Consider the following 115,343-nt stretch of genomic DNA (forward strand, 5'->3'; position numbering starts at 1 on the left):
TCATCCGCGCGAGATTCAAACGCTTGAAGATCGTCTGCGCTCACGCTTTGAATGGGGTCTCATCACGGACATCCAGGCGCCCGATCTCGAAACGCGCATAGCGATTCTCCGAAAGAAAGCCGCACTTGAGCACCTCGACGTGCCGAACGACGTGATGTTCTCCATCGCCAACCGCATCGACAACAACATCCGCGAGCTGGAAGGCGCATTGACGAGGGTCGTCGCCTACGCCTCACTGACACAGCAACCCGTCACGACGTCCCTTGTCAACGAGGCTCTCGCCAATATCTTCCCGGAGGAAAAGACGCGCGAAGTGACCATGGAACTCATCCAGGAAGTCGTCGCTTCCTACTTCAAGCTGCGTCTCGATGACCTGCACGGCAAGAAGCGGACGAGAAACCTCGCCATGCCGCGCCAGATTGCCATGTACCTGTGCCGCGAGCTGACGGGTAACTCCCTGCCGCAAATTGGCAATTCCTTCGGCGGGCGCGACCACACGACGGTCATACATGCCTGCGAAAAAATCGGCAAAGAACGAAAAGAGGACAGCAAACTTGACCGCACGATCGAGCAGCTAATGCAGCGCATCGAAAGCCTCTGAACCATTCTCTGTCACGTCCGTGCATAACCCTGTGGAAAAGCACCGTGAAATCCTGTGTCCAATATGTGCACAATTTCCATCTTCGTTTTCCCCTGTGGAAATGTGGATATTCCAGTACGCCTTATCAACATCTTTCCCACAAGGCTTCTCCATTGGTATCAAAAGTAGCAGAAGCCTTTTCCACATTTCCACAGCCCCTACTACTATTACGGCTATGCTTTTCTATATTCTTGTACTATAAGTCAATAAGGTGCATCCCACAAAAACGACTCATCAAAAAGGAGAACCCCATGAAATTCACCTGCCATAAGAATGAACTCGCTCAAGCGATTCAACTCGTTTCCAAAGCCATTGCCAACAAACCTCAGACACCGATTCTCTCAGGCATATATATGGAGGCCACAAACAATCAAGTGGAACTTCATGCCACAGACAATGAAATGGGCATCATCAGCATCATCCCTTCCGAAGTGGAACAGGAGGGAAAACTTGTCCTATCGGGACGCTACATGCAGGAGGTCATTCGACGCCTGCCTGGAGAAACCGTCACAATCTCCCAAGAAATCGACGAAAACATCAGCAAGATCCAATCGGCTGCTTCCAACTTCACACTTCTTTCCATGCCGGCCAATGACTTTCCGACGGTAAAGCGTCTGGAAGACGGCATCCGTTTCAAAATTCAGGACAACGTGCTTCGAGATATCATCAAGAAGACGGTCTTCGCCTGCTCGACAGATGAAGCGCGTCCTGTCTTTACCGGCTGCCAGATGGAAATCAACGGAGAAACTCTGAAGATGGCGGCGACGAACACGCATCGTCTCTCTGTAAAAAAAGAAGTGATTGCAAACCTTTCAGGCGATCTTCATATCATCATTCCCGCAAAAATACTCAATGAGCTTTTGCGCGCCTTGAATTCCGACATGCCCATCGAGGTTGACGTCTGCTGCTCGTCGAACCAAGCAAGCTTCCAGTTCGAGAACGTCGTATTGATGTCCCGTCTGATCGAAGGGCAATTCCCGAATTATGACAGCGTCATACCGAAAAACTTCGCTACGACGGTAACGCTCGACACGGAAGACTTCCTTGCCGCTGTCGACCGCGTATCCTTGATCTCGCGCTCCGCCGACTACAATATCATTCGCCTGGAATTTGGCGGAAATCAAGTTCATATCTCGTCGAACAGCCCTGATATAGGAAAGGCCGATGAAATCGTCGCTGCTTCCATCGATGGCCCTGATGTCAATATCGCCTTCAATGCGAAATATGTCACTGACGTTTTGAAGAACATCAATAGCAAAAACTTTCGTTTTCTCTTGAATCAAAGCCTGCAGGCGGCAGCTGTGCGCGAGGAGGACAATCCCACTTTCGTTTATATCGTTACGCCTGTGCGCACGCAGAATTGATGTGCGATGAAAGCAAAGAGCCTCCGTCTGAAATGTTTTCGCAACTATGAAGAGCTTGACCTCAGTCTGTCTCCCAATATCAACGTCTTTCTTGGCGAAAACGCGCAGGGAAAGACGAATATTGCGGAGGCTCTTTACTATGCGGCGATCGGTCGTTCGCATCGAACGAATGCAGATGCCGATCTCATCGCTTGGGATGCTCCTGCAGCGAAAATTGAGCTTCTTTTTGAGCGTCTTGACGTGGAAAATACGCTGGAATTTCAATTTCAACGCGGCAGACGCCGTTCCATCCGCAAGAATGGCGAGCCGATCAAAACAAAGGAGCTTTTCGGCGTATTCAATGCCGTCCTCTTCTCCCCCGAGGATCTCTTTCTGATCAAGGGGGCGCCCGCTGAGAGAAGACGCTTCCTCGACGGGGAAATCTCCCAGGCAAGCCCCGCCTACGGCCATGAACTGATGCAGTATACGCGGATTCTCACGCAAAGGAACAGCCTGTTGAAGAAGATTCGGGAGCGCCGTGCGGGAAAGGAAATGCTTTCCCTCTGGGATGAGCAGCTTGCCAAAAGTGCCGCGCATATCGTCGAGAAGCGTTTTCTCGCCGTCAAAAAGCTCAACATGCTGGCAAACCTCATGCAAAGGCGTATTTCTGCAGGGAAAGAGAATCTTTCCCTTTCATATGAGCTTTGCGGTGCAGAGGAAGAGCCGCCTTGCGTGACAGAGGAGCTTGTTCCATGGTATAATAAGAAGTTGGAGGAGTCCTTGGATCTTGACATTCTGCGCGGCTCGACGAGCGTCGGCCCGCAGAGGGATGATATCCGGCTTGAAGTGAACGGCGTCAACCTTCGCTCTTTCGGTTCGCAGGGGCAGCAGCGCACGGGCGTCCTCGCCCTGAAGCTTTCCGAATTGGAGTTTCTTCGCTCAGAGACGGGAGAATATCCAGTGCTTCTGCTCGATGACGTCATGAGCGAGCTGGATGGCACGCGCAGGGAGAAACTCCTGGACTTCATCGGCAGAGAGCATATACAGACCTTGCTCACGGCGACGGATGCCGCATATCTGCCGGAAAAATTTATGGGAAATATCTTCCATGTGCGAGCAGGAAAGATATTTTTTTGATATTGTATAGAATATATTTCCATATGGTATCAGAAAAAATCCTTACTTTTGGGAAAGGCAGACCATGAAACGCTCCTATCGCCGCAATCCCGGCATGGAAAAAATCAATCAGGTGATACCAAAAAGCATCCATGCGCTGGGCAAGAAGATCGAGCGCACCTATCAGGAGCGCTTCGTCCTCGCGCGTTGGCCGGAAATCGTCGGTGAAGGCATCGCCGCGCACGTCCAGCCGATTGGCATCGAAGGCGAAAAGCTCCTGCTCCATGCCTCTGTGCCCGCCTGGCGCAACGAGATCACGCTCATGCAGATGACGATACTCGCGCGCTTCAATACCTTCGCAGGTTTCGAGATGGTGAAGGAACTCGCCTTTTCCTGGAAAAAAGACGACGTCGCCCTCTTTCAGGCTTCGGGGCGTGTGCAGGCAGAAGAAGCCGACGAGCAGGAAGCATACCGAAAGGCTCTGCGGGAGATTACATTGACCAAGGAGGAGCAGGAAGCGTGCGAAAAAAGCGTTTCTCTCGTCGGCGAGGAACGTCTGCGAAGGAAACTTCGTCATATTTCTCTGAGGCGAAAGAAGCGTGAGAAAGCGCTGCGTGTGCTCGGTGAGAAGCCTTGTCCTCAATGCGGCAAGCTGTTTTCCGGCGAAGGGATGTGCCCTTCCTGCACCTGCAGGGAGCGGCGCGAAAGACGACGCTCGATCCGCCGCCATTTGCTCGATCTTCCGTGGGCGCGCTATGCAGATATCAAAGATCATCTTCGCTGCACGCCCGCCATGGTCGCTTCCGAGCGTACGCGTCTCGTGCAGGAGCTCGCCCGCCGCATCGAATTCGGCGATTGGGAGAGTCTGGAGGCGAAGACGCTCGTCATGCTCTACCGCTCGCTGCGGCCGGAGCAGCTCACGGAAGACATCGTGCGCCGCACGCTTTACGATCTTCGCCGCGAGATGGCAGAAGGAACGGTGTTCCGTCCCTTCCCCAAGCGTTCGGAGGTCATGAAAAAGACGGCAAAAAGGGGAGCGAAGAGCGGGGAGGGATTCCATGTATCTGCACCTAGGCGATGACAGCTTGGTTGCCGTTTCCAGCATATTGGCGATTCTTGACATAGAGATATATCGAGAGGCGTCCGGAAATTCTCTCTGTAAGAAGGATATTGCAAAGGGTGCCGCGATGAGAAAAGAGCCGCGTTCCGTCATCGTTACGGATGAAGGGCTTTATTTCTCGGTGATTTCCGCGCAGTCTTTGAAAAGGCGCATACAATCGCCCGCTTATGGAGTGAACCTGCATGATTTTGCAGTGCAGGCATAGATGTTTTGAGGAATGATGGAGGGACAATATAGAGATGGAAAAAGAGAAGGATGCGCTCCAAAAAGCACTCGACCGCGCCGAGCAGGATGCGGCCGAGGAGAAGCTGCGCGAAGAACAAGCGGCGAAGTTTGCCGAGGAAGTGCGCGACGATGACCTTGATTTGGAAAACGTCGAAATCCACAAGGATATGGACAGCGCTGACGTCACGGCGGTTGACGGCGACTACGGCGCCAATCAGATTCAGATTTTGGAAGGCTTGGAAGCCGTAAGAAAGCGCCCGGGCATGTACATCGGCAGCACGTCGGAGCGCGGCTTGCATCATCTCGTCTACGAGGTGGTCGACAACTCGATCGATGAGGCTCTGGCCGGCTATTGCGACCATATTGACGTGACGATCGAAAAGGACAACAGCATCACCGTTGTCGACAATGGGCGAGGCATCCCCGTTGACATGCACGAGAGCGGCAAGCCTGCGGTCGAGGTCGTCCTGACCGTCCTGCACGCGGGCGGCAAGTTCGGCGGCGAAGGATACAAGGTGTCGGGCGGTCTGCACGGTGTCGGCGTCTCCGTCGTCAATGCGCTCTCCACGTCGATGGACGTCGAAGTCAAGCGCGACGGCAAGATCCACAGCATACGTTTCGAGCAGGGCGTGACAGCCGCTCCTTTGACGGTCATCGGCGAGACGGAAAAGACGGGAACGAAGGTTCACTTCGTCCCCGACCCTGAGATCTTCACGGTGACACAGTACAGCTTTGACACCTTGAAGCATCGTCTGCGGGAGCTGGCTTTTCTGAATCAGGGCATCACGATCCGTCTCATGGACAAGCGCGGCGAGGGGCGCGAGGAGTCGTACTTCTATGAGGGCGGCATTCGCTCCTTCGTTGAGCATCTGAACCGCAAGAAAGAAGTCATTCATCCGACGCCGATCTACTTCAATGGTATCAAGGATGATACCGTTGTGGAAATCGCCATGCAGTACAACGACAGCTACATGGAGAATATCTACAGCTTTGTCAACAATATCAACACCGAGGAAGGCGGCACACATCTCGCGGGCTTCAAGATCGCTCTGACGCGGGCAGCGAACGACTTCGCGCGAAAGCAGGGGATATTGAAGGACAAGGACGGCAATCTCTCGGGTGAGGACGTCAGAGAAGGCTTGACCTGCGTTATCAGTCTCAAGATACATGAGCCGCAGTTCGAGGGGCAGACGAAGACGAAGCTCGGCAATTCCGAGGTGCGCGGCATTGTCGATTCCATCGTGACCGAGGGACTGACCGAGTATTTCGAGGAAAATCCCGCCATCACGAAGAAGGTCATCGAGAAGGCGATCATGGCGTCTCGCGCGAGGGAAGCCGCGCGAAAGGCGCGTGAGCTGACACGGCGCAAGAATGCGCTCGAAGTGTCGAGCCTGCCCGGAAAGCTCGCGGACTGCTCGATCAAAGATCCCGAGCAGGCGGAAATCTACCTCGTCGAGGGCGACAGCGCTGGCGGCTCGGCGAAGCAGGGGCGTGACCGCCGCTTCCAGGCAATCCTGCCCTTGCGCGGCAAGATCCTGAACGTCGAGAAGGCGCGTCTTGACAAGATCTTCGCCAATGCCGAGATCCGCACGATGATCACGGCGTTCGGCACGGGCATCAGCGACGACTTTGACATCGCGAAGCGCCGCTACGGCAAGATCATCATCATGACCGATGCCGACGTCGACGGTTCGCATATCCGCACGCTCCTCCTGACCTTCTTCTACCGCTACATGAAGCCGCTCATTGAGCGCGGCCACGTCTACATAGCGCAGCCGCCGCTCTACCAGATTCGCAAGGGCAAGAAGCACTGGTACACCTACAGCGACGACGAGCTGGCGCAGAAGCTCAACGAAGTCGGCAGGGACAACGCGACCGTGCAGCGCTACAAGGGCCTCGGCGAGATGAATCCCGAGCAGCTTTGGGAAACGACGATGGATCCCGAAGGCAGGACGATGCTCCAAGTGCGCATGGAGGACGCTGAAGAAGCTGACGAGCTTTTCACGATCCTCATGGGCGACAAGGTGGAGCCGCGCCGCCAGTTCATCGAAGAGCACGCCAAGCACGTGAGAAATCTTGATATTTAAGAGTGTATAGAAAAAAATGGAATCCATTCCTTTGAAATCATGATATAATGATGAAGAAGGAATAGATTCCATTTTTTATTATCACAAGGAGAATATCATGAAACTGATCGAGCGTGCATCTTATATGGATTTCCTGCAGCGCAATCGTGAGCGTCCGATCATCAAGGTGGTATCGGGCGTGCGCCGCTGCGGTAAATCCACGTTGTTTTCCCTCTACCAGCATCATTTGCTGCAAGACGGCGTGACAGAAGAGCAGATTCATGTCATCAACTTCGAGAATCTGGAATTTGAAGACCTGCAAGAGTATCATGCTCTGTACCGCTATGTATGCGAAAGGCTCGTGCCGGGAAAGTGGAATTACGTCTTTCTCGATGAGATACAACATGTGCCGCAGTTTGAAAAGGCCGTGGACAGTCTCTTCATCAAGGAAAAAGTGGATATCTATATCACGGGATCGAACGCTTATTTCATGTCGAGCGATCTGGCAACCTTGCTTTCCGGCCGCTATGTGGAACTTCGTATGCTTCCTTTGTCCTTTCGTGAATTCTGCAGCCGCGAGATGCTGCAAGAAAGGTTCAGTCTGCGGGAGCTGTACGAAAAGTATACGAGAGAAAGTTCCTTTCCCTATGCCATGCAGCTTGACGGACGAGAGAAGGACATCAACGAGTATATGCAAGGCATATACAGCACGATTCTTTTGAAAGATATCGTGGCGCGTCTGCGCATTGCTGATGCCAAGATGCTCGAAAGCGTTACGAAGTATCTCTTCCTTCATGTAGGAAGCCTGCTTTCTCCCAAGAAGATAGCGGATTCTATGACGAGTGCGGGAAGAAAGATCGACGCCAAGACGGTGGAGCGATACTTGCAGGGACTGCAGGATGGATTTCTCGTCTATCAAGCTGATCGCTTTAACCTTGTCGGCAAGGAAGTGCTGCGCATCAACTCAAAATACTATGTGGTCGACGCTGCCATGCGCTTTTTCCTCATCGGCAGGAAGGGGCAGGATACGGGGCATGTACTGGAAAACATCGTCTATTTGGAGCTTCTGCGGCGTGGTTATCGCGTCTACGTCGGTGCTCTGCCGAGCGGCGAAGTCGACTTCGTAGCGCAGAATGAAAAAGGTCATGTCTACATCCAAGTGGCAGAATCGACCCAGCAGCCGGAGGTTCTGGAACGTGAGCTGAAATCCTTGCGATCGATCAAGGATAATTACCCGAAATATCTTCTTACCTTGGACGAAGTGAATGCGACGGCAGATTACGACGGAATAAAGAAGAGGAATGTCCTGCGCTGGTTATTGGAAGAGGAATGAAATAGGGCTGTGCCAACATCTCCACGATGTCGGCACAGCCCTATTTGCTGGACGATTTTTCCCTATATCTCGATCTTGTGCATATCGCGCGCCTGCTGCATCTTTCCCGCCAAGTCTTCGAGCGCGGTTCCTGAAGCAGCTTCGACGGCGGCGAGGACGACGCCCTCGACGAGCGGGGCGTCGATGAGCTTCAGGCGGCGGTCTGACATGGATTCGAGGACCATTTCCGCCGTCATGACAGCGCTTCCCATATCCATGAAGAGGGCGACGCCGTCGTCCGTATAGGCCTTGTCGATGGCGGCGGCGATCTTCTCATAGCTTGTGCCGAGACTGCCGTCCTCCGTGCCGCCGGCGGCGACGATCGTTACATCGCGTGCCATCATTTTGGCGACTTCGGCGACGCCTTCCGCAAGTTTTTCGCTATGGGAAACAACGACGATGCTGAACATGATGCCCGCCCCCTTACATGGCGTCTGCCATGGCACGCAGCATGAAGGAGGAGGATACAGCGCCCGGATCTCTGTGGCCGAGACTGCGCTCTCCGAGGTAACTCGCGCGTCCCTTGGTGGCGACGAGATCCTTCGTGCGTTCCGCGCCCTTTTCAGCGGCGACAGCGGCGGCTTCCAAGGCCTCCTTGAGTGTCTTCTTCGCTTCTATGGCTTCACGCATGGCACGTTCGGCAGGGCAAAGGGCGTCGAGCATGGTCTTTTCCCCGATGGTCGATTTGCCGCGCATCTTTATGCCCGCGACGGAAGCGGAAAATGCTGTGAGAAAGTCTTCGGCGGAAAGATCCATCTTTCCCTTGAGCGCGTCGCCCGCCTTCATGAAAGCCGTGCCGTAGAGAGGGCCCGAAGCTCCGCCGACGCTCGATACGACGGCCATGCCGATTCCCTTGAAGATGGCGCCGCTGTCCTTTCCGATGAGCGAAGGAAGTTTTTCCATCACGGTTTTTGCGCCGCGCGCCATATTGATGCCGTGATCTCCATCGCCGATGGCGCTGTCCAGCTCGGTCAGGACATCCTTTTCCGCTTCGATTTTTTCAGAGATCGCTTTCATGATTTCCAGCAGCTTTTTCGTATCCATACATTGCCCCTTCATTCTTTGTTCCATCCCGTTTCAAAGAGTTGTTTCCGGTTTATTTTTTCCAGGCAAGCGTATCGGCTTTGGCGTCGTAAAGACGCTTCATGTCCTCGTCAAGACGCAGGAGCGTCAGGGAGAATCCCGCCATCTCGATGGCTGTCATATAGTTGCCGACCATCGTGTCGTATACCTTGACGCCCTTTTCCTTCAAGTAGTCCTGCACGAAGCTGTTGATGATGTAAAGCTCCATCAAGGGGGTTGCGCCCATGCCGTTGACGAGGACGACGACCTCTTTGCCGGAGTAGTCGAGGTCGGCAAGAATGGTATCAAGTAGTCTCTTCGCCGCTTCGTTGGCCGAGAGCATCTTCTCGCGGCTCGTGCCCGGCTCGCCATGGATGCCGATGCCGATCTCGACTTCGTCTTCTGCGAGCGTGAATCCGTGCTTTCCAGCAGCGGGAACGGTGCATGGGGCGATCGCCATGCCCATCGAGCGGACGTTCTTGATGACGCTTTCGGCGCACGCTTTGACCTCGGCGAGGGAGGCGCCCTCTTCGGCACGCGCCCCTGCGATCTTATGGACAAAGATCGTTCCGGCGACGCCGCGCCTGCCCGTCGTATAGAGGCTGTCCTTGACGGCGACATCGTCGTTGACGATGACGTAGTCGGCGTTGACGCCTTCATCCTTCGCCATGTCAATCGCCATTTCGAAGTTCAGGACATCGCCCGTATAATTCTTGACGATTGCGAGGACTCCCGCATCGGTGGCGACGGCCTTGATTCCTTCATAAATCTGATCGGGCGTCGGCGAGGTGAATACGGATCCTGCCACGGCGCAGTCGAGCATGCCGCTGCCGACGTAGCCGCCATGCGCCGGCTCGTGACCGCTGCCGCCGCCGGAGACGAGTGCGACCTTGCCTTCTTTTTTCGGAGTGCGCACGATGATGTTTCCTTCGTCGAGCTTTCGGAGCTTTTTAGGTGCTGCCTTGGCGAGGCCTTCAATCATCTCGCGCTCGACATCGTCCACCTTGTTGATGAGCTTTTTCATCCATATACCGCCTTTCTCTCTTGTCATCCTATATTGCAAAGCCGATATGGTTCGTATCGATCATCTTTGAAATGCACTGCAATCAAGCGAAGCAAAGCCGTCAAGCAAGCTTCTGACCTTTTCGGCGATGACGCGAACACCGTCCTTTTTGCGGCTCTCGATGTTCAGCGGCATGTTCGGGTCGTGCAGCGACATGCGCAGGAGCGCCCAGCCGTCGGGGAATACGAGCCGCACGCCTTCGTAGGACGGTTCGGCCATCTTGATACCGTTCTCCTTGGCGCGTCGGGCGACGGATTCAAGCACATCTGCCGCATAGCTGCGGGCATCTTCGACTCCTATGATCTTCAAGCGATATTCGCGCGCTTCCAACGGGTGCGCGAGCTTTTCAATGAGCGAGTGAAGCGTGCGCCCATTTCTCTTCGCTTTGGCCGCTGCGATGAGGAGTTTCACGGCGAGGTATGCGCCGTCGTCGAGATAGTAGTTCTCGGAAAGCGCGCCATGCCCCGAGGTCTCGATGGCAAGCGGTGATACCGTTCCTTCTTCGTTGAGGCGCATGCATTCGTTGATGACGTTCTTGTAGCCGCGCTTGAAGCGATGGTGACGGAGGTGAAGCTCGTTTTCCAGAAAGTCGGTCAGCTCGTCGGAAGTGATCGAATCCGTGACGATCGTCGACTTCGGATAGTCGGGCGCTAGGATGGCCGCCATCATGGCGATGAGCGCATTGCGGTTGATTTCCTCGCCCGTGGGCAGGACGGCGCTCATGCGGTCGACATCGGTATCAAAGATCAGGCCGAGATCGGCGTGATTTTCGAGGACGGCTTCCTTGATGGCGGCCATCGCTTCGCGGTTCTCGGGGTTCGGGATATGGTTCGGGAACATGCCGTCCGGCTCTAAGTAGCGGCTGCCCGTAGTGTCTGCTCCCAGCGGGGCGAGCACCTTCGTGGCAAAGAAGCCGCCGCTGCCGTTGCCGGCGTCGACCGCGATGCGCATGCCGGCAAGAGGTTTCTCCTCGGGCGCGGCGGAAAGCCCCTCGCGAATCTTCTTCTGCAGATGAGCGGCATAGACGGAGATGAGGTCAAACTTCTCAGCTTCTTTTTCGTCTCCTTGAACCAAGGGATTCTTCGAGGCGTAGGAAAGAACCTGCTTGATGTCGCTCGCTTCGAGTCCGCCATTTTTTGTGAAGAACTTCATGCCGTTTCGGTTGTAGGGCAGATGGCTCGCCGTGATCATGATGGAGCCGTCGGCCCTTGTTTCATCGAAGAGGATGGACATGAACATCGCGGGCGTGGACGAAAGGCCGCAGTCGAGCGCTCGGACGCCGCGGGAAAGAAGAGCGGCGAGTATGGCACGCTTCAGGCAGGGAGCGGAAATGCGCGAGTCGTGTCCGACGGCGATCGTCATTTCCTGCGCTTTCCTGCCGATCTTCTCTTCAAAGAAATCTACGAAGCCGTTCGCGATGCGGCCTGCGGCCTCTTCCGTCAGATTGACGGGCTCGTCGGCGACGCCGGATACGGCAACGCCGCGCACGTCGCTGCCGTTCTGCAATTTCATCCATTGTTTTTCCGCAATCATGGCAATCCCCCCATGGTGCATTCCATTTTCTTCAGGGTATATTATACCATATTTTTAGAATAATTTGCGTTTTTTATTCTGTCATTTATCATTCGTACCAAAAAATTCTTCTTCAGCCGCTATGCAAAGAGCATGATAAATCGGCAGGTGAAGTTCCTGTATGCGGTATGTTTCCTTGTCGGGAACGGCGAGAAGAATGTCGGTCAGAGCGCGCAGCTTGCCGCCGCCCATGCCCGTCAGAGAGATGACGGAGATGCTGAAAGCGCGCGCGACCTGCGCGGCATAGAGAACATTCTGCGAATTGCCCGACGTGCTGATGGCGAGAAGGACGTCGCCCTCCCTGCCAAGACCGAATACCTGCTGGGCGAAGACGAGATCGGGCGCCTGATCGTTGGCAAACGCCGTGCCGAGGGCAATTTGGTTGACGAGGGAAAGAGCGGGCAGGGCTTCCTGCAGGTTCTCGATGAGGTACGCCGCATCTTCGGGGCAGGCGTCCATGAGCTTCTGCCTCTTTTCCTCGCCCAGGTGGCGCGGCAGCAGGAAGCCCTTCATCAGCTCTCCCGTGATATGCTCGGCGTCGGCTGCGCTGCCGCCGTTGCCGCAGATGAGCAGTTTGCCGCCTTTTCTGTAGCAGTTGACAATCGTTTCGACAGCGGCTTTCAGCGGCTCTTCCATGGGAGCAAGTACAGGATAGCGCTCGATCAGATGGTCGATCGTGGCAAGTGTCGTTTCTTTGGCCATATTTATACCCCTCCTCTATGCGTTTTTCTTCTTGTGGAAATGCTTCCAGCCGATTCGTGCAAGGAAAACGGCGGCGACGAGCAGGGCGATTCTCCAGGCGGCCTTGAAAATGTTGTCGCTCACGCTTTCTGTCGCGTCTGCCGCCTTGTCCTCACTGTCGTCTCGTGCCGCCTCCTGATAGCGCTTCGTCGGCGTAGGGCACGATGCTGCGTGTGCGACGGAGACCGTGGAAATACATGCTGTGTTTGCGCCCGCAACAAAGATAGGAGCCATGCCGCCGGCAAAAGCTCCCATCATGAGTGCAGCAATGATTTTTTTTCGGTAAGGAATAAAATGCATAATTCTCTCTTCTTTTCTAGAGGAGCGCTGAAATATCAATGCGCATCCCTTGCATAAGCAAAAACTGTAAAAGACAAACTTCAAGAGAGCCTCAAGGCTTGAATTTTTCCTGGTCGAGCACCTTTTGCAGGGTACGAACCAGAAAGAGATGCGTCTCATAGTCGAGATCGTTCGCATCATAGAGCATGCGCTTCTTGAGGGCGTCGATCTGCTTTTGCAGTTTTTGCCGCGTCTCATCCGTCAGACTCATGCGTTGTGTCCGTTTTCTTCCAACATCATCTGTTGTTGGGCACGACTATCCCAGCCCTCTTCCTGCAGCTTTTCGGGCGCAGGGGAGAGCCTGTCGAGGATTTCCTGAGTCTCCGGATCCATCTCATCAAAATCCGCTTTATTCATTTTGACCAGCCACCTTTATACTTCATATTCTACTCGTGAAACCCCAAGAGGTCAAGCCCAAAGGGCGCAGGCTGATTGGCTAGGTTTTTGTAAGGACGCAGGGCCAATCGGATATGAAGGAAGCGCTGATAAAATGAGGTCGCCCAGATTTGCACAGATGCGCTGTATCTATCGAGGAGACAAACCGCAGGCGTAGCGGTGCTACGTCGAGGATTTGTCGACGACGAGAGGACAGCGCAGATGTGTGAAGATGGGCGGCTGAATTTATCAGTGATTCCTGAACAGCGGTTGACGGCTTCTGCCTGTCTATGCTACAATCAAAGAACGCAATGGGCGTTTTCTATGCTGCTCTTTTGAGAAGCCTTTTCCAGTTCGGAGCGCGGCGCTTTGGTCTTGCGCAATGGAGTCTCGTGAACCCCGTCAGGTCCGGAAGGAAGCAGCGGTAAGCGAATCGCTTCATGTGCCGCGAGGGCGCCTGGGGGTCGCGCCCCGAAGTGGAAAAGGAGTATTTGCTGCTGTGCGGAGTTTCGGCTTGGTGCGGCAGCTTTTTTCTATGGATTCGTTTGCAATTTTCTATGCGTTCAAGGAGGGACGATATGGCGTACATCGCGCTCTACCGCCAATGGCGGCCGGGGAGCTTCAAGGATCTCGTGGGGCAGACGGCCGTATCGAGGACGCTTTCCCATGCGATTTCCGCAGGACGCATCGCCCATGCCTACCTCTTTTCTGGCCCGCGCGGCACGGGCAAGACGAGCACGGCGAAGATTCTCGCGAAGTCGCTGAATTGTGAGAAGGGGCCGACGCCCGAGCCTTGCGGCGTCTGTAAAAATTGCACGAAGATCGCCGACGGCACGGCGCTCGACGTCTTTGAGATCGACGCGGCGTCGAACCGCGGCATCGACGAGATGCGGGACTTGCGCGAGAAGGTGAAATTCACGCCCGCCGAAGGGCGCTACAAGGTCTACATCATCGACGAAGTGCACATGCTGACGACGGAGGCATTCAATGCGCTTTTGAAGACGCTCGAAGAGCCGCCCGCCCATGTCGTCTTCATCCTCGCGACGACAGAGCCGCACAAGGTGCCGGCAACGATCCAGTCGCGCTGCCAGCGCTTCGACTTTCGGCGCATCACGGTCGAGGAGATCGAAGCGAGGCTCGCCTATGTGGCACGGGAGATGAAGATCCCGTGCGAGAAGGAAGCGCTTCGCCTCATCGCGCGGCAGGCGGACGGCGGCATGAGGGACGCGCTGTCGCTGCTTGACCAGTGCGCGAGCTTGGACGGCGATACATTGACGGCGGCATGTGTCGAGGAGAATCTCGGCCTCATTGGACATGAGCCGATCTATCGCCTGACGAAGTCGATCGGCGAGCGCGCGAAGGGCGAGGTCTTGGAAACGATCGCGGAGCTTCTCGCGCTCGGTAAAGATCCGATGCAGCTTTTGGCGGAATTGACGCTTCATCTGCGAAGCCTCATGATCTACGAGGCGGCGGGCGCTATTGCGGCTCTCAATCTCGTGGACGACACCGGAGCTGCGCTCGAAGAGCAGAAAGCGCTTTTCACGCAGGCGCAGATCATGGCGATGATCGCGCGTCTGCACGAGGCGATGGCGGAGCTTCGCTGGACGCCGCAGCCGCGCATCACGCTTGAGGTCGCGCTGCTTTCGCTCTGCCGTGAGAATGTGGAAGATGGCGCAGAAGGTGCACCAGCACCCACCCACCCCGCAGCGCCCGCCCCCGCCGAAGTGGCGCGCGTCGCCCGCCTTGAGGCGGAGCTTGCCGTCCTCAAGGCGCAGCTTTCGGCGCAGCCTGCGAGAGCAGCCGCGCCTGCAGCATCTCCTCTTCCAACCGCGAGAAGACGGGCGGCAAGTCGCACGAACGAAGCGGCTTCTTCCGGCACGCCGGCACGCAATAGCGCACCGCTTGCCTCTTCCGCTCCTGCCGCACAGGCCACGCCGAATCCCGAGGGAGAGAAGATCTACGCCGAACTTCTCTCCCGCCTGCAGGAGAAGCAGCGCATCTCCGTTCTCGCTTGCCTCAAGGGCGCATCTTTCTTGTCAAGCGGCGCGGGCACGTTTCGCCTGCATTTTTCAAGTCCTTTGCTCGCGCGGCGCACAATGCGCGACGACTACCGAAAGATCATCGAAGAATTGCTCGCCGAGATCGCAGGCACACCGCTTGCAATCTCGTGCGAAGCGCAAGCTGTGCCGCCTGCCGCGCCGCCTCCTGCGCCGAAGAAAAAGCCGCCGTTGGCGGCGCTCGACGAGATCGAGCCGCGAGGGCTTTCACCGAAACCGCTGGAGATCGACGAGAACGAGCTTTCGCCCGAAGAGCGAAGTCGTCTGCAAAATGCCGTTTCGCTCCTCGGCGGACATCTCGTCGACCTGCCCGAAGAGCAGCGCATCGCCGCCCTCGCCGCGAGCGGCAAGGCAGTCGCTAAGTCCGTGGCCGAGACGGCAGAAGGCGAGGACGCGCCGCCGCTCGATGACGCGCCGGTGTTTGATGACATTTCGCTGCCCGATGATGCGCCGGTGCCCGATGACGTGCCGCCGCCGGATGATGGCGATGCGCCGCCGCCGCAGGAAAACAGTTGACCTAAGAGCCGCTTTGCGGCTATAATCGAAGGAAAAGCGCAGGCGAAGCGCCTGCTTTTGAAAGGAGAAACGCAATGTTTGGTGGAATGGGAAACATGGGCAATATGCAGGGTATGATGAAGAAGGTGCAGAAGCTTCAAAATGACATGAAGAAGATGCAGGAGGAGCTGAAGAAGAAGACCGTCGAGGTGTCGGCGGGCGGCGGCGCTGTCAAGATCGTCATGAACGGCGAGAAGGAAGTGCAGTCGCTTCATATCGATCCCGCTGCCGTCGATCCCGAGGATGTCGAGATGCTGCAGGATCTCCTCTCGGCTGCCTTCAACGAGTCGGTCAAGAAGGTCGACGACATGATGGCGGGCGAGATGGGCAAGCTCACGGGCGGCCTCGGCCTTCCTCCGGGCATGTTCTGAGATGCAGTACATCGCACCGCTGGCAAAACTCATTGAACACTTTCGCGCACTGCCGGGCATTGGCTCCAAGACGGCAGTGCGTCTTGCTTATCACGTCCTCGACATGGATGCAGCGAAGGCGCGGGCGCTCGCTGAGGCGATCGTCGAAGCGCGGGAGAAGATCGGCTTTTGCAGCGTCTGCTGCAACCTCTCAGACCAAGATCCATGCGCGATCTGCGCGTCGGAAAAGCGCGACCGCTCGAAGATCTGCGTTGTCGAGCAGCCGCAGGACGTCGCCGCCGTCGAGCGCATGAAAGACTACAAGGGTCTTTACCATGTGCTGCACGGCTCGCTTTCGCCGCTCTCGGGCGTAGGCCCTGAGAACCTTCGCGTGAAGGAGCTTCTGCATCGGCTGGAAGGAGAGGCGGGCGCTGAGGTGCAGGAGATCATCATGGCGACGAATCCCACGGTCGAGGGCGAGGCTACGGCGATGTACCTCGCGCGGCTCTTGAAGCCCGCAGGACTCAAGGTCACGCGCATCGCGCACGGCCTGCCCATCGGCGGCGATCTCGAATACGCTGACGAAGTCACGCTCGCCAAGGCGCTCGAAAACAGAAAGGAAATCTAAATATGCTCGAAATCATCGCATCGCTCGCCGTCGGCATTCTGCTTCTTTCTATTGCGGCGAAGCTCCTAGACTTGCCCTTGCGCCTTTTGAAGAAATTCATCGTCAACAGCGTTATCGGTGCGGTGCTGCTCTCCATCGTCAAGCTTCTGGGCTTTCATGTGACGATCAACATCTTCACGTCGCTCGCTGCAGGAATCTTCGGCGTCCCCGGCGTGCTCATGGTGCTCGCGTGGAGCTATTTGTAAGAAAAAGTACATTGGGCAGACGGCGCTGCTGGGTGTATTCGTGTTTTCTAAACATCTTGAAACAATGAAGAAGGCAAGACATTGAACGAAGAAAAAGCAAGGAATGTGGAAACGCTCTGGACGGCGGAATTCATCGGCATGAGCGCCACGAATTTTTTTCACCTCATGGCACAGTACATCCTCATCGTCGGACTGCCCATCTACATCATGAACGAGATGAAGGGCGGCGAGCTGGAAGCGGGGCTTGCCATGACCTTCTTCCAGATCGGCGCCGTCTCCTCGCGCCCGTTTGCCGGCCGGCTCATCGACAGCCTGCATAAGGGCAGACTGCTCCTTGGCGCGACGCTCGCCTTCTTCGCCATCATGCTCGCCTTCTGCTTCGCGCATACGGAAGAAGCGCTCTACACGCTGCGCCTTCTGCAAGGCATCGAATTTGCGCTCGGCACGACGGCGGCGGCCACCTTGGCGGCGCTCGTCCTTCCCGCGGCGAAGAAGGGAACGGGCATCGGCTACTTCGCGCTCTCGACGAATCTCGCGATGGTTGTCGGGCCTCTTACAGGCCTCCTCATCATACGCTCCTTCGGCATGATGGCACTCTTCGTCTTCCTTGCGGCGAGCGCCCTTTTCACGCTCTGGCTCGCAAACCGCAGGAAGCTTCCCGATGAGATTGTTGTGCCAAAAGAGAAAACTGGTCGGGGATTCTCCCTCGTCGAGCGGCAGGCGCTTCCTGCGGCTCTCATTGGCGGACTCATGTTCTTCGCTTACGGCGGCGTCCTGACCTTCATCCCGCTCTATGCGCGCACGCTCGGCATGGAAGAGGACGTCAGCGCCTTCTTTGTCATATTCGCGCTCATCATCGTCGTGACGCGCCCCTTCATCGGCCGCATCTTCGATCAGCGCGGTGCCGACTATACGGTTTATCCGGGACTTCTCCTCTTCTTCCTCGGTTTCCTGTGCTTTGCCGCAGCCGAGTCATCTGCGGCCTTTCTCGCTTCCGCCGCGATTCTAGGCGCGGGCTTCGGCTCTGCAAGCCCCGCCTTGCAGACGCTCGCCGTCGCGAGCGTCGCGCCCGCGCGTGCGGGACTTGCGACGGCGACCTACTTCTGGGCGCTCGACATCAGCGTCGGCCTTGCTGCCGCGACCTTGGGACTCGTCGCCGCCCATTTCGGCTATGCGGCGCTCTACGGTCTCCTCTGCCCTGCCGTCCTCGTCCTCGCCGTCCTCTTCTATACGATTTGGCGCAGGAGACGATAGGATTTTTTCCTTTTGCGACGAATACAAAGATTTAGGATATTTCGTCAATATAAAGGAGGCGCGTCATGTTTCACAAAAAGAAATTTTTCATTCTTCTTCTCCTCGTCATCTCCGTCATGGCGAGCGGCTGCTTTCGCATCAGCAGCGATACCGCCATCCACAAGGATGGAAGCGTGGATATAAAAAACACGATGGTCGGCGTGCCTCTTCTTGCAGAGCAGATCCAAGAAGCGCGTGAATCGGCAAAGAAGAATCATCCGAACGCTTCGCTCAAGGACGTTCAGGACGGCAATATGTCCGGGATCGAGGAAACGACGCATTACAAGACGATCGACGAGATGGCGAAGGCCGATGGCAATATGTTCAAGACCGTTGAGGGCAAGGCGAAGGGCGTGCAGCAAAGGAAGGGCTGGCTCTACGATACCTATGCGGTCGATGTGCTCTTTGAAGGAAAGAAGGACACGCAGGCAAATATGGATCAGGATGAGCGCGCCATGATGCAGGCGATGCTCTCCTCCGTGCGTGCCGACGTTTCCCTGTCGCTTCCCTATGCGGCGGAGAGTCACAACGCAGACAAGGTCACGGACGGCGGAACGACCTTGGTCTGGGATCTCGCTTCTACCTTGATGAATGGAGGCGACAAGTCCATACAGGCGACGTTTCTCATCTGGAATATGACGCATATCTACATCACGATTGGCATCGCTGTTGTACTCACGCTTGTTTTCTTGGGCTGCTTGATCGGCGGCTTTTTCTGCCGCAAGGGATCGCCGCTTCAATTCAGTGTCTTCGGATTGGGACTCATCGCCCTTCTCGCGCTTCTGGGCATTGGCGGATTTTCTCTCTATTCCGTCACGAATCTGCCTGCGCTGAAGGATCAGGACATCGTATCTGCAACGGCCGCCAAGTCTTCCATCAATCAGCTGCAGGATGCACTCGGCTCTTCCGCGAACGATCAGGCATTGTCCAAGGCGAAGAAGGGCGCCCTGTCGAATTCTTCTTCTGCCAAGACGAAGGCACAGACGCCGGCCGCTCCGAATCCTGCGCCCGCGTCCTCTGGTTCTCAGGATGCTGTTCGGACATTCGAAAACTTTCATCGCAATATCACGAATCGCAATCTGCGCGCCGCTTACAATACATTGGGTTCTGAGATGCAGTCGCAAATGACCTACGAGGGATGGGCGCCGGGCTTCAATACGACGGTCAGCAGCACGCCGCTCAACGTCGAAGTGCAGAGCGCCACGCAGGATCGTGTCGCCGTGACCTATACGCTGCGTGCAGTCGACAACCCCGGCGGCACGCGCTATTTCAACGGCAGAGCCGTTCTCACCAGACACGGTTCGGTCTGGAAGATCGACGAGATCGTCAACAAGCCGAAGTGATGTAATCTACAAAAAAGGAAAAGGCTGTGCAAAAGTCGAAGCCATCGACTTTTGCACAGCCTTTTCCCATGTATGTGATTTTACTATGAAAGTCCAAGAAGTCAAGCCCGAAGGGCGCAAACTGATTGGGTAACTTCATTAAGTGCGCGTAGTTTATATTCTCTTTACATCGGCGAAGCAGAGCTTTGGCACATGGTTGATGAGGTTCCATTCATGCGCCTTTCGATAGAACAATTCCAGACCTTCAAGATGCTCGTCCTTCAAATCCCAACGGATGACCTGCAGGTATTCTTCAAGCTGCTGGAAGGTGAAGTCCTTCTCTTCACGCACGGATTCGATCGTTGCGTACTTGTTGGCGACTCCTTCCGCCATGCCTCGGACGAGACGCTCGTAGACGAGCTGCAGCTTTTCGGGCGATTCCCTCGCGAAGGTGCGGTTCGCTGTCCAAAGAGAATAGACCATGCCGAGTCCCGTGAGCTTGTGCCACTCGGCGCCGAGATCGTAGTAGTGGAGATCCTCGCGGCGGTGGTGGTAGAGCCAGAGCGCGTCGTCGCCGATGAAGAGCGAGCCTGCCGCGTCGTCGGGCACAGGGTTCTGTGGCACGATGTGGCGCACATAGTAGTTGGGGCTTGCGTCGTATCCTTCCTTGAGGATGATCTTCAAGAGGCAGTGGCTCGTCGCCGATTTCGCCGTGAGGATGATGCGGTCATCCTTGATTTCTTCCAGAGGCTTTTTCGTCACGAGGAGGATGCTCGTGACCTCCTTGTCCGTGCGCACGCAGATGTCGGGCAGGATCACAAGGCTTTCGTCGCCCTGTGCATAGATGATGGATGATATGCCGCTCACATCGAGCCTGCCCGCCAGAAGTTCGCGGTTCAGCTCCGCCGGCACGCCCGGCACGAGGTGCAGCCCTCGATTTCCACCGTGCGCGAAGCTCCAGGTGAGAGGCAGGATATTGAGAAAATGGATGTGCCCGACCCTTGGCTCTGCCATAAACGTCTCCTTTCGGAAGAATGAAAAGATTCAGCGCTTCCTTACATATACTCCCACATGTGAAGCAAAGGACCGCGCCCTTTGCCAATATCGAGTCCTGCGCGGATGGCGCCCGTGATGTACGCCTTGGCGTCCTCGACGGCAATCGTCAGGGGTTTTCCCTCTGCAAGGCCGCAGGCGATTGCCGTCGAGAGCGCACAGCCCGTGCCATGCGTATTCTCGTTGTCGATGCGCGTCTGCTTGTACCAACGCGCCTTGCCGTCTGCATAAAGCAGATCGTCGGCGCTCTCTACGAGGTGGCCACCCTTGATGAGCACGGCGATCGGAAACCTCTCGGTCAGGACTTTGGCGGCCTTGAGCATGGAATCTTCGTCGGTGATGGCGACGCCCGTGATGGCTGCAGCCTCGGGCAAATTCGGCGTGACGATGTCGACGAGCGGCAGAAGCTCGTCGACCATCGCGAAGAGCGTGTCGCTCGTGATCAGATCGCAGCCGCTCGTCGAGGCGATGACGGGATCGAGCACGATGTTCTTCGCGTCCTTTTCCCTCAGTTTCTCGGCGATCGTACGCACGATTGCGTCGTTTGCCACCATGCCGACCTTGACGGCGTCGGGGCGGATGTCATCGTAGATAGCGTCAAGCTGCGCCGCGATGAAGTCTGGAGGAATGACGAAGGTATCGCGGATTCCCGTCGTATTCTGCACGGTGAGTGCCGTCGAGATGTTCATCGCGTACATCTTGTGTGCCGTGATGGTCTTGATGTCCGCCTGTATGCCTGCGCCACCGCTCGGATCCGAGCCTGCGATCGTCAGAACCTTTCGGATGTCCTTCATGCTGCATTCCTCCCAAAGAAAGACCGAATGGATGGAGTCTTCCAAAGATACTCATATATTATCTGTCTATAGTATACCATAAAGATTAAGGTTCTTGCCATAAATCGTACAGGGCGATCATGTTCCTGAGGCGTCGCTTCTCCTCGCTCGTCAGCGTATGGCTGATGGATTTTCCCTCCGCCTTCGACCAGTAGATGAAACGCGCTGTGCGGGCATTTGACGCACGGCGAAGGATAAAAGACCCCTCTTCGCCCAAGGCGATCTGGGAGCGTTCCGTCAGAAACTCGACGTCCTTGTCGAGATGGTCGCGTCGTTTCTTTTCCTCGATCTCCCAAGTGCGTCGCTCTCCGTCCGCCTCGATGGCGAAATGGTCGCCGAAGATCCAGCCGCGCATGCTGCTTTCGTGCATCGAATAGTAGTAAAGGATGTTGCAGCGAAACGTCGAGTCCCGACTGTGTCCGAGGAGCGGCTGGACGTAGAGGCCTCCTGCGAGCTTCTTTTCCTCGGGATAGCTGTACCACGTATAGGCTCCCGAGTCTGTGCGTTCCATGCCCTCCTTGAGCTTTTCGATGCGAGCCTCACGCTCTTTTCTTCGCGCCTCTTCGGCAAGACGTTCTGCCTCGCGTGCTTCGCGCTGCGCCGCTTCCTGTTCTCTTTCTTCAGGCGAAAGCGTTTCCTCTTCGAGGAGTGCGAGCGCTGACTGCGTTTCATCGCGGTGCGTGCTGCTGTAATAGAGCATCGCACCCGTAAAGAGGGCGACGAGCACGCAGAACAAGATCGCATAGCGGACAATTCTCACGCTGCTGACTCCTTTTCACAAGGTGATTTTCCTTGACTTGTTGATTCTTTCTATTATACACGGAATCCGCTTCATTTGCACAAAAAAATTGTGCAGTTTATCCCGTGCATACTTGACAATAGGTCTATGGAATTATATGATACTCGTGTAACTTCATATCGCAAATTTGCTGAATCTATATAGCATCTGTGATTTTTGGAATAAAGTGCTCTTTGATTTTTATCGAAAAGAAAGGAATGATACGCCTTGAAGCAATTCTCCTTCTTGCTTTATAAGGAAGAGGATCTTGCTCTGTGTTTGCAGGAGGCAAAGGATGTTGTCGCCTCCATGGCGCACATTTCCGATCTTCTCGTGACGCTTTTCGCCTCGGAACTTTCCGTTCATACGATGGAGGATTTCGAACGAGCGACAAGGAAAATTTTCCCTCAGGCGAAAGTCGTGGGGCTTGCGGCGGAATGCGGCTTTGCCAAAGGCAAGATGTGGAGCGGCGAGGACGATTTGCCCGATGCGGCGAGCGCCGTCGTCACCTTTACTTTTTTCTCCTCTTCACGTGTCATTCCCCTGGCGTTCGATGAGCAGTCCGACATATCGGCTGCGGCGAAGGGACTTGTTCAGACGATCTCGCAGGAAAAAGCGACGAAGGCTGTCGGTCTGTTCTTCGCGGCGCAGGTGCCGGGCATCATGAATCTTCTGGACGCCCTTTCGGATGTGGATGAGGAGATCGTGCTCTTCGGTGGGCTTCTTTCCGATCAGATGGACGAGAGACGCATCACGATCGATCTCGCGGGACACAGGATGTCGCGCGGCTTTCTTGCCGTCGTCTTTGTCGGCGAGGAGCTTCACGCCAAGGCACAGATTTCATTCGGCTGGAAGCCCTTCGGCCCTGAAGTGCAGATTACGCGCATGGCAGATGAGCGCACGATCGTCGAACTCGACGAAAAGCCCGCGAGTGAATTCTTCTCCCACTATCTTGGCATACGCCATTGCTGGGAATCGCTTGCGAGCGTCGAGACCTTCCCCATGTGCCTGAAACGAAACGGCGCGACGCTGGCACGCCGCCTCATGGACATTCATGCCGACGGCTGCGTCTATGTCAGCGCCGACCTTCGAGAGGGAGAGCGTCTGCGCATCGCGTCGGGCGATCCCATCGCCATCATCAGCGAAGCGCAGAGGACGCATGCGGAACTTTGCGAATTCTCGCCCGAAGCCGTCTTCATCGTCAACTGCATGGGGCATTACGTCATGCTGCAGAAGAATAATATTTACGAATATGCTGCTATCTCGCGTGCCGTGCCCACGCATGGATTCTATTCCTACGCGGAGTTTTTCCGCAGCAGGGGCAAGTTCATGAAGACGAACCTCATGATGGTCAGTGTCGGCTTCCGTGAGGGTGAGCCGAAAGAAACGTCGATCTACAAGCCTGTGTCGCCGCAGTTCGGCGAGCAGACTTCGATCATTGCCCACCTCGTACACTTCGTTGACGCCATGACGAAAGAGTGGGAGTCGGCGCACAGCAAGCTCGTCGTCCTCGCCGAGCGCGATGCGCTCACGGGTCTGATGAACCGTCGCGCTATGGAGCGCTCTTTCAAGGACATCCTGCACGATGCGCTCGCCTCGGATATTCCGTTTGCCGTCATGATGCTCGATATGGACGACTTCAAGGGCATCAATGATACCTTTGGTCATGCCATGGGCGACGAGGCGCTCGTGGCGCTCGCCGACATCCTGCGCTCGTCCGTGCGCAGCGTGGACATCGTGTCGCGCTGGGGCGGAGACGAGTTCTTCGTCATCCTGACGCATGCCAACCGTGCAGCAGCCGAGCGCGTGGTCGAGCGAATCCATCGCGGCGCGTCTTCCCTCTCCCTCTTGATGCCCGACAAAAGATCCGTCGGCTTGAGCATTGGCGTGACGCTCTCAAGTGCGCACGATACGCCGGAAAGCGTCTTTCAGCGTGCCGATGCGGCTCTCTACGAATCGAAGCGAACGACGGGCAAGAACAAGGTCACCTTTCGCTGAAATCCATCGCAGTCGACATCATATCGGATACGCGGCTCCCCAGATTGATTGTCTGGGGAGTTTTTGTTGTCCAGTTTTCGTGACAGCGGACGTTTTTCGCTGTATAATATCTTCCATACCACTTCTGGGTGTTGCGAATAAATTTTTCAGCGCTCAAATTCTTTGCAAGGGAAGAAAAATATCATGGATCTCTTTCGCAGGAAAAGCATCGACGAGCTGCAGGCTGCGGCTGCGGCCTCGGGCATGCTCAAGAATCTTGCCGCCGTCGACCTCCTGATGCTCGGCATCGGCGCTGTCATCGGCACGGGCATCTTCGTGCTCACGGGCGTCGCTGCCGCCAAGTACGCAGGGCCTGCCGTGCCGCTTTCGTTTATCCTCTCGGGACTTACATGTGCGCTCGCGGGTCTCGCCTACGCGGAGTTTGCCTCCATCGTGCCCGCTTCGGGAAGCGCTTACACCTACGCCTATGCGTCCTTAGGTGAGTTCATCGCCTTCATCGTCGGCTGGAATCTCATTCTCGAATACACGGTGACGTCGAGCGCCGTCGCTGTTGGCTGGTCGGGCTACGTCGTCGGACTCTTCGCCTCGGCGGGACTCGTACTGCCGCATGAACTCGTCGTCGCGCCAGCAGAAGGCGGCATCTTCAACCTGCCCGCCGTCCTCATCACGCTCTTTTTGTCGTTTCTCCTCGTGCGCGGTACGAAGGAGAGCGTCAAGCTCAACCGCATCCTTGTCTTCGTCAAGCTCGCTGCGATCTTCCTCTTCCTCGTGCTCGCTGCACCGCATGTCGACGCCACGAATTGGGAGCCGTTTTTGCCGTTCGGCTACAGCGGCGTCGTCTCGGGCGCGGCCATCGTCTTCTTCGCCTACATCGGCTTCGATGCCGTCGCGACGACGGCGGAAGAGTGCCGCAACGCCGCAAGGGATCTGCCCGTTGGCATCATCGGATCGCTCTTTATCTGTACGCTGCTCTATGCCGTCGTCGCCGCCGTCCTCACGGGCGTCGTGCCGTATTCGATGCTCGACACGGCGGAGCCTGTCGCCTTCGCACTGCGCCACATCGGCTACAACGTCGGCTCCGCCATCGTCGCCGTCGGCGCGATCTGCGGCATCACGACGGTGCTGCTCGTGCTCCTCTACGGCCAGTCGCGCATCTTCTTCGCGATGAGCCGCGACGGCATGGTGCCGGCGAACGTCTGTAAGATCCATCGTCGCTTTCATACGCCGTACCGCGTGACGATCCTCGGCGCGATCTTCGTCTCCGTCATCGCGGGCGTCTTCCCCATCGGCATGATCGCAGAGATGGCGAACATCGGCACGCTCTCCGCCTTCCTCATCGCCTCCATCGGCGTCATGGTACTCCGAAAGACGGAGCCTGACCTCAAGCGCAATTTCAAATGCCCCGCCGTCTGGCTCATCGCGCCGCTCGCTGTCGTCTCGTGCGGTTACCTCATGGCAAATCTGCCGCTCGCCACATGGCATCGTTTCGGCTTCTGGATTCTCTTCGGTCTTTGCGTCTACTTCGGCTACAGCCGCGCCCACAGCGTCATCGGCCGCCGCGCGGCGGAAGAAGCGGCAAGGTCAGGGAAGCGATGAACCGCCTTGCAAAACGGGAGGACTTGCTCTTATAGGAATAAGGAGAAGATTGCTAAAAATATAATTCCCATTGATTTTCTATAATAAAGGTATTATGATGGAAACATCACTGGAAAATTAGGAGGAGGATTTCTTATGGCAAATGCAAAAAATCGGCCGCCGTTCCGTTACGATATCGTGGGCAGCTTCCTGCGGCCTGAAGCGCTGAAGGAAAAGCGTGAGGCGTTCACTGCCGGAAAAGCTGCGGCGGAGGAGCTGAAAGAAGCTGAAGATACGGCGATCCGCGATCTCGTGGCGAAGGAGAAGGAAGTCGGACTCAAGGCGGTGACGGACGGTGAATTCCGCCGTCGCTACTGGCATCTCGACTTTCTCGCCGCCTTGGGGGGCATCGAAGAAGTCGGAGCAGAGCATTGGTCCGTGGCGTTCAAGGGCGCACAGCCGAAGGCGGCGACGGTGAAGATCGTGGACAAGGTGGACTTCGGCGATCATCCGTTTATCGAGCACTTCCGCTATCTGCAGTCTCTTGCGGGCGACACGCTCGCGAAGATGACGATCCCTTCGCCGAGCATGCTGCATCTCATCTGCTGTGTGCGTGCGACGGACTATGTGCCGATCGAGCGCTATGAGGATGAAGCGCGTCTCTTTGAAGACATTGCGCTCGCCTATCAGAAGGCCGTTCGCGCCTTCTACGAGGCAGGATGCCGCTATCTCCAGCTCGACGACACGTCGTGGGGCGAGTTCTGTGATCCCGAGAAGCGCAAGGCATACGAGGCGCGCGGTTTCGATCTCGACAAGATTGAGCGCGCCTATGTGACGATGATCAATCGCGTGCTGGAAGCGAAGCCTGCGGACATGACGATCACGATGCACATCTGCCGTGGCAACTTCCGCTCGACATGGTTCTCCTCGGGCGGCTATGATCCTGTCGCCGAAATCCTCTTCGGCGGCTGCCATGTCGACGGCTTCTTCCTCGAATACGATTCCGACCGTGCCGGCGGCTTTGAACCCTTGAAGCACATCAAGGATCAGCGCGTCGTGCTCGGCCTCGTGACGTCCAAGACGGCGGATCTTGAGAACAAGGACGACATAAAGAAGCGCATCGAAGAGGCGGCAAAGTTCGTGCCGCTCGATCAGCTCTGCCTCAGCCCGCAGTGCGGCTTCTCTTCGACGGAAGAGGGTAATATCCTGACGGAGGACGATCAGTGGAAGAAACTGCGCCTGATCCGCGAGATTGCTGAGGCGGTCTGGCACTGAGAGGCCTCGGCTCGATGCATTTCGCTTGATGTTGTTCCTATGAAGATAATATGAAGATAAGAAGCGACGTCTCTCGCCTGCAGTTGACTCTCGTCAGCCGGCCGGGCATTGAAAGGGCGTCGCTTTTTTGTTTATCTATAATGAACAGAACATCCGTATGATCAAATTTTGTCGATTATAGTCGACAGAATTTACAAAATCTTATGGATTGTCGTCTATTCTTGAACATCTGATTCAGGCGCATGGCGAGGGATTTCTTCATGTAGGTTTTGGAAATATCGGTCATTCCCTCCGTCGCATCAATCAGCGCGTCAATGCGCGGTGCCGCGAGCTTGATTCTTGGGACGATCTCCAAAATCGACCGATGCAGGTCAGCCGGAGGCGTTTTCAAGATTTCATGGTAGAAGATTCGCTTTCCTTGATGGCGATAGACAGAGCACAAGTTATACTCTTCTATCTTCATCAAATTTTCATCTTTAAGTAGTAAATCCTTTCGCTCGTCCGATGATAACGGAGATAACGATGAGCCACAGTCATATACAGGCGCAGGCTTTATTCTACCTGCTGAATCTTCCAAGAGTCCCCAGTTATCCAGATGGCGATCTGGATTGCCAAGCAAGGCATCAACGACAAACATATTCCAAAAATGTTTTTTTATAGCGAATTTATTTACTGGAAAATCAAAGCGCTCGATAATTTCGTAAACATCTTCAATCGTTGTCGTATATGTTTTGTCGCTTCCTGTATCATGATGCCCAATCTTACTGAACTCTAAAAGACGATTACCATTCTGACAAAAATCTTCGCAAACAACGACGATTTTTTCTTTTCCAGTCACAGGCTCACAATATTTTGCCAAGAATGTATTTTGTGCCGGAATCTGCAAAGCTTGAAATATTTGGCAGCCGATATGCTCCGAAAACTGATTGCCTATATAGCTGACAGAGGTTTTCTTAGAACGTGGCGGTTCGGGAAATTTAACCATATAGATTTTTCCGTCAAAAAGAAGTGTCCTCTTTTTTTCAGAGCCACCATAACGATTAGGACGCCACTTCGCATGTGTCAGATCAACCATCTATCAACCCTCCGAAATATGTCAACATTTCCTCCCGTGTGCCTGATGAAATATCGCCTTCCTTCATGGCGTATTTTGTTTCAGAATAAAGATGGTGCATCGCAACAATCATTCCTATATCATTCTTTTCCTCATGCGCTCGATAAAACTCTTCCATATAGTCGCGAAGAAGTTCTTCGTAATCTTGCGGATTGTACTTATAGATTGCTTCCATGATGAATCCCTCATTTCGCCGAATCGTCCGAGTGATTCGTATGCCATTCTATATAGAATATCAAGCATTCGGAATCAAATCGTCATAATAGAAAAGTATATCATCGCGGTCTTTGGGAGACAGCATTCCTTCCTTCATCGCCTGTTTCGTGTCGTTGTACATGCGCCGCCATGCGTGTTCCATGAGGAATACGTCTCCCGCCTGCATCGCTTCGGCGAAAAGCGTCATGCTTTCTTCCAGATAGTCGACGTAATCCTTCGGATTGTATTTGATTCGCTGCTCCATTTTGCCGCTCCTTTCTTCGCGTACTTCTCTTTTTCTTATTATACCACAGACAACGAGCAACAAAACAGCAGCATCATTTGAACGGCACGACTCGGGAAGTTGTAAAATAAATTGACGTAAAGTTTCCTCTTGAAAAAAATCTTCATATCGTTGATAATGAGGAAGACACTTTTTAGGAAGCGCTGAATCTGTCCGCGCTTCTTTTACGTGAAGGGAGAATCATGATGTCTGGACAAGAACCGATCAAGCATACCTGCAGCTTCTGCAAGCGCAAAGTCACGGTGCACGATCAGTACGATATGCCGATCTTTGACCCGAACACGGGATTTGCCATCTGCAAGGACTGCGTCAAGGACATATACAATTTCATCGAGGAGCACGAGGCGGCGAGCGTCGAGAAGGAGAAGCTCGACTTTGCCGGCCAGCTCGACGAGATCTTGAAGAAGAACAAGCCGCATATCATCAAGGCGTATCTCGACGAGTACATCATCAATCAGGACCGCGCGAAGAAGATCCTCTCCGTCGCCGTCTACAACCATTACAAACGCATGAAATACGGCTACATGAACGAGGATGGCACGGACATCGAGAAGTCGAACGTCATCATGCTCGGCCCTTCGGGCTGCGGCAAGACGGCGCTCCTCTCACACCTGTCGCGCCTCCTCGACATCCCGTTTGCCGTGACGGACGCGTCGAGTCTCACGGAAGCGGGCTTCGTCGGCGCGGATGTCGAGGTCGCCGTTCGCAACCTCTACTATGCGGCGGAAAAGGATATCGAGAAGGCGGAACACGGCATCATCTATCTCGACGAGTTCGACAAGATTGCGCGAAAGTCGGGAGCGAACAACTCGATCACCGCCGATCCCGGGCACGAGGGCGTACAGCAGGCGCTCCTCAAGATGCTCGAAGGCTCCGTCGTCGAGTTCACGGCGCGCGGCCAGAGGAAGCACCCCGAAGCACCGACGATCAAGGTCGATACAAAGAACATTCTCTTCATCGTCGGCGGTGCCTTCGTCGGCATCGAGGACGTCATAGCCAAGCGTCTTAAGAAGGACGCGGCGGGCATCGGCTTCGGTGCGGAAGTAGAGGGCAAGGAGAAGGATGCGGCGAAACGCTTCGACGAGCTCATTCACAAGGTGCGCCCCGAAGATCTCATGCAGTACGGCATCATTCCCGAGATCATCGGACGTCTGCCCGTCATCTGCACGCTTGAAACGCTTTCCGAGGACGACCTCCTGCGCATTCTGACCGAGCCGAAGGACGCGCCCGTCAAGCAGTACGAAAAGCTGCTCGCTATGGACAATGTCGAGCTGATCTTCGAAGAAGACGCTCTCCGCGCCGTCGCCAAGAAGGCAATCGAGCGAAAGACGGGCGCGAGAAGCCTCAAGGGCATCATCGAGGACACGATGCTCGACGTGATGTTTGAGATCCCCAAGTCCGAAGAAAAGCGCCGCGTGACGATCACGAAGGAATGTCTTGAAGAAGGAAAAGAGCCGAAGATTGAAGTGATTGGATAGGGCGATGCGTTTTTTCGCTTGTCTGCACTGAAATCATCGGGGTTGAGAGATTCAGCCACCTCGAATCGCTTGCACACATACAATGAATATGCTACACTGAATGTGGCAGGAATGAAAGAACAACTTTCACAGCATGTACACGAAAATCCCCCCAAGTCGCCTCTTGGGGGGATTCTTCTTATGCTTATGCGATTTCCGTGCGCTTTTTTGCGCCGCGATACGATTCGGCGAGAATCTGAATCGGGTGGTAGACGACCTGCGGCATGTTGTTTTGGACGACGCCGTCCGTGATGTGCATGCGGCAGCTCGGGCAGCTCGTTGCCACGAGGTCTGCGCCCGTCGCTTTGATGTTGTTGCACTTGCGGTCGTTGATCTCACGGCTCATCTCATAGTGCGCCATGCAGAAGGAGCCGCCGGAGCCGCAGCAGCGGTCATGCTCTTTCATCTCAACGAACTCCAAGTCTGGAATGGCCTTCAAGACTTCGCGCGGCTGTTCCGTGATGCCAAGGCCGCGAACCATGTGGCACGGATCGTGCATCGTGACCTTCTTGTTGACCGGCGAGAGGTTGTCGGTGCGGAAGCCTTTCTCGATGAGCAGTTCGCTGATCTCTCGTACCTTCGCCGCCATCTTCTCGGCGCGAGGACGCCATTCGGGATCGTCTTTCAGCCATTCGGGATAGTGCTTCAAGGCTTCGACGCAAGAACCGCAGGCGCCGACGATGTAGTCGACGTCGAGAGCTTCGAAGACGCGGATCGTATTGCGTGCGAGCTGGTTCGCGAGGTCGAAGGCGCCCGATACATGAATCGGCGTGCCGCAGCAGTGCTGCTTGGACGGCAGAACGACCTCGATGTCGTTCGCCTTGAGAACGTCGATGACGGCATCGCCCATGTCCGTGTACATGTAGTTGATCGTGCAGCCCGTGAAGAAGGCGACGCGGAACTTGGGGTTCGCCACCTTGATGACCTCGGGATATTGGCTGCGCAGTGGGCGCGAGGCCAAGGGCGGGGTCGCGCGGTTCGGATCCATGCCCGGCATAGGCAGACGCGACTTCACAGCATTTTTGCCCGGCACTTCCTTGAAGGACATCCAGCCGAACATGCCGCCGAGCTTCAGCGCTGCATCGAAGAGTGGGCGGTTCTGCAGGAGACGGAAGACATTCTTCTTGATCGGGTGCAGGCCGCGCGCCTTGACAGCGGCGTTCCTGCCGCGCAGGATCAGCTCGTCAGCCGCGACGCCGCACGGACAGTTCGCCGCGCAGCTCTTGCAGTTCAGGCACATCGCCATGATGTGGTCAAATTCCGCCGAGATGGGAATCTTGCCCGAAAGATATCCCTGCATCAGAGAGATCTTGCCGCGCGCGACCATCTGCTCTTTTTTCGTCTCGCGGTAGATCGGACAGACGGCTTGGCAGTTGCCGCATTTCATGCAGTTCGCCAACGCGTCCTCGATGTCTGCGAGGAGCGATGTGTCCTGCTTGTTCAGGTCTGCCGCCGTAAACTTTTTCGTTTCTTCAGCCATAGGTCAGCACTCTCCAATCAATTTGCCCGGGTTCAGAATGAGATTCGGGTCGAGTGCGCGCTTGATCTGGCGCATGGCCTCCATGCCTTCCTTGCCGTGCTGCAGCTCCATCCAGGGCAGCTTGCCGAGGCCGATGCCGTGCTCGCCCGAGAGCGTGCCGCCGAGCTCGACCGCACCGCGGAAGATGTCGTCCATCGCCTCGTGGACGCGCTTCGTCTCCTCCTCGTCGCGCAGGTCGCAGACGATCGTCGGGTGCATGTTGCCGTCGCCTGCATGACCGAACGTGCCGATCGTGACGTTGTGATCCTTCGCCGCCTTCTTGACGATGGCGAGGAATGCCGGAATCTTGCTTCTCGGCACGGTCGCATCTTCGACGAACGTCGTCGGACGCAGCTTCGCAAGGCACGGAAGCGCCATGCGGCGAGCCGTCCAGAGCTGTTCCTTGTGCTTCGCGTCGCGGGCAAGCGTGACCTCGCGTGCGTTGTTTTCCTTCAGAACCTTCATGACCTTGTCCGCCTCGTCCTCGACGACCACAGGATGACCGTCGACCTCGATGAGGAGGATCGCGTCAGCGTCCGTCGGCAGGCCGACGTGCATGAAGTCCTCGACCGTGCGGATCGTCGCGTTGTCAAGGATTTCGAGCGTCGCAGGGATGATCTTCGCGGCGATGATGCCCGAGACGGCGCGTCCCGCATCCTCGATCGTATCGAAGATCGCGACCATGCTCTTCGTCTTCTCCGGCGCAGGAACGAGCTTCAAGAGAGCCTTCGTGACGACGCCGAGCGTGCCTTCCGAACCCGTGAAGAGCTTCGTCATGTCGTAGCCCGAGACATCCTTGACGTTCTTGCCGCCCGTATGCAGCACATCGCCGTTCGCGAGGACGACTTCGAGACCCTGCACATAGTTCTTCGTGATGCCGTACTTGAGGCCGCGCAGACCTCCCGAGTTCTCCGCGATCGTGCCGCCGAGGCTCGCCGTCTTGACCGTGCCCGGATCGGGAGGGTAGATGAGGCCGAACTGTGCGATATGGTCGTTGATGTCCTGCACGACGACGCCCGCCTCGACCTCGGCAATGAGGTTTTCGAGATCGACGTCGATGATCTTATTGAAGCGGAGCATCGAGAGGACGATGCCGCCCTTCAAAGGCGCCGTGCCCGCCGAGAGATTCGTGCCGGAACCGCGCGTGTAGACGGGGATCTTGTGCTCGTTCGCGACCTTCAAGACCTTCGAGACTTCCTCCGTCGTGCCGGGGCTGACGACGACGTCCGGCATGTAGATGTGGCCTGGCGTAGCATCATAGGCGTAGGAGTAAAGTTCCTCTTCTTTCGACTGAACATTATCCGCGCCGACGATCTTCGTCATTTCTTCTACCAGCTGCTGCTTTTCCATTTAGTGTGCACCTCTTTCATGATGGTGTTAGTCATAGATAAAAACTATAGGGAGATAAACTTCCTATAATCTAAGTATCGCACATTTTTCGTATTTGTCAATGGAAAATTGCGACTTTTTTCGATAATTCCGATGGTTTTTCTATGAACGATTGGCTTTAAAAGTCATTCCGCATATTTCTGCATTTACAAATAGAGGCGCATGGTATATATTTATTGTTGACTTGACCAAGGAAGCAGTATGAAGGATTCGGAGTTGAAACGTTCCCCCCGCGCGTCATGATGGACAGTAAGTCAAGACGGGCACGCTTGAAGCTATCATGAAACAAGCTGGATTGAAATGAAGAGGAGGTGGTGTCATGCGTCATCATGGCGACAAGATTGCGTACTTTCTCATCGCCTTGGCCGTCTGCCTCATCCTCATGGCGCTGTCGACGTACAAGACAACGCGCATGGCGAACACGATCCTCTATACTTCCGTCGCCATCTCGCTTCTTGCGGAGAACGTCCCGAAGGTCGTGGAGATTCCGCTGCATTACGCATATCCTGTGAAGTGCATCGAGTACTTCATGTTCTTCCTCGCCGTCCTCTGCTTCATCACGGTTCTTCTGCGCCATCTTCATCTGTTTTAGGCAGAAGGGTCGATTCATCCATAAGGATTTGCTGTATAAGGCTTGCTGATGAATCACATGCCGGCTTGCCTACAAAATCAAGCGCCTGCGATTTTGTGGGCGTTATGGAACAATCTGCTGAGGTATGCTATATTTCAATAAGGGAATAGAAAAACCCCCAAGAGTGCAACTTGGGGGTTTTTCGTGTACTGGTTTTGACCATAATAACGTTTGCCATCTATAGTATAGCATATTCGGTTGTCTGTGTGCAAGAGCACTTGTGAAAGTCAGCTTTGCCGTCCTTTCCCGGGACCGTCTGCGGCTACGGCGACGGCGGTTTCGGCGAAAGTCTTCATATCGTTTTCCATGTGGAGCGCGGCATCGACGAGGCGCATGCCGAGCGAGGCCGCGACGCCGCAGCTTGCAGGAAGGGCGAGCGCGGGATAGTCGGACTGAACGTGCAGGAGGTAAGGCTTGAGCGTGGGCGCGAGGGTTTCGGCGAGGTGCGCGACGCTTTCCGTCGCGGGATCGTCGAGGAGGACGAGGCAGCGGCTTTCGGCGGCGTCACAGAGGGCGCCGAGGAGGGCGGCGGCTTCTCTTTGGAGTGCGGGTGAAAGATTCTGCAGCAGGTTGAGGATCGCTGTGCCCTCCTTTGCCGGGCGGAATGCTTCGTCATAGCGTGCAGCCTTCTCTCTTGCCTTCTCATCCGTCTCCGCGGCAAGTGACAGCCCGAGGAGCGAGCCGTCTGCGGCAAGCTTCCGCGCGATCTTCTTCCCGAAGGCGAAGGCTTCGGCAGGCTTGCTGTCTTGGTTGAGCAGCGCGAGCGTCACGGGCACTTCGGCGTGCGCGGCAAAGGCGGATATGAGCCGCTTCTGCCGCGCGGAAGGTTCTTTTGCCGCGAAGATGAGCAGCGCTCGCCGCGCGCCGAGCGGCGGCCGCGCCTCGCCCGTGACGCCTGCGAGGCGCACGGCCAGTTCTTCGAGTCGTCCGAGGCTGTAGATGGGCTTGGCGAGGCTGTCGATGCGCTTTTGGCAGGAGGCCATGGCGAGAGTGTCGAGCGCGGGGAAGGCGGGCAGAGCGAGGTCGTCGAGCGCATCATCCGCGTCATCGGACATGCTTTTCGACAGGAAGCGATACGGCATCGCCTTCATCTCGTCCTGCGCATCTTCTGCTTGCGCCGCATCCGCCGCAGCGTTTCGCTTCCATGCGTGCGCTCCCTTGCCGTCGCTTGTCGCCGCATCCTCTGCGAAGAGGCTTTTTGCAGCTTCGATCGCGGCATCGAGGAAGTCAGCGACGATGGACGATCCCGTCGCTTCGCCGAGGCGAAAGCGCATGTCCATATAAGGCGTGAGGCCGAGCTTCTTGAGAATGGCGGCGTGCGCCGGCTCTGCCGCGAGGTGCGAGGGCAGAAGGTAGCCCGTGACTGCGGGCGCGAGCGCCTCGGCTACGAGCGCCGCCGCGCCCGTGTTGAAGCCGTCGAGGATGACGACGGCTCTTTTTCTCGCCGCACCGAGAATGAGTCCTGCGATGCAGCCAAGCTCGAAGCCGCCGACCTTCTGCAGCACGTCGATGCCGTCGCTCGCGTCGGGGCGGTTGACGGCGAGGATTTGGCGCACGACTTCGATCTTCTTTTTCAGGCGTTCGTCGGAGATGTTCGTGCCGCGCCCTGTCGCCTGCTCGGGCGTAAGATGGCACAGGCAGGCGGCGATTGCCGCACTTGTCGTCGTGTTCGATATGCCCATTTCGCCCGGCAGGAAGCAGCGGCAGCCTTCGGCGGTGAAGTCTTCGGCGAGGCGGATGCCGACGGCGAGCGAGCGGAGCGCTTCCTCGCGCGTCATGGCGGCTCCCTTGGCGGAGTTCTTCGTGCCGTGCGCGATCTTGCGGTCAATGAGCGAAGGGAGCGGCGGCAAAGGCGCCTTGATGCCAAGGTCGGCGACATGAAGATCGCTTCGGGCGAAGTTTGCGAGCGCATTGGCGACTGCACCCTTGGCGAGCAGGTAGTTCGCTGTCATCTGCGCCGTCGTCTCGGGCGGATAGGCGCTGACCTGCATTTCGGCGACGCCGTGATCGGCGCAGCAGATCAGCGTGCATTTCTTCGGCTTTTCGAGATGCTCCCATGTACTCTTCGTCGCGCACATATAGCGGTCGAGGAGGGCTGCGAGTGCGCCGAGACCGACGCCTCGCGGCAGCTTTTCCTGCAGGGCGCACTGCATATTCTCGCCCGCTTTAACGTCGGGCGGCTCGATGGCGCGAATGGTATCGTGCACGAGAGCGGCGTCGTCCGTCCGGCGCAGATCGCCTCCTAGGGGGGCGGCAGTTTGCTTCATATCGCTGCCTCCTTTGGCACCTGTTTCAAGGAGAGGCCGATGCGCCCGCGCTCTTCGTCGACCTTGATGACCATGACGTTTACGATGTCGCCGACGGATACGACGTCGAGCGGATGCTTGACGCGCTTCTTGCTGAGCTCTGAGATGTGGATGAGTCCCGCCGTCTTGATGCCGATGTCGACGAATACGCCGAAGTCCGTGATGTTGCGCACCGTGCCGCGCATGACGGCGCCTGCCTTGATGTCGGAGAGCTTGACGATGGCCTGACGCGTCAGGGGCGCGGGCAAGTCTTCGCGCGGGTCGCGCCCCGGCTTCTTGAGCGCGTCGATGATGTCGCGCATGGTCGGAACGCCTGCCGCAAGTTCCTTGGCAAGCGTTTCGGCATCGGCGAGGCGGAGCTTTGCGCCGAGCGTTTCGAGCGCTTTCTTGTCGCTGAGGCCGTCAAGCGAGAAGCCCAGGCGGTCGAGCAGCTTTTCGGCGAGCGCGTAGGATTCGGGATGGACGGGCGTGTTGTCGAGGGGGCTTTTGCCGCCTGCGATGCGCAAAAAGCCCGCGCACTGCGTGAAGGCGGCAGGGCCAAGGCGCGGCACCTTGAGGAGCTGGCGGCGGCTGGCGAAAACGCCGTTTTCGTCGCGCCAGTCGACGATGTTCTTCGCGATCGCCTTCGTGACGCCCGCGATGTGCGAGAGAAGAGTCGCCGAAGCCGTGTTGAGATTCACGCCGACATGGTTGACGGCGGATTCCACGACGGCGTCGAGCGCGGCGGCAAGCTCCTTTTGATTCACATCGTGCTGGTACTGGCCGACGCCGATGGCCTGCGGGTCGATCTTCACGAGTTCGGCGAGGGGATCCTGCACGCGCCGCGCGATGGAGACGGCGCCGCGAATCGTCACGTCGTATTCGGGAAGCTCCTCTTTCGCGAGCTTCGAGGCCGAGTAGACGGATGCGCCCGCTTCGTTCGTGATCAGGTAGTGAACGGGCAATTTGTTCTCGCGAATGAGATTCGCCGTGAATTCTTCCGTTTCGTAGGAAGCCGTGCCGTTGCCGATGGAGATGAGCGTCACGCCGTGCTTCTTGATGAGCGCGAGCACCTTTTTTGCCGCTTCGGCGCGGCGCTCTTCGCTCATCGTGAGGTAGAGAACACCGTGGTCGACGACTTGCCCCGTGGGACTGACAACGGCCATCTTGCAGCCCGTGCGGTAGCCGGGATCGAGTCCCATGACCGTGTGGCCGGCGAGCGGCGCTTCCAAGAGGAGCTGCTTGAGGTTTGCACCGAAGACATGGATCGCCTGTTTTTCGGCGTTTTCTGTCAGAAGAGCGCGAAGCTCGCGCTCCATGGCGGGGAAGAGCAGACGTTTATAGCCGTCCTCGATCGCTGCCTTCAGCGATTCGCGGAAGATGGAATCGCTCTTTGCCAGCCCGTCGAAGATTTCCGCCGCAAGCTTCTCATGGTCGCATTGGAACGTGACCTTGAGGCAGCCTTTCTTCTCGCCGCGGTTGACGGCGAGGATGCGATGCGAGGGCAGCGTGCGAAGCGGCTCCTTGTAGTTCTGATACATGAGGAAGGTCTGCGCCTCCTCGGCCTCTTCGTCGAGCGCAGTCACGAGTTCTGCCCGCTGCCAAAGCTCCTTGCGCATCTTCTGGCGCAGCGCAGCGCCCTCGGAAACGGTCTCGGCGACGATGTCCATCGCGCCGGAGAGCGCGTCCTCCGCCGTCTCTACGCCCTTTTCCGCATCGATGAACTGCGCGGCATATTCTTCCGCCGTGCCGCTTTTCTCTTCCTGTGCGAGAATCGCGAGCGCCAGCGGCTCAAGCCCCTTTTCCCGCGCGACGCCCGCACGCGTGCGCCGCTTCTGCTTGAAGGGCAGGTAGATGTCTTCCAGCTCCTGCATCTTCAGCGCCCGGTCGAGCGCTTCCTTGATCTCGGGCGTGAGCTTTCCCTGCTCCTCGATGCTCTTTTCGATCTCCTGCTGGCGCTTCGCGAGATTTCTGAGGCGCGAAAGCTCTCTCTCGACGGAGCGCACCTGCTCTTCGTCGAGTTCGCCCGTCGCCTCCTTGCGGTAGCGCGAGATGAAGGGCACGGTGTTTCCCTCGTCGAGGAGCGCGATCGTCGCCTCCGCCTGCTTCGCTCGGATGCCCAAAACGCGCGCAATAGCCGCGCCGATGTTTTCTTCTTTCATGGCAATACCTCTTGTCTTTTAGATTGTAGCATGATATTTTATTGGATTTACTGTTGTTTTAATTTTTCTGTGATTTGTTTAAAAAACTCCGCGTTCCATATATCGAGTGCGGAAGTATTATGGATAAACGGCTTCACGTCCTGTTTCGCCTGTGAAAAATTGATGGCGTCAAAGTGGTCGCGAAGCATTCTTTTTATATCATCCAGTGTACAGGTGTCTTCTTTGCGAATGTAACCGGAATCAATCAACCGTTCGTGCAGATGTGCAAGGTTGACGGCAGCATCGCGGGAAAGGTAGAAAACATAGTCGTAGAGGTCTCTGCCCTTGATCCGGTTTCGCCACGCCCTTGCCAGAACGGCATGAATCTTTCCGGCGAATAGGGAAGGCATATCGTATAATTTGATCTCATAGGGGGAAGGCAAAAGACGATATTTGTGCTCGAATGCAGCGTATTTTGGAGGATCTACATCCACCTCGAATTTGATTTTTACAGCTTCCGTTTTCACAACACTTCCTGCAATCTGTTCATTTCCGTAGAACAAGAGCAGGTGTTCTTTTGTATTCCCTTTCAAAAAGGCGGAACGGATATGACTGTCGTTTGCTTTTACTTTTTCTGAAACAGTCATATTTAAACCGAAGGATCTCACTTCCTTTTCCAGAATAGGGAAATACTTTGACAAATCGAAAGCAGGATTTTTTGTTTCTAAGGAAAAGTCCAAATCCTCGGAGAACCGATCAAGTCCGTAGAAAATACGCAGCGCCGTTCCCCCGTAAAAAGCTGCTTTTTTGAAAAAACCTGCGCGAGAGAGTCCGCAAAGAACAATCTCCTGCAAGATCTCTTTCATAGCATTTTTTCGATCATATAGATTTTCAACACTATATGCTTGCAGCATTTGTTCCAGTGAAGCGTTCATTTCATAGTCTCCTCAATAACGTACAGAGTTTCCTGATATTTGTTGCATGATATTTGTCATACAGCTCGGCGATCGTTTTCAGGTTCATCTTCCGAAGCTCCGATTCATCGATTCGAAGGTCATCAAAAAGCAAGGAGGCAAGTTCTTTTGTATTTTTGGCCGGACGCATAATATACAGTTCATCGCACAATGCCTTTTCGAAGGATGCAATCCGATACCAGTAGTCTCCCTCATGGCGGATCTCAATGTATAGGGGGAATGCTGCAGAGGGGATATCTTGGTAGGTAAAAGTTCCGAAAGGCGTATCATACTTCTTCTTCTTTTTCTTTTCAAAAGTAGCACATGTGATGGTATAGACGGCTTCCGGGATCAATCCGTAATGAGAGAGAGCATATTCGAAGGAAATATAGGACGGACCATAGATGCTCCCGGCCAGAAGATGTGCAGATACATGTTGATTTGTTTCATAAAGACCTTTTCGGATCTGAAAGCATTCTCCTTTTTGAACCATTCGGGACAGTTTCGTTTTTGGGGAAGCATAATCGGATAATTTCGCTAAAAGCATTTCCGTTGTTTTTATCATAATTGCACCTCCCAGTACAATTATATGCAACTAATTGGAGAGAATCAAGTGTTTTGGAAGCATATACGCGCAGAATGCGTGAAAAATCATCCATGTCCTGCTATAATATAATGAAAGAGTTTTGAATCGTTTAGGTATGAGAAAGGGGCCGTCGCATTGGAAAAGATCCGCTTGGCGGCGGCAAGGTGCATCAAGGGGCACCTGCAGCCGCCGTGCCGCGCGTGTGAGGATGTCTGTCCCGTCGGTGCGTTCCGCTGGGGCGTGCCGCATCCCGATCTCTGTATCGACTGCGGCCTCTGCACGGCCGTCTGTCCGGCCGCCGCCGTCGAGACGCGGCTTGATTATGCGGCGAAGCTGACGGCTGTTGTAGCTGACGATGCGCCAGATGTGCGCCTCGCATGCGCGAAAAGCGCGTCAGATTCCGCTCTTCCGTGCCTCGGCTTTCTCACGCGCGGCGTCCTCTGGGCGATCGCCTCGCAGAGGGAAGTGCAGCTCGACATCGGCACTTGCCGTGCGTGCCTGCCTGCCGTCCACGCGCACCTCGCACGCGAGGCTGCCGCCGTCGATGCGGCTCTTGCAGCGGCGGGGCGAGCGCCGCTTCGCTTGCTTGACGCTGAGCCTGCCGCACGCGAGTATAGTCGCCGCGATTTCTTCCGCCGCTTTCGCGATGTGGCGAAAGAGAAGTTCGGTCAGAGAGATGCAGCAGGCGGTGCGGAGGGGAGTGCGGCGGCAGGGGCGCACGACGTTGGGCTTGTCGATCGTATGGCGTGCGGCACTGCAAGCGCGGCGCGTGCGGGCACAGCATCGGCAGAGGCGGATGACGTTTTGCCGCCGGATGCAGCGGGAATGGGGCAAGACTCCATGCTCCCTGCACTCGCCGCGTTCTCCTCTCCCGCATGGGCATTCGCTCATGGCGCACAGCCCGCCGCCGTGCACGCCGATCTCGCGCTCTACAGCGGCTGCAATGCCTGCGGCTTCTGTGCACGCCTGTGTCCGCACGGAGCGCTGCAAGCAGGTGTCGAGGGCGAGGACTTCGTGCTCGCTTTCACGCCGCAGCTCTGCACTGCCTGCGGACTTTGCACCGCACGCTGCCCGAAGAGCGCCCTGCGCCTCGCCGCCTCCCCCGCTGCCAAGCGCTGGCGCATCCCCCTGCCGCGCTGCGAATCCTGCGGCGCTCCGTTTCAGCCGATTGGCGCGAGCAAGGTCTGCCGCGCGTGCATGGAGGGATGAAGGCAAGGGTTTGACATGCGCATGAGAGGTCGCTCCACGGTGGTCAAAAGTCTTCGGTATAAAGGGAAGATTGACTTTTGACACTGCGCCTGAGGTATGGTATTCTAAACGAGATATATGAAATTATCGTGAAGGAGTGTCGGTCTATGAAAAAACGCAACCTGCTCGCTTTGACTGCGGCGCTCGCGCTCAGCAGCAGCGCTGCGTTCGCCGCGTCGTCGGCGCAAGACGCTGCAGCGGAAGCGGCTTCGGCTGCGCCTGTCGCTGTGCAATCTGCTCCTACGCAGTCATATGCGCAACGCACGACTTCATCGAAGGATGAAAAGACAAAAGAGACGGCGGTAACTCCAAGCTACATTGAGGCGCCGGAAGAATTCGAGATTGCTTCCCTTGGGCGTCCGTCGACAGTGCAAAACTATCGGCTTTTCAAAGGGGATACGATGCGCATTTTGCCCATCGGCTTCACGGAAGACATAAAGGTTGAAGAGATTCCAGTTGGTGTCGATGGCTGCGTGCAGCTCCCTTATGTCGGCAGTGTCAAACTGGAAGGCATGACGCTGGATGAGGCGAAGGAAGCGCTTCTGGAAGCCTTCGGTGAGTACATGCGCATCCCTGATATCTCTATCTTCGTCACGAAATATGGAAAGCGCAAGGTCTACGTCATGGGTGATGTGACAAAACCCGGCATTCAGGAGATGGATGCCGATAATATGAATGCCTATGCTGCCCTAGCAAGCGCTGGCAGTTGGACGGATCGCGGGCGCAGCACGCGCATCCAGGTCATCCGCGTGCGCGACAATGTGATGTATTACCGTACGCTGAATATGAAGGACTATGTGAAGAAGCATGACATTACACAAAATGTTTTCCTTGAAGATGGAGACATCGTCTATGTGCCGGCGACAAATGGCATCAAATTCCAAGAAGATATTTTGCCGTATATCAACGTGTGGGCGCTGTATAAATCTTTGACGGACTAACTTCGTGAATTAGGAGAGAAGCTGCAATGGAACAAAATGAGGATACGATTGACCTCTCGAAGCTTTTTCATATCATGGGCGCACGCTGGAAGGTGGTTGTGACGCTCATCCTTGCATGCACGGTCGTGGCATTGGCACTTGCCTTCATCTTGCCGAAAGAGTACGAGTCCACTACACTGGTGCAGACACGCAATGCAGGGAAGGTTGACGTTTCCGGCGCTGCCGCAGCTTTGGCGGCTTTTGGTGTAGGCGGCGGATCTGTGTCTTCGCCGACGATGAACTACATTGAGCTGATGAAAACTCGTACGGTGCTTGAGCCGATTATAGAAGCACTGAATTTCCCGCAGGATGAGAAACCGGATGCAAAAAAGTTCGCAAAAAAGTATCTTGATATCAAGAATACGAAAGGAACGAACTTGATCGAGGTGACTGCCCGTGGCAGGACACCAGAGGAAGCGCAGATGATTTCACAGACGGTCGTTGATAACTTTCTCCTCATGCAGACGGATATGAACCAAGAGACGCAGTCTTTGCTCGTGAAGTTCCTTGACAAGCGCATTGCAGAAAGCAAACGAGAATCTGAAGAGGCGGAAGAAAAACTGGCGACTTTCAGCAAAGAGCATAAGATATACAGTCCCGATGATCAGGTCAAGGCAGCAATTGAACAGATGGCTGCCTTCGACAAGGCAATCAGCGCGATCGAGGTTCAGCAAAAGTCTGCGAGAGCCGAGCTTGATACGGCTGAGGCGAAGCTTGCCGAACAAAAGATGAAGAGCAAGGAGTACCGTGTTTCGGACAATAGCGTCGTGCAGAAGATTCGCGATCAGATTGTTGCAAAGCAGGTGGAAATCGTAGGTCTTGAGCAGCGCTATACGGACAAGCATCCGAGCGTACAGCAGGCGAGAAATGAGCTGCAGCAGCTGCAGGAAAGTCTCAATGCTGAGGTTGTGGCAAGCGTTGATTCGAATGCGGCGACGCTGAATCCGGCGCATTCGGAACTTTTGAAAGAGCAAGCTTTAGCTGCCGTCCATCTGGCGGTTGCTGAAGCGGGAGAAAAGAAACTCAAGGAGCAGCACGATAAAAAAGAAGCCGAAATCGGTCAGCTTCCCGATAATGTGTTGGAGTATGTGCGCCTCGAACGTGATGCAAAGATCAAGAGTGAGGTCTATTTGAACCTCGTTAAGCAGAGCGAGCAGAGCAAGATTCAGGAAGCGATGGACAGTATGGATATCCAGATTGTCGATTCGGCGAACCTGCCTGATGAGGACAAGCCTGTTGCTCCGAGAAAGAAATTGATCGCTGCGATTGGTTTTGTGCTCGGCGTGCTTCTGGCTATGGGATATGGGTTGATCCTTTACAGAAGAGAGATATAGATGTTTTCGAGAGAGATAGTTTCTATAAATTTTTAAGATATATGTTCAGTCGATATGCAAGAGTACGTGAGAGGATTTTAAGTCTATCTTTAGCAATGGTATCCTCAAAAAGCACACTGTGCATGTATCTTTATACATTACTGGAGCTTAGCCGATTAGTCTGTGCGCTTCGGGTTTGATTTCTTGGTCTTTTATAATAGACGGCAAAGTCATTTTGTATTTTGCGCTCGCTTTGAGCATTTTCTTGTGAGATTTGGTTTCTGCCGAAAGGAAGCGTAAATTCGTTATGATGTCGTTCATTTATGTGAAGGAAAAGTTTAAACTTATTTTCCTTGACTTTGTTATTTTAAGTGTCATGCCAGTGTTGGCTGTGCTTTTGCGATTTGATGGTGCTTTGCCGGAGTACGAGGCTGCAGTCTTGCATGTATGGCTTCTTCCTTCTGCTGTTCTTGGAGTAGGCATTTTTTATCTTTTTGGCATGTATCATCGAATTTGGCATTATGCACGTATTCGGGATCTCAATGCGATTGTCGGAGCTGTCACATTGTCTTCGGCTGGAACATTTCTTCTTCTTTTCTTGGTTGGAAAAGATGTGCCAAAAAGTGTTTTTCTGATTTCATGGATGCTCGTTCTGGGCGGTATCGGTTTGAGCCGCTTGGCGTTTAAAATCAATTTGGATATGCTTTCCGGTGCTCAAACAGGACAACGGGCAGTGTTGATTATTGGTGCTGGTGATGCTGGTGCTATGCTTGTGCGAGAAATCGAACAAAATGATGCGGCGAGTGTTCGTATTGTCGGATTCGCAGATGATGACGTGAAGAAGATAGGCAATCGTTTGTCGGGATTTCCCGTTTTGGGATCGATTGATCAAGTCCCTAAAATTGTTGAGACGCAAAATGTAGAGGAGATTATCATTGCAACGCCTTCAGCAGAAGGCGATGAGATTCGTCGAATTACAGATATATGCCATCGCGTATCCTGCAAAGTCAAAACAATGCCCGGTCTTTATGAAATGATGGAAACGGGCAAGCGAAATATCGGTTTACAGCAGCTTCGTGAAATACGCTTGGAAGATCTCTTGCGGCGCGATCCGATCAAACTGGATTTCGATAAAATCACACATTATATCGCAGGAAAGACGGTTCTGATCACAGGAGCGGGCGGCTCGATCGGGTCGGAACTTTCTCGTCAACTCAGTCATGCCGGAGCAAAGGAAATCTTGCTCTTGGGACGTGGGGAAAACAGTATTTATGAAATTTATCAAGAGTTGAAAGTAAAATTTCCAGAGCAATCCTATCGTACCGTTATCGCTAATATCACAGATAAAGCTCGTATGGAAGAGGTGTTTCGCAACTATAAGCCAGAGGTTGTCTTTCATGCAGCGGCGCATAAGCATGTTCCTCTGATGGAGATTCAACCAGTGGAGGCTGTTCAGAATAATGTGTTTGGAACGAAGAATGTAGCGGAGCTTGCAGATGCATATAAAAGTGAGATTTTCGTTCTGATTTCTACGGATAAGGCTGTCAATCCGACAAGCGTAATGGGGGCGACGAAGCGTGCAGCTGAACTCGTTTTGCAGGAAATTAATCAGCATAGCGAAACGAAGTTTGTTGCTGTCCGCTTCGGCAACGTCTTGGGCAGTCGTGGCAGTGTAGTGCCTCTTTTTGAACGCCAGATTGCGTCAGGTGGGCCTGTTACAGTCACAGACCCGGAGATGACACGCTTCTTTATGACTATACCTGAAGCAGTGCAGCTTGTTTTGCAAGCTGGAGGGTTGGCCGAAGGGGGTGAAGTGTTCCTGTTCGATATGGGGAAACCTGTAAAGATCAAAGACATGGCATGCGACTTGATCCGCCTTCATGGACGTATCCCAAATAAGGATATAAAGATCGTTTATACGGGATTACGTCCTGGAGAGAAGTTATACGAAGAACTTCTGACGAATGAAGAGGGAACGACGAGCACAAAGCACAAGAAGATCTATAGGGCGAAGATTATACCTATGCAAAAAGGTGCTCTTCAGAAAAATTTGGGTGTGTTGAAAAGCACGAGAGACCGACTGACGATACTTAAAACATTAAAATGTATGATTCCTACATACAAAAGCAAGCAATTGGAAGACACTAGAGAAGGAGCATGAATAGCATGAAAGAGAGGAAAATCCCCTTTTCACCGCCGGATATTACGGAGGAGGAAATAGCAGAAGTTTCAAATGCCTTGCGTTCTGGCTGGATTACGACAGGACCGCGCACCAAGCAGTTGGAAAAAGAAGTGGCAGCCTTTTGCGAAAGCTCGAATGGAATGGCGGTGTGTTTGAATTCAGCCACGGCAGCCTTGGAACTTTCCTTGCGCGTCCTTGGTATTGGTGTGGGAGATGAGGTTATTACTTCGGCCTATACCTATACGGCGAGTGCTAGTGTCATTGACCATGTAGGCGCTAAGATTGTTTTGATCGATACGCAGCCCGGTTCATACGAGATGGATTATGACCAGTTGGAACAAGCGATTTCTACGCGGACAAAAGCCATTATTCCAGTGGATTTGGGTGGCGTCCCATGCGATTATGACCGTCTGTTTGGCATTGTGGAACGACAGCGTGAAAAGTTTTTCCCGCGTACGGAGATTCAACGCAAGATTGGGCGTGTGGCGATTGTGGCGGATGGTGCGCATGCATTTGGAGCTTCATACAAGGGGAAGAAGATCGGATCGGTTGCGGACTTTACGTCGTTCTCCTTCCATGCAGTCAAGAATTTTACAACGGCAGAAGGCGGTGCAGCACTTTGGAAGTCGATTCCAGGTGTGGATGATGCAGAGATTTATCATGAATATCAGTTGCTCTCCTTGCACGGACAGAACAAAGATGCGCTTGCCAAAACAAAGCTTGGAGCATGGGAATATGATATTAAGGGCACATACTACAAGTGTAATATGACCGATGTTTTGGCGGCAATTGGTCTCGTGCAAATGAAGCGCTATTCAGGGTTGTTGGTGCGGCGGCGTGAAATTATTGCACAGTACGATAAGGGGCTAAAGGATCTTCCTGTGGAGGTGCTGCCACATTTCACCGACGTTGCACAAGGAAGCGGACATCTATATCTCGTGCGGTTGTTGGATTTTGACGAAAAGAAACGCAATCTGTTTATTGAAAAGATGGCAGAAAAAGGTGTTGCGACAAATGTTCATTATAAGCCGCTTCCAATGCATACGGTATACAAGAATCTTGGCTTTGACGTCACTGCATATCCGAATGCGTACGCACAGTATGCAAATGAAGTCACCCTGCCGTTGCATACTTCTTTGACGGATGAGGATGTGGACTATGTCGTTTCAGTCTTTCGGGAAGTTTATCAAGAGATGAGGATATGATATTAAAAGAGTGGGAAGATCTTCCCGAGGATATGCAGCTTGAAGCAATCCGATCATATTATAATGTGTTGCATCATCGCAAGATTAGTTTATGTGTGCAATTCATAATAGATCGAGTATTGGCGTTCTTATTGTTGATTGTTTTATCGCCGGTATTCCTAATACTGGCGATATGGATAAAATTAGATTCGAATGGTGAAGTTTTTTTCCGACAAGAACGTGTCACACGATATGGGAAGGTATTCCGCATCTATAAGTTTCGGACCATGGTGAAGGACGCGGAGGCGATTGGTTCACAGGTGACGACGTTACATGATAGTCGAATTACAAAAGTGGGGAGGATGATACGTGCTTGCCGTTTGGACGAATTGCCACAATTAATAAATGTCCTTATAGGTGATATGGGGTTTGTCGGTACGCGTCCAGAAGTGAAAAAGTATGTGGATTGTTACACGGATGAAATGAAGGCAACGCTCTTGCTGCCTGCTGGAATTACCAGTGCGGCCAGTATCCAATATAAAGATGAAGATAGGTTGTTGCAAGATGCAAAGGACATAGATTGTGCCTATGTGTATGAGATTCTTCCCCAAAAGATGAAATGGAATCTTGATGCGTTAAAAAAAACAGGGGTGTTGTATAATTTTAAGATGATGTTTCTGACGGTTTGGAAAGTAGGGAGTTAGTATCGTGGATTATGATAAAGAACAACTAAAAGCCATACAGGAAAAAGCGCTAGAAATATTACTATACTTTAAAGAGATATGCGATCAACATGGAATACGTTTCTATGTTGGGAGTGGATGCTGCATTGGCGCTGTTCGGCATCATGGATTTATTCCTTGGGATGATGATATTGATGTGTTCCTGCTTCGGGAAGATTACGAGAGGCTTCCTAAGGTATGGAATTCGTTTGCAGACACGAAACGATATGCCTATTGCAGGACGACCGAAACAGAAAATTATCACGATGCAGGTGCATCGATTCGAGATAATAATACGACTTTCATTAATAAACACTGTGTAAATGATGATATCAACCAAGGTTTGCAAATTGATTTAATCCCCTTGGACCGTCGAGCTGACGGTATGCTTTCGCATAGCAAACAAGTCTTTTGGGCGATGGTGTATTCTCTGTTCAATGCACAGCGTCTGCCAGATAATCAAGGCGGCATGACTCGTCTGTTGGCTAAGATTGCGTATGGGATTTTCTCCAATAAGCGTATACGAGATAAAATTTGGCAGTATGCAGAACAGAAGATGCTTTTATCTCCGACAGATTCATGGACATATTATACAGAATTAGTGACAGGATTAAAGGGGCTGACGCTAAAATATCCGAAAGATTTTTGGGATAAGCCATGTTATCTTCCCTTTGAGGGACACCAAATTCCTGTTCCTTCACGTTATGAGGAATACTTGACAATGGTTTTTGGAGACTATATGAAACTTCCTCCTCAAGAAGATCGAGTACCTAAGCACAATACAGCTTATATCGATTTGAATCATTCATATAAAAATTATCGAGGGATTCATTATTTTCCACAGGGAAAGAATGAAAAAGTGGATAATGTGTTTTTACTTTAGGGGTGTATATATGGGAATGTATAGGGGGGGACAAATGAACATCGCCGTAATCTTTGCTGGCGGCACAGGAAAACGCATGAATACGCGATCGAAGCCGAAACAGTTTCTGGAGATGCATGGGAAGCCTGTTCTTATATATACGTTGGAGCATTTCGAACAACACGATGAAATTGATGGCATAGTCCTTGTTTGTATTGAATCGTGGATTGAGTACGCAAAAGATCTCTTGGTAGACTTTCGTATTCGAAAAGTACTGGAAGTGGTGTCGGGAGGAAATACAGGACAAGAATCTATCTTCCGAGGATTAGATGCTGCACTGAAATATGCGAAAGGTGCAGAGGATATTGTCTTGATTCACGATGGTGTCCGGCCTATGATTGATTCAGATACGATTTCATCATGTCTCGAGAGTGTGCAAAAATATGGAAGTGCCATTACGACGACACCTGCCATAGAGACGATATTCGTTCAACAAGGCGAACATGTGGGAAAGATATTTAATCGTTCGGATTGTGCAATGGCACGTGCCCCTCAATGCTTTTACTTGCAAGATATTTACAAAGCGCATATCAAGGCGCAGCAGGAAAAACGGACAGATTTTATAGATTCCGCAATGTTGATGCAGTATTATGGATTCTCGCTAAATACTGTGACGGGGCCTGTAGAAAATATAAAAATTACGACACCAACGGATTTTTATTTGTTTCGTGCCTTTCTTGACGCGCAAGAGAATATGCAAATTGTAGGATTGTGAGGGTAATGGATAACTTCATCGTATCAAGTTAACGCTAGTGTTGACTTGATACGATGCGTATTTTAATTGCACTGAAGCAGTATAGGGAGAGAGGAATTTCTATGTGGATTGAGAATCATGTATTTCATGAGGATATGGAATATGTCGCAAATGCTTCCTTCCTACCGTGGGGAGATTTGAAAGGAAAGAAAATCCTTATTACTGGAGCTACGGGATTATTAGGATTTAATCTGATTTCTGCACTTTCCTATGTGGCACTGTATCGGAATATACCAATGCAAATTCTCGCATTGGTGCGCGATGAAAAGAAGGCGACGGAACGTTTTCGGGACCTTCTATCAGCGGGTGCCCCTCTTATCTTCCTTCGTGGCAATCTTGTGGATCTCCCACGAATTACATCCCCTATCGACTATATTGTTCATGGAGCAAGTCCTACGGCAAGTCGTTATTTTGCAGAACATCCAGTAGAGACCATATGTGAAAATTTTACGGGTGCGAGAATGCTTCTGGAACTTGCGCGTGTAAAGAAGTGCACGTCCTTTCTATTTCTCTCAAGTATGGAGATCTACGGTGCGCTTCGTCATAGAGAAAAAGTGAATGAAGAGAACGAAAGCCTTGTCAATACAATGCAGCCGCGTAGTTCTTATCCTGAGGCGAAGCGTATGATAGAGACTCTTTGCTCAGCCTATGCCTCGGAGTATTGTGTTCCAGCAAAGGCTATTCGCCTTGCGCAGACATTTGGTGCGGGGATACGTGATGATGAGAATCGCGTATTTGCACAGTTCATGCGATCGGCTTTGAGGGGAGAAGATATTATCCTCAAAACAAAGGGGGGAACAGAACACTCATATCTTTATACAGCGGATGCAATGACGGCAATATTGCTGGTTCTTCTTTGTGGTGAGAACAGTGAGGCATATAATGTGGCAAATGAAGAGACTTACTGTTCGATTCGTGAAATGGCAGAGTGTGTAGCTAATCTGCCATACATTCGAGAGAAATACGGTTCGTCTGTTCATGTTGTTATTCATGAAGATGAAACTGGTGCCACTATTTATCCTCCAGAGCTTTATATGAACCTTGATACGAAAAAGATTCAGAATCTCGGTTGGCAACCTCGTTGGGGGCTAAGGGATATGTTTGAGAGAATGATTGAATCTTGTTTATGAGTATTTTAACGGTGAGGGAGACTTATGGTAAGTCCATCGAATGTGTTGGTTGTTATAGATGCGGGTGCATATTATTTATTTAAAGATCTCTGTGAAGTGCCAACGATAAATAAATATATTATATCCACACCCACCAGCCCTTTTTTATCTATTGCATATAAGTTGCATACTAACAAGAAAATTGGGGAATATGTATGGCTTCCTTATCGCGATGTATGGTTTCATTATGAAGATATTGAGAGACTTCTGCCTTCTGATGGATATTTGCTTGTAAATAGCATGGCAATGTCATTGCCTACAGTATCTTTTTGGAAAAAATTAAAATATAGTCATCCGAAAGTGAAGTTTGTTTTAATCTTAGTAGATTCGATGCATGGGCAGTCGAAACATATGCGAGAAGTAAAAAAGAGAATCCAATTTTTCCCGTGGGATATCATTTTATCCTACGATCAAAATGATTGTGTCGAGTATGGATATCGGTATATAGGTTTCTCTTATTACTCTCATTATGATCATATATGCCCTTCTGCTAGTTCATCCGATCTGTATTATATTTCCTCATTAAAGGGGCGTGAAAATATCTTAAGAGAAATAAGTAAAGCGTGTGATATTAACGGAGTAAACAATCTTTTTAAAATATATAGTATCTGGAAAAATATTGATTATGGTGAGACATTGAGAAAGCCATTACCATATACTGCTGTTTTGGCAGATATTTTGTCTACAAATTGTATTTTGGAAATTTTACCAGAGGGTCAGCGAGCACAGACGCTTCGATATTTAGAAGCAATTTGTTATAAGAAAAAACTTTTATCGAATAATCCTGATATAAAAAATCTTCCTTTATATGATGAGCGATATATGCATTTTTTTGATCGAATCGAAGATGTTGACTGGGAATGGGTCAAGCGGAAAGAGTCTGTGAACTATAAGAATACTCTTGACATATCTTCTGCTGATTTATTAAATTACTTATTTTAAGCTGACTATAGTTGTATATATTCTATTGAGGGAATCATGAAAAAAACACTAAATGTTTGTTTGATTATCTTTTTTTTATTGTATGCAATAGGGCAGTTTTCTTCTGATATAAAAATGCTCAGTCGAGTATTTTATCTGCTTTTTATATTTTTATCTGTATTCCTAGTTAGCTTTAGAAAGAAAATATTAGTTCCGATAAAAGTCAATGATATTATCTTTTTTATATATTTGTCTTGGTCGACATTATATGGAATACATAATGGTTTTTATCCATATACCCTTGATGAAATGTTTGCCTTTGCTAGTTTGTGGTTGTCGTGGAAAATCGTCGTATTTTCGTATGAAAATAAATTGCTGTATGTAGCACTCATTCAGAAGTATTTATATTATGTGATGATACTTTGGTTTTCTGTCTATGTATTTACAGGGATTGGTGCTGTTTTAGGTTTTATACCAGACAGTGTCATTATAGCAGCGTTGTCTGAATGGGTAAAAAACAGAGGCCAGTCAATAGAGATGGTTAGCGATATTTTACAAGGAACAACGGGCTTTTTGGGGATGTTACCACGCTTATCGACGGGCTTGAATATAGTTCCGCTGATCATTTTGTTGTTACATAGTTACAAAAACAAGGGTATAAATCCTTTTGTCTGGTTTTTAGGTCTTTTATTTATTTTTATTGATTATGGAAGAGTAGATGTTTTTGTCTTTGTGATGGCTACGATGATTGCTATAATGCCTAGAATTAAAAAAGTATCGAATGTATACTGGGGAAGAATCTTATTGCCGGCTGCGATTGTTGTTGCTATCTTTTCTGTTCTTTTATTTGAAAGTGATGTATCGTATCTCTTTCAAAGCATATTTGTGAATGACCGGACATATGCATCTAATTTGGAACGTATACAACAGTATGATTCCTTGATGGATGGGGTTATAGAAAATCCATTCTGGGGATCTGGTATGGGAGCATATATCGTTAATAATATCAGAAATGAAGTTAATTTCTGGGAATACGAGTTGCAAATTTTAGCTTTTGTGTTTCAACTTGGTATTGTTGGATTTATTCTTATTGTTATAAATTTTATTGGAGACTACATATTGACAGTGTGGAAGTATACGAAAGGATGTCGTATAGGTGTATTTTTGATATATGTCATATGGATAGTTGCTTCGTGTATTCAAGGTGGAATTTTTTTTGACGGAAAAATAATTCTTCCAATTCTATTTTTTATGTCGATAAAATCAGAAGAGGTCAACTGAAAAAATGTTTGTATGAACAGAAGAACAATGTAAAAAATGAGATAGCTAGAAAGGGGCATGAAATCTTGTATCGACCGAAGATTACATTTATTACAGCTACATTTAATTCTGCAAGGACATTGGAGCAAACTATATCCAGCATACTTAATCAAACGTATCAAAATATAGAATATATCATCATAGATGGTGGCTCTACAGATGGGACGCTTGATATTCTCAAAAAATATGGAGATAGAATTCGCTGGATGAGTGAGCGCGATAATGGTATTTGTGATGCGGTAGGAAAAGGGATCGATTTTTCTACGGGGGATTATATTAACATTCTTGGTTCGGATGATTCTCTTTCAGATCCCTGCATTATTGATGCTGTAGTAAAGGAACTTCAAGATAAACCGGATTTTTTATCGTGTAGTAGATATGATGTAGATGAGAAAACGTTATTACAGTATCCCTTTTGCAATACGCAGCGGATACGTAATGGGTTGACTTGCATTCCGACAGAAGGTGCATTTATTGGTCGCCATGTCCTAGAAAAATATCCTTTTGATCGGAACCTTAGGCTCATTAGTGATTACAAACTTTCTATACAGTGTCAGATGGATGAAAATATAAGGATTAAGTATAGTGATCTGTATACCGCGTTTTTTTCGACTTCTGGAGTCAGTTCGAATCAAGCTTTGGTTGAGGCTGAGGCTGTTGTAGTATACAAAAAATTGCATGTGAATCCACGAGACTATTATGGACCTGTTCCTCAAGGTGGAGCTTATGTAAAAAAAATTATACATGATAATTTACCATTGTCATTACTAATGTTAATTCTCTTAGTGAAGCAACAAGGATTAAGATATATATTTAAAGTTCTTCCTCTATCTGCATATCGTGCTTATATTCGTTTTAATCATCCAGATGCAGTAGAGCATATATGTAATAATAAGCTATGCAGGTGGTGTCATCGTGGTATATGATATAAAATAGTGTTGGATAAAAGAGGCTATCGGGGGTAAACAATGCGAGTAGCAAATGTATTACGCAACAGCATGTACTCCATGACATTGTATGTCGTGTTGGCTGTCCTCGGCATCTTGATACGGCAGGCGTTTACGCGCCATTTGCCTATAGAACTCTTAGGTCTTGAAGGATTGTTCACCAATGTGATTGCCCTTTTGTCCATTGCGGAACTGGGAATCAGTACTGTGATCAGCTATGGGCTTTATCGGGAAATTGCGAACAAGAACGAAGCTGAAGTCAATATACTGATGAGCATCTATCGGTATATCTATCTCTTGATAGGCACGTTGGTTGCCTTGATCGGCATCGTTTTGTTTTTCTTGTTGCCGTGGATTGTGCGAGATGAAAGCATCGCATGGGGTTATGTTCAATTTGTTTATGTGATTCAAATTTGTACAGTGCTCAGTACGTATTTCCTCGCATATAGACGCACATTGTTTGCGGCGGATCAGAAGGATTATATCTGTGTTCGCATCGATCTCGTCTGTACATTTGCCGCGAATCTTGTGAAGTTCGCTGCGATTGTTGTTTGGCAGAGTTATACGATGTATGCGCTCTCCGCGCTTGGATTCAACATATTGGCGAATCTGATCATCTCGCATCGGCTTGGCAAGGAATATCCATTCCTGCATACGGTCAAGGTCACGATACAGGATTTGCGACAACGAAAATTTTTCGTGGATGTAAAGAATTTCCTGATTCACAAATTATCCTATATTGTATATAGCGGGACGGATGCGATCATTATTTCCTCGATACTGGGACTGCGTACAGCTGGTCTTGTGGCAAATTATGTCCTTCTCTGTGATGGCGTTTACAAACTCTTGTACAAGATGCTGCAGGGAATCATCCCTTCTGTCGCGAACCTAGTTTATACGGATGATAGGGAAAAAAGTTATCGTGTTTATCGTATGCTGGATTTTGCTTACTTTTTGATCGGAGGGTATATCGCTTGCATCTATGTCACTGTGCTTCAACCATTTGTGGCGCTCTTCTTCGGGGCAGAATTCTTGCTTGAGGATGCCTATGTGAAGGCTTTGGCCGTCAATGTTTTTCTTGGCATGCAGTTTGAGAATGCATACAACTTCCGCAGTACGCATGGTGTGTTTGAAAATGATCGCGGCTATATGGTTCTATCTGCTGCAACAAATCTGATTTTATCAGTGATCTTGGCGCATTACCTCGGTGTTGTCGGTGTGATGATCGGCACGATTGCAGGTCTGTGGTTCATCGTCTATGGCCGCGTGCAGTTTGTCTTTCGTGTGATTTTTCGCCGAAGCATGAAGAAATATTGGTGGTGTCATGCGTGGTGGAGCATGGTCGTTCTTTTGGAAATCATGTTGATTAACGAGATATTGAGTGCGTCATTTTTCTCTTCAACGTATACGGGATTATTCGTCAAATGCCTATGTGCAGCGTTGCTAATGTTAGGGATGCAGGTTCTTGTATTTCATCGGTGCGAGGAGTTCCGCAGCGTATGTTTGTATGCCGTTGAGGCGAAGGACGTTCTTATGAGTAAGATTCGGGGGAGGAAATTTCAATGAAGAAAGCGTTGATTACAGGGATCACAGGGCAGGACGGTTCGTATCTTACGGAACTCTTGCTGGAAAAAGGCTATGAGGTTCATGGAATCATTCGCAGGCAGAGCAGTCAGAATACGGAGAGAATCGACCATATCTTGAATGATTCGGCGTTTTCCAAGCGTGTTTTCCTGCATTATGGAGATTTGACGGACTCCAGCAATGCACATGCGCTGATTCGGGAGATTCAGCCGGATGAAGTCTATAATCTGGCAGCACAGTCGCATGTAGCCGTATCCTTTGAGGTGCCGGAGTATACGGCGGAGGCGACAGGTGTCGGTACGATTCGTATGCTTGAGGCAGTACGCCAGAGCGGGCTGCCGATACGCTTTTATCAGGCATCGACTTCAGAACTTTTTGGTGGCTTGCCAGAGACGGCACCTCAGAGCGAGTCAACTCCATTTTATCCGAAGAGTCCTTATGGGGCGGCGAAACTCTACTCTTTCTGGATTACGAAGAACTATCGTGAATCCTATGGGATGTTTGCCTGCAATGGAATCCTCTTCAATCATGAGTCGCCGCGGCGCGGTGAGACTTTTGTGACGCGCAAAATAACGCTTGCAGTCACTCGAATTGCCAAGGGATTGCAGGAGAAGCTGACGCTAGGCAATCTTGAGGCAAAGCGCGACTGGGGCTTTGCGGGAGATTATGTAGAGGGAATGTGGCGCATACTCCAGCAGGATCAGCCTGAGGACTACGTACTTGCAACGAATGAGACGCATACGGTGCGTGAGTTTGTTGAGAGGGCTTTCGCTGAGACGGGCGTTCCGATTCGCTGGGAAGGCGAAGGGAGTAATGAGAAGGGCTATGACGCCAAGACCGGGAAGCTCCTTGTCGATGTGTCAGAGCAATTCTATCGCCCTGCAGAAGTCGAACTCCTCTGGGGGGATTCGACCAAGGCGGAGCATGAGTTGGGATGGAGGCGCAAGGTCGGATTTGCCGAACTGGTCAAGATGATGGTTGCAGCAGATTTGAAAAAGATACACGCCTGAAAGGACGGGGATGAGATTGCCGAATGTACGAGATGCATTCTTTTCTGAAGTCTATCAGATGACGGAGGAAGGGGAAGATATTGTCATCGTATCTGCGGATTTAGGTGCGCCGAGTTTGGATGAGTTCCGGCGCAGATTTCCGCATCGCTTTGTCAATGTTGGCATTGCAGAGCAGAACCTTCTCGCGGTTGCGTCCGGTCTTGCACTCAGTGGGAAATATGTGATTGCTTTCGGGTTGAATCCGTTTCCTGTGACGCGCGCATACGATCAGTTGCGCAACTTCTTGGGCGATCTCAAGATTCCTGTTACGGTTGCGGCATTGAATGCAGGGACGTGTGCGTCAGAATGTGGCTATACGCATATGCCGCTCGAAGATTTTGCAATGGTTCGCATGATTCCTTCCATCAAGATGGTAAATCCGTCCGATACCGCCATTGCGAAAGCGGCGGCGCGTGACTTGGTGGCAGCTTCGCAGCCAATGTATGTTCGATTTGATAAGTTTCTAATGGAAGAGCATTATCAAGAGCGTGAGGTGGATTTCCAAAAGGGATTTTTTGAGATGCCAGCATCAGAACGATTTGCCGTCATTACGACTGGGAATTTTTCTTCTATGCTGAAAAATAGCATCAACACGATTAAGATTCAGGGCGAATCTCCTAGCCTCTTTGATTGCTATGCGTTCCCTCTGGATACGGATTTGCTGGCAGAACGGTTGAAGCCGTTTTCATGTATAGTGACGCTTGAGGATCAGACGCCTTGCGCGGGGCTGGGCTCCCTGATCATGGAGACTCTTTCTGCATATGGAATCGTCAAACGGATTCGTGCTCTGGGTGTTGAACCGAAGCATTGGGAAGGGCGCATTATGAACCGCAGCGCGATTTATGATGAAATGGGATATGATATAAAATCGCTTGGAAAACGACTGCAAAAGACCTTTGAGGAGATGATGGATAATGACTGAAGCACGCGAATTTGAATCGTTGTATGCATTGTCCTATCAAATGCGGAAACGGTTTTTGGAAATTTTTACGCGATTGGGATTCGGTCATGTGACGAGTGCTTTTTCGGCAACGGAAATCTTAGTAACACTTTACAAAGAAGTTTTGCGTTACCAAGCAGACGATCCAGAATGGGGAGGCAGAGACCGCTTTGTTCTGAGCAAGGGACATGGGGCGGGAATGCTTTTTCCTATCTTCGAGGAGATTGGCTATCTGTCTCCTGAACAGATCGATGATATGATTCGCATTGGAGGCGACTACGAGTATATTCGGAGCCTGTTTCTGCCCGGTTACGATTTTTATGGCGGTTCTCTCGGTCATGGATTGGGAATTGCAGCAGGTTTAGCACTAGGCGCACGTTTGAATCGAGCGGATTGGCACACATATTGTCTCGTTGGCGATGCAGAGTGTTGTGAAGGATCTATTTGGGAAGCGGCTATGTTTGCAGGTCATCAGGAACTGAGCAATCTTGTTGTTGTTGTGGATCGCAATGCGCTTGGCTGTTCAGATTTTACAGAGCACATGTTGCGTATGGAACCCTTTGCTGAGAAATGGCGCGCCTGTAACTGGGATGTGCAGGAGGCGGATGGACATACGTATGAAGAGCTTGTCCCTGTGCTGAAAGCGAGTCGTTCGCCCCGCAGATCCAGACCGCTTTGCGTTATTGCTGATACCATCAAGGGGAAAGGGTTGGAGTATCTTTATGACAAGCCTTTGATGCACGGCTATATGCCCAATAAACCCGAGGATATCGAAAAAGTATTTAAGGAATTGAAGAGGTATTAGGGGGATTTGTACGTGGTGGATTATTCGAGGCTGACATAGGAGTTGTTTATGAAGAAGGATAGTAGGATCTACATAGCTGGACATACAGGTCAAATTGGCTATGGCTTGGCAAAAAAATTACAATCGGATGGTTATGAAAATGTAATTTTAAGAACACATGATTCGCTGGATTTGTTGGATCAAAAGAGCGTATGGGATTTTTTTGAAAAAGAAAAACCGGAGTACGTATTTTATTGTGCGGGTACTCTTGGTACTATTGATTATTTTGTACAGGAAAAAGCTGCGGTTATTTACAATAATCTTATGATGCAAGCTAATGTGATTAACTCTGCTGTCAAGAACAATGTAAAAAAATTACTCTATGTAGGCAGTGGGGCTGTTTACGGCAGCCATACTTCTTCACCGTTTCAAGAGACAGCGGCGATAGACTCTATACAACAGGGCGGAATGGAGGCATACGCTGTTGCCAAGATCGCAGGGCTTGAATTGTGCAAACAATATCATGGCATTGCTGGGAGTAAATGTATCTCTGTTTTACCTACGCATGTGTATGGAACGAAGAATATTTCTCGTATCAAGAACACTCTGGTTGAAGAGTTGTTGCAAAAAATGCACCAGGCGAAGCTGGAAGGCGCAAAAGAACTTGCGTTAGATATATGGGGAACGGGGAAGAAGTGTATTCGGCAGTTTATCTATTTGGACGATTTGGTGGATGCGCTTATCTATATAATGGACAACTATGATGAAGTTTTGCCGGTTAATATTGCGTCAGAGGAGGCTGTTTCTCTGGATGAATTGGCTCATATCATTCGAGAAATTATCGGTTATACAGGTACGCTGCATTATCAGGAAGATAAGACTGAAAAGACGGATGATCGCCTTATGTCGGTAGCATATTTGCGAGAACAGGGTTGGAAACCTCATTATACATTGCGAGAAGGAATCCAATCTTTCTATACATGGTATCTTGATGAACTTCGGGAAAAAGGATAATAGGTGTCGTGAAATAAAATTTTCGGGAGGTAGGCAAGTGGAAATTTCGGATAGGATTTACGTTGCCGGGCATACAGGGATGGTGGGTTCGGCTATTGTGCGCCATCTGCAAAAAAATGGATACTATAATCTGCTGCTGAGAACGCATCGTGAGCTTGATTTGACAGATCAGCAGGAGACAAGGAGTTTCTTTGAGCAGGAGCGCCCTGACTATGTATTTATCGCTGCGGCGAAGGTCGGTGGAATACAGGCAAACAGTACGTTTCCTGCAGATTTTTTGTATGTAAATCTGATGATTAATGCGAATATCATCCATGCGGCGCATGAAGTCGGTGTCAAGAAGCTGTTGGCTTTGGGTAGTTCCTGCATTTATCCGAAATTTGCTGACCAGCCGCTTCGTGAAGAGGCCTTTTTGGATGGCAAGCCTGAGCCTACGAATGAAGGCTATGCTATTGCAAAGATTTCGGCATTGGAGTTGGTGAAGTTCTTCCATCGTCAGTACGGTGACCCGTTTATCAGTTGTATGCCGACGAATATTTATGGGGAAAATGACAACTTCGATTTGCAGGGTTCACATGTCATCCCTGCGATGATTCGCAAGTTTCATGCGGCAAAAATGGAGGGGGCGGATTCCGTTACTCTTTGGGGGACGGGAAGCCCGAAACGCGAGTTCCTCTATGTGGATGATCTTGCAGATGCGTGTGTCTTTCTTATGGATCATTATGATGAAGAAGGGCATATCAATATAGGCAGTGGCGAAGAAGTTTCCATGAAGGAATTGGCAGAAGGGATTGCGTCTGTTGTAGACTTTCATGGAACGTTGATCTATGATACGGAGAAGCCCGATGGTGCTCCGCGCCGTTTGGTCGATTCTACGCGTATTCATGAGCTTGGCTGGCAGCATAAGGTATCCTTGCGTGATGGAATCGAACGTTCATATCGATATTTTTTGGAGAATTACAATCAGTAGTTTTTAAAAGAAGGAGCGCATTGTATGGAGCGGTATCGTGATCCTGTTCATGGTTTTATTGAGGTAAGACCATGGGAGAAGAAGATTATAGATTCTGCTCCGTTTCAGCGACTCCGTCATATCAAGCAGCTCGCTATGACGAATCTTGTGTTTCATGGTGCAGAGCATACGCGCTTCGGTCATTCGCTGGGTGTAATGTTTTTGGTGACGAGAGCATTTCACATGGCGGTTGAAAATGGAGCAGGGGAGTATCGTTTTTCGCGCAAGAAAATAGAATGGTATGAACAGATTCTTCGTCTTATTGCTTTGACGCATGATCTTGGGCATGCACCATTTTCACACGCGTCAGAATCGGTCTTTCCTGATGGGATTGAGCATGAAGATTTCACTGAGAAGATTATCAAAGAAACAGAGATTGCAGAGTACATCCATGCAATTGGAAAAGAATTTAAAACGAAGGATGAAAAGTACGATATAACACCGGATTTGATTTGTGACATTTATCGAGGAAGAGATCCTGGTGAGAAATCAGAGTTTACGTTCCTTAAAAGCTTTATGGATGGTGAGCTGGATTGCGACAAGATGGATTACCTTTTAAGGGATTCTCTTTATTGTGGCGTAAATTATGGAAAGTTTGACCTTGAGAGACTACTATCTTCTTTAACGATTGATGGAAAGGAAGGCTTTCCAAGATTGGCAATAGATTATGGTGGTCTTAAGGTATTTGAAGAGTTTGTGTTGGCAAGGTATTTTATGTTTACGGAAGTGTATTTTCATCGTACACGCCGCTATTTCGATATTATTTTAGGAAAAGCTTTGAAGACTATTTTGCCGAATGGAAAATATCCGGAGAAGGTAGGTTTATATCTGGAGTGGGATGATGAGAGGGTTTTTCAAGAATGCCGTAAACAAATTGATGATGTAAATTGTAAGAGCATTATAGCAAGGTATGTTTACCCGTGCGTTTTAGAGAGTCCCGCACATGCTGAGGGAGAACAATTACGTACATACGATAATTTGAAAAAGCGACTATATAAAGAATTTGGGAAAGAATCTTTTATAGAAGATAGTTCTGCGGATAAGTTGCCACATAAAATTCCTGTTCGGTGTGAATTGGAAGATGAAAGAGCTATTATTTCTTTTAATAAGCGCATGAAAAAGAGAGTATCTGTCTCCGAGGAATCTTATATTATTCGGGCATTAGCGACTAAGATAGGAATTAGACGATTATATGCACATCCTATGGTTTCTGAGGAAGCAAAAAAGATTGTGAGAGATTGGTATGCTGCAGACGGGGAGGTATCATGATGAAGATGCTTGAAAAATATGCGCTTCTTATTGGGGATATATGTATGGATGGTCAAACGGGCAAGAAGAAATTGCAAAAACTTATGTATTTAATTGAGCGAAAAGGTGTTCGGTTAGATTTGCGATATACTATTCACTTCTTTGGGCCGTATAGTTCAAGACTGGATCAAGCTGTTCATATTCTTGAAAATGAAGATCGTTTAATCATAGATACATCGGGAAAGACGCACCGGATCATCATGAAGGGGTCGGTGCAGGGGAACCTTCTGGAAAAGGAAGAGAATTTCGTTAATGAAGTACGGGATGTTTTTTTTGATAAATCTCCAAGAGAGTTAGAAGCATTAACAACAATAGATTATGTTGCAACGTTTTTGTTGCATGGAAAAGCGACGAAAAAAAGTGTGATTGATCAGGTGCGGCGCATAAAGGGCAAAAAGTTTTCGCGTGAGGATTTGGAACAAGATTATGATTTCCTTATAGAGCAAGGATATATTTCTGCGTAGTGATTTTAGGAGGAGCAAGCACATGGAAAAGATCGGTGTAGGATATGCGTATGTCAGCGATGCTGAGAAACGTTATGTGAATGAGGCTTTAGATTCTGGGCGGCTTTCGCAAGGAAAGATGGTTCATAAGTTCGAAAAAGAGTTCGCACGACTTCATGACCAAAAGTATGGTGTTGCCTGCAATAGTGGAACGTCTGCCTTGCATGTTTGTTTGGAGGCAATGAAAGAAGTCTATGGCTGGGAAGACGGCAGCGAAGTTCTCGTTCCGGCGATTACTTTCATTGCGACATCGAATGCTTGCATTCACGCGGGTTTGAAGCCTGTGTTTGTGGATGTGGATCCGATTTCTTATAACATGGATGCTTCTAAGATGGAAGAACGTATCACGGATCGGACGGTCGCAGCGATTCCGGTGCATACATTCGGACAGCCGTGTGAGATGGATGCAATCATGGCTGTGACGGAAAAGTATGGTTTGCGTGTTTTGGAAGACTGTGCAGAAGCACACTTTGCAACGTACAAGGGGAAAAAAATCGGCAGTTTCGGCGATATGGCAGCATTCAGTACGTATGTTGCGCATACGATCACGACGGGAATCGGCGGCGTCATTACGACGAATAATCTTACGTTGACGGAGATTTCCCGTTCGCTCATCGCACATGGACGTGCCTGCACTTGCGAGACTTGCTTGGCGTCTGATCCCAGGCAGGTCTGCAAATTGCGCATGCAGACGGAGATGGATAAACGCTTCATGATGGTTCGCATGGGATACAGCTATCGTATCGGTGAGCTGGAAGGCGCGTTGGGGCTTGGTCAGCTTGAGAATCGCGATCTCATTATGAATACGCGCAAGGAGAACGCGCATTATCTCAGCGAGGGTTTACAGGGAACAGAGAAGTATCTGCAACTTCCTGAATATCCGGATTATGTCGATCACTCGTTTATGATGTATCCGATTGTTATAAAGAAAGACGCTCCTTTCACGCGCGATGAGTTTACGCATTTCTTGGAGAAAAACAATATCGAGACCCGTCCCATGCTCCCGTTGCTGAATCAGCCGGTTTATCGGAAGCTGTTTGGCGATATCGAGAGCGATTACCCCGTTGCCGAGTGGTTGGATCATTATGGGCTTTATGTGGGCTGTCATCATGGGTTGAACAAGGAGCAGCTGGATAAGATTGTGGCGACAATTAAAGAGTTTTTGCAGGATAAGGTATAAACTTTCAGGACACATGTTCAGCCGTCACGCGAAGCGACATGCGTTGCTTCGCGCCCATTTCCTGCAACAGTTTCATCAAGGCGGCACGTCCTCACGCCTTACAGAAGCCTAGCCAATCGGTCTGCGCCTTCGGCTTGACCTCTTGGGGCTTCATGGTAAAATGAAGAATACGGGAAGCCTCTGTGAAGGTTTCCCGTATTTCAGCATATCAAATTTGGGAGAAAAATGATGAATATTCTTGTTATAGGAAATGGCTTTGATATCGAATATGGTATTCCGAGTAGTTATAAGAATTTTTTGGATTTCGTTGATATTTTTAAGAACGTTTATTGTCGTAGAGAGACAATAGAGAAACTTAATAAGGCGGAGCGAAAAGCTTTTTTTACACAAAAATTAGAAGAAATATCAAAAATATATAGAGATATTTTCGGACTATGGAATACTAACGAATCTATCGACCCCTTATTTCGTGAGTTCTATGATATGATAAGTGATAACTATTGGATCAATTATTTTATTGATCCAATAGCTAGACTTGAAGGAAAAAGTAACTGGGTGGACATTGAAGCTGAGATCTTACATGTTATACAAACATTGACTGAAAAACGAGAATTTATTATGCAATCAGGTTTTGATGCAACTGCCATGCGTAACCTGAACAAGAAGGATAAAAAATTCCTGCCCCTTTTTATGGAGAGCGTGATGAATGGATGGAGTGAGACGGGCGGAAAAGTAGAAAGAAAACAACAAATGAGCTATTGGCATCAGATGAAAGTCGTACTACAGGATGATTTTTCTAAGCTGGTTCGAGCATTAGAGTTATATATCAATTACTTCATAGATTTTGATAAAGTGAATAAGAGAAATATTTTTGATGGGATTGAATTTGATTATCTTATAACCTTTAATTACACAAATACATATCGAACTCTATATAACCGCACAATCTCTCAAGATTTTATTCATGGACAAGCTCAAGCAAATCGCAATAAGGAAGACAGTAATGTAGTTTTAGGAATTGAAGAATTCCTCGATGAAGGTCAAAAGGACAGAGATATAGAGTTTATTGGGTATAGAAAATATTATCAACGTATTGTAAAACACTGTGATTTTTCCTATAGAACAGTATTAAATAAACCGCAGAATTCACTTAGCATATGGTTTTTTGGGCATTCGCTTGCCTTATCAGATAAAGATATTCTTATCAATTTACTCCCTAGTTCGAATTTAGCATCTCAATTTTCTAAAACACCTAAAAATAATGTGCAAAAGGCTTACATCTGTTATTATAATCAGCAGACATTGGAGCAACAAGTTGTAAATTTAGTTCAAATTTTAGGACAGGACGCCTTAAATGATTTGGTTTGTGGTGCAAATCCTAAAATTGAATTTGTTTTTCAAGGTGACTTTAAGAGAAAACGAACGATAGCCATGAATGCGGAAAGGTAGAATGGGATATAGTATGCAGATAGTATTACTTTCAGGTGGAGCTGGGAAACGGCTATGGCCTCTGTCCAATGATCTTTATTCTAAACAATTTCTCCGCATCTTGAGACGCGAGGATGGGACGCTGGAGTCGATGATTCAGCGTGTTTGCCGTCAAGTGCAGTGCGCCGCGCCGGATACGCCCATCACCGTTGCGACAGGTCGCGAGCAAGTCTCGTTGATTCGCCGCCAGCTTGGTTCTGGGGTGAACATTTCGGTGGAACCGTGCCGGCGTGATACGTTTCCTGCGATAGCGTTGGTGTCTGCCTATCTGCATGAAGTGCGCGGTATTCCTCTCGATGAGGCTGTAGCGATTTGTCCTGCCGATCCTTATGTCGATGAGGGATATTTTCGTGCCGTTGTGCAGTTGCTCGAAGAAGCCGAGAGGGAAGGTTCTGCGAATCTTGTCTTGATGGGAATCGAGCCGACGTATCCGAGCGAGAAGTATGGTTATATCATGCCTGTTTCGCAAGAGCCGCAGAGTATGGTGCAGTCGTTCAAAGAGAAGCCGGATAAGGAGAAGGCTGCAGAATACATCGAACAAGGCGCTTTGTGGAATAGCGGCATTTTCGCGTTCAAGCTTGGCTATGCGCTCGATAAGGCTCGTGAATTGCTGAACTATACGGATTACGAGGATCTTTTCAATCGCTATGAAGAGCTTTCCAAGATCAGCTTTGATTATGCTGTGGTCGAGAAAGAGAAAAATATTGCAGTTCAGCGCTACAGTGGCACTTGGCTTGATATAGGCACGTGGAACACGCTTGCTGAGGTGATGCCAGAGCATACGATTGGTCGCGTCACGATGGATGAGACTTGCAGGAATGCTCATGTCGTGAATACGTTGCCGATGCCCATCCTTTGCATGGGATTGAAGGATGTCGTGGTGGCAGCGAGCCCGGAAGGCATCCTCGTTTCGGACAAGGAGCGATCCAGCGCAATGAAGCCTTATGCAGAGCGACTTCATACGCCAGTGATGTATACGGAAAAGTCATGGGGCGAGTTTCAGATCATCGATGCAGAGACGGAGAGTTTGACCATCAAGATTACACTGAGTCCAGGACGCTCGCTCACCTATCATTTGCACGAGCGCCGCGATGAAACGTGGACGGTGATTGAAGGCCGTGGCTGGGTGAAACTCGACGGTAATGAGTTCGCTGTTGCTGAGGGGCAAACGGTGCGTATACCTAGGGGGTCTTTTCATACGATACGGGCAGAGACGCTGCTGAAGGTGATGGAGATTCAGACGGGTGAGGATATTGATGCGGAGGATAAGATTGTGTGGGGCGGCGAAATATGGTGAAGTGGATATTACTCACTGGGAGGTTTTGTTATGTCTGATTTGCTTATTAGAAATGAACCGATTCAGGCAGTATTTAGTTGGTATATGAATGAAAAATTTTGGGTTAATAGAAAGTACCAGCGAAAACTGGTATGGACATTAGCAGAGAAAAGCAAGTTTATAAATTCGATCATGCGCTCTTATCCGGTACCATTATTTTTATTGGCTGAAACAAGTCAATGTAATGAACAGGGGTATGAAATTATTGATGGGATGCAGAGGTTAGAGGCTGTTTTTAGTTTTTTGAGAGGAGATTATAGTGTTACTCTAGATGGAGAAAATGGTTTTTTTGACTTGTCTACAATGGCAGAAACGAAGGCCTTATTGGATAGTAATGAGATACAGCAAAATACACCTGTTCTGTCACGAAAAATGTGTGTAGATTTGGCAAATTACCAAATCCCTTTGTCTATAACAAGGTTTCAAGAAGAAGAGGTAGAAGAGATTTTTAGAAGAATAAATGCAACAGGGAGATTACTTTCTCATCAAGATTTGCGTCAAGCAGGAGCGACCGAATATTTTTCTGAGTTGGTCAGGAAAATATCCAGTCAGATAAGACGTGACACTTCACCTTCGGATAGACTTCCTTTATCAAAGATGAGAGAAATCAGTCTTTCATCTTCAAAATTGCCGTATGGAATTAATCTGAAAGATGTTTTTTGGGTCAGACAGCAAATTATTACTGTTAATAATATGCGATTGTCTAGAGATGAAGAATTAATCAGTTACTTGTTAATGTACATATTGTTAGGAGACAAAATAGACCCGACCGCAAAAAATCTAGATGAGATTTATGGAGCTGAAAATAATTCAAAAAACATTATAAATGATATTGCTGTTGTTGTTGAGCGAGAAGGTGAGAAAGAAATTATTGAGCGATTTATTAAGGTTTTTGATGAATTTGAAAGAGTTTTGGAAAAGTCTAATCGATCATTTAGTTGGTTGGTGTTTGGAGATGAATCACATGCAAAAGTGAGAACTTTTCAAGTTGTATTTTTAGCTTTTTATAAATTGTTGACCAATGGAAAAATTCTAGTAAGTATAGATAGACTGATTGAGCAACTATCAGGAATTGGAAAGCGTGAATTCAACAATATATCTTCTAGAAAATGGACGGCAAAATATAGAAATGAAAAAATAAATGCAATAGAGGGGATTATAAAGGATTGCTTTATGGACTCAGAACAGAGTAATCCTGCAGTTGATAATTGGGTAAGTAAACTGGAAAATATTCTTATGCAATCTAAAATAGAACAACAACTTTTTGATTTTAAGGTGGGGGTGTATGATTTTTGTTCTAGAAAATATAATGAGCAATGTATAAGGAAATGTGTAAAAACCTTGACTGCAATGGCTAACATGAAAAAAAACACGACGGGATATATTCTTCTTGGTGTTGCAGATGATAAAAAAGATGCGGATAAGCACAAGAAACTATACGGAACAAAACCAAAGTCGTTTAATAATTTTTTTATAGTTGGAGTTGATGGAGAAGTAGAAAAATATCATAAAAGTATGGATGAATACTATAATAGAATTAAGCAAGTTATAGAGAAAGAACCTGTTGATGATTATATTATCTCATATATTACTAGAAATATGAGATTAGTTAACTATTATGATAGAAGCATTGTGGTTCTATCTTTGCAATCAAAGGATAAACCTTTGCTATATGATCAAAAGTATTATGAGAGGCGTGGAGCCAATAATCACAGACTTGATGTAAACGAAGTATCTCCTCCTTATATGGCGGACTTGTTTTCACGCTTCCAGTAATTACTATCTGTTCAAAAGAATGATATCAAATCCATGAGATATCATCAGAACTTGTGGGTAAATATGATGGACAGGCGACTCTATATTCTCATGGTAGACGGACATCAATATTAGAATACTGAAGTAGAATCATGTCAATCATGTTGTCGATATTTCTAAATCCATATGCCACATGTCAGGATTTAATATACCATTGTTTATATGGGTGCATCCTTTGAGCAGATTCAAAGTGGTGTTCATTCTCTTGATTATCATGATTGTTGCGAAATCAGGCAGACAAAAGCTGCTAGTGAATTGGAGATTTCAAAAAGCACCATGTACACGTGGAAATGTGTGCACCGTATGGGATATTTTGATCTTATACACGGCACACAAACACCCACGAGTGCTATTATGTCTCTGTATGAAGAAATCTCCCAGCTTCGTGCACAATTCAAAGCGCAGGATAAAGAGATTCGGCGACTAAAGAAAGAGAACGACTTCCTGGAAGACACAAGCGCTTTTTTGCTGCTAGCCGTTTGAAGTCAACAAAAACGAACGTATGAAATTCATTGTGCTCAAGACTTCTGATGGCGCAATCAAAGGCAACATCAGCCTCTATTGCAAGATTCTCGATGTCACGAGGCAGGAATTCTATCAGTACTTGTCAAACGAAGATCGTTCGTGGAAATATCAGGCGCTAGTCGATGCCATGATGCAGATTCATGCGGGGGATGAATGTAATGACACCTACGGAAGAATCCTCATGTGGTAAGCACTCAAAATTAAGCAAGAAGTTGGCAACTTTATTTGTAAAACATCGAAGGCAGTACTTCGCAGCATGAAGCGGGTGTCGGCAAAAGGGCGAAGCCTTTACCGCGTATTGCTCGTTCTCTCCGAGAGTTTAAAGATCACTTTGAAGAGCAGGACGGATTTTTTTGGTTAAACAGCGCATAGCTGAGCTTGTTGATACGGGTTTCAAGGAATTCTGCGGATTTTTTGCATGCGAAGTTTGAGAAAGCACTATGACGCTCTTATCTCAACATCTCCCATAACTTGCCTGTTAGGAGGATACCTGTTATACTCTAATATATGAGAAGTATTTAATGGCCTATACTGCATAGAGGTTAGCCGACTTTGATGTGTTTTCCATCAGAAAGACAGCCATCCGTCTAATTTGGAGAAGAGTGTGAATATCATGATATACGCAAAGGGTTAGGAGAACAGCCATGGCGATGATGATCGATGCGAGGCCTTCCTTTCGCGGGGAAGCGAGAGTTTGGGAGAGTTTGGAGCGGCTGCTGCCGGATTCTGTTGTGGTTTACAATAACCGTGAGGTCAACGGGCGCGAGTTTGATTTTTGCTTGTTGATCGAGGGTGTCGGCATTTTGGTCATCGAGGTCAAGGGGTGGCTGGCGGACAAGGTGCTTGTTGAAGGTGTTGATCGAATTCTCGTGGAGGGGCTTGATGCACCGCAGAGGTCACCGAAGAAGCAGGCGCGTGCCTATCGCTTTGCCCTGTTGAATAAAATCAGCGAGAAGTATAACAGCAGTCCCTGTGTGTTTGATATGGTCTGCTATCCGTTCATCAGCAAGGCGGAGTATCTTTCTGTGCGTTTGGATGTTGTTTCGGAAGAGACGCTTACGATTTTTAAGGAGGATTTGGAGAGCCGCGAGGCACTGCTTGAGAAAATCCATGGAGCGTATGATTCGCTGCGTCATGTTCCTCATGCGGAGTTTTCGGCGGAGTTTCTTCTGCGGCTGCGGCGGGATTGGGAACCGAATCTGCCGGAGGCTGTCCGACCGACGGAGGCGGCTGCTCAGCCATATTCGCTTCTTTCGATCCATCCGGGTGCGCTTAGGCGAGCTGAGGCGGAGCGAATCGTATCGGAGTATTTCGCAGGAATCAAGCGCATTGTCTTTTTGGGCGACCGCACGTCGTATGAGCAGCTTGCCGCCGCTTTCGATGCGGGCTTCAAGCGGCGCAATATTGAGCCGAGTGCGAACGGCTTGCAGATCGGCTATGCGCATGGGCTTGTTGCAGGGGCGGATTCTTTTCGCACGTTCAACCTCGAGGTCTATTTCGTCGAGAATCTCATAGAGATTGCGGCGACGGATGTTGTGATTGAGGAGGGGGCGGCGGAGCGGGAGCTTTTAGAGAAGTTGTCGGCTGTTACGCTCTTCAATGCGCAGCAGTATCAGATCGAACATGCACCTGCAAATGCACATATCTTGGTTGAGGCGGGCGCGGGAACAGGAAAGACGTTTTCCATGGTTTCCCGCGTCGCTTTTTTGTGCGGCAAGAAGACGGCTGCTGTGACGAATCTCGCAGAAGAGATTGCGATGGTGACCTTCACCAACGACGCGGCGAACAATATGAAGGCGCGGCTGAAGCAGATGTTCGTCCATTCCTTCGTCTTGACGAAGCAGCCGCGCTTTTTGCGGCTGGTCGAGGAGGTGGATCGTGCTCATATTTCTACGATCCATCGCTTTGCCCTTGATATTTTGCGCGGGGAGGCGCTCTATACGGGACTGGGGACGAATTTCCGCATTGCATCGGATGCGTATTTGCGCGGGAAAATCTACGACGATTGTTTGAACGATTTTCTCGCAAGGATGGAAGAGGAAAATCCGAATTTTCTGCAGGAGATTCCCGTGCCGCTCTATGAGCTGAAGAAGAAGCTCATGAGCATGGCGGATCGCCTGTTGGCGAAAAGCGTTGACTTAAAGCGGCTCAAGCGGTCGCAAATGGGCGTCGTGGACGATCAGCCGATCCCGTATTTCAACGATTTGATCGAAGAGGTCGTAGTCTTGGCGGAGGAAATCTATGGGCGGGAAATGCATGCCACCAATGCGCTGGATTTGACCGAATGTCTGATCCTCCTGCAGCAGGTGTTGGATGAGTGCCCGGAAAAGCTCCGCTCGCTCAAGAGCCGATATTTGTTCATCGATGAGTTTCAGGATACGGACGACGTTCAGATTCAGGTCTTCCGCAAGCTGCAAAATAAGGTGGACGCGGACTGCCACTTGTTCGTCGTGGGGGATTTGAAGCAGAGCATTTATCGCTTCCGCGGGGCGCGTCTCAGTGCCTTCAAGCAGCTGATGAGCGATGTGCGCATGGTCTGGGCATCATATTCGCTCACGCGCAATTATCGAAGCGACCGGCGGCTGTTGGAACGGCTTCATGAAGTCTTTTGCCGCATGGGCGAGCAGCAGTATCTTCCCTACCGCGAGGAGGCTGACCGCCTTTTCGGCAGTGTGGAGACGGGCATTGCCGAAGAGGATTTGTTTGGATCGGTTCCGTGTCCGTCGAGGGCGGCGTTTTTCGATACGGTTATCGATGTTCTGCGTGCGCAGGAGGAGATCGCGGCCTCTCTCATGAAGGAGCGCGAGGAGCGGCGTCAGCAACCGCTTTCCAAGGCCGAGCGCACGATTGCCGTCCTGGTCAGAAGCAATTGGCAGGTAGAGAAGCTGACGGATGCGGCGAAGAAAAGGGGCGTCGAGCTTCACACGAAGTCTGGCGGCGAGCTCTATCAGCTGGAATCGACGCTGGACCTCTACAAGTTGCTGCTCGCTCTGGAAAACAGCGCGAATCCCGTTCATCTGGTCAACTTCATCGAGTCGAATTATACATGGCTGCGGCTCGATTATCAGAAGTATCGCGGCATGGAGTCTGCCGCCTGTCTTGCCGATTTGCGGCGCATTCTGGATGAGTTTTTTACGATTCACATGGAAAAGACGTGGCAAGAGGTTGTCAATGAGGCGCATGCACAGCCGATTCTTTTTGTCCTTCGTCACTTGTACGAAGCGCTGCAGCCATGGAAGAAGTACAGCTCGGAACAGGCCGAGCAAAGGTACTACATGGCGAACTACGAGTATCTGCTCGAACGCATTATTCGATTTTCGCGTGCGGATGCGCTGACGCTCCATCAGATGACGGAGTACTTGAAGGTCTCGATCTTGACCGAGCAGAAGCAGCCGGCGCGCGACATCGACTTTGATGACGAGGGGATTCAGCTCATCTGTACGACGGTGCACAAGGCGAAGGGGCTTGAGTATGGCACGGTCGTGCTGCCCTATACGGATGCGGACATGGGAGGCTTGAGCAAGGGCGGGCTTGATGCACATTATTCCGACGGCAAATTGGCGTATATTGTCTCGTTCGATAACGGGATCGAGGTTCGCAACTCTCACTATGATGAGAACATGGAGACGCGCGAGCAAATTGCCGAGGAATCGCGCATCCTCTATGTCGCCTTGACGCGGGCGATTCGAAGCTGCGTGTGGATCTATCGTCCGAACCGCAATGCCGCTGTCACTTGGGGCTCGTTGCTGGAGGTATGAGATGTCAATTGTCATATATACGTACAGCGATCCGTACAGATTGAAGGAAGAGCCGTATTGGGACGAGATCAAGGCGTGTCCCTACTTTTGTGCGGCGCAGACGCTGGTGAACGGGCTGAAATATCTGTATCGGGAAGATTTTGTCCAAGGGCGAGTGACCACGGTGAGGAATTTTCTTGAGGCGCTTTTCCCCTACTGGCAGAGCACGGCTTGTCGAATCAAGCAGCACGCCGCGATCGACCGTTGGATCGCCGAGTGCGCACTTCCCGCTGCAGGGGCGGAGGAACAGGAGCAGATGCGGGCGGCGCTCCTCGCAAATCGCGGCGAGGTGCTCGAAAGCATCCGCACGATGGTGGAACTTGGCATCGACGCCGCAGAGCTTCGCGAGGAGGCGCTTACGCCGGCGCAGAAAATCGTCGTCGAACTTTTTCGGCTGTCGTCGACAGAACGCGGGCAGAGCTTCGCCTTTTCGAGTGATGTCGACGAGGCGGAAATGGACGAGGCGCTCTTGCACACGATGCAGGAGGCAGCCCACCAAACGCTTGACTGCAGCCGCATCGCGTTGGATCGTATCGTCATTCATGGCGTTCATCAATTTACGCCGATTATGCTGCGCGCGATTGAAGCGGCCGCAAAGCATAAGAAGGTCATTCTGCTTTTCAACTATCAGCAGCAGTATCAAAATATTTATCAGACGTGGATTGATATTTATACGTCGTTCGACTGCCCGATGACGAACTTCGGCGGCGAAGCGTTTCGGCCGATCGGGCAAGATCCGATCAGCCGCGAAGGCAATCTTCTGGCAGACAAGATCGGGCGGCTGGTCGAGGGCGACGCCTCAGCTCCGGTGCAGACCGCGCCCTTTGAAATCCTTGAGTTTGACAATATGACGGAGTTCGCGGGCTACGCCGCCGATGTTTTTGAAAGCGCTGCACGCGTAAATCCTGCGAATCCGCTGGCGATGATGCGCGAGCAGATTTATGCCGCCGACAGCTCTGTCAATGAGATCTTGAAGATCTATTTCCCCGAACAGTTCGGCGAGCGTCAGTTCCTCCACTATCCTCTGGGACGCTTCTTCGTCGCTATAGCGAATATGTGGGATATTGCGTCAAACAAGATGGTGGTTCGTGATGCGCGAGACGTCCGGGAATGTCTTGATGCGGGAATCCTCAAAGAGGAGCATGCGGGACAGCTGTCGACGATCTGGGGCAGGATGTCCGCCTTGTTTGAAGGATGCGCTTCGATCGAAGAGATGCTTTCGCGTTTGCGTCGGCTGCGGAAGAATAAGCGATACATGACGGACGCGGAGAAAAAGGAATACGTGAGCCATCTCACATACTACAATGTCGCCCCTGATGAAATCGACCGGCTTGGAAAAGCGCTGGCGGAGTTGACGGAATTGGCGGCTTATTTCTATGAGGATTTTGAAAGGCAGCCGCATAATTTCAGCAGCTTCTATAAGAAGCTTAAGGCGTATTTGCAGCAGGATGTGCTCGATGCACATGTTTTGGACGAGGAGTTCAACGACATCCTCCGTCGCGTGCTTGTGCGTCTCGATGAGGTCGAGGACATTGAGGAGTCCGCTTCGTTTGCCTGTCTCAAGGCGACGATGTCGATCTACCTCGTGCAGGAAGCGAATCCCGCGCAAAGCGCACAGTGGATCGTGCGCAATTTCGAGCAGATCGACGGCGACATTTTGCGCAGTCTCAACGACAAGACGAACGGCGAGCCGACCATATATCACTTTGCTTGTCTGACGGATGAGGATCTCGCTGCGGCGGGGCGGGCGAAATTTCCGTGGCCGCTGACCGACTCCTTCTTTGAGGCGGCGCAGGATCCTGTCGATTGGAAGCATCAGGTCTATGTGAAGGCGCGCAGCGAGTATAAGAATTACAAACGGTATGCGCTGCTCTACGGGCTGGCGTTCAACCGTGCCGGGTTCAAGCTCAGCTACGTCAGGCGCGCGGGCGACAAGGAGCGTGAGCCGTACTACCTGCTGAAGATTCTCGGAGCGAAGAAACGCACCTTCGAGGACAGCCGCAGACATGCGTGGGTCGAGGACGTATCGGCGATTCAGACGATGGGCGTACCCTTGAAAAAGTACGACAAGTACGACAAGTACGATTACTTCCGTTACAGGATATGCAAATATAAATTTTTGTTGGAGTCGATCATCGAGAGCACGACGGTATATAAGGAGCCGTTCCTGCTGTTGAAATATTTCGAGGTCATACTGGAAAACCAGGCGATGGAGAAACTGGCGGGTCTGGTGCGCAGTGAAACCGCCCTCGTCGAGTGTTTGCATGAAACGTTTGAGGAGCTTAGACCGTACTTCCCCTTTGTTTCCAATATGAACCGCATGGACATTATGCGCAAGGTCAAGGGCCGCATGTCGAACGGCAAGGAGGCGAAGGTTTTTCCGCAGATCACAGCGAAGATGCGGCAATACATGATGATTCGAGAATTGTTCATCCATAAGAAGCTGACCGATGGAAAAAATTCTCAAAATGATATTCTGCGCGGCAAGTTCGACGAGGTGTTCGACGATAAGATCGCCGAGAGCTTGAACGAGGCCGCCCTGCAGAAGAAGTTTTGGAAAAGTCCCCATCTATGGTGCAGATACTGTGCCAATCAGGAGATTTGCACCGCCCATGCGGAGGGATGGGGAAGTGAGGGAATCGCCTATGTTGCAGGAAAAGATGTATGTGAGATGCCCCGTAGATCCGGAAAGTGAAACGGATCCGCGTGTATTCGTGTGCGGTCAGATCACGAAGGTGGATGATTTCAAACATACGGTTACGGTGAAAATTCATGATCCGTTCGGCTGGTCTCTGTTCTTTGAAAACGTGTCCAAGGGATTGATCGAGTTCCCGTTGGATTCGGTGGAGCATTGCGGATTGTTTATCGGCTCGGAAGTCGTATACAAGAGGAAGGTCTGCACGATTCTTTCGGGACAGAAACTCGACGACGGCTTTTATGCGTACTATGTGCAGACGGAAGCGGATAAGGAAGTGCTTCGCGTGTCGGAAAAGGACATCGTCGTTCCGTTTACGCATGGCAAGGTGAATCCGGTGAGCCAGCTCTCGCGCTATGAATTTCAAAATCCCTGTTGGTTCTTTGGTCATGCCGTAGTTTCGCGCAGCATGAATGTTTTGGACAATTCCATCTGCGGCTTCAAGGAGCTGGCGGGGGCGAAGATCTATCTTTTGCCGCATCAGGTCAATACGATCATGCGCTGCCTGCAGGAGCGCCCGTGCAGGTATATGCTCGCCGATGAAGTCGGCATGGGTAAGACGATCGAAGCGCTTTCCGTCTTGAAAATCTATATGAAGGATTCCGCTAAAAAGAACGTTTTGCTCCTCGTTCCGGATCCGTTGAAGGAACAATGGAAGACGGAAATGCTGCTGAAGTTCAATATCGGTGTGGGTCTTGGCAAAGATGACAACCGTGTGGTTTTGCAGTCTTTCTCGGAGCTAAAGGAGACGGATGCCGATGCGGCGTGGGATTTCGTCGTCGTAGATGAAGTGCATCGCTGTCTTTCCGACAAGCGCCTTGCATGGCTGCTTCATGGAATCAGCCGTGCAGCGGAAAATATCTTGCTTCTGAGCGCGACTCCCGTGCAGCAGCGCGAGGAAGAGTATCTCGACTTGCTGCGTCTTCTGCTGCCAAGCAAATACGATGCGTGCGATTTGGAGCACTTTCGTGCTCTCGTGGGCAAGCAGGGGAAGATCATTCAAAAGACGGCCTTGCTTTTGGATGATCTGGGCGACTATGAGGACGAGGTTCGGGTGGCGGAAGATGACGGAGAGGATCCACATGCGCTTGAAGATTGCGAGGAGCTGTTCGAGGAAATTTTCGCGGATTTGGAGGCGATTTGCGATGAATTGGGGGACGATAAGCTTTCTCTTCTGCTGAAAAGGGTGGATTTTTCCGCAGAAGATCTCGGCGTCTATGCGATGAAGGTCGTCATCTCCTATATTTGCGGCAACTACCAGGTCGAGAGCAACGTCATTCGCAGCCGCCGAAAAATCCTCGAGGAGAGCGACGACGGTACGCGCCTCTTGCCCACGCGCGAATTGCAGGAAGTTTCCTATGCGCTCGACAAGGATCGGAACACCTACGAGGCGATTTGTTATGGGCTCATCACCGAATGGATGACGGAGCAGGCGGCAGACCTCGACATCGAGGGCGTACTTCGCCCGCTTTTGAGCGCGTTCTTCAGCTCGTCGTGGGCGTTTCGCGCAGAGCTTGAGCGCCTGGAAACGTGTGGGATTGAACCGGATGGCCGCTTGATGGAACATGCGGCGCAATGGGTAAAGGAGGAGGAGCATATTCTGGCGAATCTGCCGGCGATTCTCGACGATCCGCAGGCGTATGAAGAGGATTGCTGCACGCGCATGGCGTCGGTCATGAATCTTCTCTATGACGAGCTTTACGATCAAAAAATCGTTCTTTTCACCGATGAGCCAGCGACTTTTGCTGCCTATCAAAAGGCGTTGTCCTCTGTGTTTCCAGCAGAAGAGATCAGCTTCTTCGGGAAAGGGATGGCCGCAGAAGAGATCGAGCTGAACGCCTATCGCTTTCAGAATGAAGCCGCGTGCCGCATGATGCTTTGTGATTCCACCGGCGGCGAGGGGCGAAATTTCCAATGTGCAGATTACCTCCTTCATATCGATCTTCCGTGGGATGTCAGCCGCATCGAGCAGCGCATCGGGCGTCTGGATCGTTTGGAGCGTGACTCGGCAAGGTCTGTCGTCACGTCCGTCGTCGTTCATACGGAAGAGTCGTTCGAGGCGGCGCTGTTTGATTTTTGGAGCAAGGGACTGAAGGTTTTCACGCAGTCTTTGAGCGGCATGGAAATCATCATGAAGGACATCAACGAGGAGATTGTCTCTGCGGTTCGGAAGGATTTTGCCTACGGTCTTTTTTCTGCCGTACCGAAGATCATTGCATCGGCGGAGCGTATGCGGGAAGCCGTGCGCAAGGAACAGAATTATGATGCTGCCGGCTTCCTGTTTCGCCCGATGTATAACGAATTGCGGCGCTTGATCGATTATTATGCGCAGAATGAAAATGAGCTTTTCGCCGTGACCATGACGAAGTGGGCGAGTCTGGCAGGCTTTCACGGTTTCGGCGGCGAAGACGGCGTCCTCACCTATCGGGCGGAGTCGTTTTCGCCCAAATCGGCGATGAATTCGCAGCTGATTCCGCCGCGATGGAATGAATACCTGTCCTCGGAGCAGAACCGCTTCCTCCAAAGCGTTCAGACAGCGTATGAAAAGAGTCGGGAAATTCGTTCAGAGAGGCGAGCCATTCGCGGGACGTTCAGTCGAAAGCAGGCGATCGAGAACGACTATCTGCACTTCTTCGCTCCCGGCGATGAAATTTTTGACTGCATCGTAAAGAATGCCGTGCATTCCTGCAAGGGGCGCGCCGCCGCTTTTGCTGTGTATGCCGATCTGCATTGGACGGGATTGGTTTTCACTTGGTCGATGGCGCCCAATGAAGCGCATCTTCTCGCACATGGACTGTCGCCGTATGCGCTGGGGGCTTATCGAAATTACTTGATGTCGGAACAGGTTGTCGTATCCGTCGACTTGGAAAATCCCGATGATCTTGCCGAAGGCGATGTCGTCCGGGAATACATGCGCATCATTCGCGCGGGATGGAACAAGAAGGAGACGATCCACCTCGGCCAGAGAGGGGGCGGCTGTGGCTATCTCAAGGAGGAAATTGCCGACAAGGCGAATATTGCCTGGTTCAAGCGCAAGTATCCTGAGGAGCGATGGCGGAAAATTGTCTGGCATGGATATAAAGCGGCCTATGAGAAAGCGTTGTATCAGTTCAAGCGCAGATCCAACCTGCGAGGGGTGCGCGAAGAAATGGAGCGCGCGTTGTCCGCCAGGGCGGCGGAACGCGCCTTTTACGGTGCGGATGATGCGGCGATGGAGGCCTTGAAAAAGGAGCAGGAGATCTTGTGGGAGGCCATGAGCAAACCGCGGATTATCCTTGAGTCTGCGGCTTTTGTTTGGATGGTGAAGAAAAGCGATGGAGAAGGCGAAGCTTAATGAAGCTGTCGAGCGGTATTTGAACGGGGCAGGCGATCCGCCGATCTTGGATTTTGCCGATGCGGCGGATGCGCACGAACGTTTTCTGCTCCATGCGGCGAAGCGGCTTTTGAAGAGCTTTGCGCCTGAGCGACGGCAGGACGGCATGGAGGATTTTCTGCTGTCTTTGCGAAGCTACCTCCTCACGCTGCAGGGGGACATCCGCGTGGATGACGCTCCGATTCCCGAGGACAATGCCTATGGGCTTGTGCAGGACGCTTCGAACGGCAGGTGGCATGCCGTCGCGCAGTTTCCCGACTATGTCAATCGCATGTTCGCGGAAACCGTGTTCTTGGCACAGCCGGCATCGCACAGGACGTCCTCTGGCGGTTTTTCCCTTCATACGGATCCCTTGATTCGCAGGCTCACGGGCTTTCGCCGCTTCAAATCCGTGGCGCAGAAGCTTGCCGTATATGGGGCGCTCCATCTGCCGGACGGCTATGCGGCGCTCATATCCCTGCCGACGGGCGGCGGCAAGAGCCTCATCACGCAGACGCTGGCGTATCAAAGAGAGGGCTTGACCATCGTCGTTGTGCCGACGGTGTCTTTGGCGATCGACCAAGTGCGCACGGCGAAAAAGATTGTACAGTCTGCCCATGTCGATGAAGAGATCTTTTTTTACAGCAGCGGCGCCGCCATCGCGCCGATCTTACAGGCGATCGAGAAGAAGGCGGCGAAGATGCTCTTCATATCTCCCGAGGCGCTGCTCAAGAACGAGGGCTTCGCCGAGGCGGTCAAGAAGGCGAATGCCGCGCGCTACTTAAGAAACCTTGTGATCGATGAGGCGCATATCGTCGTCGATTGGGGCGCGTCCTTCCGCGTCGATTATCAGTGTCTGGAATCGTGGCGCAGGATGCTTCTGGAGAGCAATCCCGGCATTCGGACGGTTCTTCTGTCGGCGACGTTTGATGAGCCTTGCTGCAGCGTTCTCAAAGATTTTTTCTCCGAAGGCGGCGAGAAATGGCTGGAAATACGTTGCGATGCTTTGCGCCATGAGCCGCGCTATATGCTCGTCAAGGCGAAATCGTATGACGACAAGCAGCGAAAGATGCTCGAACTCGTGCAAAAAATGCCGCACCCCATGATCGTCTATACGGCAAGGCCTGTTGAGGCGGAAGACGTCGCTGACTTCCTCCGCGCACATGGGATCCGCAATGTCGAGACCTTCACGGGGCAGACGACGGGCGCTGTGCGAAAGGAACGGATCGACGCCTGGGCGGACGATCAGTTTTCCGTCATGGCGGCGACATCCGCCTTCGGCGTCGGCGTTGACAAGGGCGATGTGCGGACAGTGCTTCATCTGTACGTTCCGCCCAATGCCAATGCTTATTACCAAGAGCTTGGGCGCGGCGGGCGCGACGGCTTGCCGTGCCTGAGCATCATGCTGTGCACGGATGATGATGTACAGGCGGCCTTCCAGCGCATTTCCAAGCGGGTCATGACGACGGAAAAGATTGTTGGACGCTGGAACAGCATGTATAAAAATCCTCATTCGAGGCGCATGAACAATCTCGTCTATCTCGACACGTCGATTTCTCCGAGCTATGCCGACCGTGATGTTTTCGATGATGCGCCGACTTCCGACGCTGATCGGAATTGGAATATCTATGTGCTCTTATTTCTGCGCCGATGCGGACTGATTAAAGTCCGTGAGGTAATTCCCGATTCGTCGAAGTATGTATTTGTCGTTGAGATCACGGATGACGCGCTCCGTGCGGATGAGGAAGAGCAGATGGAGCGGATTGGCGGCTATCGTGAACAGGAGTGGGCGTATTACGTCAAGGCTTTCGGCTCGATGCGAACGGCGATAAAAAATTGCGGGCGCGACTGTTGGTCGGAGATGTTTTACGAGACATACGACAGAGTTTCGGAGTTCTGTGCCGGTTGTGATGCACATGACGAGGTATGCGACGCTGATTTTTTGGACTACCCGCTCAAAGTTCCCGTGCAGCTGCCGACGAAAACATTTGCTGCAGATCAGCTCGCTTTGTTTGCCGGAGCGAAGAGCATCATCACGATCCCGAGGCCGGAGGAGCGGGCGGCTCTCATGGAAGCTCTTTGCCGCTATCGGCTTGCAGCCTATATTTCCTGCGATGACGCCCTGTCGGAGACCGTCTTGGAGAAAATCAACGCGCCGACGCACTTCATGATTCTTTACAAGAAGGATTTGCAGGAGTTGATCAAGAAGAAAGCATACTACTACCTTTCCGGCATCATTGCCGTCGAGTACGGCGGCTCCGCGAAGGATGTATGGAACTTGCTGCAATACGTCGCCCAATATCTGAGCGAGCGTCAGGAAATCAAACTCGTCCATATTTTGCAAGAGAATACGTATTTTGAAGGACAGGACAAGTCTTTTGCCGATCTTGTGGACGGCGCTGTACTGCCTGTGAGCGCCATCCTTTAGGAGGTCATATGTTTCGAGAAAAGATGAAGACGCCCGCCATCCCCGAGCGCGTGTACACGCTGTGCAAGATCGTCGAGAAAAAACCGCTGACAGTGCAAGAGCTGAAAAATAAGATGGAGCCTGACTACCTGCAGCAGTCGACATCGTATTTTGCAGATTACCGAGAGGCGGCGGAGGAGTTGGGACTGATCAGCGTCACGGATCAGAATGTCGAGCTTGCCGCATCCCCTTCGGCCGTGCGCTCGATGGCGGACATGCGGCGATATGTCAACGGCAGGCTGGAAGAGTTTGCTGACGGGCAGTTCTATCGGGTCACGAAGGCCTACTATGCGCGGGGGGCAAACGTGCTGCACGGGGAGCAGAATGTCGCCAATCTCGCGCCTTCGCTCGAAGAAGAGATCGGACGTCCGCTCGATGCCAAAGCGATGCGTGCATGGCGCTTTTGGATCGTATACCTCGGCTTTGGGTATTTGCATGGGATGTTCCTCGTGCCCAATGCCGATGTTTTTCTGCACGATCTCATGGACGGCACGGATTTTGAAAAGCATCATGCGTATTCCTTTGGTGAATTTATCGAAAAGATTCTGCCGCGCGCCGGAATCGTCATTGATGCTGATCCGTCGAACCGACAGCTCAGCTACGGCGTTTCCAACGGGCTGCGCACGCTGCACGATGCCGGCTTCATTCGCATGGAGCACATTCTCGATCAGCAGGACATCTGGAGCTTGTACCCGCTGAAGGCGCATGACGTTGAGACTACGGTCACGAACGTCACGATTCTCGAATAGGAGGCAGGTTGTGGATTTAACGATTGCGAGAGAGCGGCTTGCCTCTGTCGTGAAGCCGGACTCGATCACATATTCCCAGGGCGATTTCCTGGCGACGCACGTTGCTGTCCAGCGTCTGCGTCTGGTGAATAAGTTCGACGTCGCGCCGTCGGAGGGCAGGGAGTATTCCGAAGAAGAGGTATATAGAAAATTCATCCTCAACAAAGAGAACAAGCATCAATTCATCGCTGTATACGGGCAGAGCGGCACGGGGAAATCGCATCTGATTCGTTGGTTTGAAGCCAAGTATCGGCACAACAAGCCCGCGCAGGAGGTCGTGCTCTTCATTCGCAGGAGCGACAACACGCTGAAGGGCACGATCCGGCAGCTCTTGGATATGCCCGAGGTGCAGGAGATTGCCAACAAGGACGCCTATGACCGTTTGCTGAAAGCGGCGGCCTATGAGGATGAGAACAAGCTCAAGGGGCGGCTGTACCATGAAGTTCTGAACGAGGTGGAACACGACGAGGAAGAGCGCTCGATTCATCTGAAAAATATCGAGAGGAAGCGTCTGATCGCCTTTTTGAACAACGAGGTGGTGCGCGTGCGCCTGGAAGCGGCGGACGGCCCGATCGAGCGCATTTATTCGAAGATCGCCGAAAATTCCCTCGTGGACAGGGATACGATCGCGCAGTTCACCGCGGAGGATTTCTTCATTTCGGCAGAACTCAGTGATCAGATCGAGCGCGCCGGCGTCGATCCCAAGGCGATGAAGATGGTGCGCGCCTTGATGGCGGATGAGGACGGCAGGGAAGAGGCGGAAAAGGTTGCCGCCTATCTGAACCAGTTTGTCAATGACGTCGTTCAGCGCTGTGCAGGCATTGCTGCCGGCGATTTTCGCGATATCTTCCGCGACATACGCAGGGAGTTGTTTCGGCTCGGCAAGAGTCTGACGCTCTTCATTGAGGACGTCACATCTTTTACGGGCGTCGACGATGCGCTGCTCGACGCCCTGATCGTTGAGCATACGGGCATGAATGAGGGGGAGAAGCTCTGCCGCATCTCGTCGATCATCGGCACGACGGGCAACTACCTGCAGCACAACTTCCGCGACAATCATAAGGATCGCATCACGCAGTACGTCTACATTCCGAGCGACGCTTTCGATGAAGCGGGGCTGTTTGAATTCGTCGGACGCTACCTCAACGCGATGTCCGTGCCCGAGTCTCGGATCGCCGACTGGCTGGAAAATGCAGCCGAGCCTGCGGACTATCCCGTGCATACGGTGAAAGAGGGAAAGAATTGGGAGTTTGTGTCGATCGAGTTTGACAAGAAGCTGTGCCTCTATCCGTTTACGAAAAACAGCATTCGTTATCTCTATCAGCACGCCCTGAAGCAGAATCAGCAGACGCCGCGCTACATCATCCGCGATGTGATCGAGCCTGTGGTCAATGATATTTTGAACGGCAGAGAAAAATTCCCGAGCCTGCCATGGAGCCTTGTGCGGACGAATACGACGCTGAGCTACCGCATCGAGTCGCAGATTCGAGACGAGCAGGAGGCGGCGCGAGTCCTGCGCTTTTTAAGCATCTGGGGAGACGGCACGCCCGATCAATTCACGAAAGACGGCGTCGTCTATCAGGCGGGCGTCCGAAGCGACATCCTCGAAGAGCTTGCCATGCCGCCTCTGCGCCTGTCCGAAGTCGAAGCGCCCAAGACTGCAGCGGCCGCCGCTCCTGCCGCTGCCGCCGCTCACGCATCGGTAGCTGGGAAAAGCCTGGCGGCGAGCCTCGCAGAAACGCCCGTTGAGCCGCCCGTCGTTTCTGTAGGAAGGGTGGAAAAGGTCGAAAGGGCTGTCGCGGTCTTGAGCAAATGGGTCGAAGGACAGGCGATTGACGTTTCCTCAACAGGCGGCACGAGCGGCGCTCTGCGCGCTGCCCGCGACGACATCGCCAAATATTTGCTGTCGGCAATTCCGTGGCAGGCGGAGGGGATTTCCCTCGATCAGATGGGGAAGATCCAGGATTCCAGTGCGCCCCTCGTGGATTTTGAGAATCAAACGAGGGAGCGCACGCAGGGGCTTTATACGATGCCTGCCAGCCGCGAGTCCATGCACATTATCGCGGCCTTTTTGCGTTGGCGCGAATATGGCGGGCAGAGCTGGGCTTATCCCGAGTCGGATTTAGACGCGTACTTCATCACTTCGTGGACTTCGCGCATAAAAAGCGCTCTGCTCAAAGCCGTGCGCGAAAATGCGGATGCAGACGCCTCCTATATCGAAGCCGCCATCGCCGCTGAAATCTACCGGCAGATTCTTGGCGGCGAGTTTCGCGAGAAGAGCTTGAAGAATCTGACGGTGCGTCATCTCTTTGAGAAGAAGGAGAAGAAAGCGGCGGCAGACAGCCATGTGCGGGAGTGGAGCGCCCTTTGTGCGCTGCTCTCGCAAAAAGGCGCCGACGAGACAAACAGGAAAACGGTTCGTCAATATTTCAACATCACGCAGGGCGACGGCGGTTCCGTGATCGTTCTGGATGAGCCGAATCTGGCGCGCACGCTGCGCAAAGTTAAGTCGAACAGGCTCTCTGTGCCGGAGACGGCCTTCGAGATGCAAGATCCCGTCAAGCGCAGGCGCGATGTGTTCGACCATTTGAAAAAGATCGTTGAGCGCGTCGGCAAGGTCGCCGATGCCGAGCAGGAGAAGGCGCGGGGCATGATGGAAAAGATTCGCGCCTTTTGGGGGACGGATGAGTTCGATGACGGCGAGGCTATGGAAGAGGAAGATCTTCTGATGCTGGCGGAACGCGTCAAAGCCTTCTACGATGAGGCCAATCGCACACAGTTCTCCGTGGCGTTCTTTTCGACTGATCCGGTGAAGAAAGGAGCAAAGCAGATCGCCAAGGCACTGAGTGATGTCGGCGGTGCGTTGGAAGAGAAAGATCCGTTGGCGGTGCTCCTGGCGTTTTCGGGCGATCCTCTGACGGACTTGAAGCCTTTGCTCGACTTGTTCGAGCGATTGGAAGCCGACTTCAAAAAAATCGACGCCGAGATGGCAAAGCGGCGGGCGGCGTTGGGCGGAGAAGATTCTGAGGAGCATTCAGCCGCTCGCTATGAGAAGGAACTGCAGAAGCTTGAGGAGAGCCGTTCCTGCTTCTCGAAGGAGGTGCAGGCATGATCTTTGATGTGCTCGATCAAAAAATGAAAGATATGAAAGCCCTGCGCCAGAGGGAAGAGCGACGGGCGAACCAAAAGCAGCAGGCGGCTCTCGATCAGAAGTACCGTGCTTTGGTCGAGGAGGCGGAAAGATTTTCTGACTCCTTGGCGTGTGTTCGCGATACGCTGGAATTTCCCATTTCGGAGGAGCTTCGGACAGACTGCCTGACGCTGCTCGATGAGCTTGAGGCTGCCGTGAGCACCGGGTACGCTGTGCAGGAAAGCGTGGAAAAAGCGAAACGCCGCTATGATGCGCTTCACGGACAGATGAAAAAGGCGTGGTCGGCATATTTCCGCAGTTATACGGCGGGTACATGGAACACGCTGCGCGTTATTCGAGGAATCGACGAAGAAAAGACAGATCGCTGTATGGAAGAGATTCAGACAGCGAAAGACTGGTCTGCAGAGACGAAGGTATTTATAGGTTTGAAAGCGGCAATGAAACGTGCCGCTGATTTGATCCAGAGTTTGGAGATGGAAGAGGAGATGGTGGAGTTTCTGACGAAGATGACCTCGGGCAAAGCCACGGCAGCCGATCTCAGCGAGGGAGTCGTGGCCTGGCTTCGCAAGGAAGGGCTGGAAAAGAAGATCCGGCTGTCGTTTCTTGCCCACTGATGCGCGGCGCTCATTTGCACTTCGCTGATTGACTTTTGCATGGAGAGCTCATATACTCAAGAAATATTGATCAGAGGAACAGGAGCACGATACGACGATTATGGGAAATGTGACGAAGGAAAATATCGCCTCCATGATGGCGACGATCCAAGAGCTCTATTTGTCCGATGACATCCCTTGGATGATTGGCTATTCGGGCGGCAAGGACAGCACTGCCGTCGTGCAGCTCGTCTGGCTGGCGCTCGAGGCTCTTCCCTTGGAGAAGAGGAAGAAGTCCGTGCATATCATGAATACCGATACTCTGGTGGAGTCGCCGGTCGTCTCCAAGTGGGTGGAGAGGTCGCTTGCAGTGATGCGTGATGCTGCTACAGCGCGTCAGCTGCCTTTCATTCCGACGCGGCTCTTGCCCGACTACGATCATACGTTTTGGGTGAATCTTCTCGGCAGGGGTTATCCGTTTCCGCGCATGAAGTATCGCTGGTGCACGGATCGGCTGAAGATCCGTCCCGTGAACGACTTTATCAAGAAGAAACTCGCTGAGCACGGCGAGATCATTCTCGTCCTGGGAACGCGCAAGACGGAGAGCGCGCGCCGCCATCGCACGATGACGAACCTTGAAAAGAAGCGGGTTCGCGAGCTTTTGAGTCCCAATCCGACACTGGCCAATGAGTTGGTGTTTTCTCCGCTGGAAGCATGGTCGAATGATGATGTTTGGATGTTTCTGATGCAGTACAAGAATCCTTGGGGCTATTCCAATCAGGATCTTTTGACCATGTATCGCGGGGCGACGGCGGACAACGAATGTCCTCTGATGCTCGATGAGAGTTTGCCGTCGTGCGGCAAGAGCCGTTTCGGCTGCTGGGTCTGCACCATGGTCGAGAGCGACAAGTCGATGGAAGCGATGATCGCCAACGACGAGGAGAAGGAATGGATGCTGCCGCTGCTGGAATTTCGCAATGAATTCGGCGATCTGGCGCACGATCGCGAGCGCCGCAGCTTTCGGCGCATGCGCGGACACCTGCAAGGCAGTCATGGACAGCTCTTTCACGGGCCGTACAAAAGGGAGGTTCGCGAACGTTGGCTGCGCCGCCTGTTGGAGATTCAGAAGAAAATTCGGGAAACGGGACCGGAGGAGTTTCGCGATCTTGAGCTGATCCACCTCGAAGAGCTGCAGGCGATTCGCCGCATCTGGGTTCTGGAAAAGCATGAATTTATCGATTCTGTTCCGACGATTTATGAAGATGTGATGGAAGAGCCGTTCTGTGATCCGACATGGCTGCCCTTGGATAATTTTGCCAAGGACGAGTGGGATGTTTTGGCGGGGGTCTGCACGCGCATGTACGGCGGGGAAGAGCTGGCTTTTGAAATGATGTATACGCTTGTCGATCTCGAGAACCGCGCCTCGGGGATCGGCGCGCGCAAGGGGCTCCTCGAGGCGATGGAGGCCGCGATCGGGCGCTCCTTCTACAAGGACGAAGCCGATGCAGTGCGGTATTATACGGAACGCATGAGACGAAAAAAGGAATTGGGCGCAGAATATAACGAAGCGTTTTTGGATGCCGCCTTGCCCGACCGTTCGCAAGAACCTTTGGATATTGAGGATGAAAGCCGATGATCATCAAGAAGCTCACGCTGCAGAATTTCGGCGTCTATGCCGGGGAAAACACCTTCTCTTTTTCGCATACGCGCCCTATCGTCTTGATCGGCGGCATGAACGGCCACGGCAAGACGACTTTTCTCGAAGCGATCCTCCTCGCGCTTTACGGCGCGAATTCCATCGCTTATAAAGAGAGTGCGCACAGATCGTATGGGAAGTACCTGCGCGCCTATGTGAACAAGAGCAGCGGCGAGAAGCGTGCCTCGGTGGAGCTGACATTCCTCATGGACGAGAGCGAGCAGAGTGAATATCAGATTCGTCGTGCTTGGACCGCAGCCAAAGGGGACGGAGAGACGATCACCGTTTGGGAAAATGGCGCGTACAGCGAATTTTTGACGGCAAATTGGGCGATGTTTGTGGAAAACATTCTCCCGTCGGCGCTGGCACGCTTTTTCTTTTTCGACGGGGAAAAAATCGCCGAATTGGCGCTTGATGAAAACAATGTGCAGATGAAGGACTCCGTGCGCTCCATGCTGGGGATCGGCGTTCTCGACGGTTTGAAGGGCGACCTCTCGCGCATCGTGCGGCGCTTGGCGCGCGGCGGAAAAAAGGAAGACGCATCTGCCAGCTTGGAGGATCTGCGGCAGGAAAAGGAGCGCCTGGCGGCGCAGCTGACCGGGCTGGAGGCAGCGGGCGCACGCCTGGAGATGCAGGCAAAAGAGCGGCAGGCGGCGATCGATGAACTGCACCGCCAATATGAGATCAAGGGCGGCGCGGCGGCGCAGGAGCGGCAGAGCCTCATGCAGCGCCGCGCGGATCTTTTGGCAAAAATCGAGCGCAACAAGGGCGCGCTGGCGGAATGCGCCGCCGGCGAATTGCCGTTCGCCTTGGTGCGCGATCTCATCAGCGAGGTCAAGCTGCAGTCGGAGGATGAGCACGATGATTTGATCATGAGGCAGGCGCTCGGCATGATGGAAGGGATGCTCGAAGGATATGCCGCCAAGCACGAAGGCGCACGGCAGGCGAACGCCGATTTCTTGGCGTACGTCCGCGAAGAGACGGAGCGAACGGCGGCAGAGCCGCTTTATCAAGTGTCGGATCATGCTCTGTTCCAACTCAATGCGCTGCTCGATCATCTGCTTGCCGAGAGTGTGGAAACGGCGCGGCGGCTGCTGGGCGAAAAAGCGTTGCTGCAGAAAAAACTCGACGAGGCGGAGCGCCATCTCGCTGTGGATCTCGATGAAAAAACTCTCGGCGCGTTGTTCAGCCGCATCAAGGAGGAGGAATCCGCGCTCGTGCAGCTGAAGCTCGATCGGACGGCAAAGGAGCAGGAAACGGCTGCTTTGCGCGCGGCGCTTCATGCCGCCGATGCCGAATATCGAAAGCAGGCGGAAGCATATCTGCACGATGCGGAGCTGCGTGACGATCGGCAGCGCATGAGAAAATACGCCAACATGGCTCTGCGCCTGACGGAAGAATTTACCGTCGAGCTGCAGAGGCGAAAAATCGGCGTGCTCGGCGATACCGTCACAGAATGCTACAAGAAGCTGGCGAACAAGAAGAACATGATCGAGCGGATCGTCATGGATGCGGATACCTTGGAACTTGCCTATCTGGACGATCGAGGCGAAAAGGTGGCGAAGGACTCGCTGTCAGCGGGCGAAAAGCAGCTGATGGTAATCGCTGTCCTCTGGGCGTTGGCCATCTGCTCGAAGAAGAAGCTCCCCGTGATCATCGATACGCCGCTCGCGCGTCTTGACTCCATGCATCGGACGTCGCTCGTCACGACATATTTCCCGCAGGCGGGAAGTCAGACGATCATCCTGTCGACAGATGCGGAGATCGATGAAAATTATTACACAATGCTGAAGGATTCGGTCGGCGATGAATTTACGCTGCACTACGATGAGGCGACAAAGAGCACGACGATTTTGAAAGGATATTTCCGCGACGATGATCATTAAACAAGTGCGCCTTTCTCAACAGGCGAAGGACCAGCTCTCCCGCTTGAAAGGCAAGACGGGCATCAAAAATTGGAATATTCTCTGTCGCTGGGCGCTTCTCTATTCGCTTGCAGAAAAAAACGTGCCCGCGGATCTTCCTCTTGCTGCAGACAGCAATCTGGAAATGTCGTGGTACACGTTCGGCGGCGAATATTACGAGATCTATGAGGCTTTGATCAAGGCGTGGTGCATGCGCATGGAGATCGAGGCGGATGATGAAACGGCGGCGAAGTATTTTCTCCTGCACCTTGAGCGTGGCATCGCATATCTCTCGGGCACGGGCTTCATCAAGAGCATGGATGACTTATTGGGATTGGCGGTGAAGAAATCATGAGCATCTATTTGGACTGGAACGCATCCGCACCGATCGCGCCCGAGGTCGTAGAGACGATGATGGAAGTATACCGAAATCAGATCGGCAACGCAGACAGCCGCACGCATGCTTACGGCGAGGCTGTGCGAGCCGTTGTGGAACATGCGAGGAAACAGGTGGCGGCGCTCTTGGGCGTGACTTCTGCCGAGGTGTTCTTCACGAGCGGCGCGACGGAAAGCAGCAATATCGCAATCCAAGGCCTTGCGGCATATGCCGAGCAGAGCGGCAAGCGCCATATCATCACGTCCGCCATCGAGCATAAGGCGGTTCTGGAGACGGTGAAGGCGATGGGGCGGCGGGGCTTCGATGTGGACATCGTCGCACCCGAGCCGTCCGGCCGCGTGGCGAAAGAGAAGATCATGGAAAAGCTGCGAACGGATACCCTACTCGTCAGCCTCATGCATGTCAACAACGAAACGGGAGTTATCCAGCCCGTGGAAGAACTGGGCGCGGAGTTGGAAAAGAGGGAAATTCTCTTTCATGTAGATGCTACGCAAAGCTGCGGTAAGCTCGTCGATGAACTGCGGCGGCTGAAATACCGCATGCTCTCTTTCAGCGCGCACAAAATGCGCGGTCCGCAGGGCGTCGGCGTGCTCGTGCTCAAAAAGCGCGATTATAAGCTGCCTCCCGTAAAGGCGATCCTTTACGGCGGCGAGCAGGAGCGCGGCATTCGTCCGGGCACGATTCCCGCAGCTCTCGCGGCAGGCTGCGGCAAGGCCTGTGAGCTTGCCGCCATGCGATACAAAGAGGATGTCAGAAAACTGCAGCAGATCAAAGCGATGCTGCTGCAGATGATCGATGAAGCGGGGCTTTTGTACTCGGTCAACGGCGCGGCGGAATTCTCTTTGCCGAGTACGCTCAACCTCTCTTTGCACGGCATCTCCGCAGAAGCCTTGATGATCGCCGCAAGAGGTGGCTGCGCCATCTCCAATGGCTCGGCATGCACGTCGAAGAGCTACGCTCCGAGCTACGTCCTCAGAGCCATGGGCGTCCCTGCGGAGCAGATTGAAAGCTCCATCCGCCTCAGTTGGGGCGCAGAGACGGATGCAGCACTGCTAAAAATCGAGTTCGCCAAACTGTTGACAGCGGCGAAGGCACTTGTGCAGTAAGGATAGAGATCGCTTTTGATGCGGAGTAAAGTGTTTGGGAGACGGTATGATGCCCGAAACAAGATCCTGCGCCTGCACGGCGACATGGATCACGTCAGAAGCCAGTCACGGGCATTGATGCGCCGTATCCCGTCATATTGCGCTTCCGGATCTTCATCCATGGTCAGAAGGATCTTCGGATAATGATCGCGAATCAGGCGGAGCGGACGTAGCTCGCGCTCCAGTGTGGACTCGTCGCGAACCGTAAGAGCAACCTGATAATATACCACTCCCGCTCTGCCCTGTGCCACGAAATCTACTTCAAAAGAATTCACCTTGCCGATATAGACGTCATATCCACGGCGCAGGAGTTCCAGATACACGACATTTTCCAAGATATGGCCGGCATCCACGTCGCGCGTGCCCAGGAGAAGATACCGCAAGCCGATGTCTGCTACATAATATTTTTCCAAAGTCCTCAGATATTGCCTGCCCTTTATATCGTATCGTTTCGCCTGATAAATGACATAGCTTTCTATGAATGACGTCAAATATTTTTCGACCGTCTTGGAATCAATCTTCCTGCCGTCTGAAGTCATCGTATCTGCAATCTTTTTCGAGGAAAGCGGACTGCCTATGCTTGAGAACACGAAGCGCAGGACGCTCTTCAGCATCATGACATCCGTGATTCTTTTGCGGTTTACAATATCCTTGACGACGATGGTGTTATATATTCCTTCCAAATAGTCGCGAACTGCATTTGGATCGTCTTTCAGCGCCAGTGCGTAGGGAAACGAGCTGCTTTGCAGATACTCCGTATAGAGAATCCCTCTCTCTGCTGGTTTTCCTGCGCCCACCCAATATTCTTTGAAAGAAAGGGGAAGCATTTCGATCTGGACATACCGCCCGGCAAGCAGGGTAGCGATCTCGCTCGACAGCATGTAGGCGTTCGATCCTGTAATATACAAATCGATATTTTTTTTGATATACAGACTGTCGACGACCTTGGGGAAGTCATGGACATGATGCACTTCGTCCAAGAAGATATACGTCATCTTGCCCGAAGCAAGCCGGCTTTTCAGATATTGATACAGCACCTTGCGATCCGTGAGATCCTCATAGTCCATATCCTCGAAGTTGATGGCGATGATCTGCTCTTCCTGCACGCCTTGCTTGCGCAGCCAATCTTGATACATTTCCAAAAGAGTAGACTTGCCGCATCGCCGGATTCCTGTCACAACCTTGATGACTTGTTTGTCCTTGAAAGCAATCAACCGCTTCATATATTCTTGACGCTCGATCACGATATTTTCGCCTCCGCTCCTGCTCTTTGTATTATTATACCATAAAGTTTCAAAAACAGATAGTTTTAGGATTTAAATACGAAAACTATCTGTTTTTGTATATTGTGCGCCGCCCTTACAGAAGCCTAGCCAATCAGTCTGCGCCTGTGGCTTGACTTCTTGGGGCTTCATAGTAGAATTATACCAAGTGGATGTCACTCATGCGATTTTGTTTTCCAAAGGGATTGACATTTCAAGGATTCCAGTAGATTATTGGTCTGCGAAGTTCGAGTCAGAACCCCATGACCGATGTGGATCGAGTGGTGAAGCTGCTGTGCGGTACTGGAAGGGGAAATTCTTGCTCTGAAGGCGTGTAGGTGGGAAGTCTGAGCAAATAAAATGTGCAGATGGATGCGTTGTTGCGATTTTCCGATAATGACAGTGCGAATGCATGAAGATGAGGAAATGAATTTATCGGTGATGCTTTAGAGAAAGTGCATCGACGTTTTAAGGAGCGGGATATGGCAACAGAACATCCATTCAACCGCCGCACATTCCTCAAGTTTGTGGGCGGTGCGGCGGTCATCGTGGGTGGCGGCTTTCTGGCGCAGCGGTTTGATGTCCTCAGACGGGCGGCGAAGCGGTTCGACAAGATGGCGAATCCTCGAAAGATCGAGGCGGACTTCGTCCGGCAGATCATCACGCGCGATCCTTCCGTCTCGCGTACGATCATGTGGCAATCGGAGGCGGCGGAGAGCGCGGCGGCGGTCGAGTGGCGCGAAAAGGACGCGCAGGCGGTGCAGCGCGCGGCGGCATCGAACGAGGATTTCACGGATGACGGGTGCGCGGCGGTGCTGCATATGGCGAGCATTGAGGGACTGACGCCGGGCAAGTCCTACGAGTACCGGTTGGTGAACGGCGAGGAGGCGAGCGAGTGGTGGCCTTTGACGACGCCGGCGGAGCGCGATGGCTTCAAGGCGCTGATCTTCCCCGATTCGCAGTCGAGCGATTATTCGGTCTGGCGAGACGTCGCGCAAGGAGCATGGCAGCGCAACCCCGATGCAGGCTTTTTTGTCAACATGGGCGATCTCGTCGATAACGGCGAGGATCATACGCAGTGGGATGCGTGGCTTTCGGCGGTCGCGCCCATGATCGAGCAGATTCCTTTTGCGCCCGTCATGGGAAATCATGAGACATACGACAGGAATTGGCAAGTACGTTTGCCAAAAGCATATTTGCAGGAGTTCGCCGTGCCGGACAACGGCAGCGAGGCGTTCTCACGCTATTACTATTCGTTTGACTATGGGATGTGCCATTTCGCTGTGCTCAATACGCAGATGGACGAGACGGCGGATTTCAAGCAGGGGCTTTTGGAGGAGCAGCTCTCGTGGCTGCCCGAGGATATGGAAAAGAGCCGCAAGCAGTGGAAAGTCGCGCTCCTGCACAAGGATGTGCTGCAGTACCGCATTCATCAGCGCCCCGAACGCACGGAGGGATTTTCCGACATAGGCGAAGCGTTCATGCCCGTTTTCGATAAGCTCGGCGTCGATCTCGTCCTTACGGCGCATCTGCACACCTATCGCAATCGCGGTCATATCGAGGCATTCCGCCGCTCGGCGAAAGGACCCGCCTACATTCTGACGGGCGTCGCAGGCGATGTGCGCTACCCGAATCTCTGGATCGACCATGCACTCGATGAGGTAGTCGCACCGCAGCCCGAGACGGATAATTATCTCGTCTTGGAAGCGAAGGATGCGCAGCTCGCCGTCGAGTGCTTCCTGCCCGACGGCACGAGGATCGACCGCGTGAAAGTGGTGAAATAATTGCCGAGAGCATGTTGCCTGAAAAAGCGGCTAGGAAAGCGGTTTATTCGCCGAATAAATCAGCATGTGTTCCTGTGGCGGTTGCTGAAAGAATGAGCATGTCCTCATGAATTTGGTATATCAGCAGCCAATCCGGTTCGATATGACATTCGCGGAAGTCCTTCAGATTTCCGCCAAGTGCATGATCTCGATACTGCTCCGGCATGTTCGAGCCTTTTTGCAGCAATTGCAATGTCTTGATAAGCTTGGAGATGTCTTTGCCTCGCTTTTTCACGCGGCGGACATCTCTTTTCATGCGATTCGTATAGACGATCTCGTACATGCTAATCCTCCAGCATGGATGCTACGGCTTCGTCGGCTGAATCGAAGGGACCGTGCAAGTTTCGGCGTTGGCGGCTGTCCTCGACGGCTTCTTTCAGATCCGCAGGGAGTCCGGTATGCGAGTGTGCGATGGGGAAGGGGATTCCCTCATGTGCGATGGCGGCTTTGAGGAAGATCTGTATGGCCGTGGACGTATCAAGGCCGAGGCTGAAGAACAGCCGATCGGCATTTTCCTTGACGGCATCGTCTACGTTGATTTGAAGAGTCGTCATGATAGTACCATCCTTTCTTTCATGTCGCACCGCAGCCCGAGACGGACAATTATCTCGTCTTGGAAGCGAAGGAGGAAGCGCTCGCCGTTGAGTGCTTCCTGCCCGACGGCACGAGGATCGACCGCGTGGAAGTGGCGAATTGATGCTCTTGGCCGTACAGCTTATGCGGCGCTCGTATAGTCCATAATGAAGATTTTGCTGGCGACTTTTTTCAAACCTTCCAAGATGTCGTCGATTCTTTCCATCACGGAGGCGGCATAAAGTGTTTCGCCGCATTGTTCGCATTTCCAACAAGGGACTCTCTCGATGATGATATAGCAGTTTTCAAGCTGGGTGAAATATGTTGCAGTGGATTCTTTCATCGTGCCGGTCTTGCAAAGCAAGCATTTCATTTCAAATATCCTCCTTTCGTGTTTTGTAATCGTTGCTCCATTTCGCTGGATCGGGGAAGTATGCCGTTATGATTCGGCTGGCGCTTCCTTCGTCGCTTATCACCACATGGATATAGCGGTTTTCTTTCGTAACTCCTAGAATCAAACAGCTTGGATAGGGATAATCACAAGGGTATTGTTCAATGATCTCTCCTGTCGCAACGGCGGTTCGTATGTCTTTTGCCTTGATGTTCCTTAACCTGAAGCATGTGCTGTTATGAATACGGCATCTTCATCGTAAACTACACGCACAAACATCCACTTTGTGGACATTGTGCACCGCCCTTACAGAAGCCTAGCCAATCGGTCTGCGCCTGCGGCTTGACCTCTTGGGGCTTCATCGTAATGCTTGCGAAGGTTCTTTATGTCAATCATACGCGTCTCCTGACGGAAATCCATGTGGATAGAAAAGACTTTTTTATCATTATAGCAAAAAACGTCCTTATGGAAAATCCTCTTGACGAAAGCGGGGGCTTTCCCTATACTTAGAAGAACATGGGGGAGTCCGTTTCGACCTTTGACAATGCGGTGCGGCGGCTCTTTTCCAAAATTACAACATAGACAAAGGATGCGGTTTTCCATGCGGTTTTCCATAGAGGAGAAGAACGAGGGCATGCGGTATGTCGTAGCGGCTTTCGTTTTTTATTTTGTGCTCGTTTCTTTCTACATCAATATCGGCGAGGACATGACGCCGGCCAATTATCTGCCGTGGCTTCTGCCCGTGATCGGTGCGCTCGCGCTCTTCCAGTATGGCGCACGAAAGCGGCTGTTTTCGCTGAACCACGCGCCGCATCTCTTCGCGGGCGTCCTGTGGTGCGTGACCTTTCCGCTCCTTTACTCGTGGTCGTACGCTACGCCGTGGTACGTCTCGCTCATACGGCTCGACTTTCTGTGCGGCACGGGAATCTTCCTCTTGCTCGCATCCTGGCAGTCGCTGGCATTTTCCTACGGAAAGCTCTCGCGCCCCGTCGCCGCGCTCTTTGCCGCGCTCGACTTTGTGTGCCTTGCGATTCCTTTCGTGCAGATCGTCTACTTCTCGATTTACCAGCACTGCCTGACGCCCGCATCGCTCATGGCGCTCTATCTGACGAATCCCGATGAGAGCGTCGATTTCCTTGAGGCGATGCTCGGCATCCCCGCACTGATTGGTATCGTCATCGCTTTTTTCGCCTTCCTGTGGCTTTGCTATCGCGGCAACATGCGCCAAGCGCGTCATCTGGCGGCGCATCCGCTGACGGCGGGCAAGCGGGCGGCTCTTTTCCTGCTCGGCTGCGTCCTCGGCGTCTACATCCCGTTCTTCGTCTTGCCGGAGACGTCGATCGCGCTGAGCTGGAAGGAGGTCTCCGACTACGTCGCCGAGACGCAGGAGTACAGCGCCTACTATGACGAGCGTTTCGCCGGACTCAAGCTCGATACGCCCGAGGACACGCTTGCCGCCAAGGCGCCGGGCACGGTGATCGTCGTCATCGGCGAGTCGGCGTCGCGCACGTTCATGAAGGCGTACACGCCGACATTCCCCTACGATGATACGCCGTGGCTCGCCGCGCGCATGGAAGATCCCGACTTCGTCGTCTTCCGCCACGCATATTCGTGCTGGTCACAGACGGTGCCTGTCTTGCAGCGTGCACTGACGGAGCAGAGCCAGTACAACGACAAGGAATTCTACGACTCGACGTCGCTCATCGATGTGGCGAAGAAGGCGGGCTACGATACGTACTGGTTCAGCAACCAGGGGCGCTACGGGCAGTACGACAGCGCCATCACGCTCGTCGCGAAGACGGCGGATCGCGCGGAGTGGGTCGATGACTCGTACCTCTTCACGGAGAAGTACGACGAGAATCTTCTGCAGTATCTGACCGAGATCGACGGATCGAAGAACAACTTCATCGTGCTGCACATCATGGGCAGCCACATCTACTACAACAACCGCTATCCCGCCTCGTTCGAGCGCTGGGTCAATGCGGCGGGCGGCGCAGGAACGAATGCCGAGTCGTATGCGAACAGCATCCTCTACACGGACGACAATTTGCGGCGCATCTTCGAGTACGCGCGGGACAATCTGAACCTGCAGGCGATGGTCTACTTCTCCGATCACGGAGAGGACTTGGTGATTTCGCACAATCCCGACGTGTTCAACTTCCACATGGTGCGCATCCCGATGTTCGTATACATGTCGCCCGCCTGCCAGGCAGCGGAACCTGCGGTCGCGGCGGCCTTGAGGGGTCACGAAAGCCAGTACTTCACGAACGACATGATCTACGACACGGTTGCCGGCATCTTGCATGCGCAGTCGAACCATTACGATGCGACGCAGGACTTCTCTTCGACCGCCTATCGCTTCACGCGCGACAATCTGACGACGATGCTCGGGCAGCACGCGCTGACGGAGGATGTGGAGGAAGAAAAATGATTTTCTTCTCGATGCTGATCTTGGGGGCGCTCATCGGCTTCGTCGGCGCGGGCGGTGCAGGCGTCGTCATCACGCTCCTGACCGTCGGCTTCGGCGTGCCGATCCATACGGCGCTCGGCGTCGCGCTCGCATCGATGCTCTTTACGATGCTCTCGGGCGCCATCAGCCATTTCCGCGAGGGCGAGGTCGTCGTCAAGACGGGTGCGGTGCTCGGTGCGGGCGGCGTCCTCGGCGCACTCTTGGGCGCGGAGGTGTCGAACGTGATGCCGTCCGAGGAGCTTGGCTTTCTGACGGCGCTGATGCTGCTCCTGTCGGCATTTACGCTCTACATGAAGGTCTATCGAGCCGAGTTTCTCGACCGCATCTTCCATGTGCGCGGCGAGCTTCTTGCGGGCAGGAAGCTCGTCGTCTACGGACTGGCGCTCGGCTTCGTCAACGGCTTCTTGTCGGGCGCGTTCGGCATCGGGGCGGCGGCCTTCATCCAGCTCACGCTGCTCTGCGTCTTCGGCGTGCCGCTCCTGCAGTCGATCGGCACATGCATGATGGTCATTTTGCCGATTTCGGCGGCGGGCGGTCTCGGCTACATGATGAACGGACGGCTCGATCTCGACATCTTCGTGCAGACGCTTCTCGGGCTGATGATTGGGGCTTTCGTCGGAGCAAAATGCACACATCTCGCGCCACGCCCTTTATTGAAAGCCGCTATCGTTGGAATGCCGACGATCGGCGGTTTCATCATGCTCTTCTTCCGTTGAAATACCGCTGTTTTTCCATCGTGCAGGGAAAATAGCGGCTTTTTATTATTTCATCCCCAAATATTCTGGACTGGGGAGAAAAGTCGTGGTATAATAACATCGGAGGGAAAGAAATGGAAGATAGCACAAATTTGCGCGAATGGACGCGCCACGATATAGAAAACTTGGATGAAAATGTCCGCCGTGTGAGCGAGCGCCTGGCGAGCGGCGAGGCGAAGCTGGCAGCGATCGACGAGAAGCTGGCGGAGTTCGATGCACATTTCGCGGCGCTCGACCGCCGCTTCGCCGAGCTGAACGCACGCTTCGAGGCGTTCAATGCGCGTTACGAGGTGGCGAGCGGGCAGATTTCGGAACTCGAAAAAGAGACGCAGGAAGCGTGCCGCATGACGCAGGAGGTACGTCGCAGCACGGCCTACATCAACGCGCGTCTGGAAGCCCTGGAAATGGCGGCGATGGCGGTAGACCTCGCGCCGCGCCGCGAGGTGCTCAAGGTGCTGCAGGTGACGGGCGGCAAGGAAACGATGAATTGATTTCCTTGTAAGTGTTCATACGACAGGAAGAGAGAAGGGGACTGTGCGTAAGTCGGCTTGTGCACAGTCTTTTTATTTGCAAGAAGCATGAAATTATTGACAAAAACACTTTCTTGCGCTAAAATAAACTTAGTGAGATTGCTTTTTAACGACGATTCATTGTTAGAAAAAAGAATCTAAGAAAGCAGTCTTTGAGGAACGAGGCTTTTCCGCGGGCGGCTCTTGCGTTCGCACTCGGATGTGCCTGTGTGCAAGGAGGAGAACATCATGGTGATGCAGGAAGTGACGACGCTGCTGCGCGAGAAGGGGTTCAAGGTGACGCCGCAGAGGCTTGCTGTTTACGACGTGCTCTGTCATACGAAGGCGCACCCGACGGCGGATATGATCTACGGCGAATTGCAGCCGACGTATCCGACGATGAGCTTGGCGACGGTCTACAAGACGCTCGATATTCTGAGCAAGGTCGGTCTGGTGCAGGTCTTGAATGTTGGCGAGGAGAGCTTCCGCTACGATGCGAACACGACGAGCCATCCGCATATCTGCTGCGTGAGCTGTGGTCGTGTGGACGATGTCTACAAGGCGGATACGGGCGATCTCGTCGAGCAGGTGGAGAACGAGACGGGCTACGCCGTTTCGGGCAAGCAGCTGTATTTTTACGGCATGTGTCCCGCCTGCCGCAAGGCAGCGCATTGATCATAGGGCAGCCAAAAAGAAAACCGCAGTCACCCTTTCGGGATGTCTGCGGTTTTTCTGTATGAGGGGGCGTTTCATGCGCCGGCTTTGACGCATGGAACGGCTTCTCTTTTTCTCTTCAAAGCTTTTCAACGATCGCTTTCGTGTATTCGTGCGTCGTCGCCGTGCCGCCGAGGTCGGGGGTCAGGCTCTTCGCTTCCTTGAGCGTTGCGTCGACGGCGCGGCGGATGCGGGCGGCTGTCTCGTTGTCGTCGAGGTGTTCGAGCATCATGCAGGCGGACCACAGGAATGCCGTGGGGTTCGCGATGCCTTTGCCCGCGATGTCGGGCGCACTGCCGTGCACGGCTTCGAACATCGCCAAACGATCGCCGATGTTGCTCGACGGCAGGAGGCCGAGGCCGCCGATGAGTCCGCTCGTGAGATCGGACACGATGTCGCCGTAGAGGTTCGGCATGACCATGATGTCGAAGTTTTCGGGGTGCATGACGAGCATCATGCAGACGGCGTCGACCATCTTGTCGTCGGCTTCGATGGCAGGAAATTCCTTGGCGACTTCGTAGAAGACGGAGCGGAAGAGTCCGTCGGAGAGCTTCATGATGTTTGCCTTGTGGACGCACGTGACCTTCTTTCGCCCATGCGCTTCGGCGTAGCGGAAGGCGGCGCGGCAGATTCGCTCGCTCTTCTCGCGCGTGATGATCTTCGTCGCGTGCATGGTATTTTCGTCGATTTCTTCCTCGACGCCGACGTAGAGGTCTTCCGTGTTCTCGCGGAAGGTGATGAGGTCGACCTTGGGAAAGGGCGTTCTGACGGCTTCGTTTGACTTCGCGGGGCGGATGTTCGCATAGAGGTCGTACTTCGTGCGAAGCGTGACGTTGAGTGAACGGAAGCCCTTGCCGACGGGGGTCGTGATGGGGGATTTCAAAAGGACGTGCGTCTTTTCAAAGGAGGCGAGTCCGGCTGTCGGAATCAGTGCGCCGTTTCGCTCGTACTCGGCTTCGCCGACGTTAAAGATTTCGTATGCGAGGTTTGCGCCCGCCTTTTCCAGGATTTCGAGGACGGCATCCGTGATTTCAGGGCCGATGCCGTCGCCTTTGAATACGGTGATGGTGTTCTTCGTCATTCAGCGTTCCTCCCTCGGCACATAGTCTACCATCGTGCCGACGTACTTGGCGGCGGGGCGCACGATGCGGTTGTCGTAGAGCTTGTGCTCGACGTTGTGCGCGATCCAGCCCGCCGTGCGCGAGAGCACGAAGAGCGGCGTGAAGAGGTCGCGCGGGATGCCGAGGATCTCGTAGGCGAGGCCGCTGTAGAAGTCGATGTTGCTCGACATGCTCACGTCTTTCTTCTCGCTCAGATAGCGTTTGGCGACGCGCTCAAAGCGCACGAAGAAGTCGAATTTTCTTTCGACGCCTTTCTTCGCCGCGAGCCTGCCGATATGATCGCGGATGACTTCGGCACGCGGGTCGGACAGCGTGTAGACGGCATGGCCGATGCCGTAGACGAGTCCCGAGGGGTTGTCGAGCTCCTTGTTCAGCAGACGCTCGATGACGCGCTCGATGGCGGCGTCGTCGGCATCGAGTCCGACAGCTTCGATGACCTTGTCCATCATGTTGGCGACGCGCACGTTGGCGCCGCCGTGGCGCGGGCCTTTCAGCGAGCCGATGGAGCTGGCGATTGTCGAGTAGAGGTCGGTGTCGGTCGAGGAGACGACGACGTTCGTAAAGGTCGAGTTCGTGCCGCCGCCGTGGTCGGCGTGCAAAAGGAGCAGGATGTCCAAGAGACGCGCTTCGTCCGGCGTGAACTTGCCGTCGAGGCGCAGCATGGAAAGGATGTTTTCGGCGGTCGAGAAGCCCTGCTGCGGATAGTGCAGCACGAGGCTCTCGCGGCCGAAGTAGTGCGTCTTGGCGTTGTAGGTGTAGCATGCGATGGACGGCAGCTTCGCCATGAGATTGACGCCCTTGATGAGAGTCCGATAGACGTCGGTCGCGTCCGGGTCGGGGTCGTAGTTGTAGAGCGCGAGGATCGACTGCTGGAGCTGGTTCATGAGGTTCTTGCCCGGATGGTGCAGCAGGTGTGTTTCGAGGAAGCCTTCGGGCAGTTCGTAGCCTTCCTTGAGGCTTTGACAGTAGCGCCGAAGGTCGTCTTCCGACGGCAGGTAGCCGAAGAGCAGCAGGAAGCACGCTTCTTCGTAGAGATAGGAAGAGCGGTCGGCGGAATTGACGAGATCCATGACGTTGATGCCGCGATAGAACAGCTCGCCGTCGGCGTCGACCTTGTGGCCGTCGTCGTCGACCTTGTAGCCGACGACGTCGGCGACGCGCGTCAGGCCGATTAAGACGCCCGTCTTGTCCTCGTTTCTGAGGCCGCGCTTGACGTTGTATTTTTTGAAGAGATCTTTGGCGATTGTCGTGTAGTTCTGCGACTTGCCGTAAAATTGCGCGAGATGGATTGCCTTGTCCATGGCAATGTCCCCTTTCAGATGAACAGCTTGGATTGACCATGCCCACGGAAATGGTCTTTCCGAAAAGCACAAATGCATTATAGCACGCAGTCCAAATATATAAAATGGGTTATTGCTCCTATAATAAAATTTGCATAGAAGTGTTGACGCTTGCGCCGCTTTGTGATAACTTAACGAAAGGAAAGGACGGGTACATTCGTCGTTTCCAATGAAAGGAAAAGCAAAGGCGGCTTTGCCGAGGTCTGCGCATGGCTGCGCATCCTGCGGCGGGGCGGCGGCAAAGGGAGTGTCTTTATGACGGCAAAAGCGTTGACATTGACGGAAAAGATCCTGCACGAGCATCTCGTGACGGGCGAGATGAAAAAGGGAGCGCCGATCGGCATACGCATCGACCAGACGCTGACGCAGGATGCGACGGGCACGATGGCATACCTGCAGCTTGAGGCGATGGGCGTCGATCAGGTCAAGACGGAGCTTTCCGTCAGCTATGTCGACCACAACACCTTGCAGAGCGGCTTCGAGAACGCCGACGATCACAAGTATCTGCAGACGGTCGCGAAGAAGCACGGCGTCTTCTTCTCGCGCCCCGGCAACGGCATCTGTCATCAGGTGCACCTTGAGCGCTTCGGAAGGCCGGGCGCGACGCTCCTCGGCAGCGATTCGCACACGCCGACGGGCGGCGGCATTGGCATGCTCGCGATCGGCGCGGGCGGCCTCGATGTCGCGTGCGCGATGGCGGGTGAGCCGTTCATGCTGAATATGCCGCGCGTCGTCGAGGTGCGTCTGACGGGAGCTCTTCAAAAGGGCGTGAGCGCCAAGGACGTCATCTTGAAGGTGCTTTCCATGCTCACGGTCAAGGGCGGCGTCGGCAAGGTCATTGAGTATACGGGCGACGGCGTCAAGACGCTTTCCGTGCCCGAGCGCGCGACGATCACGAACATGGGCGCAGAGCTTGGTGCGACGACGTCGGTCTTTCCGAGCGACGAGGTGACGCGCGAATTTTTGCGTCGCGAAGGGCGCGAAGATGTGTTCCGCGCACTCGCTGCCGATGCGGGTGCGGTCTACGATGAGCGCTATGCGATCGACCTTGCGGCGCTCGAACCATTGATCGCTCTGCCGCACATGCCCGACGTCGTCAAGACGGTGCGTGAGGTCGCGGGGCAGCCGATCGACCAGGTCGCCATCGGCAGCTGCACGAATTCGTCGTACCGCGACATCATGACGGTGGCGTCCATCTTGGACGGCAAGCGCGTCGCGCCGAACGTCTCGCTCGTCTTGTCGCCCGGCTCGCGCCAGGTGCTCTCCATGGTCGCGGAAGCGGGCGGCCTCGCCAAGATCCTCGCGGCGGGCGCACGCCTCCTTGAGTGCACATGCGGCCCCTGCATCGGCATGGGGCAGTCGCCCGTGACGAATGCGTGGTCGCTGCGCACGTTCAACCGCAATTTCAAGGGCAGGAGCGGCACGCTCAGCGCGAACGTCTGTCTCGTCTCGCCTGAGACGGCAGCGGCAAGTGCCATCCGTGGCGTCATCATCGATCCGCGCGAAGCCGACTTTGAGCTGCCCGCTGAACCGCAAGCCTTCCTCGTCGATGACTCGATGATCTATGCGCCCGAGCGCGAGCATCCCGAGAGCGTCGAGGTCGTGCAGGGGCCGAACATCCGCCCGCTGCCCGAGAACACGCCGCTCGCCGCTGCGATCGAGAAGGAAGTCGTCATCAAGGTCGGCGACAATATCACGACTGACCACATCATGCCGGCGGGCGCGAAGGTTCTGCCGTACCGCTCGAACATCGAGAAGATCTCCGAGTTCGTCTTTCGCGACGTGCAGGAGGGATTCAAGGCGCATTGCCAGAAGGCGGGCGGCGGCGTCATTGTCGCGGGCGAGAACTACGGACAGGGTTCGAGCCGTGAGCACGCGGCGCTCGCGCCGATGTATCTGGGCATCAAGGCGGTTCTGGCCAAGAGTTTTGCGCGCATCCACGCGGCGAACCTCGTGAATTTCGGCATCGTGCCACTGCTCTTCGACGAGGTGGCGGACTACGAGTCGATCGCCGAGGGCGACGTGCTCTTCCTCGACTTCTCCGCGCTCGCGCCGGATGCGCCCGTCCGTGTGGAGAACCGCACGAAGAAGACGAGCTTCAGCACGTACCATGCGCTCTCAGCGCTCGACATCGAGATGCTGAAGGCGGGCGGCAAGCTCAACTATATCAAGAACAAGCAGTAACGCAGAAAAACGTCCAAGAGGCATGAACTCTTGGACGTTTTTGCGTTTAGCATTATTCAATGTGGTATTTTTCAAAAAGACGTTTCCTTACCGCTTCGTTGTTGGACGCTTCGCGCGCTTCCTCGATTTTTCCTGCTTCAAGGAGCAGGGACATGAGGCGCGTGACACGGCTTTCGCCTCGCGCTTCGCCCCGTGCTTCGCCCCGTGCTTCGCCTTCCTCAGCGGCAGCCTGCAGACTGGAACGATAGTCCATGATCGCCATTTGCCGATTGACGTAACGAAGATACTCGTCCGGATTGCACAGGAAAAGCTTCTCGGCTTCCATCGCTTCTTTGATTGCAGGTTCGCTCATGGCCAATTCCTCCCTTTCCAGATCTGTGAGTTTGTTTGCAAAGTACGCAAGCCAACGTTCCATTTTTGATAATTCGCCGATCTTTTTTTGCGGAGCTTTTATATACTTTGGAATTTCTATAAAATGCAGTTCCATGTCCTTGTTCAGGCGGTCACCTGTTTTGGGATTGTAGATACTGTACATCGCTACCGGTTCCGACTGCGGCAACAGCTCAAATGCAAGGAGGTTGATCGTAATAGCAGGGCGCAGGACGCGATAACCTTCACCGCGCGAAAGAGAAAGAAGGTACAAGCGCGCCCAGTAGAACAACGTGCGGCGCTGCATATCGTTATAATTAATGACCTGTACTTCTACATCGACCAGTTCGCCCGTATCAAGCTCGCAGGCAATGTCCAGACGCGACAGTTTTCCGCCATCGGCGTCAGGCGGCATCTCCGTTTGCCGAAACGTAATCTCACGGATCTCATGCTCCAACGATTCTTGCAGCACGGCATTCAGAAAATCAATGGTGATCTGCTTGCGTTCCTCTTTGCCGAAGATAAATTTGAAAGCAACATCGTTCATCGGATCGAAGCGCTGTTGCTCGAATGCTTGGAAAATCTGTGCTTTCTTTGACATTTTTCCTCCCTTCGTTCAGGTGGGGAGCCAGTTGCTCTTTTTCATATTATAGCATATCTTTTCGGGGCAAGGCAGGGAATTATTTAGCACAGAATATGGTTTGCTTTATCCGGCGCAGCTGAAAAACGAATGGCGAGCAGCAGTCCTAGTCAGTCCCGGCATTTTGTGATATACTGGAAATACGATAGAGAGTCGTGTTGCTGGGAGGAGACTGAGACATGAAATACGACGTCACGATCACGAATATCGGCAGCCTTGCGCCGAACTTCTTGGAGAACAGTTCAAGCATCATCCTGCTTGACGAGGGTGTGCGCCCGAACCTCACGGAGATGGTCGTCGAGCATACGGCGGGGGAGCTGACGGACGACGTCAAGGTCGGCGATACGCTGACGATGGGGGCGAAGAGGAAGTACAAGGTCGTCTCCGTCGGCGAGGCGGTCAACGAGAACCTTCGAAAAGACGGCCACTGCACGATCGTTATCAACGCCGAAGGCTCGATGCCCGGACAGCTCATCGTCAAGGGCAGCCTGCCGCCGCGCCTCAACTTGGGCGACAAGATCACGATCGAGTGAGAAATATGAAAGGAAATTCCTTTGTCAAGGCTTGCGTCGAGAAAAAGGTTATGCTATGATATGTTCAAAGCAGAAGTTGCCTGAGGTGCACGTGAGCTTTTCATTATGTCTAACCTACAGTTTTCTAAGGGAATCCGGCTAGGCTTGCGGATGCTGGATCGCCTTCGAGCGAATAGCAGAAACAAGACTCAAGATGCCCACCTGCGAGTCGCAGGTTTTAGACATATAAAGCAAACGACATTTTGGACATCTGCTTTGAAAAGGGGTCGCTAGAAGATTTATGGCTGGTGGTCTCTTTTCGCCTTGTGTGGAGTCTGTAAAGCAGCCTTTCCAGTCGGATGCTTTACAGGCTCTATGCTTTTTTGTGTAGCTTAGCGTGAACCCCCAAGGGGTCGAGCCGAAGGTGTAGGATGATTTGCGAGGTTTTGCTAAGGACGATGCACAATGGCCGCGAAGCGGATGTTGGTGCGGGCATCTATTCTTTCTTCGGATTTTTGTCGATGAGCGGCGCTTTGGTGATGATGCTTTCACCGAAGCGCTTTTTCAGTGCGTCGATTGCGCCGTAGAGGCGCTCTTTTTTTTCGTCGCGAAAGAGCGACGGTAGGGCGCTCGGCTCGAAGTTCTCGCCCGTGACGCCGAGGAGGCGGATGCCGCTCTTGATGCCGAGCTCGCGGAAGAGGTCGCGTGCCGTCTGGAAGATCGGCTCGTCGTGCGCACTTGCTTCAAAGAGCGTGCGGCTGCGCGTGAAGGTCGTGAAGTCGGCGCGGCGCACCTTGAGCTGGATCGTGCGTGCGGCGACGCCTGCGAGGCGCAGCCGCCAGCCGACCTTCTCGGCGAGCGCCAAAAGCTCGCGCTCGGCTTCTTCGGCGCTTTCGAGGTCGCGCTCGAAGGTCACTTCCTTGCCGATGGATTTCGCCTCACGGTCAGGCTCGACGCGCCGCTCGTCGCGCCCGAAGGAAAGTTCCTTCAAGGCATGCGCCGCGCGTCTGCCAAGGCTGCGTGCGAGCTTCTTTTCGTCGGCCTGCTGCATCTCGCCGATGGTCTTGATGCCCTGCGCGAGGAGTTTTTCTTCCGTGTGCCTGCCGACGCCCCAGAGGCGGCGCACGGGAAGCGGTGCGATGCGCCGAACGGCGTCTTCTGCGCGAATCTCGACGAGTCCGTCGGGCTTTTCGAGGTCGCTCGCAAGCTTGGCGAGGAACTTGTTCGGCGCGATACCGACGGAGGCGACGAGCGCGGTTTTTTCGCGGATTTCCGCCTTGAGCCTTTGGGCGAGGACGCGCGGGCTGGGCGCGAGAAGCCCCATGCCCGTGACGTCGAGGAAGGCTTCGTCGATGGAAAGCGGCTCGACGAGCGGCGAGTAGCGCGAGAAGATGGCGAAGATCTCGGCGGAGACGGCGCGATAGAGCGCGTAGTTTCCCTGTACGAAGATGCCGTCGGGACAGCGGCGGCGCGCCGTCGCCATGGGCATGGCCGAGTGTACGCCGCTTCGGCGCGCTTCGTAGGAGGCGGTCGCGACGACGCCGCGCGAAGAAAGCCCGCCGACGATGACGGGCTTTCCTCTGTATTCGGGGTGCTCACGCTGCTCGATGGCGGCGAAGAAGGCGTCCATATCGACGTGAAGAATCGTGCGCTGCATTTTATTCGCCTCCCTGTGCGTTGTGCGGGAAAAGGGAAATCGGAGAGGCTTTTCGGCTTCCCCGATTCATTTTATTGGAAAAGGGCGGTGATTTCCTCCTCCGACAGCTTTGAGAGGAAGTTCTCGCCGGGCTGGATCATCTGGTCGATCAGCGCTTTTTTCTTTTCCTGCAGTTCATAGATCTTTTCTTCGATCGTGTCCTTCGTGATGAATTTCAGCACCTGCACGTTGTTTTTCTGACCGATGCGGTAGGCGCGGTCGGTCGCCTGATCTTCGACGGCGGGATTCCACCACGGGTCGTAGTGTATGACCATGTCGGCGCCCGTGAGGTTCAGCCCCGTGCCGCCCGCTTTGAGCGAGATGAGGAAGAGCGGCTCTGCGCCCGCGTTGAAGTCGCGCACGCGGCGCATGCGCTCAAGGGCGGGCGTCGAGCCATCGAGGTAGGCATAGCTGAGATTCATGGCGTCGAGGCGCGCGGCGATGTGGCTTAGCATCGTCGTGAATTGCGAGAAGATGAGGATGCGATGTCCGGCAGCGACGGCGTCGGCGACGACTTCTTCGAGCATGTCGAGCTTGCCCGAGCCGCCCGTGTAACCTTCGAGGAAGAGCGCAGGGTCGCAGGCAATTTGGCGAAGGCGCGTGAGAATCGCGAGGATCTTGATGCGCGATTCGCCGAAGCCGTGCGCCTTGAGTTCGGCGGCGAACTCCTTCTTCGCCTGCACGAACCATGCGTGATAGACCTTCCGCTGCTCGTCCGTCATCTCGTTCGTCATCTTGCGCTCGACCTTGTCGGGCAGTTCTTCGAGCACGTCCTTCTTGAGGCGGCGCAGGATGAAAGGCGAGATGTAGCGCAGGAGGTCGGCGCTCGCGTGCGGATCTTTGGCGCGTACGATGGGCGTCTCGAACTGCGATTGGAAATGCCTGCGGCTCTTGAGGTAGCCGGGCATGAGGAAGTCGAAGATCGACCAGAGTTCCGTCAAGCTGTTCTCGATCGGCGTGCCCGTCAGAGCGAAGGCGGCATCCGCCCGGAGCTTTTTTACCGCCTTTGCTGCCTGCGTCGCGGGGTTCTTGATCTGCTGCGCCTCGTCGAGGAAGATATGGCTGAAATGCTCCTTCTCGTAGAGGTCGATATCACGGCGCAGCATGTGGTACGTCGTGATGATGACGTCGGCGTCCTTCAGAGCGGGCGAAAGAGCCGCCTCGCGTTCCGCCTTTGTGCCGGCGACGATGGAAGCCTTGAGCTCGGGCGCGAACTTTTCGATTTCTTCGAGCCAGTTGTACATCAAAGACGTCGGCGCGACGACGAGGGCGGGCGGCCTCCCTTCCTCGCGGTGCGCGAGCAAAAAGGCGATGACCTGCAGGGTCTTGCCGAGTCCCATGTCGTCGGCGAGGATGCCGCCCAAGCGATAGGCGGCGAGCGTCGAGAGCCACGAAAAGCCCGTCTGCTGGTAGTCGCGCAGCACGCCCTTGAGCGTTTCGGGCGGTTCGATGTCGGCGTCGACGGGATTCTTGATGTCGCGCACGATGCTCTTGAAGCGCTTGCTTCGCGCGAGGCGGATGCTCTTGTCCTCCTTGGCGAGCGCGTCGAGGTAGAGCGCCTGGCGAAGCGGCAGGCGGATGTTCTGCGCATCGGTCGCCTTCTTGATGCCGGTGCTCTCGATGAAGTCGGCGAGGCCTGCGAGCTGCTGGTCGCCGAGCGTCACGAAGGTGCCGTCCTTGAGCCTGTGGTAGACCCTCTTCTCGCGGTACGAGCGCAGCACGCCGATGAGCTCGGCAAAGTCGAGCTGCGCCGCGTCAAAGGTCACATCGAGGAGGTTTTCGTCGTTGACCGAGACGCCGATCGTCACGGGGGGCATGCGGCGCACGGGCTTTTCGTGGAAGGCGTCGGCGTAGTAGACGTCGGTGATCTTGGAAAGCTCGGGCAAGGCTTCGTCGAGGAAGAGGAAGCTCTGCGCCTCGTCACTCTGCACGAAGCGGCCATCCTTGGGCAGGAAGTCATAGGTGTCGAAGAAGGCGAAGATCGCCGCCTCGCCCGCCGCATCGCGGATGAGGCGGCGGCCGCTAGGCGCTTCCTGTGGCGCTTTGCCCGCGAGCGGGTTGAACTTCATTTCATCATAGTGAAATTCGAGACGCGCGGCGATGCCGTCCCCGTAGTAGTCGAGGTAGACGGCGGCGGAAAGCGGCATGATCTCGTAGCGTTCGGCGAAGGCGGGCGCGATCTCGACTTCGGCGACCTTCTCGATCTCGGGCAGGATTGTGCTGAAGAAGGCGGGGATGTCCTGCGCGGAGATGGAGAGCGAGCGCGAGGAGCCGAAGGCTTCGAGCAGCGGGTGCAGGGCGGCGGAGAAGGAGGGCGGTACATGGTAGATCGTATCTTCGACGAGCAGGAAGTGCGCGTCGTCGTCCAGACAGCAGACTTCGTCCGTCATCATCATGAGGCGGCCGCTGCCCGACCTCTCGGCAAGTCCCAATTCGAGGGCGGGTGTTCCCTCGACGATCTCGACGGTACGCTCCTCGTGTATGTCCGTCCTTGCTTGAAATGGGGCATTGGCTTCCTGCATGAGCGAGAGGAAGCGCACGAGTGCGCTCGGCGTGAGCTTGACCGCCTTGCCTTCGAAGATGGTTCCGCTCAGGCGCGCGCCGTATGCGCCGCCGTAGTAGAGGCTGCTCACTTCATCCTTCCAGAGGTCGAGCAGGAAGCGCCAGAGCATCGTCGAGACGCCGGGCGCGAAGGCCGCCGTCTGCGGGTCGACGGTCAGCTTCTTGCCGAATTCGATGGGCGTGCCGGCGAGGAAGGAGCGCATGAATTCCTGCATGCTGCGCATGACGTAGAGCCGCTCGCGCCCGATGCGGAACTCCAGCCAGCAGTTGGAGCGGCCGTAGTGGCGCTCGAAGAAGAAGTGTGGCTCAAGGAAGATGGGCGCCTCGCGAAGAGCGGCGGGCAGAAGCTTCTTCGGTGCGTTCAGGTGCGCGTGCTTCTTGGCGCGTGCGAAGCAGTCGAAGAGGCGTCCTGTGGGTTTTCGGTACGGCCCGGATGTGGCGGCGCTCTCGCCTTCTTCTTCGAGCTGGCCTGCCTGTATGACCTTCAAGAGTGCGACGACATGTTTGCAGGCGCCGTCGTAGAGGGCGGCAGCGGGGCATGTGCAGTCGTAGGCCTCGATTTTCTCGCCCGTCTTGTCGAGGCGCACGCGCACCTCGTAGTCCTCCGAGCCTTCGACGGTAGCGACGTAGATGGAGGTGCCGGGGCGGCGCAGGAGCTTCGCCACGCGCCCATCCTTGAAGTAGCGGCAGCCCTTGCGGTATGACATATCGTTGGACAGCTCATGTATGGCAGAGTCTTTGAGCAAGACGATCTCTCCTTTGCGCACGGCGCACGGCTACGGTAAGCTACATGCCCTTACAGAAACCTAGCCAATCGGTCTGCGCCCTTTGGGCTTGATCTCTTGGGGTTTCATGGTAATATAGAAAACGAGAATGGTTTATTGAAGAATGGAAGGAAGCCGCCGTACATCCGCTGCAGCGGCTTATCATATCTTTTCATTATAGCAGACGCAATCGCCGCCGTAAACTTTGCCGCAGACTTCTTTGAACGTATGTTCAGCGAGGCAGGAGGAACATCATGGATCTATCCCGCGCACGCATCCTCATCATACGCTTGAGCGCCATCGGCGACGTGCTTCATGCGACGCCCGTCGCGCGGGCGCTTCGCCGTGCGTTGCCTGCGGCGCATATCGCGTGGCTCGCGAGTCCGCCCGCCGACGAACTCCTCGCCGCATGCCCTGAGATCGACGAGCTGCTCGTCTGGGATAGAAGGCCCTTCGACCGCGCCGTGGCGCACGGGCGCTTTCTGGAGGCTTTTCGCCTGCTTCGTGAGGCTCGCGCGCTTCTCGCGCCGCGCCGCTTCGACATCGCGCTTGACGTACAGGATCTCCTCTTGACGGGCATTCTCGCGCGTCTTTCGGGTGCGCCGCGCCGCATCGGCGTGCGTGAGCGCCACGAGGGCGCGGGCTTCTTCATGACGGAGAAGGCGCCGAAGATGGCGGAGCCGCACAAGGTGCGCCGATACCTCGCTTCCCTTGCACCGCTCGGCATCGTGCATGAGGAAACGCGCATCGCGCTTCAGCTTCCTGCTGCGCTCGCGGGATTCGCCGCGCCCTTTTTCGCCGCACGCGCCATCGCGCCCGATCGCCCGATCTTGCTCGTGAGCCTTTGCACGACGTGGCAGAGCAAGGAGTGGCCGCCCGAGCGCTTCTGCGCCGCGCTCGCTGCTCTTCCGGAAGATGTGCAGATCGTCTTTTTGGGAAGCGGTGCCGATCGCCCCGTCATAGAGGAAGCGAGGAAGACGCTTGAAGCATCATGGCGCGGCAAAGCTGTCTCCGTCGCAGGTGAGACGAGCCTCCTTGAGACGGCGGCGCTGATGAAGGAAGCGACGCTCCTCCTGTGTCCCGACACCGGCCCCCTGCATATCGCCGCTGCCGTCGGCCTGCCGACGCTGAGCCTCTGGGGGCCGACGCGTCCGACGATCTACGGCCCTCTGCACGGACGCAACTTCTTCATCGAGTCGCCGTACCCGTGCGCCCCCTGCTGCAAGACGCGTTGTCCCTCGGGCACGAACGCCTGCATGAAGGCGATCGAAGCGCAGGATGTGGCGAAAAGGCTCGGCGAGGTGTTGGAGATGATGCGGCGGGATAAGGTGTGAAGGCGCAAGGCGTTGATTGCCGTTCCCTTGCATGCGAGAGAGATTTTTTATATAATTTTGGAAGAGATTTGGCGTGATGCGGAAAGGAGAATCCTCATGTTGTACAGCCGACTCTATAAAAATGAAGTGCCATGGTCGTTTTATATAACGAAACAATATGATGATCGTGACGGGGGGGACAATCTTGCGATTCGTGTTGAGCGGGGGGACGATGACAACGCTTTTTCCGAGTGGCGGCTTCCCGATGTCGCCTGTGAGAAATCCTTTGGCTTTTCGGAAGATGATTTGCTCGTCATAGAGAAATTTCTTCAGGACAATGAATCCATTATATGGGATGACTGGCGCAAGGAGATGAGGGAACATGCCAAAAGCCCTGCTTGAATATATGGGGTACTGCATCTATTTTTGGATTGGAGACGGAGAAGAGCCAGTTCATGTCCACGTCAGTAAAAAAAGACAGCGGCAAGACGCCACGAAGTTTTGGGTCATGTCTGATTCCGTTGAACTTGCAAGGGATACGGGAAGCGTGGACGCGTGTGATATGAGAGATCTGTTGCGTTATCTGAGGAAAAATCGCGAAACGATTCTTTCTGCATGGTTGCGGGTATTCAAGCGGGCGGAAGTCAAACGATAAGCAAAGAGAATAGATCTGCATGCCGTGTGAGGCATCTTGCGCATAGCGGTGTGAATATGCTGTCTATACGTAGCAAATGTAAGTCGTGTCACCATCGGTACATGAAAAGCCCCCGAGTTGGAGTCGGGGACTTTTCTCATAAGACAGGGGCTAGTGCCCAGGCTCGTTGCTGTCGTTCCTCCCATCGAGCCGTTTTCTTATGTAATTGGCTATGCCAGCCAGGAGGGAGAGGATAAAGAGACGGCGAAGGAAGAATGGCCGTAATGCTTCTCTTGACAATATTCCTCATAAATCCTATACTAATAGTTATCACGAGCCATTATGATATAACCAATATTTATCAATAAAAAGGGGGAGTTTCTATGGGAGAATTTGGCGGACTCGGGCTCTTTTTCGTCGTGGTGCTTATTTTTCCTTTCCTGGTTCTCGCGCCCGCGCGCATCCTGCAGCCGCGCCAGCCGACGCCGGAGAAGCAGAAGCCGTATGAGTGCGGCGTCGATACGGTCGGATCGAGCGATGTGCAGTACCACGTCGGCTACTTCCGCTACGCGCTCGCGTTCCTCCTCTTCGACGTCGAGGCGGTGTTTCTCTATCCGTGGGCGGTGTCGTTCAATCGGCTCGGACTTTTCGCATTTTTGGAAATGTTTGTCTTTCTTGGAATCTTGGCACTTGGTCTTTGGTATGCATGGAGGAAGGGGGATCTCGCATGGAAGTAGTGGACGTCGTTCCTGCCGCGCTCCGGGAGAATGTGATCGTGACTTCGGTCGATGCGATTTTCAAGTGGGCGCGCTCGCGCTCGATCTGGCCGCTGGCCTCGGGGCTTGCGTGCTGCGGCATCGAGATGATGGCGACGGCGGCGGCGCGCTTCGACCTCGCGCGCTTTGGCTACGAGGTCTTCCGCGCCTGTCCACGCCAGGCCGACCTCCTGATCGTCGCGGGCACGCTGTCGTGGAAGATGGCGCCGGCTCTCATCCGTCTCTACGAGGAGATGCCCGAGCCGAAGTACGTCATCGCGATGGGCAACTGCAACCTTAATGGCGGGCCTTTCACAGATACCTACTCGACGGTCAAGTGCCTCGATGAAGTGCTTCCTGTAGACATCTATCTGCCGGGCTGCCCGCCGCGTCCTGAGGCGCTGATCGACGCGATGATGAAGCTGCGCGACAAGATTCAGCATCCCGATCTTGCGAAGCGAGCGGGAGGTGAAGCGCGATGAGGACGCGGTATTTTTCCAAGGAGCGACTGACAAAGATTGTCGAGATCTTCCCCAAAGCGACGTTCGACGCGGAAGCGCAAGAGCCTGCGCTCATCGTCACGGCGGCGGACTTTCCCACCGTACTGCGCGCTCTCAAGGAGAGGGAGGGCTTCGACCGCCTCGGCAATCTCACGGCGGTCGACTGGAAAGATCATATCGAGATGGTCTATCATCTCTACAATATGGAAGAGAATGTAAAACTCGAGATGAAAGTCGCGCTCGACAGCGCCGCGCCCGTCATCGAGTCGGCGACATTGCTGTATCCGGGGGCAGAGTTCGAGGAGCGCGAGGTCTACGACCTCATGGGCGTGGAGTTCTTGGGTCATCCCGATCTTCGAAGAATTCTCATGCCCGACAACTATCCCGCGCATCCTCTGCGCAAGGATTTCGTCGCGCCTGTGCCGAAATTGGAGGGAGGAAAGCTCGTATGGCTGGAAAAAGCACCTACATCCTGAACATGGGGCCGCAGCACCCGAGCACGCATGGCGTGCTGCAGGTCGAACTCGAGCTTTCAGGCGAGCGCATCGAGCGCGCGAAGCCGATTGTCGGCTACATCCATCGCGGCATTGAAAAGCTCATGGAGTCACGCACATATGCGCAGAGCCTGCCCTATACGGACAAGCTCGACTACGTTTCGGCGATGAACAACAACCTCGCATGGTGTACGGCGGTGGAGAAGCTCGCGGGCATCCGCGTGCCGCTTCGCGCCGAGTATCTGCGCGTCATCGCGGCGGAATTGAACCGCATCGCGAGTCATCTCGTCTTCATCGGCACGCTTCTCAATGATCTCGGCGCGGCGACGGCCTTCATCTATGCGTTCCGTGACCGCGAGAAGGTGCTCGACCTCTTCGATCTCCTCTGCGGTGCACGCATGTCGACGAGCTACATCCGCTTGGGCGGCGTCTCCTATGATGCGACGGACGAATTCATCGAGAAGGCGCAGGCTTTCCTCGACTATGTGCCCGAAATGCTCGAAGAATACGACAATCTCATCACGGGCAACGAAATCTTCTATGCGCGCATGAAGGGCGTCTCGCCCATGACGGCGGAGGAGGCGAAGTCCTTGTCGCTGTCGGGTGCGAACCTGCGTGCGACGGGCGTCGCCTACGACATCCGCCGCGTCGAACCGTACTGTGTCTATGACCATCTCGACTTCGAGGTGCCCGTCGGCACGATCGGCGACGATTGGGATCGCTATGAGGTGCGTCTCAAGGAGATGGGCGAGAGCGCGAAGATCATCCGCCAAGCGCTGAAGGATATGCCTGCAGGGGAGTTCAAGAAGAAAGTATCGCCGAATCTTCGCCCGCCGAAAGGATCGGTCTACCACCGCGTCGAGAACACGCGCGGCGAGCTGGGCTTCTACATCGTGAGCGACGGCACGGCGAAGCCTTACCGCGTACATATCCGCCGGCCGTCCTTCGTGAACTTGCAGGCGCTCGATTCCCTGTGCCGCGGCACGCTGATCGCCGACTCCGTTGTCGTCTATTCGACGCTCGACCCGCTGATGGGCGAGGTCGACTGCTAGGGGGTGCAAAGATGGAAACGGGCATCGTCTATTCCTATATCAACGAACTGCGGCTCTTCCTGACGGGGGCGCTCGGCGACGCTTTCCTCGCCGAGGTCGTCATGACGCTTCTCGGCATCGCCGTCCTTCTTGCAATCGTCATGACGGCGGCTCTCGTATTCACCTTCGGCGAGCGCAAGGTCTGTGCCTTCATCCAGGTGCGCTTTGGGCCGAACCGCGTGGGGCCGGGAGGACTCCTGCAGCCCGTGGCGGACGCCATGAAGCTCCTCAGCAAGGAGGACATCATGCCGGACGGCGCCGACCGCATCGTCTGGAGTCTGTCGCCGATCCTCGTCTTCGTGCCGGCGGCCTTGATTTACGCCTTCTATCCGTTCGATGCGGGCGTCGTCTTCGCCGATGTGAACATCGGGCTGTTCCTCCTGCTCGCCATCTCGGCGCAGGCGGTTCTGCCGTTCTTCATGGGCGGCTTCGCGTCGAACAGCAAGTATGGCCTCATCGGCTCGATGCGTGCCGTCGCGCAGCTTCTGACGTACGAACTGCCGCTCGGCTTCGCGCTCATGGGCGTCGTCATGCTCACGGGCTCTCTCGATATGAGCCGCATCGTCGAGGCGCAGGCGGACTGCTGGTACATCTTCAAACAGCCGCTCGCGTTCCTCATCGTCTTCATCTGCATGATCGCTGAGAGCAATCGTCCGCCGTTCAACATCCTTGAGGGCGAGTCGGAGATCATCGCCGGCCCATTCACGGAGTACAGCGGCATGCGCTGGGCGCTGTTTTTCCTCGCGGAGTTCGCGAATCTCCTTTCCATCGCGATTCTCGTGACGACGCTCTTCTTGGGCGGCTGGCAGGGGCCGGCTTTTCTGCCGGGCATCTTCTGGTTCTTCCTCAAGGCGGTTCTCATGGTCGTCATCTTCCAATGGGTCGGCTGGACGTTCCCGCGCTTTCGCATCGACCATCAGATCGCCTTCGGCTGGAAGCTTCTCCTGCCTGCGGCGATGCTCAACGTCCTCTTGACGGGCGTCGGCATGATGCTCTGGCAGATGTTTTAGGAAGCGTTTCGGCGAAAGGAGTGAGGAACTTTGTGGGGCAAAGGATTGA

101 protein-coding genes and 2 other RNA genes (2 of these 103 only partly in view) are annotated in these 115,343 nt (G+C 53.0%); 73 read left to right on the forward strand and 30 right to left on the reverse strand.

All coding sequences use genetic code 11. The features are described 5' to 3' along the window. The 7 genes from dnaA to OL236_RS10915 form a co-directional block, all read left to right on the forward strand. Positions 1 to 601, forward strand: partial view of a chromosomal replication initiator protein DnaA gene (dnaA, locus tag OL236_RS10885; protein WP_009645288.1) — the 3' end only. 866 nt of this gene lie to the left of the window's left edge; 601 of the gene's 1,467 nt are visible here — the last part of the coding sequence; the start codon falls outside the window, past its left edge; the stop codon is at positions 599 to 601. Positions 602 to 891: 290 nt separating this feature from the next. Next, positions 892 to 2,004, forward strand: a complete 1,113-nt coding sequence (gene dnaN / locus OL236_RS10890) for a DNA polymerase III subunit beta (RefSeq protein ID WP_009645285.1) — start codon at positions 892 to 894, stop codon at positions 2,002 to 2,004. Between the two features lie 6 nt (positions 2,005 to 2,010). Next, a complete protein-coding gene (gene recF / locus OL236_RS10895) occupies positions 2,011 to 3,120 on the forward strand; it encodes a DNA replication/repair protein RecF (protein ID WP_265070627.1) in 1,110 nt (369 codons plus the stop codon). A gap of 64 nt (positions 3,121 to 3,184) precedes the next feature. After that, positions 3,185 to 4,180, forward strand: a complete 996-nt coding sequence (locus OL236_RS10900; protein WP_265070628.1) for a DUF721 domain-containing protein — start codon at positions 3,185 to 3,187, stop codon at positions 4,178 to 4,180. Further along, on the forward strand, positions 4,158 to 4,424 hold the full coding sequence (remB, locus tag OL236_RS10905; protein WP_265070629.1) for an extracellular matrix regulator RemB: 267 nt from the start codon (positions 4,158 to 4,160) through the stop codon (positions 4,422 to 4,424). Before OL236_RS10900 ends, remB begins: the two co-directional genes overlap by 23 nt. A gap of 34 nt (positions 4,425 to 4,458) precedes the next feature. Further along, entirely contained in the window at positions 4,459 to 6,531 is a 2,073-nt protein-coding gene (gene gyrB / locus OL236_RS10910) for a DNA topoisomerase (ATP-hydrolyzing) subunit B (protein ID WP_009645347.1), read from the forward strand. Positions 6,532 to 6,628: 97 nt separating this feature from the next. Then, entirely contained in the window at positions 6,629 to 7,843 is a 1,215-nt protein-coding gene (locus tag OL236_RS10915; protein WP_265070630.1) for an ATP-binding protein, read from the forward strand. 62 nt (positions 7,844 to 7,905) lie between these two features. Here the strand turns inward: OL236_RS10915 and dhaM are convergent, their stop codons facing one another. From dhaM to OL236_RS10955, 8 genes are all read right to left on the reverse strand, one after another. Next, the gene (gene dhaM / locus OL236_RS10920; protein ID WP_265070631.1) at positions 7,906 to 8,292 is read right to left on the reverse strand and encodes a dihydroxyacetone kinase phosphoryl donor subunit DhaM; all 387 of its coding nucleotides are present in this window, start codon (positions 8,290 to 8,292) and stop codon (positions 7,906 to 7,908) included. Between the two features lie 13 nt (positions 8,293 to 8,305). Beyond that, the gene (gene dhaL, locus OL236_RS10925) at positions 8,306 to 8,926 is read right to left on the reverse strand and encodes a dihydroxyacetone kinase subunit DhaL (protein ID WP_265070632.1); all 621 of its coding nucleotides are present in this window, start codon (positions 8,924 to 8,926) and stop codon (positions 8,306 to 8,308) included. 52 nt (positions 8,927 to 8,978) lie between these two features. Next, positions 8,979 to 9,968, reverse strand: a complete 990-nt coding sequence (gene dhaK / locus OL236_RS10930; protein ID WP_265071823.1) for a dihydroxyacetone kinase subunit DhaK — start codon at positions 9,966 to 9,968, stop codon at positions 8,979 to 8,981. 60 nt (positions 9,969 to 10,028) lie between these two features. Beyond that, positions 10,029 to 11,540 (reverse strand): phosphomannomutase/phosphoglucomutase, encoded by a 1,512-nt coding sequence (locus tag OL236_RS10935; RefSeq protein WP_265070633.1) that lies wholly within the window; start codon positions 11,538 to 11,540, stop codon positions 10,029 to 10,031. Between the two features lie 81 nt (positions 11,541 to 11,621). Beyond that, a complete protein-coding gene (locus OL236_RS10940; RefSeq protein WP_265070634.1) occupies positions 11,622 to 12,281 on the reverse strand; it encodes an SIS domain-containing protein in 660 nt (219 codons plus the stop codon). A 15-nt stretch (positions 12,282 to 12,296) separates the two neighbouring features. Beyond that, positions 12,297 to 12,620 carry a hypothetical protein gene (locus OL236_RS10945; protein WP_265070635.1) on the reverse strand — a complete coding sequence of 108 codons (324 nt, stop codon included), beginning with the start codon at positions 12,618 to 12,620 and terminating at the stop codon, positions 12,297 to 12,299. Positions 12,621 to 12,711: 91 nt separating this feature from the next. Beyond that, a complete protein-coding gene (locus OL236_RS10950; protein ID WP_265070636.1) occupies positions 12,712 to 12,870 on the reverse strand; it encodes an aminoglycoside phosphotransferase in 159 nt (52 codons plus the stop codon). After that, positions 12,867 to 13,016, reverse strand: coding sequence for a hypothetical protein (locus tag OL236_RS10955; protein WP_009645340.1), 150 nt, complete (start codon positions 13,014 to 13,016; stop codon positions 12,867 to 12,869). Before OL236_RS10955 ends, OL236_RS10950 begins: the two co-directional genes overlap by 4 nt. Before the next feature lie 306 nt (positions 13,017 to 13,322). Here OL236_RS10955 and ffs point away from each other — a divergent pair. From ffs to OL236_RS10990, 7 genes are all read left to right on the forward strand, one after another. Next, an RNA gene (gene ffs, locus OL236_RS10960) (signal recognition particle sRNA large type) lies at positions 13,323 to 13,527 on the forward strand. Positions 13,528 to 13,612: 85 nt separating this feature from the next. Then, on the forward strand, positions 13,613 to 15,607 hold the full coding sequence (dnaX, locus tag OL236_RS10965; protein WP_265070637.1) for a DNA polymerase III subunit gamma/tau: 1,995 nt from the start codon (positions 13,613 to 13,615) through the stop codon (positions 15,605 to 15,607). Positions 15,608 to 15,681: 74 nt separating this feature from the next. Further along, positions 15,682 to 16,017 (forward strand): YbaB/EbfC family nucleoid-associated protein, encoded by a 336-nt coding sequence (locus OL236_RS10970; RefSeq protein ID WP_006192646.1) that lies wholly within the window; start codon positions 15,682 to 15,684, stop codon positions 16,015 to 16,017. 1 nt (position 16,018) lies between these two features. Then, complete coding sequence (gene recR, locus OL236_RS10975) at positions 16,019 to 16,624, forward strand: recombination mediator RecR (protein ID WP_006192647.1); 606 nt, start codon at positions 16,019 to 16,021, stop codon at positions 16,622 to 16,624. Between the two features lie 2 nt (positions 16,625 to 16,626). After that, complete coding sequence (locus OL236_RS10980) at positions 16,627 to 16,869, forward strand: pro-sigmaK processing inhibitor BofA family protein (protein WP_265070638.1); 243 nt, start codon at positions 16,627 to 16,629, stop codon at positions 16,867 to 16,869. 81 nt (positions 16,870 to 16,950) lie between these two features. Next, positions 16,951 to 18,123 (forward strand): MFS transporter, encoded by a 1,173-nt coding sequence (locus tag OL236_RS10985; protein WP_265070639.1) that lies wholly within the window; start codon positions 16,951 to 16,953, stop codon positions 18,121 to 18,123. A 65-nt stretch (positions 18,124 to 18,188) separates the two neighbouring features. After that, the gene (locus tag OL236_RS10990) at positions 18,189 to 19,505 is read left to right on the forward strand and encodes a hypothetical protein (protein WP_265070640.1); all 1,317 of its coding nucleotides are present in this window, start codon (positions 18,189 to 18,191) and stop codon (positions 19,503 to 19,505) included. Positions 19,506 to 19,658: 153 nt separating this feature from the next. On the opposite strand, the gene OL236_RS10995 is transcribed toward OL236_RS10990, so the two are convergent. The 3 genes from OL236_RS10995 to OL236_RS11005 all read right to left on the reverse strand — a co-directional run bounded on the left by OL236_RS10995 (position 19,659) and on the right by OL236_RS11005 (position 22,130). Beyond that, positions 19,659 to 20,498, reverse strand: a complete 840-nt coding sequence (locus tag OL236_RS10995; protein WP_265070641.1) for a menaquinone biosynthesis protein — start codon at positions 20,496 to 20,498, stop codon at positions 19,659 to 19,661. A 41-nt stretch (positions 20,499 to 20,539) separates the two neighbouring features. After that, positions 20,540 to 21,331, reverse strand: a complete 792-nt coding sequence (gene thiD / locus OL236_RS11000) for a bifunctional hydroxymethylpyrimidine kinase/phosphomethylpyrimidine kinase (RefSeq protein WP_265070642.1) — start codon at positions 21,329 to 21,331, stop codon at positions 20,540 to 20,542. An 85-nt stretch (positions 21,332 to 21,416) separates the two neighbouring features. Further along, positions 21,417 to 22,130, reverse strand: a complete 714-nt coding sequence (locus tag OL236_RS11005; RefSeq protein ID WP_265070643.1) for a hypothetical protein — start codon at positions 22,128 to 22,130, stop codon at positions 21,417 to 21,419. A gap of 264 nt (positions 22,131 to 22,394) precedes the next feature. Between OL236_RS11005 and OL236_RS11010 the strand changes: the two genes are divergently transcribed. The 3 genes from OL236_RS11010 to OL236_RS11020 all read left to right on the forward strand — a co-directional run bounded on the left by OL236_RS11010 (position 22,395) and on the right by OL236_RS11020 (position 26,996). Further along, positions 22,395 to 24,146, forward strand: coding sequence for a GGDEF domain-containing protein (locus OL236_RS11010; RefSeq protein ID WP_265070644.1), 1,752 nt, complete (start codon positions 22,395 to 22,397; stop codon positions 24,144 to 24,146). Positions 24,147 to 24,329: 183 nt separating this feature from the next. Beyond that, positions 24,330 to 25,742, forward strand: coding sequence for an amino acid permease (locus tag OL236_RS11015; protein ID WP_265070645.1), 1,413 nt, complete (start codon positions 24,330 to 24,332; stop codon positions 25,740 to 25,742). A 135-nt stretch (positions 25,743 to 25,877) separates the two neighbouring features. Continuing rightward, the gene (locus OL236_RS11020; RefSeq protein ID WP_265070646.1) at positions 25,878 to 26,996 is read left to right on the forward strand and encodes a 5-methyltetrahydropteroyltriglutamate--homocysteine S-methyltransferase; all 1,119 of its coding nucleotides are present in this window, start codon (positions 25,878 to 25,880) and stop codon (positions 26,994 to 26,996) included. 175 nt (positions 26,997 to 27,171) lie between these two features. On the opposite strand, the gene OL236_RS11025 is transcribed toward OL236_RS11020, so the two are convergent. From OL236_RS11025 to OL236_RS11035, 3 genes are read right to left on the reverse strand one after another with little or no spacing between them, the layout of a single operon-like run. Then, positions 27,172 to 28,071, reverse strand: coding sequence for a HipA domain-containing protein (locus OL236_RS11025; protein WP_265070647.1), 900 nt, complete (start codon positions 28,069 to 28,071; stop codon positions 27,172 to 27,174). Continuing rightward, on the reverse strand, positions 28,064 to 28,285 hold the full coding sequence (locus tag OL236_RS11030) for a hypothetical protein (protein ID WP_265070648.1): 222 nt from the start codon (positions 28,283 to 28,285) through the stop codon (positions 28,064 to 28,066). Before OL236_RS11030 ends, OL236_RS11025 begins: the two co-directional genes overlap by 8 nt. 60 nt (positions 28,286 to 28,345) lie before the next feature. Beyond that, positions 28,346 to 28,570, reverse strand: coding sequence for a hypothetical protein (locus OL236_RS11035; protein ID WP_009645308.1), 225 nt, complete (start codon positions 28,568 to 28,570; stop codon positions 28,346 to 28,348). Positions 28,571 to 28,794: 224 nt separating this feature from the next. Between OL236_RS11035 and clpX the strand changes: the two genes are divergently transcribed. Beyond that, positions 28,795 to 30,087, forward strand: a complete 1,293-nt coding sequence (clpX, locus tag OL236_RS11040) for an ATP-dependent Clp protease ATP-binding subunit ClpX (RefSeq protein WP_265071824.1) — start codon at positions 28,795 to 28,797, stop codon at positions 30,085 to 30,087. A 184-nt stretch (positions 30,088 to 30,271) separates the two neighbouring features. Here the strand turns inward: clpX and OL236_RS11045 are convergent, their stop codons facing one another. Then, the gene (locus OL236_RS11045; protein WP_265070649.1) at positions 30,272 to 31,606 is read right to left on the reverse strand and encodes a (Fe-S)-binding protein; all 1,335 of its coding nucleotides are present in this window, start codon (positions 31,604 to 31,606) and stop codon (positions 30,272 to 30,274) included. Between the two features lie 3 nt (positions 31,607 to 31,609). Further along, positions 31,610 to 32,995, reverse strand: coding sequence for an FAD-binding oxidoreductase (locus OL236_RS11050; protein ID WP_265070650.1), 1,386 nt, complete (start codon positions 32,993 to 32,995; stop codon positions 31,610 to 31,612). Positions 32,996 to 33,353: 358 nt separating this feature from the next. Here OL236_RS11050 and OL236_RS11055 point away from each other — a divergent pair, with 358 nt between their 5' ends. Continuing rightward, on the forward strand, positions 33,354 to 33,626 hold the full coding sequence (locus OL236_RS11055; RefSeq protein ID WP_265070651.1) for a hypothetical protein: 273 nt from the start codon (positions 33,354 to 33,356) through the stop codon (positions 33,624 to 33,626). A 266-nt stretch (positions 33,627 to 33,892) separates the two neighbouring features. Here the strand turns inward: OL236_RS11055 and cobT are convergent, their stop codons facing one another. From cobT to OL236_RS11075, 4 genes are read right to left on the reverse strand one after another with little or no spacing between them, the layout of a single operon-like run. After that, positions 33,893 to 35,932 (reverse strand): nicotinate-nucleotide--dimethylbenzimidazole phosphoribosyltransferase, encoded by a 2,040-nt coding sequence (cobT, locus tag OL236_RS11060; protein WP_265070652.1) that lies wholly within the window; start codon positions 35,930 to 35,932, stop codon positions 33,893 to 33,895. After that, positions 35,929 to 38,112, reverse strand: coding sequence for a Tex family protein (locus tag OL236_RS11065; RefSeq protein WP_265070653.1), 2,184 nt, complete (start codon positions 38,110 to 38,112; stop codon positions 35,929 to 35,931). Before OL236_RS11065 ends, cobT begins: the two co-directional genes overlap by 4 nt. 47 nt (positions 38,113 to 38,159) lie before the next feature. Continuing rightward, the gene (locus tag OL236_RS11070) at positions 38,160 to 39,026 is read right to left on the reverse strand and encodes a nucleotidyl transferase AbiEii/AbiGii toxin family protein (RefSeq protein WP_265070654.1); all 867 of its coding nucleotides are present in this window, start codon (positions 39,024 to 39,026) and stop codon (positions 38,160 to 38,162) included. A 1-nt stretch (position 39,027) separates the two neighbouring features. Continuing rightward, positions 39,028 to 39,609 (reverse strand): type IV toxin-antitoxin system AbiEi family antitoxin domain-containing protein, encoded by a 582-nt coding sequence (locus OL236_RS11075; RefSeq protein ID WP_265070655.1) that lies wholly within the window; start codon positions 39,607 to 39,609, stop codon positions 39,028 to 39,030. A 156-nt stretch (positions 39,610 to 39,765) separates the two neighbouring features. Here OL236_RS11075 and OL236_RS11080 point away from each other — a divergent pair, with 156 nt between their 5' ends. From OL236_RS11080 to OL236_RS11260, 37 genes are all read left to right on the forward strand, one after another. Then, complete coding sequence (locus tag OL236_RS11080) at positions 39,766 to 40,839, forward strand: indolepyruvate ferredoxin oxidoreductase subunit alpha (RefSeq protein ID WP_265070656.1); 1,074 nt, start codon at positions 39,766 to 39,768, stop codon at positions 40,837 to 40,839. Between the two features lie 146 nt (positions 40,840 to 40,985). Then, a complete protein-coding gene (locus tag OL236_RS11085) occupies positions 40,986 to 41,819 on the forward strand; it encodes a polysaccharide biosynthesis/export family protein (RefSeq protein WP_265070657.1) in 834 nt (277 codons plus the stop codon). 26 nt (positions 41,820 to 41,845) lie between these two features. Continuing rightward, positions 41,846 to 43,192, forward strand: coding sequence for a GumC family protein (locus OL236_RS11090; protein ID WP_265070658.1), 1,347 nt, complete (start codon positions 41,846 to 41,848; stop codon positions 43,190 to 43,192). A 286-nt stretch (positions 43,193 to 43,478) separates the two neighbouring features. Continuing rightward, entirely contained in the window at positions 43,479 to 45,332 is a 1,854-nt protein-coding gene (locus OL236_RS11095; protein WP_265070659.1) for a polysaccharide biosynthesis protein, read from the forward strand. Continuing rightward, positions 45,329 to 46,558 (forward strand): DegT/DnrJ/EryC1/StrS family aminotransferase, encoded by a 1,230-nt coding sequence (locus OL236_RS11100; RefSeq protein WP_265070660.1) that lies wholly within the window; start codon positions 45,329 to 45,331, stop codon positions 46,556 to 46,558. Before OL236_RS11095 ends, OL236_RS11100 begins: the two co-directional genes overlap by 4 nt. After that, positions 46,555 to 47,241 carry a sugar transferase gene (locus OL236_RS11105; RefSeq protein ID WP_265070661.1) on the forward strand — a complete coding sequence of 229 codons (687 nt, stop codon included), beginning with the start codon at positions 46,555 to 46,557 and terminating at the stop codon, positions 47,239 to 47,241. The genes OL236_RS11100 and OL236_RS11105 overlap by 4 nt, the downstream gene beginning before the upstream one ends. Positions 47,242 to 47,245: 4 nt before the next feature. After that, positions 47,246 to 48,142: a LicD family protein gene (locus OL236_RS11110; protein ID WP_265070662.1), complete on the forward strand. Its 897-nt coding sequence runs from the start codon at positions 47,246 to 47,248 to the stop codon at positions 48,140 to 48,142. Positions 48,143 to 48,176: 34 nt separating this feature from the next. Continuing rightward, complete coding sequence (locus OL236_RS11115) at positions 48,177 to 48,896, forward strand: IspD/TarI family cytidylyltransferase (RefSeq protein ID WP_265070663.1); 720 nt, start codon at positions 48,177 to 48,179, stop codon at positions 48,894 to 48,896. Positions 48,897 to 48,997: 101 nt separating this feature from the next. After that, positions 48,998 to 50,065 (forward strand): NAD-dependent epimerase/dehydratase family protein, encoded by a 1,068-nt coding sequence (locus OL236_RS11120; protein WP_265070664.1) that lies wholly within the window; start codon positions 48,998 to 49,000, stop codon positions 50,063 to 50,065. 24 nt (positions 50,066 to 50,089) lie between these two features. Next, a complete protein-coding gene (locus tag OL236_RS11125) occupies positions 50,090 to 51,046 on the forward strand; it encodes a hypothetical protein (protein ID WP_265070665.1) in 957 nt (318 codons plus the stop codon). Between the two features lie 36 nt (positions 51,047 to 51,082). Then, positions 51,083 to 52,306, forward strand: coding sequence for a hypothetical protein (locus OL236_RS11130; RefSeq protein ID WP_265070666.1), 1,224 nt, complete (start codon positions 51,083 to 51,085; stop codon positions 52,304 to 52,306). Between the two features lie 8 nt (positions 52,307 to 52,314). After that, positions 52,315 to 53,271 carry a glycosyltransferase family 2 protein gene (locus OL236_RS11135; RefSeq protein WP_265070667.1) on the forward strand — a complete coding sequence of 319 codons (957 nt, stop codon included), beginning with the start codon at positions 52,315 to 52,317 and terminating at the stop codon, positions 53,269 to 53,271. A 72-nt stretch (positions 53,272 to 53,343) separates the two neighbouring features. After that, the gene (locus tag OL236_RS11140) at positions 53,344 to 54,858 is read left to right on the forward strand and encodes a lipopolysaccharide biosynthesis protein (RefSeq protein ID WP_265070668.1); all 1,515 of its coding nucleotides are present in this window, start codon (positions 53,344 to 53,346) and stop codon (positions 54,856 to 54,858) included. Further along, on the forward strand, positions 54,855 to 55,886 hold the full coding sequence (gmd, locus tag OL236_RS11145) for a GDP-mannose 4,6-dehydratase (RefSeq protein ID WP_265070669.1): 1,032 nt from the start codon (positions 54,855 to 54,857) through the stop codon (positions 55,884 to 55,886). The genes OL236_RS11140 and gmd overlap by 4 nt, the downstream gene beginning before the upstream one ends. A gap of 10 nt (positions 55,887 to 55,896) precedes the next feature. Further along, the gene (locus OL236_RS11150) at positions 55,897 to 56,847 is read left to right on the forward strand and encodes a hypothetical protein (RefSeq protein ID WP_265070670.1); all 951 of its coding nucleotides are present in this window, start codon (positions 55,897 to 55,899) and stop codon (positions 56,845 to 56,847) included. Further along, positions 56,840 to 57,670 (forward strand): transketolase, encoded by an 831-nt coding sequence (locus tag OL236_RS11155; RefSeq protein ID WP_265070671.1) that lies wholly within the window; start codon positions 56,840 to 56,842, stop codon positions 57,668 to 57,670. The genes OL236_RS11150 and OL236_RS11155 overlap by 8 nt, the downstream gene beginning before the upstream one ends. A gap of 48 nt (positions 57,671 to 57,718) precedes the next feature. Further along, on the forward strand, positions 57,719 to 58,663 hold the full coding sequence (locus tag OL236_RS11160; RefSeq protein ID WP_265070672.1) for an NAD-dependent epimerase/dehydratase family protein: 945 nt from the start codon (positions 57,719 to 57,721) through the stop codon (positions 58,661 to 58,663). A gap of 37 nt (positions 58,664 to 58,700) precedes the next feature. After that, a complete protein-coding gene (locus OL236_RS11165) occupies positions 58,701 to 59,633 on the forward strand; it encodes a GDP-L-fucose synthase family protein (RefSeq protein WP_265070673.1) in 933 nt (310 codons plus the stop codon). Positions 59,634 to 59,657: 24 nt separating this feature from the next. Beyond that, positions 59,658 to 60,941, forward strand: a complete 1,284-nt coding sequence (locus OL236_RS11170) for an HD domain-containing protein (protein ID WP_265070674.1) — start codon at positions 59,658 to 59,660, stop codon at positions 60,939 to 60,941. Further along, positions 60,938 to 61,444 carry a hypothetical protein gene (locus OL236_RS11175; protein ID WP_265070675.1) on the forward strand — a complete coding sequence of 169 codons (507 nt, stop codon included), beginning with the start codon at positions 60,938 to 60,940 and terminating at the stop codon, positions 61,442 to 61,444. The genes OL236_RS11170 and OL236_RS11175 overlap by 4 nt, the downstream gene beginning before the upstream one ends. Before the next feature lie 22 nt (positions 61,445 to 61,466). After that, positions 61,467 to 62,663, forward strand: coding sequence for a DegT/DnrJ/EryC1/StrS family aminotransferase (locus OL236_RS11180; protein ID WP_265070676.1), 1,197 nt, complete (start codon positions 61,467 to 61,469; stop codon positions 62,661 to 62,663). 225 nt (positions 62,664 to 62,888) lie between these two features. Continuing rightward, the gene (locus OL236_RS11185) at positions 62,889 to 64,112 is read left to right on the forward strand and encodes a bacteriophage abortive infection AbiH family protein (RefSeq protein ID WP_265070677.1); all 1,224 of its coding nucleotides are present in this window, start codon (positions 62,889 to 62,891) and stop codon (positions 64,110 to 64,112) included. Between the two features lie 13 nt (positions 64,113 to 64,125). After that, positions 64,126 to 65,448 (forward strand): sugar phosphate nucleotidyltransferase, encoded by a 1,323-nt coding sequence (locus OL236_RS11190; protein WP_265070678.1) that lies wholly within the window; start codon positions 64,126 to 64,128, stop codon positions 65,446 to 65,448. 30 nt (positions 65,449 to 65,478) lie between these two features. After that, positions 65,479 to 67,263 carry a DUF262 domain-containing protein gene (locus OL236_RS11195; protein ID WP_265070679.1) on the forward strand — a complete coding sequence of 595 codons (1,785 nt, stop codon included), beginning with the start codon at positions 65,479 to 65,481 and terminating at the stop codon, positions 67,261 to 67,263. A gap of 201 nt (positions 67,264 to 67,464) precedes the next feature. Then, complete coding sequence (locus OL236_RS11200) at positions 67,465 to 67,785, forward strand: hypothetical protein (RefSeq protein WP_265070680.1); 321 nt, start codon at positions 67,465 to 67,467, stop codon at positions 67,783 to 67,785. Positions 67,786 to 67,804: 19 nt separating this feature from the next. Further along, positions 67,805 to 68,017 carry a hypothetical protein gene (locus OL236_RS11205; protein WP_265070681.1) on the forward strand — a complete coding sequence of 71 codons (213 nt, stop codon included), beginning with the start codon at positions 67,805 to 67,807 and terminating at the stop codon, positions 68,015 to 68,017. 454 nt (positions 68,018 to 68,471) lie between these two features. Next, positions 68,472 to 71,585, forward strand: a complete 3,114-nt coding sequence (locus OL236_RS11210; protein ID WP_265070682.1) for a UvrD-helicase domain-containing protein — start codon at positions 68,472 to 68,474, stop codon at positions 71,583 to 71,585. A gap of 1 nt (position 71,586) precedes the next feature. Continuing rightward, the gene (locus OL236_RS11215) at positions 71,587 to 74,319 is read left to right on the forward strand and encodes a hypothetical protein (RefSeq protein ID WP_265070683.1); all 2,733 of its coding nucleotides are present in this window, start codon (positions 71,587 to 71,589) and stop codon (positions 74,317 to 74,319) included. A gap of 67 nt (positions 74,320 to 74,386) precedes the next feature. Beyond that, positions 74,387 to 77,653, forward strand: a complete 3,267-nt coding sequence (locus OL236_RS11220) for an SNF2-related protein (protein WP_265070684.1) — start codon at positions 74,387 to 74,389, stop codon at positions 77,651 to 77,653. Then, entirely contained in the window at positions 77,634 to 80,099 is a 2,466-nt protein-coding gene (locus tag OL236_RS11225) for a DEAD/DEAH box helicase (RefSeq protein WP_265070685.1), read from the forward strand. The genes OL236_RS11220 and OL236_RS11225 overlap by 20 nt, the downstream gene beginning before the upstream one ends. Positions 80,100 to 80,107: 8 nt before the next feature. After that, the gene (locus OL236_RS11230) at positions 80,108 to 80,887 is read left to right on the forward strand and encodes a hypothetical protein (protein WP_265070686.1); all 780 of its coding nucleotides are present in this window, start codon (positions 80,108 to 80,110) and stop codon (positions 80,885 to 80,887) included. Positions 80,888 to 80,897: 10 nt separating this feature from the next. Then, positions 80,898 to 84,038, forward strand: coding sequence for an ATP-binding protein (locus tag OL236_RS11235; RefSeq protein ID WP_265070687.1), 3,141 nt, complete (start codon positions 80,898 to 80,900; stop codon positions 84,036 to 84,038). Further along, positions 84,035 to 84,691, forward strand: coding sequence for a hypothetical protein (locus OL236_RS11240; RefSeq protein WP_265070688.1), 657 nt, complete (start codon positions 84,035 to 84,037; stop codon positions 84,689 to 84,691). Before OL236_RS11235 ends, OL236_RS11240 begins: the two co-directional genes overlap by 4 nt. A gap of 100 nt (positions 84,692 to 84,791) precedes the next feature. Next, on the forward strand, positions 84,792 to 86,306 hold the full coding sequence (gene dndC / locus OL236_RS11245) for a DNA phosphorothioation system sulfurtransferase DndC (protein ID WP_265070689.1): 1,515 nt from the start codon (positions 84,792 to 84,794) through the stop codon (positions 86,304 to 86,306). Next, complete coding sequence (dndD, locus tag OL236_RS11250) at positions 86,303 to 88,252, forward strand: DNA sulfur modification protein DndD (protein WP_265070690.1); 1,950 nt, start codon at positions 86,303 to 86,305, stop codon at positions 88,250 to 88,252. The genes dndC and dndD overlap by 4 nt, the downstream gene beginning before the upstream one ends. Beyond that, positions 88,242 to 88,625: a DNA sulfur modification protein DndE gene (gene dndE / locus OL236_RS11255; protein ID WP_265070691.1), complete on the forward strand. Its 384-nt coding sequence runs from the start codon at positions 88,242 to 88,244 to the stop codon at positions 88,623 to 88,625. Before dndD ends, dndE begins: the two co-directional genes overlap by 11 nt. Next, entirely contained in the window at positions 88,622 to 89,773 is a 1,152-nt protein-coding gene (locus OL236_RS11260; RefSeq protein WP_265070692.1) for a cysteine desulfurase family protein, read from the forward strand. The genes dndE and OL236_RS11260 overlap by 4 nt, the downstream gene beginning before the upstream one ends. An 89-nt stretch (positions 89,774 to 89,862) precedes the next feature. Here the strand turns inward: OL236_RS11260 and OL236_RS11265 are convergent, their stop codons facing one another. Then, positions 89,863 to 91,035, reverse strand: a complete 1,173-nt coding sequence (locus OL236_RS11265) for an ATP-binding protein (protein ID WP_265070693.1) — start codon at positions 91,033 to 91,035, stop codon at positions 89,863 to 89,865. A 521-nt stretch (positions 91,036 to 91,556) separates the two neighbouring features. On the opposite strand from OL236_RS11265, the gene OL236_RS11270 reads away from it, so the two are divergent. After that, entirely contained in the window at positions 91,557 to 92,858 is a 1,302-nt protein-coding gene (locus OL236_RS11270) for a purple acid phosphatase family protein (protein ID WP_265070694.1), read from the forward strand. Between the two features lie 43 nt (positions 92,859 to 92,901). Here the strand turns inward: OL236_RS11270 and OL236_RS11275 are convergent, their stop codons facing one another. The 4 genes from OL236_RS11275 to OL236_RS12540 all read right to left on the reverse strand — a co-directional run bounded on the left by OL236_RS11275 (position 92,902) and on the right by OL236_RS12540 (position 94,105). Continuing rightward, a complete protein-coding gene (locus OL236_RS11275; protein WP_009645333.1) occupies positions 92,902 to 93,180 on the reverse strand; it encodes a type II toxin-antitoxin system YafQ family toxin in 279 nt (92 codons plus the stop codon). Position 93,181: 1 nt separating this feature from the next. Beyond that, positions 93,182 to 93,451, reverse strand: coding sequence for a type II toxin-antitoxin system RelB/DinJ family antitoxin (locus OL236_RS11280; protein ID WP_265070695.1), 270 nt, complete (start codon positions 93,449 to 93,451; stop codon positions 93,182 to 93,184). 161 nt (positions 93,452 to 93,612) lie between these two features. Continuing rightward, the gene (locus OL236_RS11285; RefSeq protein WP_265070696.1) at positions 93,613 to 93,843 is read right to left on the reverse strand and encodes a type II toxin-antitoxin system MqsA family antitoxin; all 231 of its coding nucleotides are present in this window, start codon (positions 93,841 to 93,843) and stop codon (positions 93,613 to 93,615) included. Between the two features lies 1 nt (position 93,844). Further along, positions 93,845 to 94,105 (reverse strand): DUF4258 domain-containing protein, encoded by a 261-nt coding sequence (locus tag OL236_RS12540; protein WP_413777394.1) that lies wholly within the window; start codon positions 94,103 to 94,105, stop codon positions 93,845 to 93,847. Positions 94,106 to 94,462: 357 nt separating this feature from the next. On the opposite strand from OL236_RS12540, the gene OL236_RS11290 reads away from it, so the two are divergent. The 4 genes from OL236_RS11290 (at position 94,463) to OL236_RS11305 (ending at position 98,270) form a co-directional block, all read left to right on the forward strand. Further along, complete coding sequence (locus OL236_RS11290) at positions 94,463 to 96,292, forward strand: phosphoethanolamine transferase (protein ID WP_265070697.1); 1,830 nt, start codon at positions 94,463 to 94,465, stop codon at positions 96,290 to 96,292. Then, positions 96,289 to 97,047 carry a sulfite exporter TauE/SafE family protein gene (locus OL236_RS11295; RefSeq protein ID WP_264917757.1) on the forward strand — a complete coding sequence of 253 codons (759 nt, stop codon included), beginning with the start codon at positions 96,289 to 96,291 and terminating at the stop codon, positions 97,045 to 97,047. Before OL236_RS11290 ends, OL236_RS11295 begins: the two co-directional genes overlap by 4 nt. A gap of 113 nt (positions 97,048 to 97,160) precedes the next feature. After that, on the forward strand, positions 97,161 to 97,577 hold the full coding sequence (locus OL236_RS11300; RefSeq protein WP_265070698.1) for a hypothetical protein: 417 nt from the start codon (positions 97,161 to 97,163) through the stop codon (positions 97,575 to 97,577). Between the two features lie 267 nt (positions 97,578 to 97,844). Continuing rightward, positions 97,845 to 98,270, forward strand: coding sequence for a Fur family transcriptional regulator (locus OL236_RS11305; RefSeq protein ID WP_009645384.1), 426 nt, complete (start codon positions 97,845 to 97,847; stop codon positions 98,268 to 98,270). Between the two features lie 118 nt (positions 98,271 to 98,388). On the opposite strand, the gene OL236_RS11310 is transcribed toward OL236_RS11305, so the two are convergent. After that, a complete protein-coding gene (locus OL236_RS11310) occupies positions 98,389 to 99,390 on the reverse strand; it encodes an isocitrate/isopropylmalate dehydrogenase family protein (RefSeq protein WP_265070699.1) in 1,002 nt (333 codons plus the stop codon). Next, positions 99,391 to 100,731 (reverse strand): citrate synthase, encoded by a 1,341-nt coding sequence (locus tag OL236_RS11315; protein WP_265070700.1) that lies wholly within the window; start codon positions 100,729 to 100,731, stop codon positions 99,391 to 99,393. It lies immediately after the preceding gene. Positions 100,732 to 101,025: 294 nt separating this feature from the next. Here OL236_RS11315 and OL236_RS11320 point away from each other — a divergent pair, with 294 nt between their 5' ends. Next, positions 101,026 to 102,954, forward strand: coding sequence for an aconitate hydratase (locus OL236_RS11320; protein ID WP_265070701.1), 1,929 nt, complete (start codon positions 101,026 to 101,028; stop codon positions 102,952 to 102,954). Positions 102,955 to 103,006: 52 nt separating this feature from the next. Here OL236_RS11320 and OL236_RS11325 read toward each other — a convergent pair whose 3' ends face one another. Continuing rightward, on the reverse strand, positions 103,007 to 103,924 hold the full coding sequence (locus OL236_RS11325) for an Rpn family recombination-promoting nuclease/putative transposase (RefSeq protein WP_265070702.1): 918 nt from the start codon (positions 103,922 to 103,924) through the stop codon (positions 103,007 to 103,009). A 218-nt stretch (positions 103,925 to 104,142) separates the two neighbouring features. Between OL236_RS11325 and OL236_RS11330 the strand changes: the two genes are divergently transcribed. Then, on the forward strand, positions 104,143 to 104,496 hold the full coding sequence (locus OL236_RS11330; RefSeq protein WP_009645371.1) for a PTS glucitol/sorbitol transporter subunit IIA: 354 nt from the start codon (positions 104,143 to 104,145) through the stop codon (positions 104,494 to 104,496). Between the two features lie 74 nt (positions 104,497 to 104,570). Then, positions 104,571 to 104,749: non-coding RNA, 6S RNA (gene ssrS / locus OL236_RS11335), on the forward strand. Positions 104,750 to 104,971: 222 nt separating this feature from the next. On the opposite strand, the gene OL236_RS11340 is transcribed toward ssrS, so the two are convergent. Further along, positions 104,972 to 106,132: a DNA polymerase IV gene (locus OL236_RS11340; protein ID WP_265070703.1), complete on the reverse strand. Its 1,161-nt coding sequence runs from the start codon at positions 106,130 to 106,132 to the stop codon at positions 104,972 to 104,974. 71 nt (positions 106,133 to 106,203) lie between these two features. Continuing rightward, positions 106,204 to 109,479, reverse strand: coding sequence for a DEAD/DEAH box helicase (locus OL236_RS11345; RefSeq protein ID WP_265070704.1), 3,276 nt, complete (start codon positions 109,477 to 109,479; stop codon positions 106,204 to 106,206). Between the two features lie 272 nt (positions 109,480 to 109,751). On the opposite strand from OL236_RS11345, the gene OL236_RS11350 reads away from it, so the two are divergent. The 9 genes from OL236_RS11350 to OL236_RS11390 form a co-directional block, all read left to right on the forward strand. Then, on the forward strand, positions 109,752 to 110,831 hold the full coding sequence (locus OL236_RS11350; protein ID WP_265070705.1) for a glycosyltransferase family 9 protein: 1,080 nt from the start codon (positions 109,752 to 109,754) through the stop codon (positions 110,829 to 110,831). A 57-nt stretch (positions 110,832 to 110,888) separates the two neighbouring features. Further along, positions 110,889 to 111,212 (forward strand): hypothetical protein, encoded by a 324-nt coding sequence (locus OL236_RS11355; RefSeq protein ID WP_156810531.1) that lies wholly within the window; start codon positions 110,889 to 110,891, stop codon positions 111,210 to 111,212. Next, positions 111,193 to 111,465: a DUF4160 domain-containing protein gene (locus tag OL236_RS11360; RefSeq protein WP_265070706.1), complete on the forward strand. Its 273-nt coding sequence runs from the start codon at positions 111,193 to 111,195 to the stop codon at positions 111,463 to 111,465. Before OL236_RS11355 ends, OL236_RS11360 begins: the two co-directional genes overlap by 20 nt. A 362-nt stretch (positions 111,466 to 111,827) precedes the next feature. Further along, entirely contained in the window at positions 111,828 to 112,181 is a 354-nt protein-coding gene (locus OL236_RS11365) for an NADH-quinone oxidoreductase subunit A (RefSeq protein ID WP_009645273.1), read from the forward strand. Next, entirely contained in the window at positions 112,172 to 112,681 is a 510-nt protein-coding gene (locus tag OL236_RS11370) for an NADH-quinone oxidoreductase subunit B (protein WP_265070707.1), read from the forward strand. The genes OL236_RS11365 and OL236_RS11370 overlap by 10 nt, the downstream gene beginning before the upstream one ends. Beyond that, a complete protein-coding gene (locus OL236_RS11375) occupies positions 112,678 to 113,175 on the forward strand; it encodes an NADH-quinone oxidoreductase subunit C (protein WP_009645414.1) in 498 nt (165 codons plus the stop codon). Before OL236_RS11370 ends, OL236_RS11375 begins: the two co-directional genes overlap by 4 nt. Further along, positions 113,148 to 114,245 carry an NADH-quinone oxidoreductase subunit D gene (locus tag OL236_RS11380; protein ID WP_265070708.1) on the forward strand — a complete coding sequence of 366 codons (1,098 nt, stop codon included), beginning with the start codon at positions 113,148 to 113,150 and terminating at the stop codon, positions 114,243 to 114,245. The genes OL236_RS11375 and OL236_RS11380 overlap by 28 nt, the downstream gene beginning before the upstream one ends. Before the next feature lie 11 nt (positions 114,246 to 114,256). After that, positions 114,257 to 115,294: an NADH-quinone oxidoreductase subunit NuoH gene (gene nuoH / locus OL236_RS11385; protein ID WP_009645390.1), complete on the forward strand. Its 1,038-nt coding sequence runs from the start codon at positions 114,257 to 114,259 to the stop codon at positions 115,292 to 115,294. Positions 115,295 to 115,324: 30 nt separating this feature from the next. Next, positions 115,325 to 115,343: the beginning of a 4Fe-4S dicluster domain-containing protein gene (locus OL236_RS11390; RefSeq protein WP_009645311.1), read on the forward strand. The gene runs 401 nt beyond the window's last position; the window shows 19 of its 420 coding nt (coding positions 1–19); it begins with the start codon at positions 115,325 to 115,327; its stop codon lies off the right edge, out of view.

Origin of the sequence: Selenomonas sputigena (genome assembly GCF_026015965.1) — a bacterium.
Lineage (GTDB): Bacteria > Bacillota > Negativicutes > Selenomonadales > Selenomonadaceae > Selenomonas.

Coding starts and splice junctions, on each gene's coding strand:
- dnaN (WP_009645285.1), top strand. CDS start 892: ATGAAATTCACCTGCCATAAGAATGAACTCGCTCAAGCGATTCAACTC.
- recF (WP_265070627.1), top strand. CDS start 2,011: ATGAAAGCAAAGAGCCTCCGTCTGAAATGTTTTCGCAACTATGAAGAG.
- OL236_RS10900 (WP_265070628.1), top strand. CDS start 3,185: ATGAAACGCTCCTATCGCCGCAATCCCGGCATGGAAAAAATCAATCAG.
- remB (WP_265070629.1), top strand. CDS start 4,158: ATGTATCTGCACCTAGGCGATGACAGCTTGGTTGCCGTTTCCAGCATA.
- gyrB (WP_009645347.1), top strand. CDS start 4,459: ATGGAAAAAGAGAAGGATGCGCTCCAAAAAGCACTCGACCGCGCCGAG.
- OL236_RS10915 (WP_265070630.1), top strand. CDS start 6,629: ATGAAACTGATCGAGCGTGCATCTTATATGGATTTCCTGCAGCGCAAT.
- dhaM (WP_265070631.1), bottom strand. CDS start 8,292: ATGTTCAGCATCGTCGTTGTTTCCCATAGCGAAAAACTTGCGGAAGGC.
- dhaL (WP_265070632.1), bottom strand. CDS start 8,926: ATGGATACGAAAAAGCTGCTGGAAATCATGAAAGCGATCTCTGAAAAA.
- dhaK (WP_265071823.1), bottom strand. CDS start 9,968: ATGAAAAAGCTCATCAACAAGGTGGACGATGTCGAGCGCGAGATGATT.
- OL236_RS10935 (WP_265070633.1), bottom strand. CDS start 11,540: ATGATTGCGGAAAAACAATGGATGAAATTGCAGAACGGCAGCGACGTG.
- OL236_RS10940 (WP_265070634.1), bottom strand. CDS start 12,281: ATGGCCAAAGAAACGACACTTGCCACGATCGACCATCTGATCGAGCGC.
- OL236_RS10945 (WP_265070635.1), bottom strand. CDS start 12,620: ATGCATTTTATTCCTTACCGAAAAAAAATCATTGCTGCACTCATGATG.
- OL236_RS10950 (WP_265070636.1), bottom strand. CDS start 12,870: ATGAGTCTGACGGATGAGACGCGGCAAAAACTGCAAAAGCAGATCGAC.
- OL236_RS10955 (WP_009645340.1), bottom strand. CDS start 13,016: ATGAATAAAGCGGATTTTGATGAGATGGATCCGGAGACTCAGGAAATC.
- dnaX (WP_265070637.1), top strand. CDS start 13,613: ATGGCGTACATCGCGCTCTACCGCCAATGGCGGCCGGGGAGCTTCAAG.
- OL236_RS10970 (WP_006192646.1), top strand. CDS start 15,682: ATGTTTGGTGGAATGGGAAACATGGGCAATATGCAGGGTATGATGAAG.
- recR (WP_006192647.1), top strand. CDS start 16,019: ATGCAGTACATCGCACCGCTGGCAAAACTCATTGAACACTTTCGCGCA.
- OL236_RS10980 (WP_265070638.1), top strand. CDS start 16,627: ATGCTCGAAATCATCGCATCGCTCGCCGTCGGCATTCTGCTTCTTTCT.
- OL236_RS10990 (WP_265070640.1), top strand. CDS start 18,189: ATGTTTCACAAAAAGAAATTTTTCATTCTTCTTCTCCTCGTCATCTCC.
- OL236_RS10995 (WP_265070641.1), bottom strand. CDS start 20,498: ATGGCAGAGCCAAGGGTCGGGCACATCCATTTTCTCAATATCCTGCCT.
- thiD (WP_265070642.1), bottom strand. CDS start 21,331: ATGAAGGACATCCGAAAGGTTCTGACGATCGCAGGCTCGGATCCGAGC.
- OL236_RS11015 (WP_265070645.1), top strand. CDS start 24,330: ATGGATCTCTTTCGCAGGAAAAGCATCGACGAGCTGCAGGCTGCGGCT.
- OL236_RS11020 (WP_265070646.1), top strand. CDS start 25,878: ATGGCAAATGCAAAAAATCGGCCGCCGTTCCGTTACGATATCGTGGGC.
- OL236_RS11025 (WP_265070647.1), bottom strand. CDS start 28,071: ATGGTTGATCTGACACATGCGAAGTGGCGTCCTAATCGTTATGGTGGC.
- OL236_RS11030 (WP_265070648.1), bottom strand. CDS start 28,285: ATGGAAGCAATCTATAAGTACAATCCGCAAGATTACGAAGAACTTCTT.
- OL236_RS11035 (WP_009645308.1), bottom strand. CDS start 28,570: ATGGAGCAGCGAATCAAATACAATCCGAAGGATTACGTCGACTATCTG.
- clpX (WP_265071824.1), top strand. CDS start 28,795: ATGTCTGGACAAGAACCGATCAAGCATACCTGCAGCTTCTGCAAGCGC.
- OL236_RS11045 (WP_265070649.1), bottom strand. CDS start 31,606: ATGGCTGAAGAAACGAAAAAGTTTACGGCGGCAGACCTGAACAAGCAG.
- OL236_RS11050 (WP_265070650.1), bottom strand. CDS start 32,995: ATGGAAAAGCAGCAGCTGGTAGAAGAAATGACGAAGATCGTCGGCGCG.
- OL236_RS11055 (WP_265070651.1), top strand. CDS start 33,354: ATGCGTCATCATGGCGACAAGATTGCGTACTTTCTCATCGCCTTGGCC.
- cobT (WP_265070652.1), bottom strand. CDS start 35,932: ATGAAGCAAACTGCCGCCCCCCTAGGAGGCGATCTGCGCCGGACGGAC.
- OL236_RS11065 (WP_265070653.1), bottom strand. CDS start 38,112: ATGAAAGAAGAAAACATCGGCGCGGCTATTGCGCGCGTTTTGGGCATC.
- OL236_RS11070 (WP_265070654.1), bottom strand. CDS start 39,026: ATGAACGCTTCACTGGAACAAATGCTGCAAGCATATAGTGTTGAAAAT.
- OL236_RS11075 (WP_265070655.1), bottom strand. CDS start 39,609: ATGATAAAAACAACGGAAATGCTTTTAGCGAAATTATCCGATTATGCT.
- OL236_RS11085 (WP_265070657.1), top strand. CDS start 40,986: ATGAAAAAACGCAACCTGCTCGCTTTGACTGCGGCGCTCGCGCTCAGC.
- OL236_RS11090 (WP_265070658.1), top strand. CDS start 41,846: ATGGAACAAAATGAGGATACGATTGACCTCTCGAAGCTTTTTCATATC.
- OL236_RS11095 (WP_265070659.1), top strand. CDS start 43,479: ATGATGTCGTTCATTTATGTGAAGGAAAAGTTTAAACTTATTTTCCTT.
- OL236_RS11100 (WP_265070660.1), top strand. CDS start 45,329: ATGAATAGCATGAAAGAGAGGAAAATCCCCTTTTCACCGCCGGATATT.
- OL236_RS11105 (WP_265070661.1), top strand. CDS start 46,555: ATGATATTAAAAGAGTGGGAAGATCTTCCCGAGGATATGCAGCTTGAA.
- OL236_RS11115 (WP_265070663.1), top strand. CDS start 48,177: ATGAACATCGCCGTAATCTTTGCTGGCGGCACAGGAAAACGCATGAAT.
- OL236_RS11120 (WP_265070664.1), top strand. CDS start 48,998: ATGTGGATTGAGAATCATGTATTTCATGAGGATATGGAATATGTCGCA.
- OL236_RS11125 (WP_265070665.1), top strand. CDS start 50,090: ATGGTAAGTCCATCGAATGTGTTGGTTGTTATAGATGCGGGTGCATAT.
- OL236_RS11130 (WP_265070666.1), top strand. CDS start 51,083: ATGAAAAAAACACTAAATGTTTGTTTGATTATCTTTTTTTTATTGTAT.
- OL236_RS11140 (WP_265070668.1), top strand. CDS start 53,344: ATGTACTCCATGACATTGTATGTCGTGTTGGCTGTCCTCGGCATCTTG.
- gmd (WP_265070669.1), top strand. CDS start 54,855: ATGAAGAAAGCGTTGATTACAGGGATCACAGGGCAGGACGGTTCGTAT.
- OL236_RS11150 (WP_265070670.1), top strand. CDS start 55,897: ATGAGATTGCCGAATGTACGAGATGCATTCTTTTCTGAAGTCTATCAG.
- OL236_RS11155 (WP_265070671.1), top strand. CDS start 56,840: ATGACTGAAGCACGCGAATTTGAATCGTTGTATGCATTGTCCTATCAA.
- OL236_RS11160 (WP_265070672.1), top strand. CDS start 57,719: ATGAAGAAGGATAGTAGGATCTACATAGCTGGACATACAGGTCAAATT.
- OL236_RS11170 (WP_265070674.1), top strand. CDS start 59,658: ATGGAGCGGTATCGTGATCCTGTTCATGGTTTTATTGAGGTAAGACCA.
- OL236_RS11175 (WP_265070675.1), top strand. CDS start 60,938: ATGATGAAGATGCTTGAAAAATATGCGCTTCTTATTGGGGATATATGT.
- OL236_RS11180 (WP_265070676.1), top strand. CDS start 61,467: ATGGAAAAGATCGGTGTAGGATATGCGTATGTCAGCGATGCTGAGAAA.
- OL236_RS11185 (WP_265070677.1), top strand. CDS start 62,889: ATGATGAATATTCTTGTTATAGGAAATGGCTTTGATATCGAATATGGT.
- OL236_RS11190 (WP_265070678.1), top strand. CDS start 64,126: ATGCAGATAGTATTACTTTCAGGTGGAGCTGGGAAACGGCTATGGCCT.
- OL236_RS11195 (WP_265070679.1), top strand. CDS start 65,479: ATGTCTGATTTGCTTATTAGAAATGAACCGATTCAGGCAGTATTTAGT.
- OL236_RS11200 (WP_265070680.1), top strand. CDS start 67,465: ATGGGTGCATCCTTTGAGCAGATTCAAAGTGGTGTTCATTCTCTTGAT.
- OL236_RS11205 (WP_265070681.1), top strand. CDS start 67,805: ATGAAATTCATTGTGCTCAAGACTTCTGATGGCGCAATCAAAGGCAAC.
- OL236_RS11210 (WP_265070682.1), top strand. CDS start 68,472: ATGGCGATGATGATCGATGCGAGGCCTTCCTTTCGCGGGGAAGCGAGA.
- OL236_RS11215 (WP_265070683.1), top strand. CDS start 71,587: ATGTCAATTGTCATATATACGTACAGCGATCCGTACAGATTGAAGGAA.
- OL236_RS11225 (WP_265070685.1), top strand. CDS start 77,634: ATGGAGAAGGCGAAGCTTAATGAAGCTGTCGAGCGGTATTTGAACGGG.
- OL236_RS11230 (WP_265070686.1), top strand. CDS start 80,108: ATGTTTCGAGAAAAGATGAAGACGCCCGCCATCCCCGAGCGCGTGTAC.
- OL236_RS11240 (WP_265070688.1), top strand. CDS start 84,035: ATGATCTTTGATGTGCTCGATCAAAAAATGAAAGATATGAAAGCCCTG.
- dndC (WP_265070689.1), top strand. CDS start 84,792: ATGGGAAATGTGACGAAGGAAAATATCGCCTCCATGATGGCGACGATC.
- dndD (WP_265070690.1), top strand. CDS start 86,303: ATGATCATCAAGAAGCTCACGCTGCAGAATTTCGGCGTCTATGCCGGG.
- dndE (WP_265070691.1), top strand. CDS start 88,242: ATGATCATTAAACAAGTGCGCCTTTCTCAACAGGCGAAGGACCAGCTC.
- OL236_RS11260 (WP_265070692.1), top strand. CDS start 88,622: ATGAGCATCTATTTGGACTGGAACGCATCCGCACCGATCGCGCCCGAG.
- OL236_RS11265 (WP_265070693.1), bottom strand. CDS start 91,035: ATGAAGCGGTTGATTGCTTTCAAGGACAAACAAGTCATCAAGGTTGTG.
- OL236_RS11270 (WP_265070694.1), top strand. CDS start 91,557: ATGGCAACAGAACATCCATTCAACCGCCGCACATTCCTCAAGTTTGTG.
- OL236_RS11275 (WP_009645333.1), bottom strand. CDS start 93,180: ATGTACGAGATCGTCTATACGAATCGCATGAAAAGAGATGTCCGCCGC.
- OL236_RS11280 (WP_265070695.1), bottom strand. CDS start 93,451: ATGACGACTCTTCAAATCAACGTAGACGATGCCGTCAAGGAAAATGCC.
- OL236_RS11285 (WP_265070696.1), bottom strand. CDS start 93,843: ATGAAATGCTTGCTTTGCAAGACCGGCACGATGAAAGAATCCACTGCA.
- OL236_RS11290 (WP_265070697.1), top strand. CDS start 94,463: ATGCGGTTTTCCATAGAGGAGAAGAACGAGGGCATGCGGTATGTCGTA.
- OL236_RS11295 (WP_264917757.1), top strand. CDS start 96,289: ATGATTTTCTTCTCGATGCTGATCTTGGGGGCGCTCATCGGCTTCGTC.
- OL236_RS11300 (WP_265070698.1), top strand. CDS start 97,161: ATGGAAGATAGCACAAATTTGCGCGAATGGACGCGCCACGATATAGAA.
- OL236_RS11305 (WP_009645384.1), top strand. CDS start 97,845: ATGGTGATGCAGGAAGTGACGACGCTGCTGCGCGAGAAGGGGTTCAAG.
- OL236_RS11310 (WP_265070699.1), bottom strand. CDS start 99,390: ATGACGAAGAACACCATCACCGTATTCAAAGGCGACGGCATCGGCCCT.
- OL236_RS11315 (WP_265070700.1), bottom strand. CDS start 100,731: ATGGACAAGGCAATCCATCTCGCGCAATTTTACGGCAAGTCGCAGAAC.
- OL236_RS11320 (WP_265070701.1), top strand. CDS start 101,026: ATGACGGCAAAAGCGTTGACATTGACGGAAAAGATCCTGCACGAGCAT.
- OL236_RS11325 (WP_265070702.1), bottom strand. CDS start 103,924: ATGTCAAAGAAAGCACAGATTTTCCAAGCATTCGAGCAACAGCGCTTC.
- OL236_RS11330 (WP_009645371.1), top strand. CDS start 104,143: ATGAAATACGACGTCACGATCACGAATATCGGCAGCCTTGCGCCGAAC.
- OL236_RS11340 (WP_265070703.1), bottom strand. CDS start 106,132: ATGCAGCGCACGATTCTTCACGTCGATATGGACGCCTTCTTCGCCGCC.
- OL236_RS11350 (WP_265070705.1), top strand. CDS start 109,752: ATGGATCTATCCCGCGCACGCATCCTCATCATACGCTTGAGCGCCATC.
- OL236_RS11360 (WP_265070706.1), top strand. CDS start 111,193: ATGCCAAAAGCCCTGCTTGAATATATGGGGTACTGCATCTATTTTTGG.
- OL236_RS11365 (WP_009645273.1), top strand. CDS start 111,828: ATGGGAGAATTTGGCGGACTCGGGCTCTTTTTCGTCGTGGTGCTTATT.
- OL236_RS11370 (WP_265070707.1), top strand. CDS start 112,172: ATGGAAGTAGTGGACGTCGTTCCTGCCGCGCTCCGGGAGAATGTGATC.
- OL236_RS11375 (WP_009645414.1), top strand. CDS start 112,678: ATGAGGACGCGGTATTTTTCCAAGGAGCGACTGACAAAGATTGTCGAG.
- OL236_RS11380 (WP_265070708.1), top strand. CDS start 113,148: ATGGCTGGAAAAAGCACCTACATCCTGAACATGGGGCCGCAGCACCCG.
- nuoH (WP_009645390.1), top strand. CDS start 114,257: ATGGAAACGGGCATCGTCTATTCCTATATCAACGAACTGCGGCTCTTC.